The sequence below is a fragment of the Streptomyces sp. NPDC057694 genome (assembly GCF_042799415.1).
Taxonomy (GTDB): domain Bacteria; phylum Actinomycetota; class Actinomycetes; order Streptomycetales; family Streptomycetaceae; genus Streptomyces.
The window spans coordinates 1-114,049 of the sequence record NZ_JBHVIX010000022.1; the positions used below are offsets into that span (position 1 = coordinate 1).

The window sequence follows — 114,049 nt, forward strand, 5'->3', positions numbered from 1 at the left end:
GCCCGGCGCGGGCCCGCGAACTCCTCGACACGGCAGCCGGGTTGGCGGCCCCCGCCCCCGTGCGCGCACAGGCCGCACTGGTCCACGGGCTGCTCGCCCTGCGCGACGGACCCGTGGCCGACGCCCGCGCGTCCCTGCTGCTGGCCGCCGGACAGGGCGCCCCGGAGCAGGCCCTCGCCGCCCGGCTCGCGGCGGCGGAGGCGGCCTGGGCGCTCGGTGACGCGGAAGGGTACCGGGAGGTCGTCGGCGTCCAGGGCATCCCGCCGGGCCCCGGCGCCGTCCTCGACTACCGCCTCGGCATGTCCGCCTCGCTCGGCGAGCGGTTCCTGGCCGGCCGGGCCGCCCTGACCCGCGTCGTCGAGCAGGCCGCGCGCGGACCGGAGGGCGAGCCGGACGCACTGCTGAGGGCGGGGGCCGCCGCCCTCGTCGCCGGACAGGTCGAGGCCGCCTGCCGGATCGGCAGCAGGGCGCTGGCCGCCGCCCGCGCCCAGGACGCGGCGCCCGAGGTGCCACGGGCCCTGGAACTGCTCGCGTACGGCGAACTGCGCTCGGGCCGGCACGCCCGCGCCCGGGCCCACGCCGAGGAGGGGCTGCGCACCGCCCGCGCCGGTGGCCAGCGCAACCTCGTGGCCGGCCAGCACGCGATCCTCGCCCTGGTCGCCTCCCTGGACTGCGACGCCGGCACCGTCGCCCACCACGCCTCGGCGGCCCAGCACATCGCCGACCGGCACGGCCTCGTACAGACGGCGACGCTCGCCCAATGGGCCCTCGCCCGGGCCGACCTGGCGCGCGGCCGGGCCACCGAGGCGACGGCCCGGCTCGGACCGCTGGCCGCGCCGGGACCGCGCAACGGGCACTTCGCGGTGCGGATGCTCGCCGTGCCCTGTCTCGTGGAGGCGGCGGCCTCGGCGGGGGAGCCGGGCGGCGCGCGCGAGGCCGTCGCGGAGTTCGCCGTGTGGACCGAGCGCGGGTACGACCCGCAGGCCCCGGCCCAACTCGCCCGCTGCCAGGCCCTCCTGGACCCGTCCGACGACCGGTTCGGCGAGGCCCTGGCCCGCCACGACCGCACGGGCGGCGGCGACTTCGAGCGGGCCCGCACCGCCGCCCTGTACGGCAAGTGGCTGCGCCGCACCCGCAGACCGGCCCGCGCCCGGGTGCTGCTGCGCGACGCCCTGGTCGCCTTCGAGCGGTGCGGCGCGGCGGTCTGGGCCGCGCAGACGGCGGCCGAACTGCGGGCCACCGGCGAGGCGCCCGGATATGGTCAACCCCGTTCCGAACTCGCCGAGTTGACCCCGCAGCAACTGCGCATCGCCCACTGCGTCGCCGAGGGTGACACCAACCGTGAGGTCGCCCGCCGCCTCTCGGTGAGCCCGCGCACCGTGGACCACCACCTGCGCAACGTCTTCGCCCAGTTGGGCGTCCGCTCCCGCGTCGAACTGGCCCGGCTCGTGCACCACGCGGAACGGCCCGCCACCGCCTCCTAGGGCGTGTGTCGAAAGTCCTGCCTGCCCCGCGGCGCCTGGCACGCACTCCCCCAAGCTCTTCGAGCAGGGGGGACCCCCGGCGGCGTTGCCGAAACGCCCTAATAGCTCCGCTATGAGGACGCTCCGGCGCCTTGCGATCGCACGCACCAGGCGCCGCGGGGTCCGCCCTTCGGGCGAACGGCAGGACTTTCGACACACGCCCTAGGGCGTCTCCGCAAACACCCTCGCCACATCCCCGTACCGCATCGTTTCCTTCCGGGGGCTGGAGACCGACTGGACGGTATGTCATTCTGCGGGCCCGGGGCGGAGCGGCCGCGCCCCGGCGCGAGCCGAACCGTGGAGGACCGATGCCCGCGCACCTCGTACGCCCCAAGCCCGTCACCACGCCCGCCGCGGTGGGAGTGCTGCGCCGCGCGGCGCTCCCCCTCATGGACCGGCTCCCCGCGCTCACCGACCGGCTGGTGGCGGAACTGGGGGAGCGGGAGCCGGCCTACCGCGCCGCGATCGAGGCCGACCCCGCCGACGTGCGCCGGGAGGTGCGGCGCTCGCTGCGGCACAGTGTCGGCTCGCTCCTCGACCCGGTCCGCTCGCGCGCGGCCGCCCGTGCCTGCTCGGCCCGGATCGGTGCCGAACGGGCCGCGCACGGGCTGCCGTTGGACGCCGTACTGCACGCCTTCCGCCTCGGCGGCGCCCTGATCTGGCAGGCCCTCGTCGACGAGGTGACGGTCCAGCGGCCCGAGGACGCCCACCTCCTGGTCCATCTCGCCGCCGACGTGCGCGGGTTCGTCGACGAGCACTGCACCTGCGTGGCCGACGCCTACCGGCAGGCCGAGCGCGAACTGACCTGGCGGCGCGACAACCGGCGCCGCCTGATGGCCGCCGCCCTCCTCGACGGCGCCACGCGCATCGCCGATCTGCCCGCGGCCGCGGCCGAGTTGGGCCTGTCCGAGCAGGGCCGGTACGCGGTGGTGCTCGTCGCGGGCGGGCAGGGCGCGCCGCTCGTGCTGCCCGGCGAACCACGGGCAGTGTGGCACCCGGGCCCCGACGGGCGGCGCGGCATCGTCCTCCTCGCGGACCGCACGAGCGCCGAACTCGCCGCCGCCTGCCGCCGGACGACGGACCGCACGCCGGGGCTGCGGATCGGGGTCAGCCCGGCCGTGGACGGCCTCGCCGCGGTGGGTGCCGCCCGCCGGCTCGCCGAGACCGCCCTGCGCATCTGCCCCGCCGCAGGCGGCACCGTGCTCCTCGACGACGAACTGCCCGCCGCCCTCGTCGCCGCCGCCCCCGGGCTCGGCCGCCTCCTCGCCGACCGAGTGCTCGGCCCGCTGCTCGCCCTGCCGCCCGCCGACCGCGATGTCCTGCTCGACACCCTGACCGTCTGGCTGGACTGCGACGGCTCCGCCCAGCGGGCCGCCGCCCGCCTCTACTGCCACCGCAACACCGTGCTCAACCGGCTGCGGCGCTGCGAGCAGCTGACCGGGCGCAGCCTGACGCGCCCGGCCGACCTCGTGGAACTCGGGCTCGCCCTGAGCGCGTACCGGCTGCGCCGCGACTGATCATTGCGCAGTTTCCATTGCGCAATTTTCGTTGCGCAACTTTTCTTTCGCATCTATCGTCGAGGCATGACGGAACCACGCCGCATCGCGGACCTCGCCACCCTCAAAGCCTTCGGTCACCCCTTGCGCATGCGGCTCTACGCGGCCCTGAAGATGCGCGGCGCCGCGACCGCCTCGCAGCTCGCGGACGACCTCGACGACGGCACGGCCGTCTCCCTGGTCAGCTACCACCTGCGCAAGCTGGCCGAGCACGGGCTGATCGAGGAGGCCGAGCGCGAGGGCGGCGACGCGCGGGAGCGCTGGTGGCAGGCGGCGCAGGAGTCGCTGCGCATCGACAGCAAGGACTTCCGGGACACCCCGGAGGGCGCCGCCGCGCACACCACCCTGTCCCGCGTCATGTACGACCACCGCCGCGACCACTACCTGCGCTTCCTGGAGCAGCGCGCGGGCTGGAGCGCCGAGTGGCAGGACGCGCACGACAGCTCCGACTTCCTGGCCCGGCTCACCCCCGGCGAACTCAAGGAGATGACCGCCGAGTTGCACGCCGTCGTCGCCCGGTACACGGAGCACGGCAGGACCGCGGACCCCGAGGGCCGCGAAATGGTCGGCGTCCACCTGTACGCGTTCCCGATGAGAGGCTGACCGCGATGGTCCTCGACCCGCTCACCGCCCGGCGTCGCTACAGCGCGGTGTCGTTCCTGTTCTGGCTGCCCATCGGCCTCTGCGTCCCCGTACAGGTGCTGCTGCTGACCGAGCGGGGCGTGTCCCTGTCCGCCGTCGCCGCCCTGTTCGCCGTGCACTCCCTGACGGCCGCCGCCCTCGAACTGCCCACCGGGGGACTCTCCGACGTCCTCGGGCGCCGCGCCGTCCTCGCCGCGTCCGGCGTGCTCACCGCCGCCGCCCTCGCCCTGACCGGACTCGGCACCTCCGTCTGGATCCTGGCCCTGGCCATGGCCCTCAAGGGCGCCGCCCGCGCCCTCAACAGCGGCCCCGCGGAAGCCTGGTACGTCGACACCGTGCACGCCCACGAAGGGCCCGAGGCCGAACTGCGCCCCGGTCTCGCCCGCGGCGGCGCCGCCAGTGCCGTCGCCCTCGCCCTCGGCACCCTGGCCGGCGGCCTCGGCCCCTGGCTGCTCGACCGCGACGGCCGGCTCGAAGCGGCCACCGGCCTGCCGGTGCTCGCCGTGCCGCTGCTGCTCGGCGCGCTCATCAGCGCCCTCTACGTCGGCTACGTCATGGTCGCCCTGCCCGAACCGCCGCGCCCGCCCGCCACCCTGCGCGGCGTCCTCGCCGGGATCCCCGGCGCCATCACGGCCGGTGTCCGCCACACCGCCCGGGACGCCCTGGTGCGCCGCGTCGTGCTGACCGCCGCCGCCGTCGGCAGCGCGCTCGGCGTCGTCGAACTGCTCACCCCGGGCCGCGCCGCCGACCTCACCGGCAGCGCCGACGGCGGCGCCGTGCTGTACGCGGTGCTGGCCTGCGCCGGATTCTGCGGCACCGCCCTCGGCAACCGCCTCGCACCGCTCGCCGCCCGCCTGGCCCGCAGCGGCGAACGGGCCGTGCTCGCCGGGGAGTTCACCGCCGTACTCGGCGTCGCGCTGCTGTGCGCCACGGCGGCGACGGGCCTCGTCGTCCCGGCCGCCCTCGGCTATCTGCTGGTCTACGTGGGCATCGGCGCGGCGAGCCCCAGCGTCAACGAGTTCCTGCACTGCCGCACCGACAGCTCGGGGCGCGCCACGGCCCTGTCCGTGCAGTCCCTCGCCCTGCAACTCGCGGGAGCCGGCGTGGGCCTGCTGGCGGGCGCCCTGCCGTCCGGAGCCGCGGCCTGGCTGCCCGGACTGCTCGGCCTGACGGCGGGCGCACTGCTGTGGACCCGCCGCGCAACGCCCGTAACTCCCCTCACGAGGAGGACAGTCGACCGGGGAGTGGCTACAGCCCCAGCGCCTTCGTCTCGGTGAGCCGCTCCACCGCCGCCTTGTCGCCCTCCAGCTGCACGTCCGCCGCAGCCTGCCGGCCGAACGCGAACATCAGCAGTTCGGACGGCTCGCCGGTGACCGTGACCACCGGAGTGCCCTTGTGGGCGACCGCCGTCTGCCCGTCGGGCCGCCGCAGCACCAGCCCGACCGGCGCCTTGCGGCCCACCATCCGGGCCATCCGCGACAGCCGGGACCACAGGGCCTCGGCGAAGACCGGGTCCAGCTCACGCGGCGACCAGTCGGGCTGCGCCCGGCGCACGTCCTCCGAGTGGACATAGAACTCCACCGCGTTCGACGCCTCGTCGACCTGCTTCAGGGAGAAGGGCGAGAACCGCGGCGGACCGGTCCTGATCAGCTGGATCAGCTCCTCGTAGGGCTTCCCGGCGAACTCCGCCTGGACGCGGTCCAGCCGCGCCGAGAGCTGTTTGACGAGGATTCCGCCCGCCGCGTCGAGGCGCCGCTCGCGCACCACGACATGGGCCGCGAGATCACGGGCGGTCCACCCCTCGCACAGGGTGGGCGCCTCAGGGCCCGCCGCCTCCAGCAGGTCCGCGAGAAGAAGCCGTTCACGCTTGGCATGGGTCGACATGGCCGCCAGCCTACGACCGGCCCACCCGTCCGGACAGTGGACGCGGACAGAACCCACACAAGTCGCGCGGCACAATGGCACCCATGACCCGCCAGACCCAGCCAAGCGACCTCGATCCGGCCATCGCCGCCCGCCTCAAGCGCAGCGCCGACGGCCTGGTGCCCGCCATCGCCCAGCAGTACGACACCGGCGAGGTGCTGATGCTCGGCTGGATGGACGACGAGGCACTGCACCGCACCCTCACCACGGGCCGCTGCACCTACTGGTCGCGCAGCCGCCAGGAGTACTGGGTGAAGGGCGACACCTCGGGCCACTTCCAGCACGTGAAGTCCGTCGCACTCGACTGCGACGCCGACACCCTGCTCGTCAAGGTCGACCAGGTCGGCGCGGCCTGCCACACCGGCGCCCGGACCTGCTTCGACGCCGACGTCCTCCCCGTCACCCAGTAAGGTCGGCCGCCATGGATCTTGAGACCTTCCGCAAGCTGGCGACCGACCGCCGAGTGATCCCCGTCAGCCGCAAGCTCCTCGCGGACGGCGACACCCCCGTCGGCCTGTACCGCAAGCTCGCCGCCGAACGGCCCGGCACCTTCCTCCTGGAGTCCGCGGAGAACGGCCGCTCGTGGTCCCGCTACTCGTTCGTCGGCGTCCACTCGGCCGGCACCCTCACCGAGCGCGACGGACAGGCCCACTGGCTGGGCACCCCGCCCGTCGGCGTCCCCGTCGACGGCGACCCCCTCGACGCCCTGCGCGCCACGGTCGAGACCCTGCACACCCCGCGCTACGACGGCCTGCCCCCGTTCACCGGCGGCATGGTCGGCTACCTCGGCTACGACATCGTGCGCCGCCTGGAGAAGATCGGCCCCGGCGACCGCGACGACCTGAAGCTGCCCGAGCTGACGATGCTGCTCACCAGCGACCTCGCCGTCCTCGACCACTGGGACGGCTCCGTCCTGCTCATCGCCAACGCGATCAACCACAACGACCTCGACACCGGGGTCGACGAGGCGTACGCCGACGCCGTCGCCCGGCTCGACGCCATGCAGGCCGACCTCGCCAAGCCCGTCGACACCGCCCCGGCGGCGCTCCCGCCGTCCGAGCTGCCGGAGTTCAGCGCCCTGTGGGGCGGCGAGCAGTACCAGGCCGCCGTCGAGGACATCAAGGAGCGCATCCGCGCGGGCGAGGCCTTCCAGGTCGTCCCCTCCCAGCGCTTCGAAACCCCCTGCACGGCAAGCGCGTTGGACGTCTACCGCGTCCTGCGGGCCACCAACCCGTCCCCGTACATGTACCTCTTCCGCTTCGACGGATTCGACGTCGTCGGCTCCTCGCCGGAGGCCCTCGTCAAGGTCGAGGACGGCCGCGCCATGGTCCACCCCATCGCCGGCACCCGCCCGCGCGGCGCCACCCCGCAGGCCGACCAGAGCTACGCCGACGAACTCATCGCCGACCCCAAGGAGCGCGCCGAGCACCTGATGCTCGTCGACCTCGGCCGCAACGACCTGGGCCGCGTCTGCGAACCGGGCTCCGTCGAGGTCGTCGACTTCATGTCCATCGAGCGGTACTCGCACGTCATGCACATCGTGTCCACCGTGACCGGCACCGTCGCCGAGGACCGGACCGCCTTCGACGTGCTCACCGCCTGCTTCCCGGCCGGCACCCTCTCCGGCGCCCCCAAACCCCGCGCCATGCAGATCATCGACGAACTGGAGCCCTCGCGCCGCGGCCTGTACGGCGGCTGCGTCGGCTACCTCGACTTCGCCGGCGACTCCGACACCGCCATCGCCATCCGCACCGCACTGCTGCGCGAGGGCACCGCGTACGTGCAGGCGGGCGCCGGAGTCGTCGCCGACTCCGACCCCGTCGCCGAGGACACCGAGTGCCGCAACAAGGCCGCGGCGGTGCTGCGCGCGGTGCACACGGCGAACCGACTCGGCGCGCACACAGTGTGACGTGACGCACGCCTCCCGCCCCAAAGCCCCCTCCACCTGTACAGAGGGGCGATAGTGGAGTACGTGACTGCCGTACCGCACCCCCGTACCGAAGCCGCCGAGAACGGCCCCGCCGCCAAGCGCGGCCGGCGCAGCCTCGCCGTCGCGCTGCTCTTCGGGGCCCTCGGCGCCACGGTCGCGCTGCTCGCCTCCCGCCAGGAGTGGTGCTCCGGCGTCGCGGCCGTCGCCGGCGGCGACCTGAAGCTGTCCGCCAAGGGCAGCGACGTCACCGGCGTCCCGGCCGCCCTGGCCGTCGTGGGACTGGCCGCGCTCGTCGCCGTGTTCGCGGTGCGCCGCGCCGGCCGCTTCCTGGTCGCGGCGCTGCTCGCGCTCTCCGGCGCGGGCGCCGTAGCCGCCGCCGTGCTCGGCGCGGACGACAGCTCCGCCCTCGACGACAAGGCGGCGCAGGCCTCGGGCAACGCCGCGACCACCATCGACGCGCTCACGCACACCGCCTGGCCCTACGTCGCCGCGGGCGGCGGCGCCCTCATCCTGATCGCCGGGATCCTCGCCGTGATCTACGGCGCGGCCTGGCCCTCGATGGGCGGCCGCTACGAGCGCTCGGGCGCCCCCCGCGCCCAGAAGCAGAAGGCCATCGACCCGGACCGCCCCGAGGACCTGTGGAAGGCCCTGGACCGCGGCGAGGACCCGACGGGCGCCTGAAGCCCGTCCATGAACCCCCCGTGCCGGAGCTCCGCCCCGGTACGGGACAATGAGCGCAAGCAGCCTTAAGCAACGCGCTGGTCAGCTGAGAGAATTACGCAACGAGGAGCAAGCCATGGCGGACAGCAGCCACGGACACACCCCGGCCGCCTGGACCGGTGTCATCATCGCCTTCATCGGTTTCATCGTCGCGGGCGCCTTCATGGTGATGGGCAGCATCGCCGGCTTCTGGGTCGGCATCGCCGTGATAGCTCTGGCGGCGGTGGTCGGCGGCGCGATGCACATGGCCGGTCTCGGCAAGCCGCGCCGCGCCGAGCTGAAGCTGAACACGTCCGGCTCGCAGGCCTGAGCCACAGGCACCCGAGGGGCGGTCGGCGACACGGTCGCCGGCCGCCCCTTCGTGTCGCCGACAGGCGGAGGGCACCCCTCCGGGGCAGAATTCACGCGTGACCGTCGAGACGACCGACACCGCGCCCGCCCGCACCCACGACCACCCCGGCCTCCTGCGCCGGACCGCGGTACCGCTGGGCATGCTCGCCGGTGTCGCGGCGGCCTTCGCCTACGTCGGCACCGTCGACCCCAACCAGCCGGGCCACTACCCGGCCTGTCCGCTGCTCCAGATCGCCGGGATCTACTGCCCGGGCTGCGGCGGACTGCGCAGCGCCCACGCGATCGCGCACGGCGACCTCACGGCGGCGCTCGGCGACAACGCCCTCGCGGTCGTCGGCTATGTCCTCTTCGCCGTGGGATGGAGCGTGTGGGCCGTGCGGGCCGCCCGGGGCCTGCGGGGCGCGCCGTTCGGCCTGCGGCCCGGCCGCACGCACCTGTGGGCGCTCGGCGCGGTCGTGCTCGCTTTCACAGTTGTCCGGAACCTGCCCTTCGGTGGCTTCCTGCACCCTTGATCATCTGTATCTGTCCAGGTAGTGGGACCATCGTCAACCGGATGCGGAGCCTCAGCCCGGCTCCGGATATCATTTCAGTGACCAGCAGATTGCCCAGTGAACTGTCAGAAGGGAGTCCGCTCGCGTGAGTGTGCTCGACGAGATCATCGACGGAGTCCGTGCCGACCTCGCGGAACGGCAGGCGCGCGTCAGCCTCGACGAGCTCAAGGAGCGCGTGGCGAAGGCTCCCGCGGCCAAGGACGGTGTCGCGGCCCTGCGCGGCGACAGCGTCAAGGTCATCTGTGAGGTCAAGCGGTCCAGCCCCTCCAAGGGTGCGCTGGCCATGATCGCCGACCCGGCCGGCCTCGCCGCCGACTACGAGGCGGGCGGCGCGGCCGTCATCTCCGTACTGACCGAGCAGCGCCGCTTCGGCGGCTCGCTGGCCGACCTGGAGGCCGTCCGCGCCAAGGTCGACATCCCGGTCCTGCGCAAGGACTTCATCGTCACGTCGTACCAGCTGTGGGAGGCCCGCGCGTACGGCGCCGACCTCGCCCTGCTGATCGTGGCCGCCCTGGAGCAGCCCGCCCTGGAGTCCCTCATCGAGCGCGCCGAGTCCATCGGTCTCACCGCGCTCGTCGAGGCCCACGACGAGGACGAGGTCGAGCGGGCGGTGGACGCCGGGGCCAAGGTCATCGGCATCAACACCCGCAACCTCAAGGACCTCACCGTCGACCGCGGCACCTTCGAGCGCGTCGCGCCCGACATCCCGGACCACATCGTCAAGGTCGCCGAGTCCGGTGTCCGCGGCCCCCACGACCTCATCGCGTACGCCAACGCGGGCGCGGACGCGGTCCTGGTCGGCGAGTCCCTCGTCACCGGCCGCGACCCGAAGGCCGCCGTCGCCGACCTGGTCGCCGCGGGCGCCCACCCGGCCCTGCGGCACGGACGGTGACCTGAACCATGGCCATTTCCGCTCGCCTCGCCCCCGGCTGCCGCCCCCGCGGCTGCCGGGCTCCGGCGCGGCGTGTGCGTGGCCGCCGGGTCCGCTACCACATCGGCGCGGAGCCGGGCCAGATCAACGGCATGCGATGGCAAGCGCCCCGTTAGGGGCGCGGGACTGTACTCGATCTGCGGCTGCCGCCGCGTGCGCGCGAGCGACCACGAACGGCCCGCGACCGACGTAACACCCATGCCCCCACGGCGTTTATTCATCACCCGAACCCACCGTGAGGTTTCCGCATGCCCAGCGAGTACTTCATTCCGGACCCCGAGGGTCTGGTCCCCAGCGCCGAGGGCTATTTCGGCGCGTTCGGCGGCAAGTTCATCCCGGAGGCGCTGGTCGCCGCCGTGGACGAGGTCGCCGTCGAGTACGACAAGGCCAAGACCGACCCCGAGTTCGCCCGCGAGCTCGACGATCTCCTGGTCAACTACACCGGCCGCCCCAGCAGCCTCACCGAGGTGCCCCGGTTCGCCGAGCACGCCGGCGGCGCCCGGATCTTCCTCAAGCGCGAGGACCTGAACCACACCGGCTCGCACAAGATCAACAACGTGCTCGGCCAGGCCCTGCTCACCAAGCGCATGGGCAAGACCCGCGTCATCGCCGAGACCGGCGCGGGCCAGCACGGTGTGGCCACCGCCACCGCCTGCGCGCTGTTCGGCCTCGAATGCACCATCTACATGGGCGAGATCGACACCCAGCGCCAGGCCCTGAACGTGGCCCGCATGCGCATGCTGGGCGCCGAGGTCGTCGCCGTGAAGTCCGGCAGCCGCACCCTCAAGGACGCCATCAACGAGGCGTTCCGCGACTGGGTCGCCAACGTCGACCGCACGCACTACCTGTTCGGCACGGTCGCGGGACCGCACCCGTTCCCCGCGATGGTCCGCGACTTCCACCGCGTCATCGGCGTCGAGGCCCGCCGCCAGATCCTGGAGCGCGCCGGACGCCTGCCCGACGCGGCGATCGCCTGCGTCGGCGGCGGCTCGAACGCCATCGGCCTGTTCCACGCGTTCATCCCCGACGGCGACGTCCGCCTCGTCGGCTGCGAACCGGCCGGCCACGGCATCGAGACCGGCGAGCACGCGGCGACCCTGTCCGCGGGCAACCCCGGCATCCTGCACGGTTCGCGGTCGTACGTCCTTCAGGACGAGGAGGGCCAGATCACCGAGCCCTACTCGATCTCGGCGGGCCTCGACTACCCGGGCATCGGCCCCGAGCACGCCTTCCTCAAGGACAGCGGCCGCGGCGAGTACCGCGCCGTCACCGACGACGCGGCCATGCAGGCGCTGCGCCTGCTGTCGCGCACCGAGGGCATCATCCCGGCCATCGAGTCCGCGCACGCCCTCGCGGGCGCGATCGAGGTCGGCAAGGAGCTGGGCAAGGACGGGCTGATCATCGTCAACCTGTCCGGGCGCGGCGACAAGGACATGGACACGGCCGCGCGCTACTTCGGCCTGTACGACACCGACGCCACCGTCGCCGCCGATGCCACGGGCGAGCAGGCCGAGATCGAGGGGGACGCCAAGTGAGCGGCAACGTCCAGCTGTTGAGTGACACCCTGGCCGGCGCCAAGGCCGAGGGCCGCGCCGCCCTCATCGCCTACCTGCCCGCCGGCTTCCCGTCGGTCGACGGCGGCATCGAGGCGGTCAAGGCCGCCTTCGACGGCGGCGCCGACGTCGTCGAGGTGGGCCTGCCGCACTCCGACCCGGTGCTCGACGGCCCGGTCATCCAGACCGCCGACGACATCGCGCTGCGCGGCGGCCTCAAGATCAAGGACGTCATGCGCACCGTGCGCGAGGCGTACGAGGCGACCGGCAAGCCGGTGCTCGTCATGACGTACTGGAACCCGATCTACATCTACGGCGTCGAGCGGTTCACCACCGAACTCGCCGAGGCGGGCGGCGCGGGCTGCATCCTGCCCGACCTGCCGGTGCAGGAGTCCGCCGAGTGGCGCCGGCACGCGGAGAAGAACGGTCTCGGGACCGTCTTCGTCGTGGCGCCCAGCAGCCAGGACGCGCGCCTGGCCACCATCACGGCGGCCGGTTCCGGCTTCGTCTACGCGGCCTCGCTGATGGGCGTCACCGGCACCCGTGAGTCGGTCGGCAACCAGGCCAAGGAACTCGTCGAGCGCACCAAGGCCACCACCGACCTGCCGGTCTGCGTCGGCCTCGGTGTCTCCAACGTGGTGCAGGCCCGGGAGGTCGCCTCCTTCGCGGACGGGGTCATCGTCGGCTCGGCGTTCGTGAAGCGGATGCTCGACGCCCCCGACGAGAAGGCCGGCCTGGAGGCCGTCCGCACCCTCGCCGCCGAGCTCGCCGAAGGTGTACGGGGCACGAAGTAACACGGAGTCACGTACCCCTTACGGGTGGAATACGTTGCGGGGAGGCACGTTGGTGCCTCCCCGTCTCGTTGGCGCGGGTGTGAGTGAGAAGAACCGTGAGGGAAAGCGCGCCGCCCGCGAGCGACTGGCCGCGGAGCGCGAGAAGCAGAAGGCCGCGGAGAAGCGGCGCCGGACGTTGATCGTGGGCGCGAGCGTCGTCTGCGTGCTGGGCCTGGCCGCCGTGATCGGCGTGGTCGCCGCCAATTCCGGTGACGACGGCGGCGGTGACACCGCGTCGGGCCCGGTGAGCGCGCCGCAGGGCGCCGCCGGCACCGACAAGCTGGCGGTCCCCGTCGGCCAGGACACCGCCACATCGACCCTCACGATCTGGGAGGACTTCCGCTGCCCGGCGTGCAAGTCCTTCGAGGACAACTACCGCACGACGCTCCACGAGCTGACCGACGCCGGCAAGGTGAAGATCGAGTACCACCTCGTCACGCTCATCGACTCGAACATGGGCGGCAGCGGCTCCCTGCGCGCGGGCAACGCGGCGGGCTGCGCCCAGGACGCCGGAAAGTTCCGCGACTACCACGACGTGCTGTACGAGAACCAGCCGGAGGAATCGGACGACGCGTTCTCCAAGAACAGCAAGCTGCTGGAGCTGGCCGGCAAGGTCGACGGCCTGACCACGGACACCTTCAAGTCGTGTGTGAACGACGGCAAGCACGACACCTGGATCCAGCAGAGCTACAAGAAGTTCCAGGACGACAAGCTCGGGGGCACCCCGACGGTGATCCTGAACGGCAAGACCCTGGATCTGAACTCGCTGACGCCGGACAAGCTGAAGCAGCAGGTGGAAGCCGCCGACAAGTAGTCCGTTACGGAGCCGTTGCCGGGCTGCCGGACGCTGTCCCGGCCCGACACGGTAGCGTCGACCCTGCCATGGAACTTGCCTACATCCCCAGTCCGTCGCGCGGGGTCGTCCACCTCGGACCGATCCCGCTGCGCGGCTACGCGTTCTGCATCATCATCGGCGTCTTCCTGGCCGTCTGGCTCGGGAACAGGCGCTGGATCGCCCGCGGCGGGCGGGCCGGCACGGTCGCCGACATCGCTGTCTGGGCGGTGCCGTTCGGACTGGTCGGTGGACGTCTGTACCACGTGATCACGGACTACGAGCTGTACTTCAGCGAGGGCCGTGACTGGGTGGACGCCTTCAAGATCTGGGAGGGCGGCCTCGGTATCTGGGGCGCCATCGCGCTCGGCGCGGTCGGCGCCTGGATCGGCTGCCGCCGCCGTGGCATCCCGCTCCCGGCGTGGGCCGACGCCCTCGCGCCCGGTATCGCGCTGGCCCAGGCCGCGGGCCGCTGGGGCAACTGGTTCAACCAGGAGCTGTACGGCAAGCCGACCGACGTCCCGTGGGCGCTGAAGATCACCTCCGACACGGACGGCCGGGTTCCGGGCACGTACCACCCGACGTTCCTGTACGAGTCGCTGTGGTGCATCGGCGTCGCGCTGCTCGTCATCTGGGCCGACCGCAGGTTCAAGCTCGGGCACGGGCGGGCGTTCGCGCTGTATGTCGCGTCGTACTGCGTGGGGCGGTTCTGGATCGAGTGGATGCGGGTGGATGACGCGCACCACATCCTTGGGCTGCGGCTCAATGACTGGACGGCGATGGGGGTCTTCCTGCTCGCCGTGATCTACATGGTCGTTTCGGCGAAGACGCGGCCCGGGCGCGAAGAGGTTGTCGAGCCCGGCGCTGAGGACTCCGTCGTGGACCTGGACAAGGGTGACCCGGAGTCGGAGCCGGAGTCGGACTCTGAGCCCGAGGTCGCCGCCTCCAAGGCTGAGACCGAGTCCGAGGCCGAGTCCGAGGCCGAGGCCAAAAAGGGCTGACGCCCGGTAGTCGTTCGTCTGCGCGCCACGTCGTGGCTGGTCGCGCAGTTCCCCGCGCCCCTGGAAGCGAGCTCCGCTCGCCCAGGGGCGCGGTGCGTGACGCAGCCTTCAGGGGGAGGGGAAGACGCGCGTAGCGCAGTCTTCAGGGGCGCGGGGAACTGCGCGAGAAGCGGCCACCGGCCGGTGGTGGACCGACGGCCTCTTCAGGGGCGCGGGGAACTGCGCGAGAAGCGGCCACCGGCCGGTGGTGGACCGACGGCCTCTTCAGGGGCGCGGGGAACTGCGCGATCAGTGTCACCGGGACGCCAGGTCGAGGACCCGGTGCGCGCCGGCGACCACGGCGGCGTCCACGAAGCGACCGTCGGCCAGCGCCAGCGCCCCGGCGTCGACGGCCGCCGCCGTGACGATGTCGCGGGCCGCCGCCACCTCGGCCTCCGTCGGGCGGAACGCCTCCTCGATCACGGGGAGCTGGCGCGGATGGATCGCGGTGCGGCCCAGGAAGCCGAGCGCGCGGCCCTCGGCGCAGGAGCGGGCCAGGCCCGCCGTGTCGCGGATGTCCGGGTAGACGGACTGCGGCGGCGGAGGCAGGTGCGCGGCCCGGGCGGCGACCACCGCCCGGCCGCGTACCCAGGAGAGCCCCGCCGCGTCCGCGACACCCAGGTCCGCGCGGAGATCGGCCTCGCCGAGCGCGATGCCCCGCACGGCGGGATGGGCGGCGATCTCGTAGGCGTGCTCGATGCCGAGGGCCGATTCGAGGAGGGCGTACAGCGGGGGCGTCGTACCCGCCCAGTCGGCGACCCGGTCCAGGTCGGCCGGACCGGTCACCTTCGGCAGGCGCAGCGCGTCCAGGCCGGGGAGCCCTGCCAGGCGGCGCACCTCTCGCTCGGCGAGCGGCCCGTCCAGCGCGTTGACGCGGACGTGCACCGGTACCGGGTGCCTGTCGGCGAGGAGTTCGGCCGTCGCGTCGAGCGCGTAGGCCTTGCGGTCGGGGGCGACCGCGTCCTCCAGGTCGACCAGGACCACGTCGGCGCCGGAGCCCAGCGCCTTGGCGACCACATCGGGGCGGTCCCCGGGAACGTACAGCCAGGTGACGTACAACGTGCTCATACCGCACCAGCCTCCCGCAAAGCGCTCACATCCGCCTCCGACAGGCCGAGGCCGGAGAGGATCTCGTCGGTGTCCGCGCCGTGGCCGCGGCCCGTCCAGCGGATCCCGCCGGGGGTCTCGGAGAGGCGGAAGAGGACGTTCTGCATCTTGACCGTGCCGAGGTCCGGGTCGGGGAGTTCGGTGACCGTCTCCAGTGCCTGGTACTGCTCGTCCCGGAGTACGTCGGTGATGTCGTTGATCGGGGCGATCGCCGCCTCGGCCCGCTCGAAGGCGGTCACGACCTCGTCGCGGGTGTGGGCGGCGATCCAGCCGCCGACCGCGTCGTCGAGGGCGTCGGCGTGCGCGGCCCGGCCGGCGCCGGTCGCGAACCAGTCCTCGTCGATGAACTCGGGGCGGCCCACCAGGTGCATCACGCGCTCCGCGATCGACTGGGCGGAGGTGGAGACCGCGACCGACTTGTCGTCGCTGGTGCGGTAGGTGTTGCGGGGCGCGTTGTTCGTGGAGCGGTTTCCGGTACGCGGCTGTACGTAGCCGAGCTGGTCGTACCAGGTGGCCTGCGGGCCGAGGATGGCCAGCATCGGCTCGATGATCGCCATGTCGACGATCTGGCCGTGGCCTGTCACGTCCCGGCCGCGCAGGGCGGCCATCACCGCGTACGAGGTGGCGAGCGCCGCGATGGAGTCGGCGAGCCCGAAGGGGGGCAGGGTCGGCGGGCCGTCCGGCTGGCCGGTGATCGCGGCGAAGCCGGACATCGCCTCGGCGAGCGTGCCGAATCCGGGGCGGCGCGCGTACGGGCCGAACTGGCCGAAGCCGGTGACGCGGGCCAGGACCAGGCGGGGGTTGGCGGCGCTCAGCTCGTCCCAGCCGAGGTGCCACTTCTCCAGGGTGCCGGGGCGGAAGTTCTCGATGATCACGTCCGACTCGGCGGCCAGCTTGAGGAGGACCTCGCGGCCGCCGGGGGAGGAGAGGTCGAGGGTGAGGTTCTTCTTGTTGCGGCCGAGCGTCTTCCACCACAGGCCGACGCCGTCCTTGGACGGGCCGTGGCCGCGGGAGGGGTCCGGCTTGCGCGGGTGCTCGATCTTGACGACCTCGGCGCCGAAGTCGCCGAGCATCGTCGCGCAGAGCGGCCCGGCGAACAGGGTGGCCAGGTCGAGGACCTTCAGGCCGGTCAACGGTCCGTCGGCAGTGGGTTGGTGAGGGGTCGTCATGCGCGGGCCTCCAGAGTGAGCCGGGCCAGTTCGTCGAAGCCGATGCCGTCGAAACCGGCGACCGTGGTGGCGAGCCGGTTCTTCAGCGGAGCCGTCCAGGACGGGGGAAGGGCGGCCGGGTCGCCCGCGAGCAGGCCCGCGATCGAGCCGGCCGTGGCGCCGTTGGAGTCGGTGTCCCAGCCGCCGGACACCACGCGGGTGATGGAGCCCGCGAAGTCGCCGTCGGCGTGGGTGAGGGCCGCGGCCAGCAGCGCGGCGTTGGGCAGGACGTGCACCCAGTGGTGATCGGCGTAGCGCCGGTGCAGGGCGTCCACGACCCGCTCGAACGCCTCGGGCGTGCCGGTGGGTTCGGCGGCGGCGGTGTCGATGCCGAACCGGATCGCCTCGGCGTAGCGGGAGCCGGGCGGGACGTGGGCGAGCGCCGCGGCGAGCGTCTCGTGGACCGTGGTGGGGGCCGGGCCCGCCGCGTGGGCGATCGCGGCCGCCACGAACATCTCGCCGTAGACACCGTTGGCGGTGTGCGTCAACGAGGCGTCCCGATGCGCCAGTTCGGCGGCGCGGGCCGGGTCGCCCGGATGGGTCCAGCCGAAGATGTCGGCTCGGATCTGGGCGCCGATCCACTCGCGGAACGGATTGCGGTACGTCGCCGTGAGCGGCGGCTCCAGGCCGGCGAGGAGGTTGCGGTAGGCGACGCGCTCGGCGGTGAAGGTGCGGCCCGCCGGGAGCTCGTCCAGCCACAGCTTCGCCACGTCGTCCGTGGTGAAGTCGTGACCGTGACGCTGGATCAGGAGCAGCCCGAGCAGCGGGTAGTTGAGGTCGTCGTCCTCCGGCATGCCGTCGATGTTCTCGGCGAGGGAGGTGGGGCGCGAGCGGCGGTTCCAGGGGTGCTCGCGCGCGACCTCCGGGTCCAGGCCCCGCTCGGTGAACCAGGCGGTCAGGGGCCAGTTGCCGGTGGACCGGGCGATCGCCCGGATGCCGGTCACGGTCAGCTTCTCGACCGGCTTGCCCAGCAGGCAGCCGGCCGCCCGGCCGAGCCAGGCGGCGTGCAGGCGGCGCAGTTCGGTGTCCGGATCAGGGGTCGCGCGTGTGGGCGCGGGCGCCTCAGGGGCCCGGTACACCGCCGGTTCCGTCACGGCGAGCGGCGACGGAAGGGCCGCCAGCTCGTCCAGCAACTCCTCGGCCAGCGAGCGGAGTTCGGGCGTGGCCGGGGTCGCGGACGCGCCCGCTCGGTCCGGCGCGAGATGGCCGCCCGCGGCCACCCAGCGCTCCTCGATCCCGGCGGCGGCGCGCCCGTCCTGGGCCGCCTGGCGCAGCTCGTGCCCGATCAGGTCCTCGGGCTGCACCCAGGTCAGTCGCAGCATCACCGGCTCGCGATCGCCGCGAACGCGGCCTCGTGGGCGCGGCGGCGCTCCAGGTCGCGGCCGTGCACCTCGCGCGTGACCTGGGCGAGGGCCGCCGCAGGGGTGTGCAGGTCCAGCTTGCTGGCCCGCGCGATCTCCGTGCTCCACTCCTTGGGGACGGCCTGCTCCCCGTACAGGGCGCCGACGATCGCGCCGCTCATCGTGGCGATCGAGTCGCAGTCGCGGCCGTAGTTGACCGAGCCGAGGACGGTGTGGCGGAAGTCGCCGCGGCCGACGAGCAGCATGCCGAGCGCGACGGGGAGTTCCTCGATGGCGTGCAGCCGGGAGGGGCGGCGGGCGCCGAGCGAGGGCTTGCGGTACTCCGGGCCGACCGTGTCGAACGGGGCGACCGCCTCGCGCAGCGGCTTCAGCGCGCCCTCGAAGTCGTCGTGGCGGGCGGCCACTTCGCAGACCGCCTCGATCGCCGACCGGGTGCCGTCCTTGGCGAGCTTCAGGGTCTCCTCGACGACCGACTCGGGCGTCGCGCCCGGCCGGTACGCCGCGGCCACCGCCGCCGCGAAGACACCCGCGGCCTCCCGGCCGTAACTGCTCTGGTGGGCGCCCGCCACATCCAGCGCCTCGTTGTACGCGGCCAGCGGGTTGCCCGCGTTGACCGCGCCGACCGGCGCCATGTACATCGCCGCGCCGCAGTTCACGATGTTGCCGACGCCCGCCTCGCGGGGGTCCACGTGGCCGTAGTGGATGCGGGCGACGATCCACTTCTCCGCGAGGAAGATGCGCTGCAGCGGCAGGGCCTCCGCCTCCAGCTCGGGGATCCAGCGGGGCGTGCCGATCAGGTCGGGGACCAGGTGGTCGGCGACGGCGTACGCGTCGAGGTGGTCGCGGACCTTCTCGTACACGCGGACCAGCGCGTGCGTCATGAGGGTGTCGTCGGTGACGTGCCCGTCGCCCTTGTGGTACGGCGCGATGGGCCGGGCCGTCTTCCAGTCGTCCTTGTAGAACGGCTCGACGATGCCGCGCACCCGGCCGTTGTGCCGCTCCGCGATGGCCTCGGGGGTCCAGCCCTCGACGGGGCCGCCGAGCGCGTCACCCACGGCCGCGCCGACCAGGGCGCCGGTGGTGCGGTCTTCCAGGGAAGGGAGGGAGGGGACGTTGCTCATGCCGGAGTTCCTTCTGCGGTGAGGGAGATGGAGTGATGCGCGGGAGGCACAGTGTCGGCCAGGCGGGCGGCCAGGTCCGTGAGGTCGGTGCCGGCGAGGCCCGGCAGGGCGCAGCCGGCGAGGACGCGGCAGGCGTCGCGCCAGGTGTCGGGGATCGCTTCGGCGCCGCCGACCGCCCCGGTGAGCGCGCCGGCCAGGGCGGGAGCGCTGTCCGCGACGCGGGAGAGGCAGGCCGCGGTGGGCACCGCCTCGGACACCGCGCCCGCGGCGGCCGTCGCCACGGCGAGGGCGACCGGGACGGTCTCCGCGGCGGCGATGCCGTAGCTGTAGACGTGGTCGACGATCTCGTGTTCCAGGACCGGGACCAGGGCGAACGCGTTGCCCGGCAGGCCCGGACGGGCGGCCGCCGCGGCGCGGCCGAGCTCGACGGCCCGGTGCGCGTTGCGGTGGATCTCGGTGCCGTCGGGGAGCTGGGCGAGGGCCGCGTCGACGCAGGCGTCCACGAGGGCGCCGCCGAGCGCCGCGGAGACGGCCGCGGCCATCGCGCGGGCGCCGTACACGCCGTCGCCGTCCTGGGTGTAGCGGGCGTCGAACTCGGCGAGGTCCGCGGCCCGTTCGGGTTCGCCCGGGTGGACGACGGCGAGGACCGCGGCGCGGACGCAGGCCGCGTCGTCGAAGTAGTGCGGGTTGTCGTGGCCCGTGGCGGGTGGGCGCAGGCCCGCGGCGAGGTTGCCGAGGCCGGCCCGTACCGAGATGCGGGCGCGCAGCGGGATCTGCGCCGACTCGATCTCGTCGGCGCGGGCCGCGGCCGCCGCGATCTCGTCGGCGAGGGTGTTCCAGGCGAGGGAGAGCGCGGAGCGGACGCGGTGGTCGGGGGGCAGGTCGCCGAGGCCGTCGGCGTGGGCGGCGAGGACGGCCTGGGCCGTGAACGCCGCCCATTCCGCGTCGTCGGAGGGGCCGAGACGGAGGGGTTCGGGGGGCTGGTTCAGGGCGATGGGGACGGGGAGCGTCGTCGTCGCGTTCTGCTCCGCGAAGGTGTCCAGTTCGCGGGTGAGGCGGCGGGTCCAGTCGGGGAGGCGGGCCGCGCGGTGTCGTCCCGACGGCCAGCCGGCTGCGTCTCCGGCGGCGATGCCGAGGAGGAGGCCCTCGATGCGGTCGGGTGTCATGTGCGGGCCTTTCGGGTCTGCGGGGTGCTTGTGCGGGGATCGGTCTCGTCGCCGGGTGCGGCCCGGTGGGGCTTCTCGCGCAGTTCCCCGCGCCCCTGAAGCGAGCTCCGCTCGCCCAGGGGGAGGCGCGCGAAGCGCAGGCCTTCAGGGGCGCGGGGAACTGCGCGATCAGCCCCCACCGGGCGGCACTGTGGAGGATGGGGTGGCATCAGGCCACCGCCCCGGCGTGGTCCGGTGGGGGTGGGGTCAGGTTGTCGGCCACGTCCAGGATGTGGCGGCCCGCCATGGAGGGGAGGCAGCTGCCCCGGACCGGGCCGATCGCCGAGGACCACGCGGCCGGGATCGAGGCCTCGCCGCGCAGGGCCCCGGCCAGCGCCCCGGCCACCGCGGCCGTGGTGTCCGCGTCCCGGCCCATGTTGACCGCCGTCAGCACCGACTCGCGGAAATCGCCCCGGGCCACCGCGAACGCCCCGAACGCGAGGCCGACGGCCTCCGGCGCCAGGTCCGTCCACGGGTAGCCGCCGATGACGACGGCCTTGCGCACGGCCCGCTCCATGGAGAGCTGGGTGCCGTCCGGGTCGCGGCGGGCCCGGCGGGCGGCCGACACGGCACGGTGCAGGGAACGCGCCGTCCAGGAGTCGTCGGGCACCACCGAAAGCGCCGCCTGGACCACGGCGTCGGGACTGTGGCTGACCATGGCGGCAGCCACCCCGGCGGCCACGGCCCGGCCCCCGAGGATGCCCTCGCCGTCGTGCGACACCGTGCCGTCGATCGCCACGAGCCGGGCCGCTTCGGCGGGGCGCCCGGCCGCGTACACCCCGAAGGGCGCCGCGCGCATGGCGAGCCCGTCGCTCCACGCGTGCCGGTGCTGGGCGGAGATGGGCGCGGCGAGCCCCCGGCGCAGGTTCTCCAGGGTGCCGCGCTCACTGAAGCCCGCGCCCCGGAACGGACCCTCGTCCCGGTCCGCGATCCAGGTGTGCCAGGCCCGCTCGACGTCCTCGACCGTCAGCCCGGCGCCGTGCTCGGCGAGCAGCAGCCCGGAGAAGATCGCGTACTCGGTGTCGTCCGTGCCGGCCGGGTTCTCCGACACGAATCCCTCGATGCGGCCCCAGCGTTCGCGGATCTGGGACGGCTTCATGTTCTCCGCGGGGGCGCCGAGCGCGTCCCCGACGGCGAGTCCGAGCAGCGCGCCCCGGGCGCGGTCGCGCAAGGAGATCGGGGCCGGGGGAGGGGGCTGCGGGACGGTGCGCAGCCTGCGTGCCGACGGGTCCGGGTCGACGCTGACGCTCATGGTGTGTTCGTGCTCATTTCTGGGGTCGTGCGGGTCGTGCCGGTCGCGCTGGTGGTGCTGTTCAGCGCTGGTAGCGGTCGAGGATGCGGTTGCCGTCCCCGGCCAGGCGCTTGCGGAGGTCGGCGATGCCGATCGCGCCGTTGTAGTACTCCTGGTAGGCCGGAGTGGCGATCTTGTCCTTCCACTCGGCGTAGCCGCGCACCCCGAGGACGGGGGAGGGGCGCAGGGAGGCCGCTATGTCGGCGCCGGTCCGCCAGCCGTACGTCGTCGTGGTCAGGGCGGGGTCCTTGAGGGCCTCGGTGCTCGTGGGCAACAGCCAGTCGCCGCGCGCCAGTTGGACCTGGTGCCTGGCCTGGGTGAGGTACGCGACGAAGGCCGCGGCCTCCTTCTTGTGCCGGCTGTCCTCGGAGACCGAGAGGGTCTGCGGCGCGGTGCCCTGGGCCAGTCCGCCGGCGCCCGACGGCATCGGCAGCACCGTCCAGTCGAAGCCCTTGGGGGCCTGCTGCTGCACCTGCTGGCGGTAGGAGAAGTTGAGCGGCAGCATCGCGTAGCGGCCCGCGAAGAAGCCCGGCAGCGTGTCGGAGCCCGACATGCCGAGGCCCGACTTGGGGGCGGTGCGGTCCTGGTCGACCTGGCGGTTGATCAGCTGCGCGACGGCCGAGTCGGCGCCGTCGTAACGGATCTCGTTCTTGCCGTCCTTGTCCTTGTAGAAGATCCGGCCGTCGGTGGACAGGGACAGGTTCACGGACTGGCTGACCGGTTCCTTCATGGACCAGGCGACGCCGTAGCGCTCCCTGCCGTGCGTCAGCCGCTTGGCGACGGCCTCGAACTCGTCCCAGGTCCAGGGGCGTTCGGCCGTGGGCACGCGGACGCCGGACTCCTTGAGCAGCTTCGCGTTGGCGATGATCACGCGCGGCTCCTGGAGGAACGGGACGCCGTAGATCTTGTCGTCGTACGTGGTCGTCGCCCAGGCCGCCTTGGGGATGTCCCGCTTCAGGGATTCGGGCAGGTACGGGGACAGGTCCGCGAGGTAGCCGCCGTAGCCGAAGTCCGTGAGGTCGGAGGCGTCGTCGTGGAAGATGTCCGGCGCCTCGCCGCCCTCGAAGGAGGTGAGGAGCTGGTCGTGGATGTTGTCCCAGCTGCCCTGGATGTACTTGACCCGGACGTCCGGGTGGGCCTTGTTCCACCGGGCGACGAGCGTCTTGTTGGCGTCGACCGACTCCTTCTGCCAGGCCAGGCTGAGGAATTCGAGGGTGATCGTGCCGTCGGCCGATTCGGAGTCCGAGCCGCCGCAGCCCGCGACGGCGGCCGTGGCCAGGCCCGCCGCGGCGGCGGTGAGGAAGGTGCGCCTGCGCATCAGCCCTTCACCGCCCCGCTCATCATGCCGCCGACGAGCCGCCGCTGGAGCAGCGCGAAGAAGACGAGGCTGGGGATGGTGGCCAGGACCGAGGCGGCGGCCAGCGGGCCGAGGTCCGCGACGCCCTCGGCGCCGAGGAAGCGGGTGAGGATGACCGACATCGTCTGGTTCTCCGGGGACTTGAGGAGCACGAGGGCGAAGAAGAACTCGTTCCAGGCGGTGACGAAGGAGAACATCAGCGTCGCCACCAGGCCGGGCGCGAGGAGCGGCAGGACCACGCTGACGAGCGTGCGGAAGCGGCTCGCGCCGTCCATCGCCGCCGCCTCCTCCAGGGAGGTCGGCACCGACTTCACGTAGCCCTGGAGCATCCACAGCGAGAAGGGCAGGTTCCAGACGACGTACACGATGATCAGGCCGAGGAGACTGTCGATCATGTGCAGGTTCTTCAGGACCAGGAACAGCGGGATGATCACCAGGACGAACGGGAACATCTGGCTGACCAGGATCCAGGCCGTGCCCGCCTGGCTGACCCGCGTCTTGTAGCGCACCATCACGTACGCCGCCGGGACCGCGATCGCGACCGAGATCACCGAGGCGCTGACCGCGACGACCAGGCTGTTGAGCGCCGAGCGCAGCAGCGGCTGGGCGTCGAAGGCCGCGCGGTAGTTGTCCAGGCTCGGGTGCTGGGGGATCCACGTCGGGTCGATCGAGCCCAGTTCCTGCGCGGACTTGAAGGACGTGGAGATCAGCCAGAGGAAGGGGAAGGCCAGGAAGACCATGTAGCAGAGCAGGGCGAGGTACTGACCGGCCCGGCCGGCCACCCGGGGGAGGGGAGTGCTCATGCCGAGGCCTCCACATCTTCCTTGAGCTTCTTGCGGAGGAACACGGTGAGCAGCACCGCGATCACCGCGACCATGACCAGGCCCATCGCGGCCGCGTAGCCGAACTGGCCGTATTTGAAGGCCTCTTCGTACGCGAACAGCATCGGCAGCCGGGTCTTGCCGCCGGGCCCTCCTTGCGTCAGCACGTACACCAGGCCGAAGGAGTTGAAGTTCCAGATGAAGTTGAGCGCGGTGACGGCGAGGACGACGGGCTTCAGGGCCGGCCAGGTGACCGTGGTGAAGCGGCGCCACAGGCCCGCGCCGTCGAGCTGGGCGGCCTCGCGCAGTTCGTGCGGCACGTTCTGCAGACCGGCCAGGAGCACGACCGTCGTCTGCGGCATGCCCGCCCAGACGCCCACGACGATGACGGCCGGGAGCGCGTAGGAGAGGTCGGAGAGCCAGTCGATGTTCTCGTGGATCAGGCCGAACTGCGTCAGCGTCTTGTTCAGCACGCCCGCGTCCGAGTGGTAGACGAGCCGCCACATGATGCCGACGACGACCTCGGGCATCGCCCAGGGGACGAGCGCGAGGGTGCGGGCCAGCCAGCGGAACCGCAGGTTCTGGTTGAGCAGCAGGGCGAGGCCCAGGGCCAGCACGAACTGCAGCGCCGTCACGCACACGGCCCAGATCAGGCCGATGCGGAACGATTCCCAGAACAACCCGTCGTGGCGCAGGTCCAGGAAGTTGTCCACGCCGACGAACTGGGTGGGGGCGGTGCGGCCCGCCTGGGAGTCCGTGAAGGCGAGCGAGATGCCGTACAGAAGGGGGCCCACGCTGAGTATCAGGATCGGGATCAGCGCGGGGAGCAGCAGGAACCAGGCGCCCCGGTCCAGACCCAGCGCGCGTTTGCGCTGGTCCGGAGTGCGGGGCGGCGGTGTGCCGCGGCTGCCCGGGACGGCATTGTCCCGGGAGGCGGTGAGACTCATGGCTCGAACCTCGTGACTCTCAACTGTCGGGCGCCGCCCGGCCCGTGGAGGCGCGGACGACGAGGCGGGGCGGGGCGGTGGTGGAGCTGGGGGTGGTGGCCTCGGCCACCGGCTCGGCGGGGTCGAGGCGGTGGAGCAGGAGTTCGGCGGCGCGCCGGCCGCGTTCGGTGGAGCCCAGGTCGACGCTGGTCAGCGGCGGCCAGCCGGCCTGCGCGAGCATGCTGTCGTCCATTCCGGCGACGGCGACGTCCTCGGGTATGCGCAGGCCGCGGGCGTGCAGGGCGCGGGCGGCGCCGAGCGCGAGCTGGTCGTTGGCGCAGAACACCGCGTCGGGGCGGCCCTGCGCGAGCAGCCGGTCGGCGGCCTCGGCACCCGACTCGATGCCGAAGTCCGTGTGCACGACGAGCTCCGGGTCGTATACGAGTCCGCAGTCGGTCAGGGCCGCCCGGTAGCCCTCGTCGCGGTTGCGGCCGGGGACCGTGTCCGCCGGGCCGTTGACGAAGGCGATCCGGCGCCGGCCGGTGTCGTGCAGATGGCGCACGGCGAGCGCGGCGCCCGCGACGGAGTCGGCACGCACACTGTCCACGGGCACTCCGTCGGGCAGCGAACCTATGACCACGACCGGGCCCGCCGCGGTGCGCAGCGCCTCGATGTGGGCGTCCGTGATGCGGATGGGGCAGATGATGAGGCCGTCGCTGGTGCGGTCGCCGAGGCTGCGCAGCACCGCGAGCTCGTCGTCGACGACGGCGTCCGTGGAGTGCAGGAGCAGCCGGTACCCGGCGGCCTTGGCGACGGTCTGGATGGCGCGGACCATCGCCACGTACACCGGGTTGCCGATGTCGGGCATCGCGAAGGTGAGCTGGCGGGTGCGGCCGCCCTTGAGGGAGCGGGCCACCGCGTTCGGCACGTAGCCGAGTTCGGCGGCGGCGCGCTCGACCTTGAGGACGGTGTCGCGGCGGGCCCCCACGCCGTTCAGGACACGGGAGACGGAGGCGATGGAGACGCCGGCGCGCTCCGCGATCGACACGACCGTCGGTTGACCCGTGTGCGTACCCATCGCGCTACCCCCATACGTCGGTTCTGTCAGGCGTGTCCGGGAGATCCCGTCTCCTGTAAACGTTTCCCGCATCTGGAAACGTTTACAGATGTTGCGTTCATATTTCCCGGGCCGTCAACGAAACGATCGCGTGATCCATCTCACGGGTGATCCGAGGAAGGTCCAGTTCAGGGAGTGCCGAGGTTGTTGCGCAGGGTGCAAAACCCCAGGTAAGTACGGCCTTCCTTGCTAGCGGGGCCCCTGATTCGTGCGTACTTTCGGAGACGTAGAAAGCATCTGAGGGGACGGGGATCAGCACCATGGCCATCATCGAGACCGAGGCGACGCTTCACGACGCGCACCGGGACAACCACACGCACCGCGATGTGAACGGCGGCTGGCTGCGCCCCGCGGTGTTCGGTGCGATGGACGGGCTTGTCTCCAACTTCGCGCTGATGGCCGGTGTCGCGGGCGGCGCCGTCTCCCAGCAGACGATCATCATCACCGGGCTTTCGGGACTGGCCGCGGGCGCCTTCTCCATGGCGGCCGGCGAGTACACCTCCGTCGCCTCCCAGCGCGAGCTGGTCGAGGCCGAACTCGACGTCGAGCGGCGTGAGTTGAAGAAGCATCCGGCGGACGAGGAGCGGGAGCTGGCCGAGCTGTACATCTCGCGCGGCGTCGAGCCCGAACTCGCCCGGCAGGTCGCCGAGCAGCTCTCCAAGGACCCCGAGCAGGCCCTGGAGATCCACGCCCGCGAAGAGCTCGGCATCGACCCGGGTGACCTGCCCTCGCCGACCGTGGCCGCGGTCTCCTCCTTCGGCGCGTTCGCGCTGGGCGCGCTGATCCCCGTACTGCCCTATCTGCTCGGGGCGAGCGACCTGTGGCCGGCCGTGGTGCTCGCGCTCATCGGGCTCTTCACGTGCGGGGCGGTCGTGGCCAAGGTGACGGCCCGCTCGTGGTGGTTCAGCGGACTGCGGCAGTTGGCCCTGGGCGGGGCCGCGGCGGGTGTGACCTATCTCCTGGGCAGCCTTTTCGGAACGGCAGTAGGTTGACGGTCGCCAGGTGACGGCCGGATGATGGCTATACATGGCCCTGCATAAGTAGTCGTTACTGGACGGTTTCGATTACTTGACCACGGGGCATGAGCCGTAAGCGCTGAGGGCAATGAGGCCCGCGGCGCACCCTCGGCTCCCACGGTCATCGATCTGCCCGCCGGGCCGTCTCTCGCCGCCACCCGCGGCGTCCGCATGTTGGAACGAAGTATCCACTTCTCGGGATTCGCTTCATCATGTAACCTGCGTGAAATTTTGCAGCAGCATGCACTTAGCAGTACCCAGCAGAGGGCCAACGTCGTCCCTCGGCACTTGAAAATGCCACGACGACGACGGGAGAGCCGATGCGTACGCCGCGCCAGCCGTCCCAGCATTCCGCCGGCCAGAACTGGTCGCACATGGATGCTCGCCCTGCCGCTCAGGGCATGTACGACCCGCGCAACGAGCACGACGCCTGCGGCGTCGGCTTCGTGGCCACCCTCACCGGTGAGGCGAGCCACACGCTGGTCGAGCAGGCGCTCACCGTTCTGCGCAATCTGGAACACCGCGGTGCCACCGGCTCCGAGCCCGACTCGGGCGACGGTGCGGGCATCCTGTCCCAGGTTCCGGACGCCTTCCTGCGCGAGGCGGTCGACTTCGACCTGCCCGAGGCCGGTGCGTACGCCGTCGGTATCGCCTTCCTGCCGGAGACCGACACCGAGTCCTTCGTCTCGAAGATCGAGACGATCGCCGCCGAAGAGGGCCTGACCGTCCTCGGCTGGCGCGAGGTCCCCGTCGCCCCGCAGCTGCTCGGCTCGATGGCCCGCTCCACGATGCCGGCCTTCCGCCAGGTCTTCGTCGCGGACGGCACCTCGAAGAACATCGCGCTCGACCGCAAGGCGTTCGTGCTGCGCAAGCGCGCCGAGCGCGAGGCCGACGTGTACTTCCCGTCGCTCTCCGCCCGGACGATCGTCTACAAGGGCATGCTGACCACCGGCCAGCTGGAGCCCTTCTTCCCGGACCTGTCCGACCGCCGCTTCGCCTCCGCGATCGCGCTCGTGCACTCCCGGTTCTCCACGAACACCTTCCCGTCGTGGCCGCTCGCGCACCCGTACCGGTTCGTCGCCCACAACGGTGAGATCAACACCGTCAAGGGCAACCGCAACTGGATGCGCGCCCGTGAGTCGCAGCTCGCCTCCGAGCTGTTCGGCTCGTCGCAGGCGACCCTGGACCGGATCTTCCCGATCTGTACGCCGGACGCCTCGGACTCGGCGTCCTTCGACGAGGTCCTGGAGCTGCTCCACCTCGGCGGCCGTTCGCTTCCGCACAGCGTCCTGATGATGATCCCGGAGGCGTGGGAGAACCACGACTCCATGGACGCCGACCGGCGCGCCTTCTACCAGTACCACTCCACGATGATGGAGCCCTGGGACGGCCCGGCCTGCGTCACCTTCACCGACGGCACCCAGGTCGGCGCCGTTCTCGACCGCAACGGTCTGCGCCCCGGTCGCTACTGGGTGACGGACGACGGTCTCGTGGTCCTCGGCTCCGAGGTCGGCGTCCTCGACATCGACCCGGCGAAGGTCGTCAAGAAGGGCCGGCTGCAGCCCGGCCGCATGTTCCTCGTCGACACCGCCGAGCACCGCATCATCGAGGACGACGAGATCAAGGCCGGCCTCGCCGCCGAGCAGCCCTACGCGGAGTGGCTGGAGGCCGGCGAGATCGAGCTCTCCGACCTGCCCGAGCGCGAGCACATCGTGCACACGCACGCCTCCGTCACGCGCCGCCAGCAGACCTTCGGTTACACCGAGGAAGAGCTGCGCATCCTCCTCGCGCCGATGGCCAAGGCCGGCGCCGAGCCGATCGGCTCGATGGGCACGGACACCCCGATCGCGGCCCTCTCGGCCCGCCCGCGGCTGCTCTTCGACTACTTCACCCAGCTCTTCGCGCAGGTCACGAACCCGCCGCTGGACGCCATCCGCGAGGAGCTCGTCACCTCGCTGCGCTCCTCGCTCGGCCCGGGCAGCAACCTGCTGGAGCCCACGGCCGCCTCCTGCCGCTCGGTCACCCTGCCCTTCCCGGTGATCGACAACGACGAGCTGGCCAAGCTCATCCACATCAACGCCGACGGCGACATGCCCGGCATGAAGGCCGCGACGCTGTCCGGCCTCTACCGGGTCTCCGGCGGCGGCGACGCGCTGGCCGCCCGCCTCGACGAGATCTGCGCCGAGGCCGACGCCGCTCTCGAGGCCGGCGCCCACCTGATCGTCCTGTCGGACCGGCACTCGGACGCCGAGCACGCGCCGATCCCGTCGCTGCTGCTCACCGCGGCCGTCCACCACCACCTCATCCGCACGAAGCAGCGCACCCAGGTGGGGCTGCTCGTCGAGGCCGGTGACGTCCGCGAGGTCCACCACGTCGCGCTGCTCATCGGCTTCGGTGCCGCGGCCGTCAACCCGTACCTGGCGATGGAGTCGGTCGAGGACCTGGTCCGCGCGGGCACGTTCCTGAACGCCATAGAGGCCGAGCAGGCCATCCGGAACCTGATCTACGCGCTCGGCAAGGGCGTCCTCAAGGTCATGTCCAAGATGGGCATCTCCACCGTCGCCTCCTACCGCGGCGCCCAGGTCTTCGAGGCCGTCGGCCTCGACGAGTCCTTCGTGGAGAAGTACTTCAACGGCACGACCACCAAGATCGGCGGCGCCGGTCTCGACGTCGTCGCCGGTGAGGTCGCCGCCCGCCACGCCAAGGCGTACCCCGCCTCCGGCATCGCCCCGGCGCACCGCGCCCTCGACATCGGCGGCGAGTACCAGTGGCGCCGCGAGGGCGAGCCGCACCTGTTCGACCCGGACACGGTCTTCCGCCTCCAGCACGCGACCCGCTCGCGCCGCTACGACATCTTCAAGAAGTACACGGGCCGGGTGAACGAGCAGTCGGAGCGTCTGATGACGCTGCGCGGCCTGTTCGGGTTCAAGGACGAAGACAGGCAGCCGATCTCCATCGACGAGGTCGAGCCGGTCTCGGACATCGTCAAGCGGTTCTCGACCGGCGCCATGTCGTACGGCTCGATCTCGCAGGAAGCCCACGAGACCATGGCCATCGCCATGAACCAGCTCGGCGGGAAGTCCAACACCGGCGAGGGCGGCGAGGACGCCGAGCGCCTGTACGACCCGGCGCGCCGCTCCAGCATCAAGCAGGTCGCCTCCGGCCGCTTCGGTGTGACCTCGGAGTACCTGGTCAACGCGGACGACATCCAGATCAAGATGGCCCAGGGCGCCAAGCCCGGTGAGGGCGGTCAGCTGCCCGGCCACAAGGTCTACCCGTGGGTCGCCAAGACGCGTCACTCGACGCCGGGCGTGGGCCTCATCTCCCCGCCGCCGCACCACGACATCTACTCCATCGAGGACCTGGCTCAGCTGATCCACGACCTCAAGAACGCCAACCCGCAGGCCCGCATCCACGTGAAGCTGGTCTCCGAGGTCGGCGTCGGCACGGTCGCCGCGGGTGTCTCCAAGGCGCACGCGGACGTGGTCCTGATCTCCGGCCACGACGGCGGCACGGGCGCCTCGCCGCTCACGTCGCTGAAGCACGCCGGTGGTCCGTGGGAGCTCGGCCTCGCCGAGACCCAGCAGACCCTCCTCCTCAACGGCCTGCGCGACCGCATCGTCGTGCAGACCGACGGCCAGCTGAAGACCGGCCGCGACGTCGTCATCGCCGCGCTGCTCGGCGCCGAGGAGTTCGGTTTCGCGACCGCGCCGCTCGTCGTCTCCGGCTGCGTCATGATGCGCGTCTGCCACCTGGACACCTGCCCGGTCGGCATCGCCACCCAGAACCCGACGCTGCGCGAGCGGTTCTCCGGCAAGGCCGAGTACATCGTCAACTTCTTCGAGTTCATCGCCGAAGAGGTCCGCGAGATCCTCGCCGAACTGGGCTTCCGCACCATCGAGGAGGCCGTCGGCCACGCCGAACTCCTCGACACCGAGCGGGCCGTGACCCACTGGAAGGCGCAGGGTCTCGACCTGGAGCCGCTCTTCTACGTGCCCGAGCTGCCCGACGGCGCCGTCCGCCACCAGCTCATCACGCAGGACCACGGCCTGGAGAAGGCGCTCGACAACGAGCTGATCAAGCTCGCCGCCGACGCTCTCGCGGCGAACGACCAGGCCGACGCCCAGCCGGTGCGCGCCCAGGTCGCCATCCGCAACATCAACCGCACGGTCGGCACCATGCTCGGTCACGAGGTGACGAAGAAGTTCGGTGGCGCGGGCCTGCCCGACGACACCATCGACATCACCTTCACCGGCTCGGCGGGCCAGTCCTTCGGCGCCTTCGTCCCGCGCGGTGTCACGCTGCGCCTGGAGGGCGACGCGAACGACTACGTCGGCAAGGGCCTGTCCGGCGGCCGCATCGTGGTCCGCCCGGACCGCGGCGCCGACCACCTCGCCGAGTACTCGACGATCGCCGGCAACACCATCGCGTACGGCGCGACGGGCGGCGAGCTGTTCCTGCGCGGCCGCACCGGCGAACGCTTCTGCGTCCGCAACTCCGGTGCCACGGTCGTCTCGGAGGGCGTGGGCGACCACGGCTGCGAGTACATGACCGGCGGTCACGCGGTGGTCCTCGGCGAGACGGGCCGCAACTTCGCGGCCGGTATGTCGGGCGGCGTCGCGTACGTCATCGACCTGGACACCGACAACGTCAACGTCACCAGTCAGGGCGCGGTCGAGGCCCTCGACGACACCGACAAGCAGTGGCTGCACGACGTCGTGCGCCGCCACGCGGAGGAGACCGCCTCGACGGTCGCCGAGAAGCTGCTCGCCGACTGGGACGCGTCGGTGGCCCGCTTCAGCAAGATCATCCCCAGCACGTACAAGGCAGTGCTCGCCGCCAAGGACGCCGCCGAGCGAGACGGTCTCTCGGAAACTGAGATCACCGAGAAGATGATGGAGGCGGCGACCAATGGCTGATCCCAAGGGCTTTCTCAACCACGGGCGCGAGGTCGCCAAGACCCGCCCCGTCGACGAGCGGGTGCGGGACTGGAACGAGGTCTACGTTCCGGGCTCCCTGCTCCCCATCATCAGCAAGCAGGCCTCGCGCTGCATGGACTGCGGCATCCCGTTCTGCCACAACGGCTGCCCGCTGGGGAACCTGATCCCCGAGTGGAACGACTACGCGTACCGCGAGGACTGGTCGGCCGCGCAGGAGCGCCTGCACGCCACGAACAACTTCCCGGAGTTCACGGGCCGTCTGTGCCCGGCTCCCTGTGAGTCGGCGTGCGTGCTCGGCATCAACCAGCCGGCCGTCACCATCAAGAACGTCGAGGTCTCGATCATCGACCAGGCGTGGGACCGGGGCGACGTCGCCCCGCAGATCCCCGAGCGCCTGTCGGGCAAGACCGTCGCCGTCATCGGCTCGGGCCCGGCGGGTCTCGCCGCCGCCCAGCAGCTGACCCGGGCCGGCCACACGGTCGTCGTCTACGAGCGCGCCGACCGCATCGGCGGCCTGCTCCGCTACGGCATCCCCGAGTTCAAGATGGAGAAGCGCCACATCAACCGCCGCATCGAGCAGATGCGCGCGGAGGGCACCAAGTTCCGTACCGGTGTGGAGATCGGCCGCGATCTCCTCGCCACGAAGCTCCGCAAGCGCCACGACGCCGTGGTCATCGCCGCGGGTGCCACGATCTCCCGCGACCTGCCCGTCCCCGGCCGCGAGCTGAACGGCATCCACTTCGCCATGGAGTACCTGCCGCTCTCCAACAAGGTGCAGGAGGGCGACTTCGTGCAGCCCCCCATCACCGCCGAGGGCAAGCACGTCGTCGTCATCGGCGGCGGCGACACCGGCGCCGACTGCGTGGGCACCGCCCACCGTCAGGGTGCGGCCTCGGTCACGCAGCTGGAGATCATGCCGCGGCCCAACGACGAGCGGGACGTGGTCGGTCAGCCGTGGCCGACCTTCCCGATGCTGTACAAGGTCACCTCGGCCCACGAGGAGGGCGGCGAGCGGGTCTACTCCGTCTCGACGACCCACTTCGAGGGCGACGAGGACGGCAACGTCCAGTGGCTGCACCTCACCGAGGTCGAGTTCATCGACGGCAAGCTGACCCCGAAGCCGGGCACGGAGCGCAAGATCCCCGCCCAGCTGGTCACCCTCGCCATGGGCTTCACCGGCACCGACCAGGAGAACGGTCTGGTCTCGCAGTTCGCCCTGGACCTCGACGCGCGCGGCAACATCGAGCGCGACGCCGACTTCCAGACGAACGTGCCGGGCGTGTTCGTGGCGGGTGACGCCGGCCGCGGCCAGTCGCTCATCGTCTGGGCCATCGCCGAGGGCCGCTCGGCCGCGCAGGGCGTGGACCGGTTCCTGACCGGCGCCTCGGACCTGCCGGCCCCCATCAAGCCGACGGACCGCGCCCTCATGGTGTGAGGCTCCGCCTGCTTCCTTGAAAACGTCCCGTACAAAGGCGTACGGAACAGAGCGCGACGCTCGCCCCACTGTCCCCGACCGGACGACTGGGCGGGCGTCGCGGTGCGTTCGGGGTGCGGTTCGGGGTGGGGGCCGCCGTCGCGGACGGCCCCCGGGCGTCGTCCGCGTGGCTCAGCTGTGGAAGCTGATGTACCCGTTGCCGTCACGGTCGTTGGCCGACTTGGTGTACGCGTGGGTGTCCGCGTGCGCGCCCGACGGCTTGTACAGGTAGATCGTGTCCTTGTCGTTGTTCCACATGAAGTTGCAGTTGTTGCGGTACACGACGTTCTTCGCGTCCGAGTCCGTGCCCTTGCCGCCGCGCAGGCGGACGTAGTCGCCGGGCTGGAGCTTGTGGCTCTTGGTGAACGTGAACTTGTTGCCGGTCTTGTCCTTGACCACGTACCCCTTGAGGTTCACCGTCGCGGTCCTGGAGTAGTTCTTGATGGTCACGTACTCGTTGTGCGTGTTGCCGCCGGAGCAGCGGTTGTCGTCCCTGCCCGGGGCGTCGTACTGCACTCCGCGCACCTTCAGCGCCGAGCTGTACTCGGCGGCGTACGCGGGAGCCGCGGTCAGCAGGGCCACGGCCGCCACCGCGGAGACGGAGAGGATGGAGGTGGCGGTCAAAGCCGGACGTATCTGCATGTAGGTTCCTAACGGGCTTGCGTGGAGACGGTGTTGAGCATCGTGAGCACAAGTGCTTCACGAGTTGGACACGTCATCTTCACGTTTGGTTGTGCCCGCAAGGTGCCGAATGGTTCGGCGCGGCCCTTCTCACCGGACCCGGTACGTCTCCCCGTACACCCGCCACGTCAGCGGCGTCTTCAGGGAAAGGTTCCCGTCGTAGAGGAACTGCCGCTGGGCCGTGTCGATCCGGCTGGTGTCGATGCCCGCCTTCTTCGTCCGCATCGCCTTGCGGCGCAGGTCGAGGAAGATGTCGAGGTACGCCGACTCCTTGCCGCCCTGCGACGGGGTGTCGGCCTCCTTGATCGCCGCCTCGCGCAGGCCGTAGAAGCCGGTGGGGCCGGTGCCGGGGCCGTGGAAGACCATCGCGTCGTAGTAGACGAACTGGCCGAGCGTGCCGAGGCCGTCGAGCTTGGCCAGCCGGACCGCGGGGTCGAAGTAGACCCGGTCGCGTTCGTTGTCCTGGGCGTCGCGGAAGGCCTGGTGGGTGGCCTCCTTCTTCCAGGCAGCCGTGAAGCCGGGATCCAGGCCCTCGTGCGAGTCCGTGCCGTCGATCTTGCGCAGGGCGGGGAGATAGCGCGCGAGGCCGTTGTCCGGATGGCCCTTCGTGTAGCGCTCGACCAGGGTCAGGAGGTCGTGCGTGCCGCTGCAGAAACCGATGATGCCGGCCGTGTAGCCCTGTCCGTCGCCGATGTCCTCTATGTAGCCGTACGCGCTGCGCCAGTCGAGGGTGGAGTTCTCGGCGCTGGCGACGATCTGCTGGGCCAGCTCCTTCTTCTGCGGCGCGGCCAGGCCCGGCGGCAGGCTCGCGATCATCTTGTCGTCGGCCTCGCGCTCCGCGGCCGACTTGTCCTTCTCGGGGGAGTGCGCGGACGCCGACGCCGAGGAGCGGCCGGGAGCGCCGTCGCTCTCGCTGCCGGGCGACAGGAAGTAGAACGCCGCCGTGGCGGCAGGGGCCACGGCGATGAAGGAGAGGAGCAGGCATCCGGCGCGTTTCATGCGGCACACAGTAAAGCCACGACACCTCCACCCTGGAGCGGGGTGGCCGCCCACCAGCCACGTCCACCATTGACTGAAAGTCAGTCGAGGGGCCAGGCTCGGGCGGAACCGCCCGCCCCGCACTGGAGAACCACGGGAGGTCCTGTGAGCACCGAAGCGTCCGTGCGGCTGGGGGAGCTGGGTGAGGAGCTGGGTGCCCAACCTCCCTCCTCCTTCGGTGAACTGGCCGCCGAGCAGCTCGCCGAGCTGAGCGACGCGCTGCGCCGCGAACGCGCGAGCCGCGCCGCCGGTCTGAACGTGGCCGCGGAGACCGCGCTCACCGTGGTGCCCGCGCTGGCCAGGGGCCCTGTCCGCAAGATCCTGTTCCGTTAGGAGGCGCACGACCGTGAACAGCTCCGACCGGCTGCAGTGCCGGGCCGAAGTGCTCAAGATCGAGCGGGTGCTCGCCGTCGCCCCGGGCGGGCTCGCCTTCCTCGACGGGCGGTCCGCCGCCGACCTGCGGCGCTTCCGTGAACAGGCCGTCGCCGCGCTCTTCGACCGGGCGCCCGACATGATCGACCGGATCGCCGCCGCCACCCGGCTGGTGCCCGCGACCGTCTCCGCCGCCATCGCGCAGAAGGCGCTCGGGCCTCGGCTCGCCGGCGCCGTCGCGGGCCGGCTCGAACCGCCGCGGGCCGCCGCCGTCATCGAGAAACTGCCCGTCGCCTTCACCGCGGAGGCCTGCGCCCACCTCGACCCGCGCCGCATCCCCGGCATCGTCGACCGGCTCGACGAAGACCTCCTCGTGCGGATCGCGGTGGCCCTCGCGGGGCGCGGCGACCACCTCACGATGGGCCGGTTCGTCGGACACGTGCGGGACTCGGCGCTGCTCCGGATCATCCCGCAGGTCGACGACGCGGCCGTGCTGCGCACCGGCTTCCTCATCGACCGGCGCGACCGGCTGGCCCAGGTCGTCGAACTGATGGGACAGGAGCGGCTGGCCCGGGTCATCGCGGGGGCCTCCGGCGCGGGACTGTGGCCGGAGGCGCTGGCCGTGGCCGGCATGGTCACTGGCGAACGGCGCACCCAGATCGCGGAACTCACCGCCGACCGGCCCCGGGAAGAGCTGACGTCCCTGGTGTCCACCGTGGCTGCCGACGGGCTGTGGCCGTCGCTGCTGCCGCTCGTCGCGCTGCTCGACGACGACCGCCTGCGCACCGTCGCCGCCCTGCCCGCGCTGCACGACCCGGGGCTCCTCGCGGACGTCGTGCGGGCCGCGGCGGCGGGCGGTCTGTGGGGCGCGTTCCTCCCGCTGGCGCAGGCGCTGCCGACCGCGTCCCGCACGGTCGTCGCCGCTACGGCGGCCGAGCTGCCGGAGGCCGACCTGACGGCGCTCGTCCACGACGTGGAACAGCGCAACCTGTGGGAACTGGCCCTGCCCCTGGTCGAGATGATGCCCGAGGCGGGCAAGGAGCGGGTGTTCGCGCTCCCCGCCTTCCGACAGGCCGGGCCCAGGGCCTGACCGGGCCGGGGGCCTGATCAGGCAGCCGGGCGGTCCCGTACGCTCGGTCTCCGTGATCGACATCGATGTACGGGATCTGCCCGCCGCCGACCGCACCGCCGTCCCGTGGAAGAACGGGGGCGGCGTCACCCGCGAGATCCTCTGCCACCCGCAGGGCGCGGACATGGCGCACTTCGCCTGGCGGGTGAGCCTCGCGGAGGTCGCGGCCGACGGGCCGTTCTCCGCGTTCCCCGGCGTCGACCGCACCCTCACCATGGCCGACGGCGACGGCATGGAACTGACCGTCGGCGGCCGGCCCGTCCTCGTCGACAGCCCGTACGTGCCACGGGACCTGCCGGGCGACGTCCCCACCGACTGCCGACTGCTCGGCGCCGGGAACATCGTCAACCTCAATGTCATGTGGCGGCGCGACGCCCTGCCCGCGACCCCGTCCGTCGCCGTCGTGCGCGGCCGCATCGAGCTCGGCCCCGGCACCACCCTCGTCGTGGCGCTCGGCGCGGAGGGGGCCGAAGCGGCGGGCCGGGTGCTCGGCCGGTACGACGCCGCACTCGTCACCGGGCCCGCACCGCTCCGCGCCACCGGTCCCACCGCCGTCATCACCGTCGCCGCTGCCGCCCCCGGGCCCGTCGGCCGCCGGTCCGCCTGACCTCAGCCGGTGGTCGATCCTCCGTCCACCGTGAACTCCGTCCCCGTGATGTACGACGCCGCGTCCGACGCGAGGAAGAGCACGAGCGAGCCGACCTCCTCGGGGCGGCCCATCCGGCCCAGCGGCAGATGCGACCAGTCCCGCCCGCCGACCGCCGTCGCCACCATCGGGGTGTCGATCGCCCCCGGATGTACGGAGTTCACCCGGATCCCGTACGGCGCGAGGTCCAGCGCCGAGGATCTGGTGAGCCCGCGCAGGCCGAACTTCGACGACCCGTACGCCGCGTGTCCCTTGATGCCGATGAGCCCGGCGGTCGACGAGATGTTCACGATCGAGCCGCCGCCGACGGCCCTGAGGGCCGGGACGACGGCCTGGATGCCCAGGAACGGTCCCAGCAGATTGACCCTGAGCAGCGTCTCGAAGTTCTCGTACCTCTCGTCCTCGACGGACGCGGTGCGCCACAGCGCCGCGTTGTTCACGAGCGCGTCGAGCCGCCCGAAGGCGTCGAGCGCGGCGCGCACCGCGCCGGCCCAGTCGTCGGCCGACGTCACGTCGTGCCGCACGAACAGCCCCTGCTCACCCAGCGATCCGGCGACCTCGCGCCCCTCCTCCTCCCGTACGTCCGTGAGCACGACCCGCGCCCCCGCCTCGGCGAACAGCCGTGCCTCGGCGGCGCCCTGACCGCGCCCGGCACCCGTGACGATCACGACCTTGCCGTCCAGCGTCCTTGTCGGCTCCGACACCGTCAGCTCCCCTTCCGTCCAGCCATGTCCCTTCCTCACCGCACGGCGGACACCACACGTGCCCGGCACTGCGCGGGAGTGCCCCACGCATCCCGCAACGGCCGCGCCTTCCGCAGCCAGAGCGACAGGTCCAGCTCCTCCGTGTAACCCACCGCGCCGTGCAGTTGCAGCGCCGCCCGGGCCGCCCGGTACGCCGCCTCGCCCGCCGCCACCTTCGCCGCCGCCACGTCCCTCCCCGCGCCGGGGGAGTCGACATCCGGGCCCGCCATGGACAGTGCCGCCCCGAACACCAGCGGCCGCGCGAACTCCAGCCCGAGCAGCGCGTCCGCGAGCCGGTGCTTGACCGCCTGGAACGTCCCGATCGGCACCCCGAACTGCTCGCGCTGCCCGACGTACTCGACGGTTCTGCGCAGCAGTTCGAGGCCGACCCCGAGCGACTGCGCAGCGGTGAGCAGCGCCGCCAGACCGGTCGCCCGCGCCACGGCCCGCGCCGCGTCCCCGGCGAGCACCTCACCGGCCTCGACCCGGAACAGCCGCCGCGCCGGATCGGCCGACTCCACGCACTCGCCCCGCACCGTCGCGCGCCGCACATCGGCCCCGGCCACGACGAACACGGCGTCCGCGGCATCCGCGTCCAGCACGTACGAGCCCGGCCCCGCGCCCAGCGACACCACGGCCCGTCCTGCGGCGATCCCCGGCAGCCACTCCTTCGCCGCCCCGCCGTCCCGCGCCGCCCCGGCCAGCAGCACGGCCGCCGCCGCCGTCTCCACGACCGGACCCGGCACCGCATGCCGCCCCAACTCCACGAACACCACAGCCAGCTCGACCGGCAGCAGGCCCATGCCGTCGTACGCCTCGGGCACGGCGAGAGCGAAGACGCCCGTCTCCGCGATCCGCGACCACAGGCCCCGGCCGGGCCCCGGATCGCCGGCCGCCCACGCCCGGACCGCCGACGGGGTGTCCGCCGCGCCCAGCATCCGGTCGAGGGTGCGGCCGAACTCGGCCTGCTCCGCGTCCAGCAGGAACCTCATCAGCGGCGCCCCTTCGGCAGGCCGAGCAGGCGCTCGGCGATGATGTCGCGCTGTATCTCGTTCGTCCCCGCGTAGATCGGGCCCGCGAGCGAGAAGACGTACCCCTCGGCCCACTCGCTCTGCGCCAGCTCACCGTCCGCGCCGAGCAGTTCCAGCGCCGTCTCGTGCAGCGCTATGTCGTACTCCGACCAGAACACCTTGTTCAGACTCGACTCGGCGCCGATCTGGTCGCCCGCCGCGAACCGGGACGCGCCCCCGTACGTGAACAGCTGGTACGCGCGCGCCCCGATCAGCGCGTCCGCCACCCGGTCGCGCACCGCGGGATCCTCGCCGCGCTCCCGCCACAGCCGCAGCAGCCGCTCGGCCGAGGCGAGGAAACGGCCGGGGGAGCGCAGGGTCAGCCCCCGCTCGTTGCCCGTCGTCGACATCGCGATGCGCCAGCCCCGGCCGGGCTCGCCGATCACGTCCTCGTCCGGCACGAACACGTCGTCCAGGAACAGCTCGGCGAAGGCCGGCTTGCCGTCGAGGCGGCCGATCGGGCGGACCGTGACACCGGGCGCGTGCAGGTCGAACATCAGATACGTGAGCCCCTGGTGCGGCTTGGGCGCGTCCGGATCCGTACGGAAGATGCCGAACGCCCGGTCCGCGAACGCGGCCCGCGACGACCACGTCTTCTGCCCGCGCAAGAGCCAGCCGCCGTCCGTGCGCACCGCCCGCGACCGCAGGGACGCCAGGTCCGAACCCGCCTCCGGCTCCGACCACGCCTGTGCCCAGATCACCTCGCCGCTCGCCATCGACGGCAGCACCCGCGCCCGCTGGTCGTCCGTCGCATGGTCGAAGAGGGTGGGGGCCAGCAGATTGATGCCGTTCTGCGAGACGCGGCCCGGACCGCCCGCCGCGTAGTACTCCTCCTCGAAGATCAGCCACTTGAAGATGTCGACGCCCCGGCCCCCGAACTCCTCGGGCCACGACACCACCGACCAGCGGTCCGCGGACAGCTCGGCCTCCCACACGCGGTGCGCGGCGAACCCCTCCTCCGTCTCCAGGGACGGCAGCGGCTCGGCCGGGACGTGCGCCGCCAGCCACCGCCGCGCCTCGGCGCGGAAGGCGTCCTCGTCCGGGGTGAAGTCCAGATCCATCACGCACCCGCCCTTCCGGCCCCGGCCCGCTTCATCGCTCCCACGTCCATGCCGCCCAGCGGGTCGGCCGCCGTCTCCGCGTTGTGCGCGTGCGCCAGGTGGTGCAGGCCGAACACCGAGTCCATGCCCGTCTGCATCCCTTGCAGGTCCTCCGCCTGGTTCACCGCGCGCTTGGTCAGGGCGAGACCCAGCCGCGGCATGTCCGCCACCCGCCGCGCCAACTCGTCGGTCCGCGCGCCGAGATCGGCCCGCGGCACCACCTTGTTCACCATCCCCACCTCGTACGCCCGGCGCGCGCTCATCCGGTCGCCCGTGAACAGGAACTCCTTCGCGATCCGCGGCGGCATCACCCACGGGTGCGCGAAGTACTCGACGCCCGGTATCCCCATCCGCACCACCGGGTCCGCGAAGAAGGCGTCCTCGCTCGCCACGATCAGGTCGCACACCCACGCCAGCATCAACCCGCCCGCGACACACGCCCCGTGCACCGAGGCGATCACCGGCTTGGGCAGCTCGCGCCAGCGGCGGCACATCCCCAGATACACCTCCGACTCGCGCGCGAAGCGGGACTCCGCGCCCTGCTTGTCGGAGTGGTCCCACCACAGCCCCGCCCGCCGCTCGAACGGCAGATGGGCGTCGCGCTCCGGGGTGCCGATGTCGTGCCCCGCCGAGAAGTGCTCGCCCGCGCCCGCGAGCACCACGACCTTGACGCCGGAGTCCGCCGCGGCGCGGTAGAAGGCCTCGTCGAGGGCGTATGTCATCGCCGAGTTCTGGGCGTTGCGATACCGCGGCCGGTTCAACGTCACATGGGCGACAGGGCCCTCGACCTCGTACAGCACGGGCGGTTCGGCGTCGGTGTCTGGTCCGGGCATCGGAATCATCCTTCCCTAACAAGTGTTTGGTAGGTTACCGTAGCGGCATGAGCGGCGTCGAGAGTCTCCCGACGGGATCCGCTCGACCCGCCCGGCAGGCGGCCGAGACGAGGAGGCACGGACATGACCACCCCCGCGTACGAACCGGGGCACGACCTGCTCGCCGGCCGCACAGCGGTGATCACCGCGGCCGCCGGAGCAGGCATCGGCGGCGCCACCGCCCGCAGATTCCTGGAGGAGGGCGCCCGCATCGTCATCAGCGACGCGCACGCCCGCCGCCTCAAGGAGTCCGAGCAGGCACTCGCCGAAGAGTTCGGCGCCGCACGGGTGGCGTCACTGCCCTGCGACGTCACCGACGAGGAGCAGGTCACGGCCCTCTTCGCGCGCGCCCACGAACTGCACGGCGGACTCGACATCGTCGTCAACAACGCGGGACTCGGCGGCACTTCGGCCCTCGTCGACATGACCGACGACCAGTGGACCAAGGTCCTGGACGTGACGCTGAACGGCACGTTCCGCTGCACCCGCGCCGCCCTGCGCGCCTACCGCGACACCGGCCGCACGGGCGTCGTCGTCAACAACGCCTCCGTGGTGGGCTGGCGCGCCCAGGAGGGCCAGGCCCACTACGCGGCGGCCAAGGCGGGCGTCATGGCACTGACCCGCTGCGCCGCAGTGGAAGCAGCCGAGTACGGAGTCCGGGTCAACGCGGTGTCGCCCAGCCTCGCCATGCACCCCCACCTGGTGAAAGTCACCTCCGCCGAGCTGCTCGCGGAGCTGACGCGCAAGGAGGCCTTCGGCAGATACGCCGAGCCGTGGGAAGTGGCCAATGTGATCGTCTTCCTCGCCTCCGGCTACTCCTCGTACATGACGGGCGAGACCGTCTCGGTGAGCAGCCAGCACCCATGACCGATCCGACGGGGACCACAATGGTCGCGTGCCTACGAAGAAGAAGCCCCAGGTGACCGCATCGCCCGAGCGACGCCGTGAACTCCTCGACACCGCCGCCGAGGTCTTCGCGGCCCAGGGCTACAACGCCACCACCGTCCGCAAGATCGCCGACCACGCGGGCATGCTCGCCGGCAGCCTCTACTACCACTTCGACTCCAAGGAATCGATGCTCGAGGAGATCCTGCGGTCCTTCCTCGACGAGCTGTGGGCGGGCTACGACTCCGTGCTCGAAGCCGAACTCGAGCCCCGGGAGACCCTGGAGGCCCTCGTCACCGAGTCCTTCCGCGAGATCGACCGGCACCGCGCCGCCGTCGCCATCTTCCAGAAGGAGGCCAAGCACCTCGCCGTGCAGGAGCGGTTCGAGTTCCTCGCGGCGTCCCAGCGCAAGTTCGAGAAGGCGTGGCTGACGACCCTGGAGCGCGGGGTCGAGAACAAGAGCTTCCGCGCCGACCTCGACATCCGCCTCACCTACCGGTTCGTGCGCGACACCGTCTGGGTGGCCGCGTCCTGGTACCGGCCCGGCGGACAGCACAGCCCCGAAGAGATCGCCCGCCAGTACCTCTCGATGGTGCTGGACGGCATCGCCGTACGGCCGACACAGCCGTAGGCGTCCACAGACGCAGCCACAGAAGGGTTCCGCCATGGCCGAGGCCTACATCGTCGAAGCGGTCCGCACACCCGTCGGACGGCGCAAGGGAGGCCTCTCGGGTGTCCACCCGGCCGACCTCGGCGCACACGTCCTCAAGGAACTCGTCACCCGCACCGGCGTCGACCCGGCCGCCGTCGAGGACGTCGTCTTCGGCTGCCTCGACACCGTGGGCCCGCAGGCCGGCGACATCGCCCGCACCTGCTGGCTGGCGGCGGGCCTCCCCGAGGAGGTGCCCGGCGTCACCGTCGACCGGCAGTGCGGCTCCTCCCAGCAGGCCCTGCACTTCGCAGCCCAGGGCGTGCTCTCCGGCACCCAGGACCTCGTCGTCGCGGGCGGCGTGCAGAACATGACGATGATCCCCATCGCCTTCGCCTCCCGCCAGGCCGCCGAACCCCTCGGCCTCACCGACGGCCCCTACCTCGGCAGCGAGGGCTGGCGCGCCCGCTACGGGAATCAGCCGGTCAACCAGTTCCACGGCGCCGAGCTGATCGCCGAGAAGTGGGGGATCACCCGCCGCGACCAGGAGGAGTGGGCCCTGCAGTCCCACCAGCGCGCGCTGCGCGCCATCGACGAGGGCCGCTTCGAGCGCGAGACCGTCGCCTTCGGGGACGTGCACGTCGACGAGGGCCCGCGCCGCGACACCACCCTGGAGAAGATGGCCGGACTGAAGCCCGTCGTCGAGGGCGGCACCATCACCGCCGCCTGCTCCTCCCAGGTCTCCGACGGCGCCGCGGCCCTCCTCATCGCCTCCGAGCAGGCGGTCCGTGAGCACGGCCTCACTCCCCGTGCCCGCGTCCACCACCTCTCCGTCCGCGGCGAGGACCCCATCCGCATGCTGTCCGCGCCGATCCCCGCCACCGCGTACGCCCTGAAGAAGACCGGCATGAGCATCGCCGACATGGACCTCGTCGAGATCAACGAGGCGTTCGCACCCGTCGTCCTCGCCTGGCTGAAGGAGACCGGCGCCGACCCCGCCAAGGTGAACGTGAACGGCGGAGCGATCGCCCTCGGCCACCCCCTCGGCGCGACCGGAGTGAAGCTGATGACCACCCTGCTCCACGAGCTGGAGCGCACCGGCGGACGCTTCGGACTGCAGACCATGTGCGAGGGCGGCGGCCAGGCCAACGTGACGATCATCGAGCGACTGTGAAGATCCACGTCCACCGTGCTAAGGTCTCCGTGTTGCAGTTTTGGTACCCATAGACTTTATGTGCGCCTGACGGGAATGTTCCTCAGGCGCATTATTGTTTTCCGGGGTGTGTTCCCGGAATCCGGCGTTCTCATGAGCGTTCTCGGAATGGGGGCTGCTACCTGTTCAAGGAGAATGACATGGCCACCGGTACCGTGAAGTGGTTCAACTCGGAAAAGGGCTTCGGCTTCATCGAGCAGGACGGCGGCGGCGCCGACGTCTTCGCCCACTACTCGAACATCGCCACCTCGGGCTTCCGTGAGCTCCAGGAGGGCCAGAAGGTGACGTTCGACGTCACCCAGGGTCAGAAGGGCCCCCAGGCGGAGAACATCGTTCCCGCCTGATCTCGCCTGATCGAGCATTTCCGGGCCGGGGTCCGCACCGCTGTCGGTGCGGGCCCCGGCTCATGCTGTCCCCGTCCCCGGAAGGCCTGCCGCATGACCAGCTCTGCACGTCCGTCCCGCCGCCGCACCTCTCGTCCTGCGGCGGGGAAGCGTCGCGCCCCCGAGCAGCAGCGCAGGCAGCAGCCCACGCCGCCGCGCGAGTTCACCATGCCGGAGAACACCACTCCGGCACTGCCGCCGGTCGCGGAATTCGCCGACCTCGACATGCCCGCCGCTCTGCTGAAGACGCTGAGTGCGCAGGGCGTCACCGCGCCGTTCCCCATCCAGGCCGCGACGCTCCCCAACTCCCTCGCCGGACGCGACCTGCTCGGCCGCGGCCGCACCGGCTCCGGCAAGACCCTCGCCTTCGGACTCCCGCTGCTCGCCCGCACGGCCGGCACCAAGGCAGAGCCGAAGACCCCGCTCGCCCTGGTCCTCGTCCCCACGCGTGAACTCGCGCAGCAGGTCACCGACGCCCTCACCCCGTACGCGACCGCGCTCAACCTGCGGATGGCGACCGTCGTCGGCGGTATGTCGATCTCCCGGCAGGCGGGCCAGCTGCGCCGCGGCGCCGAAGTCGTCGTCGCCACCCCCGGCCGCCTCAAGGACCTCATCGAGCGCGGCGACGTGGCGCTCGGACAGGTACGCATCACGGTGCTCGACGAGGCCGACCAGATGGCCGACATGGGGTTCATGCCCCAGGTCACCGCGCTCCTCAAGCAGGTCGCGGCCGGCGGACAGACGATGCTGTTCTCGGCGACGCTCGACCGCAACGTGGACCGGCTCGTCAAGCAGTTCCTCACCGACCCCGTCGTGCACTCGGTCGACCCGTCGGCCGGCGCCGTCACGACCATGGAGCACCACGTCCTGCACCTCCAGGACGAGACCGACAAGAAGGCCGTCACGACCCGGATCGCCGCCCGCGACGGGCGCGTCATCCTCTTCGTCGACACCAAGCGCTCCGCCGACCGGCTCGCCAAGCGGCTGCTCGCCAGCGGCGTCTTCGCCGCCCCGCTGCACGGCGGCCGCAGCCAGCCGCAGCGCAACCGCACCCTGGAGCAGTTCAAGGACGGCCGCGTCACCGCGCTCGTCGCCACGAACGTCGCGGCGCGCGGCATCCACGTCGACGACCTCGACCTCGTGGTCAACGTCGACCCGCCGACCGAGCACAAGGACTACCTGCACCGCGGCGGCCGTACCGCACGCGCCGGTGAGTCCGGCAGCGTCGTCACGCTCGTGCTTCCCGAGCAGAAGCGTGAGATGCAGCGCCTGATGCAGCACGCCGGGATCCGGCCGACCACCACCCAGGTCCGTTCCACGGACGAGGAGCTGGTCAAGATCACCGGCGCTCGTGAGCCGTCCGGTGTCGCCGTGACCATCGCCGTGCCGGAGCCCGTGGCCCCGGCGGGCGACGCGTCGAAGCCGCGCCGCTCGCGCCGCTCGCGCGGTTCGCGCGCAGGTGGCACGGGCAAGCCGGCCGCCGAGGGGCAGCAGCGTCAGCCGCAGCAGCGCCAGCGCTCCGCGAGCGGGACGAAGGCAGCGGGGGCCGCTACGGGCGGCGCGCGACGACGTACTTCGGGCGGCGGCGCGGCCGGCGCCGCGAAGAACGCTTCCGGAGCGGGCGCGGCCGCGGGACGCCGCGGACGCGGCCCGCGCCAGGCCGCCGCGTAACCGGACGGCGATCTGACGGGACGCGGCCCATCACCCTGCTGTCGGCAGGGTGGTGAGCACGTGCCGGGCCTCGGCCATCACCCGCGTCACCAGCTCCTCGCAGCTGGGCAGATCCTCGATCAGCCCCGCGACCTGGCCCGACGCCATGACACCGAGGTCGGTGCGGCCCTCGACCATGGAGGCCTTCAGCAGCATCGGGGTGTTGGCGGCGAGCAGGACCTGGCTCCAGCTGAGGTCCTTGCCGTGCTTCATGGCGAGCCCGTCGCGCACCATCTGCGACCAGGCCAGACCGGAGAGCTTCTTGAAGCCCGCGGCACGTCGGACGGCATGCAGCAGGGCGCGCGTACGCCCGCTGCTCTCCAGGGAATCGACCAGATCGGTACGGAGCATGCGGTGCGGCAGGCCGTCCACGGCCGTCGTCACCGTGACGTCCTTGACGCTCGCCGCCAGATACTTCGCCTTCACCGCGTCCGGCACGGTGGAGTCGGAGGTGAGCAGGAAACGCGTGCCCATCGCGATCCCCGCCGCCCCGTAGGCGAGCGCGGCGACCAGGCCGCGCCCGTCGTGGAAGCCGCCCGCCCCGACCACCGGTATGTCGACGGCGTCCACGACCTGCGGGAGAAGCACGGATGTCGCCACGTCCCCCGTGTGGCCGCCGCCCTCCCCGCCCTGCACGATCACCGCGTCCGCGCCCCACGCCGCGACCTTCTCGGCATGCCGGCGCGCGCCGATGGAGGGGATCACGACGACCCCCGCGTCCTTCAGCTCGGCGATCAGCTCACGGGAGGGGGCGAGCGCGAACGAGGCCACCTTCACCCCCTCGGCCACGATCACCTCGACCCGCTCGCGCGCGTCACCCGCGTCGGCCCGCAGATTGACCCCGAAGGGCCGGTCGGTGCGGGACTTGACCTCCCTTACGGCGACGCGGAGTTGATCGAGCGTCATGGTCGCCGAGGCGAGGATGCCGAGCGCCCCCGCGTTCGCCGCCGCGGACACGAGCCGGGGGCCCGCCACCCACCCCATCCCGGTCTGGACGATGGGATGGCGGACACCGGTGAGCTCGGTGAACGCGGTGGGAATCGTGAACGCGGCCTGCGCGGGCCCGACCTCGCTCATACGGACCTGACCTCGCGCTCGCGCGTGTCCTTCGGGTCGATGACCTCGCGGATCAGCCGCAGCTCGGCGGGGGTCGGCTCGCGGGTGAACGGCACCTCGCCGCCCTCCGGCAGCGTCAGCGCGAACCCGGTGGCCTCCCGCACCTCCTCCACCGTGACGCCCGGGTGCACGGACGCCAGCCGCATCGAGTGGTCCGGCGTCGCGAAGTCCAGGACCGCCAGATTCGTCACGACGCGAGGCAGCCGGTGGTACCGGGTCGCCGAAGGTCCGGCGGCGGCCGCACTGTCGTAGCCCACCCCGCTGATCATGTCGACCTTCTCGACGAACACGCGCGTGCTGTGCTTGGGCACCCAGTAACTCACCGGATTGTTCAGCGTGTTGACGGGCGCTCCGCGCACTCCCAGCAACTGCCGGTCGGGGCGGCTCCAGTCGCCGATGCACGAGATGTTCTGGTTGCCGAACCGGTCGAGCTGGCTCGCGCCCATCATCACGTGCCGGTCGCCGCCGGTGACCATCGTCAGATGCTGCCGGTAGGGGATCCAGCCCTCCGGCGAGCCGTCGAGACCGACCAGCATGGCCTCGCCGTCGGTGAGCATCAGGTCGGGCGAGAAGGTCCGCCTGGCCAGCCGCGCCCCGATCGACGGGATCAGGCCCATGGGGCTGGCCAGTACTTCCCCATTGTCCCGCCAGGCCTCGGCGCAGGCGATCACGCAGTACTCGGCCCGGGTGACGACAGCTGCGGACGTGGTCACTTCTGCTCCTCGTGCCAGGCCTGTACGGCGGACCGATACTGCTTCTCGTCGCCGTCGTGCGGCAGGAAACGGGCCGCGAAATCGGGCCAGGGCGTCGTCGCGTACATCTTCTGGAACGCCTCGTCGCGGTCGTAGTCGGGGGCGCAGGACGTGAAGTGCGCGCCGTTCGGCGTCTCGACGACGCCGGTCACCGCATGCCGCTTCACCAGCAGTGACTGCGGTACGACGTCCTTCCCGAAGCCGTCCGCGGGGTCGACGAGCCGCTCGCAGGAGACGTACGCCGCGTCGGCCGCCTCGCAGAACAGGTCGTCGAAGTACGGGTCGGGGCCCAGGTACTGGCCGTTGCCCGCGCGATCCGCGCGGTTCACGTGGACCAGCGCGGCGTCCAGACGCAGGGCGGGCATCGCGACGAACGTCTCCCCGTCCTCGTACGGCGAGGTGACGGTCCGCAGGTCCGGATTGACCCGCATGACGTCCGAGCCGATGCCCGCACGGACCGGCAGGAACGGCAGCCGGTTCGCCGCGGCGTGCAGCCCCCACATGAACATGGCCTCGTCGACCTCCATCAGCTCGAACGCGCCCTGCTGGCGGGCCGCCCGGAAGTTCGGCTCCAGCGGGATGGAGTCGAGCGTGACGAACGCGGCGACCAGCTTGCGGATCCTGCCCGCCGCGGCGAGCATCCCGACGTCGGGGCCGCCGTACGAGACGACGGTCAGATCCGTGACGTCGCTGCGCAGCAGCGCGCGCACCAGTGCCATCGGCTTGCGGCGCGAGCCCCAGCCGCCGATGCCGATCGTCATGCCGCTGCGCAAGCGGGCGACGACCTCGTCCGGCGACATCGTCTTGTCCGTGCCGGGGGCCGTGTCTGAGCCGGTCGCGTCATTCGCCTTGTTCATCTTGTCTGTCTCGTCTGTCGCATCTGCCTTGTCGGGCATGGTCAGTCGGTCTCCTGTCCGGCCTGTCCGAACGTGTCGCGTACGCGGTCGGCGACCCCGCTGAGATTCGCCTCGAAGGTGAAGCCCTGCTCGAAGCGGTAGCTGTGGTGGACGTCGACGGGGTCGATGCCGTTGAGCGCGGCCTTCGCGAGACGGATGAGATAGCCGTCCTTGCGGGCAATTTCACGGGCCAGCTCGATCGCCGCCTCGTGGAGGCCGGCTCTCGGCACCACCTTCCACACCGAGCCGTGGGAGTGCAGCTCGGCGGCGGTGGCGGTGCGCGAGGTGTAGAAGAGCGCGCGCATCAGGTGCTGGGGGACCAGGCGCGAGAGGTGGGTGGCGGCGCCGAGCGCGCCGCGGTCCAGCTCGGGGAGGCCGAAGGTGGCGTCGTCGCTGGCCACGATCGCGTCCGCGTTCCCCACCAGGCCGATCCCGCCGCCCAGGCAGAACCCGGCCACCGCGGCGATCACCGGGACCTCGCACCGGTACACCGCCGAGAACGCCTCGTAGCAGCCGCGGTTCGCGCCGATCAGAGCCGCGTGGCCGCCCGGACCGCCGGACGCGGACGCCGTCTCGCGCTGCATCTCCTTGATGTCCACTCCCGCGTTGAACCCACGGCTGCCCTCGGCGGCGGTGAGGATCACGCAGGTGATGTCCGGGTCGCGGCCCGCGGCGGTCACCGCGTCGGCCAGGTCGTGCCAGCCCCGCACCGGCAGCGCGTTGACCGGAGGGAAGTCGACCGTGACGACCGCGATCCCCTTTTCGGGTGAGGAGGTGGAGACACCCATGGCGTTCAGCTACCTTTCCACCTAACGTTTGTTTGGTACGACGACGACGGTAGCAGGCAGCGGGAGTCCAGGGAATGGGTGCGGGGATGGACAGGACGGATCTGAGCGGGCGAACAGCCGTGGTGACGGGCGGTACGAGGGGAGTGGGTGCCGGGGTCGCGCAGGCGTTCGTGCGGGCCGGGGCGCGGGTCGTGGTGTGCGCCCGCAGACCACCCGAAGTGCCCCTGGAGGGCTGTGAGTTCGTGCCGGTGGATCTGCGGGACGCCGTAGCCGTCCGCGAACTGTTCGCGGCGCTCGACCGGGTGGACGTCCTGGTCAACAACGCGGGCGGGACGCCGTACCGCCTGCTCGGCGAGAGCGACGCCGAGCGGCACGCCCGGGTGATCGAGCTGAACCTGACGGCGCCGCTGACCGCCTCGCTGGCCGCCCGCGAACACCTCGCGGCCGCGCGCGGCTCGATCGTGATGATCGGCAGCGTCAGCGGCACCCGCCCGTCACCGGGCACGGCGGCCTACGGAGCGGCGAAGGCGGGCCTGGACAATCTGGCGCGGACCATGGCCGTCGAATGGGCGCCGCAGATACGGGTGAACACTCTGGTGCTCGGCATGGTGCGCACCGAACTCTCCGCGCTGCACTACGGCGACGAGGACGGCATCGCCGCGGTCGGCGCGACCGTGCCGCTCGGCCGGCTGGCCGAGCCGCGCGAGATAGGGGAGGCGGCCGTGTTCCTCGCGTCGGACGCGGCCTCGTACATCACCGGTTCGAGCCTGCTCGTGCACGGTGGCGGGGAGCGCCCCGCGTTTCTGGATGCCGCAACGGTCAACAAGGAGGCCTGAGATGACGGACACGGGTGACAGTGCGGGGCTGTGCGCGGGACGCGTGGTCGCGGTGACCGGAGCTGGGCGCGGGCTCGGCCGGGCACACGCCCTCGCCTACGCGGCGGAGGGGGCGAAGGTCGTGGTGAACGACCTGGGAGTGGGACTCGACGGAGTGCCCGCGGCCGACAGCCCCGCCGCGCAAGTGGTCGAGGAGATAAGGGCGTCGGGCGGGCAGGCGGTGGCGCACGGCGGCGACATAGCGACATCGGAGGGCGCCGCGTCACTGGTCGCCGCGGCCGTCGACGGCTTCGGGCGCCTGGACACCTTGGTGAACAACGCCGGGTTCCTGCGGGACCGGATGCTGGTGAACCTGGCGGAGGACGACTGGGACGCCGTGATGCGGGTCCATCTCAAGGGGCACTTCCTGCCGCTCAAGCACGCCGCCGCGTACTGGAGGGCGGAGGCGAAGGCGGGCCGGACACCGGCGGCCCGAGTCGTCAACACCTCCTCCGGCGCGGGGCTGTTGGGCTCGGTCGGGCAGGGGAACTACAGCGCCGCCAAGGCCGGGATCCTGGGGCTGACCCTGGTCGCCGCGGCGGAGATGGGACGGTACGGGATCCAGGTCAACGCGATCGCGCCGGCTGCCCGCACCCGGATGACGGAGGCCACGTTCGCCGAGACCATGGCCGCGCCCGGAGAGGGGGCGTTCGACGCCATGGCTCCGGAGAACGTGTCGCCGCTGGTGGTGTGGCTCGGTTCCGGGGCGCCGAGTGACGGGGTGACGGGCCGGGTCTTCGAGGTGGAGGCCGGCCGCATCACCGTCATGGAGGGCTGGCGACCCGGACCGACGGCCGACAAGGGGGCGCGATGGACTCCGTCGGGGGCGGGGGAGGCGGCACGGGAGCTTCTGGGGCGGGCCGCTGCGCCGGGGGTGGTCTATGGGGCCCAGGAGTAGACGTGGGTTCGGGTGCGTGGGGTGCGCCGTTCCCCGCGCCCCTGGAGGGTCACGTGTCGCACTCCAGGACCGTGCGGCACAGTCCGCACCGGGCCCGGACCCGGCCGCGTACCGGGACCCGGATCCGCTGATGACACGTCGGACAGGGGAACGCCACCCGCAGCCCGTCGCGACCCTGCGGCCCGTCCGTGGAGAACGCGTAGGGGCCGGTGGGCACGGGACCCCGCGCCCCGTGGTCCTGCGCGTAGCGGCGGTCCTTCGCGTACCGGCGCCGGCCCGCCCAGCCGGCGGCCGTCAGCGGCGGCTGCTGCTCGTCGCGCCGGGCCTGCGCCAGACCCCTGGTGTACGCCGTGTACGCCTGAGCGCTGGTGAACCACGTCTCCGGCGCCTCCCCGAACGCCAGCGACCGCTTCGCCAGCACGTACCCGAACTCCTCGGGAGTCAGATAGCCCAGCTTCTGCGACGACGCCGCGTCCTCCCGGTACGCGTCCAGCAGCAGCCAGCCCGCGCCCAGATATGTCGCCGCGGCGTCGGTGAGGATCTCGTTGTCCCGCGTCCCCGGGAACGACAGGTCCAGGCGATGCAGGTACACATGCATGATCTCGTGCGCCAGAGCTGCGCCGATGTCTCGCCGGTGCGTACGGAACCGGTCGTTCAGCTCGATGAAGTACTCGGGCCCCGCCGCCAGTTCGACACTCGCCGCGTGCTCCATCTCGCGGAAGCTCACGATCATCCGGGCGTCCGGCAGGTGGTAGTGCCGCACCAGTTCGTGCGCCACCCGCTGCGCGCCCATGTGCAGATCGTCCTGGTCGCAGAAGGCCACGTCCGCCGGGAGGACGCTGGTCGCGAAGGTGTGCACCGTGTCGTAGGAGAGGCGCTTGTACAGCGCGGTGATCGCCGACCGTACGGTTTCCAGGTGTGGGTAGCCGTGCACCACCGATCCGCCGTTCCCCACGTGCGCACCCCCTGACCCCGCGGGGCCCGTGCCCGGGCCCAGCATTTCCAGCGTACGGCGCCCGGGTCGTTCCCGAACAGCATGCGCTGCTGCGTCTGCCGGGTGGGGTTGTCGTTCGTGTGCCGGCCGGTGGCCTCTTCTCGCGCAGTTCCCCGCGCCCCTGAAGGCATGCGCTGACGCGCGCCTTCCCCTTCGGGGGCGCCGTCGCTCGGCCGCCCCTGGGCGAGCAGAGCTCGCTTCCAGGGGCGCGGGGAACTGCGCGAGAAGCCCCACCGGGCCCGCACACGAGAACGGGCCCCTACGTCAGACGGACCCGCACCTCGTCAGCCGCCTCGTCCAGTTCCAGCACCCACACATCGTTCACGCCCTCGCGCAGCACCGGCCCGGGAACGTACAGAGACTTCTGCGGGCCGACGGACCAGTACCGGCCGAGGCAGAAGCCGTTCACCCACACGAACCCCCGCCCCCAGCCGGGCAGTTCGAGCGCGGCGTCCCCGGCCCCGGACACCTCGACCACGCCCCGGTACAGACCCCGCGCCCCCGCGCCCGGCGCCGTGTCCGGCAACCCCGCCACCGCGTCAGCGGTGAACGCGTCGAGCCGCAGGCCTCGCGCCCGGACTCCGTGCAGGTACTGCCGTTCGTGCAGCAGACCGCCCGTGATGCCCTTCGGTTCGCCCAGGCGCGGCCCGTAGTTGACGCGGCCCAGCGACTCCGCCCACAGCTCCACCCGTGTGTGCCCGAACACCGGCCCGGCGAGCGCCGGCTCCTCCTCGGTGAGGACACCGGCCCGCTCCCCGTCCACGTACACGACCGCGAGATCCCGCAGCCCCCGGGCCCGCAGCTCGTACGGCCCGCGCGGCCCCGGCACCGTCACCGCGTACCGCACGAGGCCGCGGTCCACGTCCAGCGCCTCGAACGACGGCGGCACGGCATGCTCCGTCTCCGGCCCGCCCAGCGCGTCGAGCACCCCCTCCAGCGGCGTGAACGACGTCAGCCCGGCCGAGACGGGCGCCGCCAGCGCGGCCGGCTGCTCGGGCACCTCGGGCAGCGGCCCGTCCGCGTACCGGCCGAGAATCTCCCGGAACAGCCGGAACTTCTCGGTGGGGCGGCCGAACTCGTCGATCGGGGCGTCGTAGTCGTAGGAGGTGACGTCCGGCTGCAGTGTGCCGTCGTGCAGAGCGCCACCGCCCCGGTTCGCCCCCGCCCAGCCGCCGAAGCTCGTCCCGCCGTGCGCCATGTACAGATTCACCGACGCCCCGCAGTCGAGGATCTCCTCCAGCGCCCGCGCCGCGTCCTGCGCGTCCCGCGTCGTGTGCTCCGCGCCCCAGTGGTCGAACCACCCGCACCAGAACTCCGCGCACATCAAGGGCCCCTTGGGCCGGTGCTTGCGCAGCATCGCGAAGCTCTCGCGCGCGCGGGAGCCGAAATTCGCCGTCGCCAGAATGCCCGGAATCGAACCGCCCGACTGCATGTGCTCGTCCGGACCGTCCGAGGTGAACAGCGGCACGCTCACCCCCAGCTCGACCAGGAGGTCGGCGAGGGAGCGCAGATAGCGGGCGTCCGAGCCGTAACTGCCGTACTCGTTCTCCACCTGCACCATGATCACCGGCCCGCCCCGGTCGACCTGCCGCTCCACCACGTACGGCAGCAGCACCCGGAACCAGCGCTCCACAGCGGACACGAACTCCGCATCCCGCGTCCGGATCCGCGACCCCAGAGGCCCGGTCAGCCAGTGCGGAAGCCCACCGTTCTCCCACTCGGCACAGATGTACGGGCCGGGCCGGACGATCACCCACAGCCCCGCCTCCCGCGCCGCGTCCAGGAACCGCCCCACCGCCGCCACGTCGTCGAACCGGCCGGGACCCGGCTCGTGCAGATTCCACGGGACGTACGTCTCCACACAGTTCAGGCCCATCGCCCGCAGCATCCCCAGCCGGTGCGACCACTGCTCCTCGTGCACCCGGAAATAGTGCAACGCACCCGACAGCAGACGCACCGGCCGGCCGTCCACCTCGAAGTCGTCCTCGCCCACCCTGAACTCGGCCATCACGTGCTCCCTTTTGCCTGCTGGACGTCTCGCCCACCCGCCGTCACTGTGACCTCTGGCGGACAACCCGGTCCATGGACAAAGATCGGCTGTTGTTGGACCGCCGAAGGGGCACACGCACCGCAGCACACCACAGGAGGGGCTCATGTCCGCCTACCACACCTGGATGCGCTACTTCACGCCCAGCCCCGTCCACCACCGGCTCGGCCTGGTCTGTCTCGGCGTCGGACTCCAGCATGGCCTGCTGCCCACCGTCGGACCGCGCACCCTCGACCATCACGTCGCCGTCGTCGTCACCGCGGGCAGCGGCTGGTTCCAGGACGCCGACGGACGCCGCACCACCCTCACCGCACCGGTCCTCATCTGGCTCACCCCGGGCCGCCCCCACCACTACGGCGCCGCCCCCGGCACCGGCTGGGACGAGTGCTTCGTCGACTTCACCGGACCGGCCACGGCCACGTACACCGAACTCGGCTACATCGAACCCGACCGGCCCGTCGTCCCCCTCTCCGACGCCGCCCAGGCCCGCGCCGCCGTCGGCCGCATCGCCCGCGCCGCCCGCCGCGGCAACCCCCTCCTGGAGGTCGAGACCGGCGCCGCCGTCCACGAACTCCTCGTCGCCCTGCGCCGCGCCCGCGCCGACATGGCCCCCGACGGCGACCCCGTCCTCCAGGCACTCGCCCGCGACGCCTTCCAGCCGCTGTCCGTCGCCGAGCACGCCGCCCGGCACGGCATGACCCCCGCCGAACTGCGCACCGCCGTCCGCCGAGGCGCCGGCCGCAGCCCCAAGGACTACCTCCTCGGCATCCGGCTCGGCCGCGCCAAGGAACTCCTCGCCGCCACCGAACTGCCCGTCGCCGCCGTCGCCCGCCGCGTCGGCTACGACGACCCCGCCTACTTCTCGCGCCTGTTCACCCGCCGCGTCGGCATCGCGCCCGTGCGCTTCCGCGAACAGCAGGGCCGCGCCGTTCCCGGCGGCTGGTCGGACAAGATCCCCGACCCTGACGACCCGCCGATGCTCCACGTAGGCTGATCCGTCATGACCACCAGCAATCCCCAGACGGACACCGGCAAGGCCGAAGTCGACCCCGCGGTCCGTGCCGAGCTCGGCCGGCTGCGCGACAGCATCGACAACATCGACGCCGCCGTCGTCCACATGCTCGCCGAGCGCTTCAAGTGCACCCAGCAGGTCGGCCACCTCAAGGCCCAGCACGCGCTGCCCCCGGCGGACCCGAACCGCGAGGCCCGCCAGATCGAGCGCCTGCGCCAGCTCGCCGAGAACGCCAAACTGGACCCGGCCTTCGCCGAGAAGTTCCTCAATTTCATTATTTCCGAGGTCATCCGGCACCACGAGCAGATCGCCGCCAACTCGGGGCAGTCGGACTGAGCCCCTCCGGCGATTGAGGAGCGGGGTCCGGGGCAGCGCCCCGGGACCTCAGCACCGTTTCCGAGTGCGGCGCCGTCGTGGCTGGCCGCGCCCCGCGGCGGAGCCGCTGAGAGACACAGCCCCGCGCCCCTTGCAGGGCGCACCGCCGGAGGCGTAGGGCAGCATGGCCCCATGCCCGTACTGACGCGCGACGAAGCGCAGACCCGAGCCCAGCTCATCGAGGTCCACCACTACACCGTGGACCTCGACCTGAACCGCGGCCCCGACACCTTCGACTCCCGCACCGCGATCCGCTTCACGGCGCACACCGCGGGAGACACCTTCGTCGAGGTCAAGCCGGCCGAGCTGCGCACCGTCACCCTCGACGGGCAGCCGCTCGACCCCGCCGCCCTCGACGACAACCGGCTGCCGCTGCCCGGCCTCGCCGAGGGCGAGCACGAACTCGTGCTCGACGCCGTCATGCGCTACTCGCACACCGGCGAGGGCATGCACCGTTTCACCGACCCCACCGACGGCGAGACCTACCTCTACACGCAGCTGTTCCTCGACGACATCCAGCGCGTCTTCGCCGCCTTCGACCAGCCCGACCTCAAGGCCGTCTTCGACCTCACCGTCACCGCCCCCGAAGGCTGGACCGTCCTCGCCAACGGCGTCACCGAGCACCTCGGCGACGGAAAGTGGCGCGCCACCACGACACCCCTCCTGTCGACCTACCTCGTCGCCGTCGCCGCCGGCCCCTGGCACTCCATCCGCACCGAACACCGCGGTCTGCCCTTCGGCCTGCACTGCCGCCGCTCGCTCGCGCCCCACCTCGACGCCGACGCCGACGAGATCCTCGACGCCACACGCGCCTGCTACGACCGCTACCACGAGAAGTTCGACGAGCCCTACCCCTTCGACTCCTACGACCAGGCGTTCGTCCCCGAGTTCAACGCCGGCGCGATGGAGAACCCCGGCCTCGTCACCTTCCGCGACGAGTTCGTCTACCGCTCCGCCGTCACCGACACCGAGCGACAGACCCGCGCCATGGTGATCGCCCACGAGATGGCCCACATGTGGTTCGGCGACCTCGTCACCCTCAAGTGGTGGGACGACATCTGGCTGAACGAGTCGTTCGCCGAGTACATGGGCTACCAGACCCTCACCGAGGCCACCCGCTTCAAGGACACCTGGGTCGACTTCGGCATCGCCCGCAAGGCCTGGGGCTACGACGCCGACCAGCGGCCCTCCACCCACCCCGTCGCCCCCGAGGACGTCCCCGACACCGCCTCCGCGCTCCTCAACTTCGACGGGATCTCCTACGCCAAGGGCGCCTCCGCGCTGCGCCAGCTCGTCGCCTGGCTCGGCGAGAAGGACTTCCTCGCCGGCATCAACACCCACTTCGCACGCCACAAGTTCGGCAACGCCACCCTCGCCGACTTCATCGAGTCACTCGCCTCCGGCACCGACCGCGACGTCCACGCCTGGGCCGACACCTGGCTGCGCACCACCGGCGTCGACACCCTCACCGCCCGGGTCACCGAGGCCCCCGCGGACCCGGAGTCCTGGACCCTCACCCTCGACCAGCAGGGCGGCCGCCCGCACCGCATCGCCGTCGGCCTCTACGACCACGCCCCCGCGGACACCTCGGCCGGCCGCGCCTTCGTCCTGCGCGACCGCATCGACGTCGACGTGCCCGGCGAGCCCCGCACCTTCCACGGCGCCCGCCCCGCCCTGATCGTCCCCAACGACCAGGACCTCACCTACGCCAAGGTCCGCCTCGACCCCGCGTCCGAGGAAGCCGCCCTGCGCGGCCTGTCCGGCATCCCCGACCCCCTCACCCGGGCCGTCGTGTGGAACACCCTGCGCGACATGGTCCGCGACGGCCAACTGGAGCCCGCCGCCTACCTGGAGACCGCCGCCGCCCACCTGCCCGCAGAGACCGACCTCGCCATCGTCCAGGGCGTCCTCGCCTTCGCCCACACCCAGGTCGCCGACCGCTGCACCGCGCCCGCCGACCGGCCCGCCGCCCTCACCCTCCTCACCACCCTGTGCGAGGACCTCGTCCGCCGCACCGAGGACGGCAGCCACCCCGGCCTGCGCCTGACCGCCGTACGCCACCTCATCGACGCCGCCCAGTACGCCGACGTCATCCGCGACTGGTACGACTCCGGCGCCGTCCCCGGCGGCCCCGAACTCGACCCCGAACTGCGCTGGCGCATCCTCGGCCGGCTCAGCGTCCTCGGCGCCGTCGACGACGCCGTCATCGAGGCCGAACTCGCCCACGACCCCAGCGCCGTCGGCCAGGAGGGCGCCGCCCGCTGCCACGCCGCGCTGCCCGACCCGCAGGCCAAGGCCGCCGCGTGGGACGCCCTGTTCACCACCGACCCCGAGCGCGACCTGTCCAACTACCTGTTCACCGCCACCGCCCAGGGCTTCTGGCAGCCCGAACAGGCCGACCTGCTGCGCTCCTACATCCCCCGCTACTTCACCGACGCCACCGCCCTCGCCGAGCGGCGCGGCCCCGCCATCGCCGCCGCCGTCGGGCGCTACGCGTTCCCCGAACACGCCATCGACACCGACACCCTCCGCCTCGGCGAACAGTGCCTGGCGAACGACAACCCCAGCCCGTCCCTGCGCCGCCGCCTCGCCGACCAACTCGACGACCTGGCGCGCGTGTTGAAGGCCCGCGGAACCCAGAAGTCCTAGACCCACGACAGCCCCAGGACAGCCTCACGACAGCTCCGCGCCCCACGATCAGCCGCGCCCCCGGCCCGCCACGAGCGGACCCCGGGGGCGCGGCCGTTCCCGCTCCTGCCCGCCCCGCCCTTCACGTCACCGTCCCCGGGTGGCCATACCACATCAACTCCCCGCCGTTATAGGCCATATCCCTCGTTAGGGTGCCCTTCCCTCGTACTCCGGGCGCATCATGACACTGCAGGCCACGCTGAGATCGACCACGGCCACCCGGCCGGTCCGCACGTGCGTACGTGCGCGCACTTGTTCCGCGTACACAGCGCCGACGCAACCGTCCCCCGACGCAGTGAAGGACCCGCATGAGCAGCATCCCGCCCCTCGCCGGCGGCCCCCACGGCCCCGCCGCCCTGCGGCCCCTGCTCAGCACCGTGCTCGACGCCCTCCACGAAGGAGCCGTGCTCCGCGCGGGCCCGCTCCCCGCCGGCGGACCCGACCACGTCACCGCCGGGCTCCTCGCCGCCACCGGCGACCCGCTGCCCCAGCACGGCACCGGCCCCGAGGAAGCCCTGCGCACCCTCGTCACCGCACTCGCCGCCGGCGCCGCCGACCCCGCCGACCCGCTGTGCGCCGCCCACCTGCACTGCCCGCCGCTCGCCGTCGCCACCGCCGCCGACCTCGCCGCCAGCGCCCTCAACCCCTCCATGGACTCCTGGGACCAGGCCCCCGCCGCCTCCGCCCTCGAAGCCGCGCTCACCACCGCGCTCGCCCGCGAGACCTACCCCGGCGCCGACCGACCCGACGCCCTCGTCACCACCGGCGGCACCGAGGCCAACCAACTCGCCGTCCTCCTCGCCCGCGAGACGAACCCGCACCCCGAACCGGTCCAACTCCTCGTCGGGGAGAACGCGCACCACAGCCTCGCCCGCGCCACCTGGCTCCTCGGCCTGCCCGAACCGATCGTCCTGCCCGCCCCCACCGGCACCCTCGACCCGGCCGCCCTCGACGAAGCCCTCACCGACCTGCCCGGCCCCAAACTCGTCGCCGCCACCGCGGGCACCACCGACGCCGGCCTCATCGACCCCCTCCCCGACATCGCCGACCTCTGCGACCACCACGGCGCCCGCCTCCACATCGACGCCGCCTACGGAGCCGGACTCCTCTTCAGCGCCCGCCACGCCCCCCTGCTACGCGGCCTCGACCGCGCCCACACCACCACCCTCGACCTGCACAAACTCGGCTGGCAACCGGTCGCCGCCGGACTCCTCGCCGTACGCGACACCGGCGACCTGCGCGCCCTCACCCACACCGCCGACTACCTCAACGCCGACGACGACACCGAAGCCGGACTGCCCGACCTCCTCGGCCGCTCCCTGCGCACCACACGGCGCCCCGACATCCTCAAGACCGCCGTCACCCTCAAAGCCCTCGGCCGCACCGGCATCGGCGCCCTCGTCGACCACGTCATCGACCTCGCCCACCACCTGGCGCACCTCGTCGACACCCACCCCGACCTGGAGCTCTACGACACCCCCACCCTCTCCACCGTCCTCTTCCGCCCCACCGGCGCCACCGACGAACACCTCGCCACCACCCGCCGCACCCTCCTCACCGAGGGCCGCGCCGTCCTCGGCCGCGCCCGCATGGACGGACAGCTCTACCTCAAGGCCACCCTGCTCAACCCGCACACCACCCCCGACGACCTCAGCGCCCTGCTGAAACTGGTGGAAGGACGCACCCCCCGATGAGCGCCGCGCCCACCCCGCCTCCCGCCCCGCCCACCGAAGCACCCCGCGACCTCGTCGGCATCGGCATCGGCCCCTTCAACCTCTCCCTCGCCGCCCTGGCGTACCCCCTCACCGAACTCGACACCGCCTTCTTCGAACAGCGCCCCGCCTTCCACTGGCACCCCGGCCTGCTCATCGACGGCACCACCCTCCAAGTCCCCTTCCTCGCCGACCTGGTGACCCTCGCCGACCCGACCAGCCAGTGGACGTTCCTCAACTACCTCAAGACCCGCGAGCGCCTCTTCCCGTTCTACTTCGCCGAGCGCTTCCACATCCAGCGCGCCGAGTACGACGCCTACTGCCGCTGGGTCAGCGAGAACCTGCCGGGACTGCACTTCTCCCACCAGGTCGACGCCGTCCGCTGGAACCCCGACCGCAGCCTCTTCGAGGTCGACTACACCCAGCTCGACGCCGACGGAGAAGCCGAAGCACTCGGCCGCACCTACACGAAGAACGTCACCCTCGGCGTCGGCACCGAACCCTTCGTCCCCGAACCCCTCAGGCCGCTGGCCGAAGCCCCGGGCGTCCCCGTCATCCACTCCGCCGACTACCTCACCCACCGCGACAGCCTCCTCGCCGCCGACCACGTCACCGTCATCGGCAGCGGCCAGTCCGGCGCCGAGGTCTTCCTCGACCTCCTCAAGAACCGCCCCGCGGGCCGCGAGAAGATCCACTGGCTCGCCCGCACCGAGGCCTTCGCGCCCATGGAATACAGCAAACTCGGCCTCGAACACTTCACCCCCGACTACTCCCGCTACTTCCACGCCCTGCCCGAGCGCGAACGCGACCGCCTCGTCCCCGCCCAGTGGCAGCTCCACAAGGGCATCGACACCGACACCATCGCCGCCATCCACGAAGAGCTCTACCAGCGCACCCTGCACGGCGGCTGGCCCGACGCCACCCTCACCCCCGGCGTCAGCGTCCGCACCGCGGGCCGCGTCGCCACCACCAAGGTCGAACTCCACCTCGAACACCGCCAGCAGGGCACCCGCTCCCGCCTCACCACCGACGCCGTCGTCCTCGCCACTGGCTACCGCGAACGACCCCTCGGCCAGATGCTCGCCGGACTCGACCCCTACATCCGCCGCGACTCCGCCGAACGCCCCCGCGTCGACGAACACTTCCGCCTCGTCCTCGACGACTCCGTCGCCTCGACCGGCTGCCACGTCTACGTACAGAACGCCGAGCGGCACACCCACGGCGTCGGCGCCCCCGACCTCGGCCTCGCCGCGTGGCGCAGCGCCACCATCCTCAACTCCCTCACCGGCAAGGACCCCTACCCGCAGCCCCGGCGCACCGCCTTCACCAGCTTCGGCCTCCTAGCCGACGAAAACCGCGCCCCCCGGCCCGTACCGAACCAGGCGGGGGAGCGCGGCACCATGGTGAAACTCCAGGGCTAGAACACCGGCGTCCCGTCCCGCGTCAGCTTCCAGTCCACCGACGCGAAATCGGCCGGGTCGAGGACGCCCTTCGCCGTCACCCACTCCGCGATCCGCGTACGGATCTCGATCGACTCCGACCACAGCTCCTGCGCCGACGCCACGTGCGGGAACGCGCCACCGCCATTGGCCCGGTAGTTGTTCACCGCGAACACGAACTGCGCCGCGTCGTCCAGGTCCGCACCGTCGAACTTCACGTTCTTGATCCGCGAACCGGCCGGCTGCGCGATGTCGATGTCGTACGCGAGCCCCGACACATAGTCGTAGTTGTAGTCCGGCCGGTTGTCCGCGTTCGTCAGCTTCTCCACGTCCACCGCCGCACCCGCCGCGGTCTGCACGAAGTACTGCGCCGAGTACTCCAGGTACGCCCGCACCTGCGCACCCGTCATCAACTTCGCGACCAGCGTGTTGTCGTACACGTACAGGCTCGACAGATCCCGGATCGTCACATCACCGGCCGGGATCTCCGACGTACGCGAGAACGGCGAGGCCTGCGACAGCACCGGCAGCGACGCGTAACTCGTCGACTTCAACGCGTCCGTCACCACATCGGCCTGCACCTTGTTGATCAGGTCGATGATCGGCGCGTCCTTGTAACGCGCGTCCTCCGTCGTCAGCGTCGTCGTCGCCTGCCCGACCACCTGGTTCACATACTTCACCACCAGGTCGTGGTCGGCCTTCAGCAACTTCGTGATCTTCGGGTCGTCCGCCACCGTGTTCGAGTTCAGCAGCTTCGACGACACCGACTCGACCGACCAGCGGCCCTTCTCCCACACCAGCTCGAAGTCGAACTGCGCCAGCCGCTCCGCGTAGCACAGCGGCTCCGCGAGGACCGTCGTCCGGCCCGTCTTCTCGTTCGTCACCAACTGCTGCGCGATCTCCACATGCGCGTGCCCGACCAGGATCGCGTCGATACCCGGCACCTTCGCCGCCACGCTCGCCGCCGCGTTCTCCACGTACGGCAGCTGGTCACCCCACGACGACGTCCCCGAGGCACCCGAGTGCGCCGAGATGATCACGACGTCCGCACCCATCGACCGCAGCTTCGGCACCCACTTGGCCGCCTGCTCCTCGAGCCCCGGGAACTTCAGCACACCCTGCACATACGCCTTGTCCCAGATCGCGATACCCGGGTTCGTCAGCCCCAGGACCGCCACCTTCACGTCCTTGCCGTGCGGCGTGCGCATCTTCTTGATGACGTACGGCTTGAAGGCCGGCTTCTCCGTCTTCGCGTCCACCGCGTTCGCACCGAGCAGCGGGAAGCGCAGCTGCGACTCGAACTTGCGCAGCGTGTCGATGCCGTAGTTGAACTCGTGGTTGCCGAGCGCCGCCGCGTCGTACCCGATCGCGTTCATGGCCTGCGCCATCGGGTGCACCGGACCGTTCGCCGCCGTGATCGGGTCCACGCGCGCGAAGTAGTACGTCAGCGGCGTGCCCTGGATCGTGTCACCGGCGTCGATGAGCAGCGTGTTGTCCCGGCCCTTCTCCTTACGGATCCGCTGCACCAGCGTCGAGATCCGCGACAGACCCGTGGCGTTGCCCGCCGAGTCCTGGTACTCGGCGTCCTTGTAGTAGTCCCAGTTGAAGACATGCCCGTGCAGATCCGTCGTCCCCATGACGGTGAACGAATACCGCTTCTGCTTCTTGGGCGGCCGGTGGGAGTGCGCCTGCGCGGACGGCGCGGCCACCGCACCGGCCAGCGCCGCACCGGCACCGGTCGCGGCGGACTTGCCCAGGAAGGATCTGCGGTTCAACGGCATGGAAGAGCTCCTGACCTACAGGGACGTTCGTACCTTCGTACGTGCACCAACAGTGGCAACGCGCGTAGATTCTGGCCCAGCCACCCCCCTGCGCAACAGCCCCCGCAGGTTTCTATCTGGTGACCCGCCGCCAAACACGAACCCCGCACACGTACGGTGCCAAAGTGGGACCCATGACCCACGACGACCCGAACGACACCCTCAACCCGAGCGTGCCCTACGGCACCCCCGAAGCCCCCCGCCTGGCCGTCCGCGGCGAAGCCCACCTCGAAGCCGAACCCGAACTCGCCCGCATCGGCATCACCGTCAGCGCCCGCGGCACCGACCGCCGCACCGCCCTCGACGACCTCACCCGCCGCAACACCACCACCCTGGACCTCGTGAAGTCCTACGGAGAAGCGGTCGAGAAACTCGAAACCGGCGCCTTCTCCCTCACCCCCGAATTCACCAAACACGGCCGCGGCGAACGCATCCGCACCTACCACGGCCGCGTCCACCTCACCGCCCACCTCACCGACTTCACCGCCCTCGGCGAACTCACCACCCGCCTCGCCGACCTCGACCTCACCCGCGTCGACGGCCCCCTCTGGTCCCTCCGCCCCACCTCGCCCGTCCACGCCGCGGCCCGCCAACAGGCCGTCCGCGAAGCCGTCCAGCGCGCCCGCGAATACGCCGAGGCGCTCGGCACCACCCTCGCCGCCCTCGTCGAACTCGCCGACACCGGCGCCGAGGACACCCACCGCCCCATGTCCTACGGCATGTCACGCGCCGCCATGGTCCGCGGCGCCGTCGACGACACCCCGCCCGCCCTCGACCTCGAACCCGAACGCCAGCACATCCACGCCGCCGTCAACGCCCGCTTCACCCTTCACCCACCCCACCTGCAATGAGCCAACAGAATGCTCATCAGAGCAGCATGCCGCGCAAATTCAAAAAATAGCGGCGCTTGTCAATAACCCTTCACGCAAAGGACGTTGAGTAGTCATACCCATCCAATTACCTACCCACCGGTAGGGCCTAGGCTCGAACCATGCGCCGAGCAAAGATCGTCTGTACTTTGGGCCCCGCCACCGACTCGTACGAGCAGATCAAGGCACTCGTAGAAGCCGGAATGGACGTAGCCCGCCTCAACCTCAGCCACGGCACCTACGCCGAACACGAGGAGCGCTACCAGCGCGTGCGAAAGGCCTCCGACGAGACCGGCCGCAGCGTCGGCGTCCTCGCCGACCTTCAAGGCCCGAAGATCCGCCTCGGCCGCTTCACCGAAGGACCCGTACTCCTTGAACGCGGGGACCGGTTCACCATCACCGTCGAAGACGGCGCACAAGGCGACCGCCAGAGCTGCGGCACCACCTACAGCGGCCTCGCCGAAGACGTCACCCCCGGCGAGCGCATCCTCGTCGACGACGGCAAAGTCAGCCTCGAAGTCACCGAAGTCGACGGCCCCCGCGTCCACACCCAGGTCGTCGAAGGCGGCATGGTCTCCGACCACAAAGGCCTCAACCTCCCCGGCGTAGCCGTCTCCGTCCCCGCCCTCAGCGACAAGGACGAAGCAGACCTCCGCTGGGCCCTGCGCACCGGAGCCGACGTCATCGCGCTCTCCTTCGTCCGCAGCGGCCGCGACATCGATGCCGTCCACCGCATCATGACCGAGGAAGGCCGCCACCTCCCCGTCATCGCGAAGGTCGAAAAACCCCAGGCCGTCGACAACATCGAGGACATCGTCGCCGCCTTCGACGGCATCATGGTCGCCCGCGGCGACCTCGGCGTCGAAATGCCCCTCGAACAAGTGCCGATCGTCCAGAAGCGCGCCATCAAGCTCGCCAAGCGCAACGCCAAGCCGGTCATCGTCGCCACCCAGATGCTCGACTCGATGATCGACAACTCCCGCCCCACCAGGGCCGAAGCGAGCGACGTCGCCAACGCCGTCATCGACGGCACCGACGCCGTCATGCTCTCCGGCGAGACCAGCGTCGGCAAATACCCCATCGAGACGGTCAAAACCATGGGCCGCATCGTCGAAGCCGCCGAAGAGGACATCCTCGCCAAGGGCCTCCCGCCCCTCACCGACCGCAACAAGCCCCGCACCCAGGGCGGAGCCGTCGCCCGCGCCGCCGCCGAAATGGGCGACTTCCTCGGCGCCAAATTCCTCGTCGCCTTCACTCAGTCCGGCGACACCGTCAAGCGCCTCTCCCGCTACCGCTCACCCATCCCGCTCCTCGCCTTCACCCCCGTCTCCGCGACCCGCTCCCAGCTCAACCTCACCTGGGGCGTAGAGACCTTCCTCGGCCCGCACGTCGACTCCACCGACGCCATGGTCGCCCAGGTCGACGACCAGCTCCTCAAGATCGGCCGCTGCAAGAAGGGCGACATCGTCGTCATCACCGCCGGCTCCCCGCCCGGCGTCTCCGGCTCGACGAACATGGTCCGCGTCCACCACATCGGCGAGGACGACAGCCCCAAGTAGCCAGACTTCTGTACGAGGTTGAGGGCCGCCCCGAGCGACACAGGGGCGGCCCTCAAGCGTCTTGCGGGGCCCTACGGCGTCACGATCGCGAAATCCGCATCCGGCTTCTCCACGACCGCCAACACCTTCCCCAACAACGACGCGTCCCCCGACACCTCGATGTCACCGAGCCCCTTGCCACCCAACAACGCCAGCAACTGCGCCTTGCTCATCGACAGCGTCACACCGGCATCCGGATCGGCCGCCTTGTCACTCCGGTACGTCAGCACCCCGTTCCGCACCGTCAGGTGATACACCACACCGAGCGCCGGAAAACTCCAGTCCATCCGAACCTTCAGATCCCACGCCTTCGGCCCATTGATCCGAATCGCCACCGAATCAATCAACTGGTCGATACTCAAAGCCATCATCATCGTCGGCCCCACCGTCGACGACTCACCCGCCCGCACACCCTCAGTAAGCTCCAGGGCACCGGTCAGATAGAAATTCCGCCAGGCCGCGTTCTCGGACGCATAACCCAACTTCGTATAAATCCGCGCGAGTTCCCTCTTCGCGGTCCGACCCTCCGGATCCGCGAACACCACATGGTTCAACAACGTCGCCGCGAACCGCAGATCCCCCTCCCGCTCGAACCCCTTCGCCTTCGCGATCGTCGCCGAACGACCACCCATCGCCTTCACATACCGCTTCGCCTCGTCGACCGGCGGATGCTCCCAGAGATGCGCGGGATTGGCATCGAACCACCCCATGTACCGCTGATAGATCCCCTTCACGTTGTGCGACAGCGACCCGTAATACCCCCGGTTCGCCCACACGTCCAACGCCGGCGGCAACTCGATCGCCTCCGCGATCTCCCTGCCCGTCATCCCGACATTGATCATCCGCAACGTCTGATCATGCATGTACGCATACAAGTCCCGCTGCGACGCCAGCAGTTCACCGATCTCGTCACCACCCCACGTCGGCCAGTGATGCGACGCGAACGCCACATCCACCCGCCCCGCGAACAGGTCGATCGACTCGCCCAGATAACGCGCCCACTCCCGAGCATCCCGTACCTGCGCACCACGCAACGTGATGATGTTGTGCATCGTGTGCGTCGCGTTCTCCGCCATGCACACCGCCCGCAGACCCGGAAAGACGAAGTTCATCTCCGCCGGAGCCTCCGTCCCCGGCGTCATCTGGAACTCGACCGCCACCCCGTCGAACGTCTCGACCTGCCCCGTCCGCGTGATGCTCTTCGTCGGCGGAATCAGCCCGACGGTCCCCAGCGACACGCTCTGCCCGAGACCACAACCGATCTGCCCCTTCGCCGACTTGGGCAGATGCGCGCCGTACATGTACGCCGACCGGCGCGTCATCGCCGTACCCGCGTACACGTTCTCCGACACCGCGTGCTCCAGGAACCCCTCCGGCGCCACCACCGGCACCTCCCCGGCCCCCTCCGGCAGCACCCCGTACGCACCACCGAAGTGATCCACATGGGGGTGCGTGTAGATCAGAGCGGTCACCTTCCGCTCACCCCGGTGATCCCGGTACAGCTTCAGCGCCGCCGCGGCCGTCTCCGCCGAGATCAGCGGGTCGATCACGATGATGCCGGTGTCGCCCTCGACGATCGTCATGTTGGAGAGGTCGAGCCCACGGACCTGATAGATCCGGTCCGTGACCTTGTACAGCCCCTGCCTGCTGGCCAGTTGAGACTGCCGCCACAGGCTGCCGTTCGCGGTCTTCGGCGCGTCCTTCTTCAGGAAGGCGTACGCGTCGTTGTCCCACACCACCTTGCCGTCCGCGTTCTTCACGACACCCGGCGTCAGCGCGGCGACGAATCCTCTGTCGGCGGCCTCGAAATCGCCCGTGTCGGACGGGGCCGGGTCGTGCTGCTGCGCGGCGAAAGCCGACTCGGGGCTCACGGCGACGGCAGCGGCGGCGGCACCGGCCGCTGCGGCGACGAAACGGCGCCGGTTGATCGGGCTCATGCGTACCTCTTCGGACGGCGGGGCTGTTGTGATCCCGAACATCCTCGGAGGGGGAAGGGGCGGTCAATGGCCGGCGGGGATTTTGGGGCGGGTCCCAGGGGGTGGGTGGGGGTGGTGTGACGCGTCCTATTGCGGGCGGGCGGTGCGGGGTCAGTGTTTGGGGCCTACGTGGTGGTCGAGGAGGGCCACGGCTTCTTTGCGGGCGATGGAGATGTTCCGGCTGTTGGCCTGCTTCCAGGCGACACCGACCGCGTCGAGGGTGTCGGTGAAGAGGCCGATGATGTCGGCGGACAGGTTGGTGAAGAAATAGCGGGGGTACTCATAGCGCTTCGGCTTCCCGCCGATGATGCGCGTGGTCCAGTTGGTGATGCGGCATCCGTCGGAGTGGATCAGACCCCGGACGAACTCCCATGGGAACGCGTCGACGATCTCCTGTTGCCAGGGAGCGAGCGTGATGGTGCGGTCGTGCTTCTTGCCGGGACCGTGCTGCGGGAAGAGGCAGGGCCAGTGGTTGCTGTAGCAGGTCACGTACTGGCAGCCCTGCCGCTGGACGCGGAAGACCTTGTTGGCGGGGCGCGCGATCTGTACGGCCTCGGCGCACAGATCGATGAGGCCGGGCCAGGCGTCGGCGCAGGCGATGCGCAGGAAGTACGTGCCGCGGCGGAAATGACTGATGCATCCGTCGCCGAGATAGAGGCCGAGCAGGTAGGAGTACGCAGCCGGGTCTTCGGGAGGCCGTGGCGTTCCCTCGCATCTCGGGCACGGCACCGATCGGTTCCGGTCGAGCGGTTCGAGACGCTCCTGCCAGGAGCGGATGGCAGCCCGTGAGACCCCGGTCTCCTTGCTGACCGAGTTCAGGCTGCGGCCCTGCGCGACCAGCGCGAGCGCCTGCTTGCGCGTGCTCATGTCGTACATGTGAGCAGCGTGTGAGAGGGGGCTGCCCGGTGCACAGCAAAAAGCGGATGTTCACGAGAACGTGATCATCCGCTTGTTGATAGTGACCTTCGAATCGAAGGAAAAGTGCTCCGGGTGGGACTTGAACCCACACTGGATCGTGTTTGAGACGATGGCCTCTGCCGATTGGGCTACCGGAGCTCCTGCGAATCAAAGGAATTCCTCGACCCGCTGCTCCACCACTTTACAACAGCTAGGTAGGCTCTTGGGAGCAGTACTCAGCCCTGCATAACAAGGAGCGCCCCCGTGACCGGCCCCGAGTCGACCCAGCCCGCTGACGCCGCCGACGACGACAAGTCGCACGTCCCGCCGCTGACGACCCGTGTCGTCATCGCCGAGGACGAGGCCCTGATCCGCCTCGACCTCAAGGAGATGCTTGAGGAAGAGGGCTACACCGTCGTGGGCGAGGCCGGTGACGGTGAGCAGGCCGTCGAGCTGGCCCGTGAGCACAAGCCCGACCTGGTGATCCTCGACGTGAAGATGCCGAAGATGGACGGCATCAGCGCGGCGGAGAAGATCGCCGAGGAGTCGATCGCCCCGGTGCTGATGCTCACGGCGTTCTCGCAGCGCGACCTCGTCGAGCGGGCGCGGGACGCCGGTGCGATGGCGTACCTGGTGAAGCCGTTCAGCAAGAGCGATGTCGTCCCGGCGATCGAGATGGCCGTCTCGCGGTTCACGGAGCTGAAGACGCTGGAGAAGGAGGTCGCGGACCTCACCCAGCGCCTGGAGACGCGGAAGCTGGTGGACCGGGCGAAGTCGGTTCTGCAGACGGAGTACGGCCTGACCGAGCCGGCGGCGTTCCGCTGGATCCAGAAGACGTCGATGGACCGTCGGCTGTCGATGCAGCAGGTCGCCGAGGCGGTCATCGAGGACGCGGCGGAGAAGAAGGCCGCGAAGGGCTGATTCGGAGCCCCCTGGTATGTGAGTACGTGAATGAGGCCCGCGCCCCCGGAGAGGGGCGCGGGCCTCATTCACGTACCAGGAGTGTCAGTCCTCGCCGAGGTAGGCCTTGCGGACCGATTCGTCGTGGAGGAGGTCCTGGCCGGTGCCGGACAGGACGATGGAGCCGACTTCCATGACGTGTCCCTGGTCGGCGAGTGACAGGGCTGCCTGGGCGTTCTGTTCGACCAGGAGGATGGTCGTGCCCTGGGACTTCAGCTCGGCGATCGTGGACATGATCTTCTGCATCATGATCGGGGAGAGGCCCATGGAGGGCTCGTCGAGCATGAGGAGCTTGGGCTGGGACATGAGGGCCCGGCCCATGGCGAGCATCTGCTGCTCGCCGCCGGAGAGGGTGCCGGCGGCCTGCTTGCGCCGTTCGCCCAGGATGGGGAACAGGTCGTAGGCGCGCTCGATGTCCTTCTGGATGCCTGCCGTGTCCTTGCGCAGGAACGCTCCGAGCTGGAGGTTCTCGGCGATGGTCAGGCGCGGGAAGATGCGGCGCCCTTCCGGGGAGTGCGCGATGCCCATGGAGACGATCTTGTGGGCCGGGACCGCGTTGAGCGGGGTGCCGGCGAACGTGATCTTGCCGCTGAGGGGCTTGAGCAGGCCGGAGAGGGTGCGCAGGGTGGTGGTCTTACCGGCGCCGTTGGTGCCGATGAGGGTGACGACCTGGCCCTCCTCGACGCTGAAGGAGATGCCCTTGACGGCTTCGATCTTGCCGTAGGCGACCTTGAGGTCCTCGACCTCCAGAAGTGCGGTCACTGGTCGTTCCCTTCGGCTGCGTCTGCTGCTTCGGCTGCTTGGACCTCTTCGATGGCGGAGTCCTCGGGGGCGCCTTCGAAGGGGGTGCCGAGGTAGGCGGCGATGACGCGTTCGTCGCCCTGGACGACGTCGCTGGTGCCCTCGACGAGCTTCTCGCCCTGGACGAGGACGGAGACGCGGTCGCAGAGGTTGAAGATGAAGCGCATGTCGTGCTCGATGACGAGGACGGCGATGCCCTGGTCGCGGATGGCGAAGACCAGTTCTTCGGTGGCGCGCGTCTCTTGGGGGTTCATGCCGGCGGTGGGCTCGTCGAGGAGGAGGAGTCCGGGGTCGCTGGCGAGGGCGCGGGCGATCTCGAGCTTGCGCTGTTCGCCGTAGGGGAGGTTGCGGGCGAGGTGTTCGCGCTTCTTGGCGAGGCCGGTGAACTCCAGGAGTTCCATGGCGCGTTCCTCGGAGGCCCGCTCCGCCTTCTTGAAGCCGGGGCCGCGCAGGAGGGCGGACCAGAGGCCTTCCTTGGTCCTGGTGTGGCGTCCGACGAGGACGTTCTCCAGGACGGTCATGTTGGCGAAGAGGCGGATGTTCTGGAAGGTGCGGGCGATGCCTGCCTGGGTGACGAGGTGGGGCTGGGGCGGCAGGACGGTGCCCTTGTAGGAGACCTTGCCCTCGGTGGGGACGTAGAGGCCGGTGAGGCAGTTGAAGAAGGTGGTCTTGCCTGCGCCGTTGGGGCCGATCAGGCCGACGATCTCGCCTTCGCCGACGGTGAGGTTGACGTCGCGGACGGCGGTGAGGCCGCCGAAGCGCATGGTGACGCCGGTGGCTTCGAGGACGGCCTTGGTGGTGGTCGTGGTGGTCGTCATGGTGGTCACGCCCCAGCCTTGGTGACGGCCGGTTCTTCGGGCAAGCGTTGTTCTGGCACGTCGAGTTGGTCGGTCTCGTGGAATTCGAGCTGCTTGCGGCGGTCGGCGATGAGGCCCTCGGGGCGGAAGCGCATCAGCAGGATGAGTGCGACGCCGAAGAGCAGGAGCTGGTACTCGCCGATGAACTGGAGCTTGGCGGGGATGAGGTAGAGCAGGGCGGCGCCGACGAGCGGTCCGCTGACCGTGCCCATGCCGCCGAGGATGACGGCGGCGAGCAGGAAGGCGGAGTTGGGCGGCGCGTTCTCCACGAACTTGTACTGGTCGGGGGTGACGGAGTACTGGACGTGGGCCTGGACGGTGCCCGCCATGCCGGCGAGGGAGGCGCCGAGGGCGAAGGCGAGGAGCTTGAGGCGGAAGGTGTTGATGCCCATGGCCTGTGCTGCGGTCTCGTCCTCGCGGATGGCTACCCAGGCGCGGCCGATGCGGCTGGTGCCGGCGCGGCGGAAGACGGTCACGACGATGATCGTGAAGAAGAGCATCAGCAGGTAGTAGTTGGCGAACCGGCCGAGGTCCACGCCGAGGACGGTGTGGGTCTCGCCGAGGTTGAACCCGAAGATCTCGAGGTCGGGGATGTTCGGGATGCCGTTGGGGCCGTTGGTGATGTCGGGCCCGGAGTCGCCGTCCAGGTTGTTCATGGTGATGCGGAAGATCTCACCGAAGCCGAGCGTCACGATGGCGAGGTAGTCGCCGCGCAGTCGCAGGGTCGGGGCGCCGATGACGATGCCGAAGACCAGGGAGGCGCCCGCGCCGGTGAGGACGGCGGCCCAGAAGGGGAAGTGGACGCCGATGGTGGAGTCCGGGGATCCGGAGACGAGGGCCGCGGCGTAGGCGCCGACGCCGAGGAAGGCGACGTAGCCGAGGTCGAGGAGTCCGGCGAGGCCGACGACGACGTTGAGGCCGAGGGCGACGGTGGCGAAGACCAGGATGTTCGCGGCGACGTTGGTGTAGGTGTCGTTGGTCTGGGTGAAGGGGAACGCGGCGGCGGCGACGAAGGCCGCGGTGAGCGCGATGGTGCGGTGCTTCACGGTGAGCGCGGTGAGGCGCGAGGGCAGTCCGGTCTTGGTCAGGGCGAGTCCGCCGAAGAGGACCAGGATCAGGTAGCCGGTGAAGAGTTCGACGTACTCGGTGTCGATGCCGTACGTGAAGACGTAGAGGGCGATGCCGAAGGCGACGGCGATGATGATGATCTCGACCCAGGCCGGCAGGGTGCGGGCGGCGGGGCGGGCCGGGGGTGCCTTGAGGGTGTTGCGGAATCGGCCCCAGGCGTCGGTGGCGTCGAGGTCCGCTTCGTCGGCGGGGAGGCCGAGTGCGCACACGGCGGTGAGGAGTGCGGCGATGCCGGCTGCCCAGGCTCCGGGTTCGAGGTTGACGACGCCGCCGAGCCGGTAGCTGATGGCGCCCATGGTGTAGCCGGTGGTGCCGAGGGTGCCGAGTGCGAAGAGCAGGGTGGGGGCGGTGCTGCCGCCGGGGGTGAGCCAGCGCAGTCCGCGGATGCCGAGGGCGGAGAGGGCCAGCAGCAGGGTGATGACCGCGCCGGTGAGGGTGAGGACCTGGAGGCCGCCGGGGTAGCCGGTGACGGTGAGGTCGCCGGGGAATTCGGCGGTCCAGGTCCATGCCATGAAGGTGGCCGCGGCGGTGATGACCGCGCCGGCGGCGGTGCCGTAGCGGGCGATCTTCTCGGGCAGGGGGAGGAGGGCGCTGTGCGGCGCCGCTTTGCCCGCGGTGGTGGTCGTGGTGTCGGTCATCGTGATCACGCCCTGTCCGCGACGCGCTCACCGAGCAGGCCCTGGGGGCGCAGCAGGAGCACGAGGATGAGGAGGACGAAGGCCCAGACGTCTTTCCAGGCTCCGCCGCCGAGGAGTTCCATGCCGGGGATGTCCTGGATGTAGGCGGTGGCGAGGGCTTCGGCGAGGCCGAGGGCGAGGCCGCCGATCATGGCGCCGTAGATGTTGCCGATGCCGCCGAGGACGGCCGCGGTGAAGGCCTTCAGGCCGGCGATGAAGCCCATCTTGAAGCCGACCTGGCCGTATTTGAGGCCGTAGGCCATGGCGGCGACGGCGGCGAAGGCGCCGCCGATGGCGAAGGCGGTGACGACGATCCGGTCGGTGTTGATGCCCATGAGCTGGGCCGTGTCCGGGTCCTGGGAGGTGGCTTGCATGGCGCGGCCGGTGCGGGTCTTGGCGACGAAGTAGGCGAGGAAGCCCATGCAGACGGGGGCGGCGATGATGAGGAAGAGGTCGCCGCGCTGGATGGTGAAGGCGCCGAGGTCGATGGGTCCGCCGGAGAACTGGGGGAAGGTCCGGTCGGCCTTGGCGTCGGGGTAGAAGGCCCAGACGACCTGCTGCAGTGCGATGGAGAGGCCGATCGCGGTGATGAGCGGGGCGAGGCGTGGGGCGTTTCTCAGGGGGCGGTAGGCGAATCTTTCGGCGCCGACGGCGACGGCGACGGAGCAGGCGATGCCCATCAGGAGCATGAGGGGCATGGCGATGGCGAGGGATGTGCCGCCCGGGAGCCAGAGATACATGGTGAGGGCGCCGAAGCCGCCGATCATGTAGATCTCGCCGTGGGCGAAGTTGATGAGCTGGATGATGCCGTAGACCATGGTGTAGCCGACGGCTATGAGGCCGTACAGGGCTCCGAGGATCAGGCCGTTGACCAGCTGCTGCGGCAGATCGTGCACCGCTGGGCCTCCGAGGTTGTCTCAAGTGCGAGGGCGCGGGGGGCTGTTGTGGTGCCCCCCGCGCCGTGGGCTGGTGCGGTGTGATCCCGGAGAGGGTTACCGCGGGGTGTCGCGGTGGGTTACTTCTCCAGCTCGCCGGTCTTGACCGGGGTGTGCTTGCCGCCCTTGACCTGGTAGACGGTCAGGGTGCGGTTGGTGGTGTCGCCGTACTCGTCGAAGGCGACCTGGCCGGTGACGCCGTTGAAGGAGACCTTCTGGGTGGCTTCCACGATCTTGGCGCGGGCGTCGGAGGGCACCTTGCCGTCGTTGGCGTTCACGACGCTCTTGACGGCCTGGATGATGGCCCAGGCGGCGTCGTAGGAGAGGGCGCCGTAGGTCTCGTACGGGTCGCTGTAGCCGCCGGCCTTGTAGTCGGCGATGAACTTCTTGGCGGTGTCGAGCTGCTCGGGCGGGGCGCCGACGGAGGTGGCGAAGTCGCCTTCGGCGTTCTTGCCGGCGAGCTTGACGTAGTCGGCGCTCTGGAGGGCGTCGCCGCCGATGACCGGGATCTTGGCTCCGGCGTCCTTGATCTGCTTGGAGAGCGGGGCGCCGGCCGGGTATTCGCCGCCGTAGTAGACGAAGTCGGCCTTGGAGTTCTTGATCTTGGTGGCGATGGCGCCGAAGTCGCGGTCGTCGGGGTTGATGTGGTCGGTGGCGACGACCTTGCCGCCGAGCTTGGCGAACTCCGTGCGGAAGGTGCGGGCCAGACCGGCGCCGTAGGTCTTCTTGTCGTCGACGGAGTAGACCGTCTTGAGCTTCAGGGTGTTGTACGCGTACTGCGCGGCGTACGGGCCCTGGAGGGCGTCGGTGGTGGCGGTGCGGAAGTACGACTTGAACTGGCGGGACTTCGACTTCAGGTAGTTGGCGCCCTGGGTGAGCTCGGGGGCCGTGTTCGCGGGCGAGATCTCCACGAGGTTCGCGGAGTTGAAGGTCTTCTGCATCGACTGGGCGACGCTGGAGTTCAGCGGGCCGACGACGCCGAGGACGTCCTTGTTGCCCACGAGGGTGGTGGCGTTCTGGCCACCGGTGGAGGGGTTCGCGACGTCGTCGAGCGCCTTGATCTGGAAGGTGACGCCCGGAACTTCCTTGTTCTTGTTGGCGGTCTTGGCGGCCAGGTCGACGGAGTTCTTGATGCCGATGCCGATGGCCGACAGGTCGCCGCTGAGGGGGGCGTCCACGCCGATGACGACGGTGGTGTTGCTCTTGTCGCCGGACTTGTCGCCGCTGTCGTCGCGCGATCCGCAGGCGGTGAGCGTGAGTGCTCCGGTCGTGAGCACTGCGGTGAGTATGAGCTGAGAACGGTGTCGCACGATCAATCCTCTCCCTGGCGCGGCCCTTTGGTCGGGGGCCGTGTGTCTCGCCGGGCCGTACGGGGTGGTACAGGGCCGTGCAAGTGACGCGCCCGGCGGCGCGGTGACTGGCCGTGACTATAAGCGCAGGTGGGGGAGTGGAGAGTGGATGCGGGAGAGGCTGTGACGCTCTTGTTATGCCGGGGCGGTTTCGGCGGGGTGCGGTGTGGGCGATTGGGGCGGATGTGCCGGGCGCGGAAAAGATCGCTTGACGAGAACGCCCTGTTCTTCCATGGGACTTGAGGTGATCTTGGTCGGGTGGGTGGTGGGGGGTTCGGGTGGTTGTGTCCGTCCGGGGTGGGGCGCGCCGGGCGCGGGGACGGCGCGTGACTTTCGCATTGCTTCGTTGCGGCAGAGGTAACTGGTTGTTACCGCTGTGTGAGTTCGTTACGGGGTCATGTCCGGGCCTGGAGTGGTGTGCGGGGTGCGGCAGACGGTGTGGACGTGGTCGAGCAGGGCGTGCGGATAGCGGTCGACGAAGATGAAGCTGTGGCGTTCCCGGCCTCGTCGGTTGTGCAGGGTGACGTCGAGATAGGTCATGTCGAGGGCGTGGGGGAGTGCGGCGCAGCTGCGTACGCCGATGTGCACGCGGAGCGCGCGCGGTGCTCCCGGGGCTGCCGTGAAGGGTGTGTCCGGAGTGACGTGGACGGTCAACTGTGCTGTTCCGGGCTGTATATGACTGATCGTCACGGCACTGCCCTGGTCGACGTACGCCGTGAACGCGAAGGTGCCGCGGGCGGTGGCCGGGCCGTCGTACCTCAGGTGGGTCACGTGGGCGGGCCAGGGGTCGGGGGCGGGGGCGCCGGGGTGCGTCGGCAGGAGCAGGGCGGCGCCGGTGAGGGTGGCGGTGAGTGCGGCGGCGCCGAGTGCGAGCAGTCGGCGCCGGTGTCGGGGCAGTGCGGTCCAGCGGTCGTGCAGGCGTGGTGCGTCGCTACCGAGGGTGTCGGCGGCGGCGCCGGGTGGCAGGGGTGGCAGTGGTGTTCGGGGGCGGGATGTGTCGTCGGGGTCGTACGGCTCCACGGGCCCGATGCCGGTCATGTCCGGAAGGTAGGCCGGAGTGGGCGGTTCCGCCCATGTCGGTGCGGGTCGGTACATGGGTCAGGCCCACTGGCGGGCCGGTGGGCGGCGCGATGGAATGACTCACGTCCCGTGAGTGAACTCCCTTACCGCGCCCAGGAGGCACGATGGTGAGATCCGCACGTACCACCGGCAGTCGCAGACCTCGCGGCGGACCGGTCCTCGCCCTGGCGGGTGCGCTGGTCCTCGCCCTGATGGCGCCGGCCGCGCACGCCGCTCAAGATTCGTCCGGCAGGGCGGAGTTGAAGATCTCCGGACAGGAGACGCAGCCCGTCTTCTCGCGTGCGGACGCCGTCTATCAGGAGGTCGACGTCCGCACGGAGGTCGACAGCGACGGCGACGGCAGGCGGGACACCGTCAGGATGCGGATCCTGCGGCCGAAGGAGACCGACTCGGCGGGTCTGAAGGTCGCCACGATCATCGAGGCGAGCCCTTACTGGGCCGGTGGCAACGATGTCCCGAACCATGGGGTCGATCTCGACGAGGACGGTCTTCCGCTCGCCGGTGCGAAGGCCCGGCCCGTGCCGTCGAAGCCGGGGCTGACCGGTCCCGCGGTCGCGTACTCCGGCTACTACGACAACTACTTCCTGCCGCGCGGGTACGCGGTGGCGCAGGTCGACAGTCTCGGTACGGGCGGCTCCACCGGCTGTCCGACCTCGGGCGGGCGCAACGAGACGCTGGGCGCGAAGGCCGCGGTCGACTGGCTGGGCGGCCGGGCCAAGGGCTGGGACCTCGACGGCAAGGAGGTCCGGGCGGACTGGTCGACCGGGAACGCCGCGATGATGGGCATCTCCTACAACGGCACGCTGCCGACGGCCGTCGCGAGCACCGGCGTCAAGGGCCTCAAGGCGATCGTGCCGATCTCCGGGATCTCCTCCTGGTACGACTACTACCGGGCGAACGGCGGTGTCGTGGCGCCCGGCACCTATCAGGGTGAGGACACCGACGTGCTCGCCAGGTATGTGTACTCGCGCGCCGACCAGGAGATCTGCAAGCCGGTGCTCGACGCGCTGGAGCGCGATCAGGACCGGGTGACGGGCGACCGGTCGGCGTACTGGGACGAGCGCGACTACATCAAGGACGTCGGCAGGATCAAGGCGGGCGTCTTCGTCGTCCACGGGCTCAACGACTGGAACGTGAAGACCAAGAACGCGGGCGCGCTGTGGGAGGCCCTGAAGAAGAACCACGTGCCGCGCAAACTGTGGCTGCACCAGGCCGGGCACGCCAATCCGATGCCGCTGCGCATGGAGGAGTGGCTCGGCCAGGTCCACCACTGGTTCGACTACTGGCTCTACGGCATCCGCAACGGTGTCCTGAGCGAGCCGCGGGTCGACGTCGAGCAGCCCGACTTCAGCTGGAAGCAGCAGTCGGACTGGCCGGCGGCCGGTACCCGCGACACGACGCTGCGGCTGCGCGCCGACGGCACGCTCGGCCGGTCCGCGGGCCCGACGGCCGTGCAGTCGCTGACCGACGCGGGCCGTACCGTCCCCGCCGAGCAGCTGGTGACGTCGCCGGATGCGGCGAACCCGAACCGGCTCGCGTACACGACGGGTGCCCTGGACCGGGACGTCCGGCTCAACGGGGTGCCGGAGGTCGACATCCGCGCCTCGCTGTCCGGCACCTCGCCGTACGTGACGGCGCTGCTCGTCGACTACGGGCGGGACACCCGCGCCACCGCGGGCACGGTCACCGACACCTCGCAGCAGGTCTGCTACGGGGAGGGGGTGCCGGGGCTGTCGGGTGAGACGGGCTGCGCGTACCGCGCGAAGCACGCCACCGAGACCGCCGACTACAAGATCGTGACGCGGGGCTGGCTGGACGCGCGGAACCGGAACTCCCTCGCCCACCAGTCCAAGGTCGTGGAGGGCAAGGAGTACCGGCTGCGGTGGGATCTGCAGCCGGAGGACTACGTGTTCAAGGCCGGGCACCGGCTCGGTGTGGTCCTGATCTCCACCGACCACGACTACACGCTGCGCTACCCGGCGGGCACGACGATGACCGTGCGCGCCGGGGACGGCTCGCTCACGCTGCCGGTGGCGCCGAGTCGGTCATAGGGGCGTCCTTGAGCAGGCAGGTCAGGCGGGCCGAGCAGACCCGCCTGTCCTGCTCGTCGGTGATCACGATGTCGTACGTGGCCGTGGTGCGGCCGCGGTGCACGGGCGTGGCCACGCCCGTGACGAGGCCGGAGCGGGCGCTGCGGTGGTGCGTGCAGTTCAGGTCGACGCCGACGGCGAGCCGGCCGATGCCGCCGTGCAGCATCGCGCCGACCGAGCCGAGGGTCTCGGCGAGCACGGCGGAGGCTCCGCCGTGCAGCAGGCCGTAGGGCTGGGTGTTGCCCTCGACGGGCATGGTGGCGACGACGCGGTCCGCCGACGCCTCCTTGATCTGGATGCCCATCCGGGTGCCGAGATGCCCCGCGGAGAACAGCGCCTGCAGGTCGAGGCCGTAGTCCGCGTACTCGTCGAGGACTTCTTGCGGGAACTTCACCTGGTTCTGCTCGCCCATGGGGCCCTGCTCCGTCCGTCGTTCCTGGCTGTCCGGGCGCGTCCTACCGCCACGCGCTCGCTGAGCGAACGCTCAGTCGGTGCCGGATTGTTCCAGGCGCACCACGACGGACTTGCTGGCGGGGGTGTTGCTGGTGTCCGCCGTGGCGTCCAGCGGCACCAGGACATTGGTCTCCGGGTAGTACGCGGCCGCGCAGCCGCGGGCCGTCGGGTAGTGCACGACGCGGAAGCCGGGGGCGCGCCGCTCCACGCCGTCGCTCCACTCGCCGACCAGGTCGACGTAGGCGCCCTCGGCGAGGTCGAGGTCCTTGGCGTCCTCGGCGTTGACCAGGACGACCCGGCGGCCGTTCTTGATCCCTCGGTAGCGGTCGTCCAGGCCGTAGATGGTGGTGTTGTACTGGTCGTGCGAGCGCAGCGTCTGGAGCAGCAGCCGGCCCTCGGGCAGGTGCGGGTACTCGACGGGCGCGGCCGTGAAGTTGGCCTTGCCGGTGGCGGTGGGGAAGCGGCGCTCGTCGCGCGGGGCGTGCGGGAGCGCGAAGCCGGCCGGGTCGGCCACCCGCGTGTTGAAGTCCTCGAAGCCCGGGATCACCCGGGCAATGCGGTCGCGGATCGTGGCGTAGTCCTTCTCGAACTCCGCCCAGGGCAGCGTCGAGTCGGACAGGACGCGGCGGGCGAGCCGGGTCACGATGGCGGGCTCGGACAGCAGGTGGCGGCTCGCGGGCTCCAGGCGGCCGCGTGAGGCGTGCACCATGCCCATGGAGTCCTCGACGGTGACGAACTGCTCGCCACTGCCCTGGAGGTCGCGCTCGGTGCGGCCGAGGGTGGGCAGAATCAGTGCGCGGGCGCCGGTGACGGTGTGCGAGCGGTTCAGCTTCGTCGACACGTGGACGGTCAGGCGGGCGCGGCGCATGGCCGCCTCCGTGACCTCGGTGTCGGGGGAGGCGGACACGAAGTTGCCGCCCATCGCGAAGAAGACCTTCGCCTCGCCGTCGCGCAAGGCGCGGATGGCCCGGACGACGTCGAAGCCGTGCTCGCGCGGCGGTGCGAAGCCGAACTCCTTCTCCAGGGCGTCCAGGAAGGCGGGCGCGGGGCGTTCGAAGATGCCCATGGTGCGGTCGCCCTGCACGTTGCTGTGCCCGCGCACCGGGCAGACGCCGGCGCCGGGGCGGCCGATGTTGCCGCGCAGCAGCAGGAAGTTGACCACTTCGCGGATGGTCGGCACGGAGTGCTTGTGCTGGGTCAGGCCCATCGCCCAGCACACGACGGTCCGCTTGGAGGCGAGGACCATCTCCAGGGTGCGCTCGATGTCGGCGCGGGACAGGCCGGTCGCCTTCAGGGTCTCGTCCCAGTCGGCGGCGCGGGCGGCCTCGGCGAACTCCTCGAAGCCGTGGGTGTGCCCGTCGATGAACGCCTCGTCGGTGGCGCCTTCCGTGGCGAGGATCAGCTTGTTCAGGAGGCGGAAGAGGGCCTGGTCGCCGCCGAGGCGGATCTGGAGGAACAGGTCGGTGAGCGTGGCGCCCTTGGTGAGGCCCTTCGGCGTCTGCGGGTTCTTGAACTTCTCCAGGCCCGCTTCCGGCAGCGGGTTCACTGAGATGATGCGGGCGCCGCCCGCCTTGGCCTTCTCCAGCGCCGAGAGCATCCGCGGGTGGTTCGTGCCCGGGTTCTGCCCGGCCACGATGATCAGGTCCGCCTTGTAGAGGTCTTCGAGAAGGACGCTGCCCTTGCCGACGCCGATGGTCTCGGTGAGCGCCGAGCCGGACGACTCGTGGCACATGTTCGAACAGTCGGGCAGGTTGTTCGTACCGAACTCGCGGGCGAAGAGCTGGTAGAGGAACGCCGCCTCGTTGCTCGTACGGCCCGACGTGTAGAAGACCGCCTCGTCGGGGGAGGCCAGGGCGGTCAGCTCCTCGCCGATGATGTCGAACGCCCGCTCCCAGGTCACCGGCTCGTACTGCGCGGAGCCCTCGGCGAGATACATGGGGTGGGTGAGGCGGCCCTGCTGGCCCAGCCAGTACCCCGAGCGCGTCGCCAGGTCCGCCACCGGGTGCGCGGCGAAGAACTCCGGCGTCACGCGGCGCAGCGTGGCCTCCTCGGCGACCGCCTTCGCCCCGTTCTCACAGAACTCCGCCGCGTGCCGGTGCTCCGGCTCGGGCCAGGCGCAGCCCGGGCAGTCGAAGCCGTCCTTCTGATTGACGCGCAGCAGGGTGAGGGCGGTGCGCTTCACGCCCATCTGCTCGCGGGCCATCTTCAGTGAGTGCTTGACGGCGGGCAGGCCGGCCGCGTGGTGCTGCGGCGCCACGACCTGCGGCGCGTCCTGAACCGGATCGGATGCGGGCGGCTTGCCGGCCATGTCGGGCTCCCCTTCGAGCGGTCCTGCGAGGTCCTGCGGATGTGCTGTGAGCTACCTCTCCGATCCTCGCACGGAGGTCCGACAGGGCCGCCCGCCGGGCGGGGTGGACCGGAGTGTCAGTGGGGTCTGGCAGGATCGGGGACGTGGCAGAAAAAGCAGCGAAGACGGCGAAGAAGACGGCGGCCCCCGCGACGAAGGCGGCGGACAGCGGTGCCGGTGGGCGCCCCCGGCTGATGCTCATGGACGGGCATTCGCTGGCCTACCGCGCGTTCTTCGCGCTGCCCGCGGAGAACTTCACGACGGCCTCCGGCCAGCCGACGAACGCGATCTACGGCTTCGCGTCGATGCTGGCGAACACCTTGCGCGACGAGGCGCCGACCCACTTCGCGGTGGCGTTCGACGTGTCCCGCAAGACCTGGCGGTCCGAGGAGTTCACCGAGTACAAGGCGAACCGCTCGAAGACCCCGGACGAGTTCAAGGGCCAGGTCGAGCTGATCGGCGAGCTGCTCGACGCGATGCACACCCCGCGCTTCGCCGTCGACGGCTTCGAGGCCGACGACATCATCGCCACGCTCGCCACGCAGGCCGAGGCGGCGGGCTTCGACGTCCTCATCGTCACCGGCGACCGCGACTCCTTCCAGCTCGTCTCGGACCGTGTGACGGTGCTGTACCCGACGAAGGGCGTCTCCGAGCTGACCCGGTTCACGCCGGAGAAGGTCGAGGAGAAGTACGGCCTCACCCCCGCCCAGTACCCGGACTTCGCGGCACTGCGCGGCGACCCGTCGGACAACCTGCCGGGCATCCCCGGCGTCGGTGAGAAGACGGCGGCGAAGTGGATCAACCAGTTCGGTTCGTTCGCCGAGCTCGTCGAGCGCGCCGAGGAGGTCAAGGGCAAGGCGGGGCAGAACTTCCGGGACCACATCGAGGCCGTGAAGCTCAACCGCCGCCTCACCGAGATGGTCCGCGACGTCGAGCTGCCGAGCACCGTCGCCGATCTGGAGCGCGCGGCGTACGACCGCACCGCGATCGCGATGATCCTGGACACCCTGGAGATCCGTAACCCGTCGCTGCGCGAGCGCCTGTTCGCCGTCGACCCGGGCGCCGCCGAGGCCGAGGAGGCCCCGGCCGAGCCGGGCGTCGAGCTGGACGGCACGGTCCTGGCCACCGGCGAGGTCGCGCCGTGGCTCACCGAGCACGCCACGGCCGTGCTCGGGCTCGCCTCCGTCGACACCTGGTCGCTGGGCACCGGCTCCGTCACCGAGGTCGCGCTCGCCGCCGCCGACGGCGAGGCCGCCTGGTTCGACCCGACCACGCTGGACGAGGCCGACGAGAAGGCGTTCGCCGCCTGGCTCGCCGACGCGGCGAAGCCGAAGGTGCTGCACAACGCCAAGAGCGTGATGCGGGTCTTCGCCGAGCACGGCTGGACCGTGGACGGCATCACCATGGACACGGCGCTCGCCGCGTACCTGGTCAAGCCGGGCCGCCGCTCCTTCGCGCTCGACGCGCTGTCCCTGGAGTACCTGGGCCGCGAGCTGGCCCCGGCCGGCGCCGCCGACGGACAGCTCGCCTTCGGCTCGGAGGAGGACGAGCAGGCCGAGGCGGACGCGCTCATGGTGCAGGCCCGCGCCATCCTCGACCTGGGAGAGGCGTTCGGTACGCGGCTGAAGGAGGTCGGCGCCGCCGAGCTGCTCACCGACATCGAGCTGCCCACCTCCGTGCTCCTCGCACGCCTGGAGCGGTACGGCATCGCCGCCGACCGCGCCCACCTGGAGGCCATGGAGCAGATGTTCGCTGGCGCCGTCCAGCAGGCCGTGAAGGAGGCCCACGCCTCCGTCGGGCACGAGTTCAACCTCGGCTCGCCCAAGCAGCTCCAGGAGGTCTTCTTCGGCGAGCTGGACCTCCCGAAGACGAAGAAGACCAAGACCGGGTACACCACGGACGCCGACGCGCTCGCCTGGCTGGCCACGCAGACCGACCACGAACTGCCCGTGATCATGCTGCGCCACCGGGAGCAGGCCAAGCTCCGCGTCACGGTCGAGGGCCTGATCAAGACGATCGCCGCCGACGGCCGCATCCACACCACGTTCAACCAGACGGTGGCCGCGACCGGCCGTCTGTCGTCGACGGACCCGAACCTGCAGAACATCCCGGTGCGCACGGACGAGGGCCGCGCCATCCGCCGCGGGTTCGTGGTGGGCGAGGGCTTCGAGTCGCTCATGACCGCCGACTACAGCCAGATCGAGCTGCGCGTCATGGCGCACCTCTCGGAGGACGAGGGCCTCCTCGCGGCGTTCGCCTCCGGCGAGGACCTGCACACCACCGTCGCCTCCCAGGTGTTCGGCGTGGAGCGGGACCAGGTCGACGCCGAGATGCGCCGCAAGATCAAGGCGATGTCGTACGGCCTCGCCTACGGTCTGTCCGCCTTCGGCCTCTCCGGCCAGCTGAACATCGACCCGGGTGAGGCCCGAGGCCTGATGGACACGTACTTCGAGCGGTTCGGCGGGGTCCGGGACTATCTTCGGCGTGTCGTCGACGAGGCGCGGGCCACGGGGTACACGGAGACCGTGCTCGGGCGCCGGCGCTATCTGCCCGACCTGAACTCGGACAACCGGCAGCGCCGCGAGATGGCCGAGCGCATGGCGCTCAACGCGCCGATCCAGGGCACCGCCGCCGACATCGTGAAGATCGCGATGCTGAACGTCGACAAGGCGCTCACCGAGGCCGGTCTTTCCTCCCGGATGCTGCTCCAGGTCCACGATGAAATCGTGCTGGAGATCGCGCCCGGGGAGGCTGCCGTCGCGGAGCAGCTGGTGCGGCGGGAGATGGCCGGCGCCGTTGCGCTCCGCGCGCCGCTGGATGTGTCGGTGGGCCTGGGCACGGACTGGGAGTCCGCCGCGCACTAGCCTCCGGCGACCGGGACCTTTCAGCGGGGCGGCACCTCGGCTACCGCCCCGCTTCCCGTCTGCCCGGCTGGGGTCGCGTTGCCGTGTGCGGCTCTCGTCGTGGCTGGTCGCGCAGTTCCCCGCGCCCCTGAAGCATGCGCTGCGCGCAGCTTCATCTCAGGCGCCCCTGGGCGAGCGAAGCTCGCTTCCAGGGGCGCGGGGAACTGCGCGAGAAGCCCCACCGGCCGTCAGTCGCGTACTGAACAAAACCCCCACGGCGCTGGCGCCACCAGCCCTCACCGGCCCGCAGCCGCGCACGAGACCCCGCCGCCCGCCGCCGAGGCGTGAAGCGGCACCCCCGTTCAGCCCCCACACCGCGCCCCGCACGGCAGTGCCCCCGCACGATGGGCCAATGCCGTCACAGCCCCGCACCCGCGCCACCCTGGCCGCCCTCGTCGTCGCCGCGCTGCTGAACGCCACCCCCACCGCGGCAGCGGCCCCGCGTGCGCCCGCCTGCCGTGCCGCCAAGCACCCGGCCCTCGCCAAGCAGCTCACCCGCGACATCAAGGCGGCGCTCGCCGGCCGGCGCGGGAGCGTCTCGGTCGCCGTGCACGACGACCGCACCGGGCTCGACTGCACCCTCGCACCGCGCACCCGCTACGACGCGGCGTCCCTCGTGAAGGTCCTGATGATGGAGGCCACGCTGCACCGGGCCCAGAGCCGGGGCCGGAGACCGACGGCCTGGGAGCGGGGCAACCTCAGCCCCATGATCCGCAGGTCGGACAACGCCGCCGCCAGCCGCCTGTGGAACGACCTCGGCCGCACCCGCCTCGGCACGACCCTGACCCGGGCCGGCGCCACCCGCACCCTCCTCGGCCCCTACGGCTACTGGGGCCTGACCCGCACCACGGCCGCCGACCAACTGCGTCTGCTGAACGCGCTCACCGCCCGTCGCTCGTTCCTGACGGCCGGATCACGCGCGTACGGGCTGAAGCTGATGAGCGAGGTGCAGAAGAGCCAGCGCTGGGGCGTGCCCGCCGGGATGCCGCGCGGCCTGCGCGCCCACCTCAAGAACGGCTGGCTGCCGCGGGCCACGCACGGCTGGCGCATCCACAGCATCGGCGCGTTCACCGGCCAGGGCCGCACCTACCGCATCGCCGTGCTCAGCCACGACAACCCGTCGATGGCCTACGGCGTGCGCACCGTCGAACGGGTGGCGCAGGCCGTCCACCGTGCCCTCAACAAGGGGCGGGCCGCCGGGATCGGCCTCACCCCGCCGGACGAGATCAGCGAACGCCCGGACGGCTCGGTTCCGCCGGACGCTCCGGATCCGGAAGATCTGCCCGGCCAGGAAGGTCAGGAAGGTCCGGACTGGCCCGCCGCCCCCGTACCCGCAGCAGCAGCGCGTACAGCACCAGCCCGATGACGAGACCCGCGCCCGCGCCGAAGCACACGGTCGGCACGATCTCCCACGGCTTCCAGGCGAGCCCCTCCTCGTCCACGTACGACAGCCAGCGCACCACCCGCACCGCCCCGCAGCCGCACGCGCACCCGCCGATCACGAGGAGCGCGAGCCACCGCTGCCGGGCGGCGGGCGCGGGCAGGCCGTCCGAGGGGGCGGCGCCGCGCACCGCCCAGCACACGAACACCCCGATCACGACGAGCGCCAGCGCCGAACTCCCGTACTGCACGTACCAGTAGAGCGGCGACCCGGCGATGTTCTCGCCGAGCACGGGCAGCAGCCGCATGCCCCACCGGTCCGGATGCGTGAACGCGTCCCACACCACGTGCGTGAGCGAGCCGACCACCGCCGAGACGTACCACCACAGCCACCACGCGCGTCCCCGCCCGGGACGACCGCGCGCCACGGTCCACACCCGGGCGCGCACGGCCCCCGGCAGCAGGGCGAGCAGTGGTTCGCGCACCAGCCGCCACAGCGCGAGCAGGACCACCGCGAGCAGCGCGTCCACCGTGAACACCCCGGTGAAAGAGTGCGTGAACGCGCCGAATTCCATGGCGCCCGGCACCGCGCTCGCCGCGAAATAGGTGAGGTCCGGAGCGAACGACCCGGCCACGAGCAGGGACGGTACGAGCCGGCCCCGCCCCGATCCGTCGCGCCGCACGAACGGCAGCACGGCGGCGGCATGGCTGATGGTGAACGGCAAGGATCCCCCTGGAACAAGTCAGCGGTTCGGTGGCGCAAAAAACTCGGTAGCGTGCAGTGACGACGAGCACGTGGGCGTCGAAGCGTACGACAACACTGCGCGACGCTTAGCTGATGAAACGGTTAAAGCGGGCACGAACGGGTGTCCGTGCGAGGGAAGTTGTCGTAGTGTCGGCGGGGCCGTGCGCTGGGGAGTGTGCGGCGCGCGCCGCGAAGCTCCGTGACCCGGGGCGGACCGGACGCACTGGCCGGTACGGGCGATTGCGGGAGGGGTTCGCGGCATGGCGGCGGTTTTCGGCAGGAGGCTGCGCAGGAGCGTGATGACGACCGCGATCGCCGCCGCGGCGGTGGCGGCTCTCTCCGCGTCGCAGGCACCGGGCGTGACCGCGCCGCAGACCGACAGCGGCCGCTCGGCGGCGGACCGCTCCGACAGCTCCGACCCCACCCCCGACACCGCGTCGGGCCCCGACTACTACACCGAACTCCCGCCGCTCGACAGCCCCACCGACTCGCCGACGGAGTCGCCCGGCACCGGCGGCGGAGGCACGGGGGAGGCCGAGGCCGGCATCCCCGCCACCGTCCTGGACGCGTACAAGAAGGCCGAGGCCGAGCTGGCGTCGTCCAAGCCGGGCTGCAACCTGCGCTGGCAGCTGCTCGCCGCGATCGGCAAGGTCGAGTCGGGCCAGGCGAGCGGCGGCAACGTCGACGCGAACGGCACGATGAAGAACCAGCTCAAGGGCCCGCCCCTCGACGGCAACGGCTTCGCGAAGATCACCGACACCGACGGTGGCCTCTACGACGGTGACACGGTTCACGACCGCGCCGTCGGCCCCATGCAGTTCATCCCCTCCACCTGGGAGTGGGCGGGCCGCGACGGCAACGGCGACGGCAAGAAGGACCCCTTCAATGTCTACGACGCGGCTCTCGCCGCCGGCCACTACCTGTGCCGCAACGACTGGGACCTGTCGAACGCCACGGACCTGAACAAGGCGATCCTCAGCTACAACAACTCCTCGGACTACCTCGCCACCGTCCTGCGCTGGATGGAGTACTACCGCAAGGGCAGTCACGAGGTCCCCGACGGCACCGGCGTGCTGCCCAAGCACCCCAGCGGCGGCTCCACCTCGTCGCCCGGCCCGTCCCCGTCGCCCTCCACCCCGGGCGGCGGCTCGCCGAGCCCGAACCCGTCCGACCCGTCGAAGCCGTCGGACCCCTCCAAGCCGTCGAAGCCCTCCAAGCCGTCCGACCCGTCGGAGACGCCCACGCCGACCCCCACCGAGTCCGTCACCAAGCTGGCCGACGCGGACACCGGCACGCTCGGCGCGATGGCCGGCGACGCCTTCGCCGAGCGGATCCAGGTGCGGGCCAAGGACAAGGCGGGCAAGGGCGTCGCCAAGGTGAAGGTGCGCTTCACGATCGTCGGCGGCACGGACGCCCGGTTCGCCGGCGGAACCACGAGCGCCGTCGTCACCACGACCGCGGCCGGCACGGCCACCGCGCCGAAGCTGACCGCGGGCGAGAAGACCGGCGCCTTCACGGTCCGCGCCACCGTCGTCGGCAGCTCCGTGACCGGCCTCGACTACACGGCGAAGGTCACCGCGCGCGCGGCCGACACCCTGGCGCGCACCAGCGACAAGGAACTCACCTGCGCCGCGGGCGCCGCGTTCGACGACGCCGTGACGGTGAAGGCCACGTACAAGGGCGCCGTCGCCGACGGCGTCGCGGCCGGCGCCACTCTCGTCAAGGCCGCGGACGACCCGGCCGAGGCGACGACGGGCCCCTACTTCAAGGACGCGGACGGCAAGACGATCCGCACCCTCAAGGGCCTCAAGACCGACAGCGACGGCCTGCTCACCCTCCCGAAGCTGTACGCGGACGACGCCACCGGCACGTTCCTGCTGCGCGTCACCACGACGGGCGGCGCGACGCTCACCGTCGAGCTGAAGGTGACGGCCGCACCGACCGACACCCCGAGCGACGGCGCGTCCGGAACGCCCACGGAGTCCGCGAGCCCGTCCGCGTCGTAACCCCCGGCGCACACCGCGCACTTGAGCCCCCGGCCGACGATCGGCCGGGGGCTCGCGCGTGCGCGGCGGCAGGTCGCGTCCAACGTGTTCTCATCTGTCCCCGGCATTGCTACGGTGCACCGACCCAAGGCCCTGACGGTCCATCAGATCCAGGTTCGGGAGGCCGGACATGCGTGCCCTCATCGCGGCGGCGATCGGTCTTGCCGCGGCCCTCGCCCTCGTCATCACCATCTCGGCGGTCGGCTCCCCGGCGGGCGAGACGTCCCCGAAACCCCTGCTCACCACCGTCCCCGAGCACCCGTGACCGCCCGAACGCCCCTGTCCCGAAATCGTAGTTGAGGAGGGCCGCCGAGATGCGCCGCAAGGCAAGCCTGATCCTGCTCGCCTTCGCCGTGTTCTTCACGGCGATGTCCCCGCTGATGCGCTGGTACGCGTTCCCCCGCCTGGCGAAGATCCCGGCGAACCAGTACCAGACGATGGTCCTGGAGGCGAAGAACGCCACCCTCGTCGACTACGGCACCATGCAGGCCAAGAAGGTCCCCAAGCTCACCGTCGTGCAGACCCTCAAGGGCAACGTCGAGGAGTCCGACAAGATCGAGAAGAGCGCCGGACGGGACGTCGTCGTCTGGGACGGCCTCAGCTACATCGTGGGCCCCGACGGCAAGTTCGTCTCCCAGATCCCCGAGCGCTACATCTTCGACGCGCACAGCCAGGAACCCGTGCACGCGACCGGCGAATCCGTCGACGGCGACGCGGTCAAGCGCGAGGGCATCGAGTTCAAGTGGCCGTTCCTGACCGAGAAGCGGTCCTACGAGTACTACGACGCGCGCGCCCGCATCACCCGCCCCATCCACTACAAGGACACCGAGGACTTCCGCGGCGTCACCGTCTACCGCTTCGAGCAGACCATCCCCTGGACCAAGGTGCCCTTCCCCAAGAAGATGCCGGTCAAGGGCATCACCGCGGAATCCGTCGCCAAGACCGGCACCGAGATGTGGTACACGACCGTGCGCACCTTCCTGGTCGACCCCACCACCGGCGCACCCGTCTACGGCGAGGAGAAGCACAAGGAGGAGATGCGCGGCGGCACCCTGCTCGGCGGCGACGGCAAGAAGGTCACCGCGTTCGCCGGCGACGTGAAGATGCGCGAGGACTACATCGAGGACACCGTCGACCTGGTCAAGTCCCAGCGCACTCTGATCCTGCTGCTCACCTCCTACCTCCCCTGGGGCTTCCTCACCCTCGGCGTCCTGCTGCTCGCCCTGGCCCTGTGGCTGGAGGCCCGCAGCCGCCGCCCCGGGAACCCCGAACCGAATCCGCTGGACGAGCCGGAGCCGGTCAGCGTCTGAGCCGCGCGTTCGTGTACCGGGTCGGCTCCGCCGTCGCCGGGTCCTCGGGCCACGGGTGCTTCGGATACCGGCCGCGCAGATCGGCCCGCACCGACCGGTAGCCGTCGCGCCAGAAGGAGGCCAGGTCGGCGGTGACGGCGGCGGGCCGCCCGGCGGGGGAGAGCAGGTGCACGAGGACCGGCACCCCCGCCACGGCCGGCGTCTGCTGAAGCCCGAACATCTCCTGCAGCTTCACCGCCAGCACCGGCTGCCGGGGATCGGCGTAGTCGACCCGGACCGACGACCCGCTCGGCACCGTGATCCGCTCCGGGGCCAGCTCGTCGAAGCGCACCGCGTCCCCGCTCGCCCACGGCAGCAGCCGCCGCAGCCCCGCCCCGGCGTCGATGCGGGCCAGATCCGCGCGCCGCCGGGCCCGCCCCAGCTCCGGCTCCAGCCAGTCGTCCACGCGCGCGTACAGGGCCTCGTCGCTCACGTCCGGCCACGGCTCACCCACATGCCGCCGTACAAAGGCGAGCCGCTGCCGCAGCGCCTCCGCCTCCCGCCCCCACCGCAGCAGCCCGAGCCCCTCCCGCCGCAGCCCGTCCAGCAGACCTTCCCGTACGAGGGCGGGGGACGGGTTCCTCAGCGGCCGCACCGTCAGCTCGATCGCCCCGAGCCGGGTGACGTGCCGGGCCACCAGCTCGCCGTCCGCCCAGGCGACCGCGTCGCCCTCCGAGGCCAGCTGCGCGGCGGCCCACCGGGCGGTCTCCTCGTCCACGACGGCCCCGAGCCGCACGCGCGCGTGCCCGGCTCCGACCGGCCGGTCGGCCACGGCGACGGCCACCCACGCGGAGTCCCGCAGCGGGGACCCGTCACCGATGTCGGCCCGGGTGCCCGACGCCATCAGATACGACCCACCCGACCTGCGCGCCACCCGCTCGGGGAACGCGAGGGCGGCGACGATCCCGGCGACGTGCTCGTCGGACGGGGCGCCGGTGCTGCCAGTGCTGCTCCCGCCACCTTCCATCGCAGAGCTTCGGGCGGGTGGGAGGGTCAACTCCCGCGCCGAAGGCGCGGTTTCACCCACCACCCGGGAAAGTCGCCGACTCTCGGCAGCCCACCGCCCGGCATAGGCGTCACCCCCGCTCCGGGCCCGCCGCACAGCCCGCCCGAGATCATCCCCGTACTCGCGCGGCGGCTCCTCGCTCAACAGGGCGACGACCTCGGCGGCCCGCCGCGCGGACACCACCGGCGCCGCGTCGACCAGCGCCCGCCCGAGCCGGGGATGCAGCCCGAGCCGCGCGAGCCGCTGCCCGCGCGCCGTCACCCGCCCGGAACCGGCCCCGGCCGCACCGACTGCCCCGACCGCCACCAGCACCTCCCGCGCCGCCGCCATCGCCCCGCCGGGCGGCGCGTCCAGCAGCGCGAGACCGGACGCCTCCGGATCACCCCAGCACGCCACCTGAAGGGCGAACGCCGTCAGGTCCGCCACCTTGATCTCGGGGGAGGGGAACCGCGGCAGGCGCCCGTCCTCCGCCTCCGCCCAGCACCGGTACACCGCGCCGGGCGCCTCCCGACCGGCACGGCCCGCACGCTGCGTCCCCGCCGCGCGTGACGCCCGTACGGTCGTCAGCGCGCTCAGCCCCCGCGCGTGATCGACGCGGGGCTCGCGCGCCAGGCCCGCGTCCACGACGATCCGCACCCCCGGCACCGTCAACGACGACTCGGCGACCGCCGTGGCCAGTACCACCCGCCGCCGCGCGCCCGCCGAGAGCACCGTGTCCTGCACGGCCGCGGGCGCCCGCCCGTGCACCTGGAGCACCTCGACGTCCCCGCCGAGACTCCCCAACTGCCCGGCCACCCGCGCGATCTCACCGACGCCCGGCAGGAAACACAGCACGTCGCCCGGCCGCTCGGCCAGCGCCCGCCGCACCACCGACGCCACGTGCGCGAGCAGCGCCGGATCCACCCGCATCCCGTGCGGTGGCCGCACCGGCGAGGCGGGCGGCGCCCACACCACTTCCACGGGATGCGCGACCCCCTCGGCCTCGACGACCGGCGCGTCCCCGAACAGCCGGGCCCAGCCCTGCGCGTCCGTCGTCGCCGACGCGGCGACCAGTTCGAGGTCCGGCCGCAGGGTCGCGCGCACGTCCCACAGGAAGGCGGCGACCGTGTCCGCGTCCAGATGCCGCTCGTGCACCTCGTCGAGCATCACCGCGTCGACGCCGGCCAGCTCCTGGTCGCGCTGGAGCCGCTGGAGCAGCACCCCGGTGGTGACGACCTCGACGCAGGTGCGCGGCCCGACGACACGCTCGCCGCGCACCGTGTAACCGACCCGCTCCCCGACCTTCTCGCCGAGCAGCCACGCCATCCGCCGCGCCGCCGCCCGCGCCGCGATCCGGCGCGGCTCGGCCACCACGATCCGGCGCACCGCAGCGCCCTCGTCGAGCAGCCCCGCGAGCACCAGCGGTACGAGCGTCGTCTTGCCGGTGCCGGGCGGCGCGACGAGCACGGCGACCCCGTGCCCGTCGAGCGCACGCCGCAGCGCGGGCACGGCGGACCGGACGGGCAGGGCGGAGAGGGCATCACTGCGGATCACGACGCCCAGTCTCCAGCACGCCCGAAGGACAGCTCCTAGGGCCTGTCTCCCAGATCCCTCCTGCCCCGCGACGCCTGGCACGCACTCTCGCCGCACCGGGCACAAGGCCAAGTACGTCCAGTACGAGGCCGTGCACCCGGCACGCCGAGAGCACGCACCAGACGCCGCAGGGCCCGCCCTTCGGGCGGACGGAGGGATCTGGGAGACAGGCCCTAAGCGCGGTCGTCCCGCTCGCAGACGAAGATCGCCGAGCCGGGGATCAGATTGCCGCGCAGCGGCGACCAGCCGCCCCACTCCTGCGTGTTCCAGGCGGGCCACTCGGGCTCGACCAGATCCACCAGCCGGAAGCCGCCCGCCACCACGTCCCGGACCCGGTCCCCGATGGTGCGGTGGTGCTCGACGTAGACCGCGCGGCCGTCGTCGTCCTGCTCCACATAAGGGGTGCGGTCGAAGTAGGAGGCCGAGACGCTCAGGCCCTCGGGGCCCGGCTCGTCCGGGAACGCCCAGCGGATCGGGTGCGTGAGGGAGAAGACGAAGCGGCCGCCGGGCCGCAGCACCCGGTGCACCTCGCGGAGCACCTTCACCTGGTCCGCGACGAAGGGGAGCGCGCCGTACGCCGAGCAGGCCAGGTCGAAGGAGCCGTCGAGGAAGGGGAGCACGCCCGCGTCCGCCTGCACCAGGGGCACCGTGGTGGCGCCCCCGTCCTGGATGCGCTGCCCGTGCTGGAGCTGGCGGTGCGAGAGGTCCATGGCGACGGGCCGGGCACCCTGGGCGGCCAGCCAGCGTGAGCACTGGGCCGCGCCCGCCCCGATCTCCAGGACGTCCTTGCCGGCGAGGTCCTCGGGCGGGCCGAGCAGCTCGGCCTCCACCTCGTCGAGCCCTTCGGGGCCCCAGACGAAACGGTCGTCGCCGAGGAACGATCCGTGCTCGACCTGATACTCGTCCGCGTTCCGGTCCCACCAGCCGCGGTTGGCCCGCGCGCTCTCCGTGGTGTCGGCGTCACGCCGGGTGGCCGTGGAGTCCTCGTCCACCATGTTCATGGGGGAGGAGGGCTCGTACGCTTCGATTGGTCCGGACTCTTGGATGATCGGCTCCCTGGTACTAATCTGCGGGCACTGCGGACCTCGTGGCCTCGTGGGACGCGATTTGTGCCGGGTATGCGGCGATCCGCCCCGGGTGTGCGCCTTCGCGCATTGACCGTGTCCGGCTGCCCCCGTATGCTACAAGTTGCGCTGCGGGCCTGCGTTCCTCAGACATAGCAGGCTGCGCTCGCATCTGTCGTATGTCCCCTCGGTTGTCGAGGCGCCTCCCGGTCATCGGGATTCGGCGCTTCCTAGGCTGTCCGGCTTCTTCGGTGCGAAACAGGGTCCCGGCGTAGCAGTACCCCCCGACTTCAATGTCCGCCGGAGCCCTTTCCCACATGACGAGCAGCACCGAGACCACCGCCACCACCCCGCAGGTTGCGGTCAACGACATCGGTAACGAGGAAGCATTCCTCGCCGCCATCGACGAGACGATCAAGTACTTCAACGATGGCGACATCGTCGACGGCGTCATCGTCAAGGTTGACCGGGACGAGGTTCTCCTCGACATCGGTTACAAGACCGAAGGTGTCATCCCGAGCCGCGAGCTCTCGATCAAGCACGACGTCGACCCGAACGAGGTCGTCAAGGTCGGCGACGAGATCGAGGCCCTGGTTCTCCAGAAGGAGGACAAGGAAGGCCGCCTGATCCTCTCGAAGAAGCGCGCGCAGTACGAGCGTGCTTGGGGCACCATCGAGAAGATCAAGGAAGAGGACGGCATCGTCACCGGTACCGTCATCGAGGTCGTCAAGGGTGGTCTCATCCTCGACATCGGCCTCCGTGGCTTCCTGCCGGCCTCCCTTGTCGAGATGCGCCGCGTCCGCGACCTCCAGCCTTACGTGGGCAAGGAGCTCGAGGCGAAGATCATCGAGCTGGACAAGAACCGCAACAACGTGGTCCTGTCCCGCCGCGCCTGGCTCGAGCAGACGCAGTCCGAGGTCCGCCAGACGTTCCTCACGACCCTCCAGAAGGGTCAGGTCCGCTCCGGCGTCGTTTCCTCGATCGTCAACTTCGGTGCCTTCGTGGACCTGGGTGGCGTCGACGGTCTCGTGCACGTCTCCGAGCTGTCCTGGAAGCACATCGACCACCCGTCCGAGGTTGTCGAGGTCGGCCAGGAAGTCACCGTCGAGGTCCTCGACGTCGACATGGACCGCGAGCGTGTCTCCCTGTCGCTGAAGGCGACGCAGGAAGACCCGTGGCAGCAGTTCGCCCGTACGCACCAGATCGGCCAGGTCGTTCCCGGCAAGGTCACGAAGCTGGTTCCGTTCGGTGCGTTCGTCCGCGTCGACGAGGGCATCGAGGGTCTGGTCCACATCTCCGAGCTGGCCGAGCGCCACGTGGAGATCCCGGAGCAGGTCGTCCAGGTCAACGACGAGATCTTCGTCAAGGTCATCGACATCGACCTCGAGCGCCGTCGCATCAGCCTCTCGCTGAAGCAGGCCAACGAGGCGTTCGGCGCCGACCCGTCGGCCGTCGAGTTCGACCCGACCCTGTACGGCATGGCCGCGTCCTACGACGACCAGGGCAACTACATCTACCCCGAGGGCTTCGACCCCGAGACCAACGACTGGCTCGAGGGCTTCGAGACCCAGCGCGAGGCTTGGGAGGGCCAGTACGCCGAGGCGCAGCAGCGCTTCGAGCAGCACCAGGCCCAGGTCATCAAGTCCCGCGAGGCCGACGCGCAGGCCGAGGCCGAGGGTGCCGTCGCCGGTGCCACCGGTGCGGCTCCGGCTGCCTCGGGTGGCGGCGGCGGTGGCGGTTCGTACTCCTCGGAGTCGGACGACAACTCCGGTGCGCTTGCTTCTGACGAGGCGCTTGCCGCGCTGCGTGAGAAGCTGGCCGGAGGCCAGAGCTGAGCTGAACCCTTCGGTTCCGCACGGTAGTTGACAGTGGGCCCGCACCCTTTTGGGTGTGGGCCCACTGTTGTTTTTTGTTCGCAGGTTGTGGCCGCTTCTCGCGCCGTTCCCCGCGCCCCTGCGGGGCGCTGATCACGGCCCAACGGAAACGTGTGCGATACAGCAGTTGCAGCTGTGCCGTAACAGGGCGTTGTCAGGATCCCCGAGTCACGCAAGATCGCTCGGATCTGAGGGAGCCTGCACATGGCAACAGCACAGCAGCGGACGGCGGGTACGGGGAACAGTCGGCGGGCCTTTTTGCGCAACGTCGGGCTCACCGGTGGTGCGGGGGCCATGTTCGCCACGATGGGCGCCCTCGGACTCGCTCCCACGGCGCAGGCCGCGCAGCGTGAACTCCCCTATCGCGCACCGCGCCCGGGGGACTTCTCGCTCAGTGGGCGGGGCGCCGCGAAGGTGGTGATCGTGGGCGGCGGGATCGCCGGTCTCGCCACCGCCTACGAGCTGGGCAAGGCCGGCTACGACTGTACGGTCCTGGAGGCCAGGGACCGCACCGGCGGCCGCAACTTCACGGTGCGGGGCGGCGACACGACCGTAGACCTGTACGGCAACAAGCAGACCGCGCGCTTCAGCGACGGCCAGTACATGAACGCCGGGCCCGCAAGACTCCCGCAGTGGATGGTCACCCTCGACTACTGCCGTGAACTCGGCGTCCCCATCGAGGTGTTCACCAACAGCAACGCCGACGCCTACCTCTTCAACGAGTCGGCCGGCATGACGAAGCCCGTGCGCTACCGCACCGCCAAGGCCGACGTGTACGGCTATCTGTCGGAGCTCCTGGCGAAGGCGACGAACAAGGGGGCGCTCGACAAGGAGCTGACCGCCACCGACCAGGAACGGCTCGTCGACTTCCTGTCCGACTTCGGGGAGCTCGGGGACAAGCTGACCTACGCGGGCGGCGAGCGGCGCGGCTACACGACCGTGCCCGCGGCCACCGGGACGCCCGGGGTGGTCCTCGGCGACGTACCGTCCGCGTCCGAGGTGTTCGCGAGCGGCGTCGGACGGTACTTCTCCTTCGAGTTCGGCTTCGACCAGGCCATGCTGATGTTCCAGCCCGTCGGCGGCATGGACCAGATACCCAAGGCGCTGACCAAGGCCATCGGCGCGCGCAGGGTGCACACCGGGGCCGCCGTCAGCAGGATCACGGACAAGGGCGACGGCGTCGTCGTCACCTACACACAGGGCGGACGCACCAGAACCGTCGAGGCGGACTTCTGCGTCGGCGCGCTGCCGCCCAACATCCTCGCCAAGGTCCCGCACAACCTCGGCTCCGGCGTGCAGAGCGCCCTGGAGGCCATCACCCCGCAGTCCGCCGGAAAGATCGGCCTCGAATACAAGTCCCGCTGGTGGGAGCTCGATCACAAGATCTACGGCGGCATCACCGAGACCGACATGGACCTCAGCCACATCTGGCACCCGTCGTACGGATTCCACGGCGAGCGCGGCGTCATGATCGGGTACTACAACTACGGCGACGACGCGGACGCGTACGCCAAGCTGCGCCCGGCGGCGCGCGAGGCGCGGGCCGTCGCGCAGGGCGTGAAGATCTACGGCGAGAAGTACCGCACCGAACTCGCCACGTCGTTCTCCCACCACTGGCGGCAGACCCCGCATCTGGAGGGCGCCTGGCACAACACCCCCGGCGGTCCCGACGACCCGCGCTACAAGCCGCTCAACGAGCCGACGGGCCGCGTCTACTTCGCCGGTGACTGGCTCAGCTACACCGACGCCTGGCAGCACGGCGCGTTCACGTCGGCGCGGCGGGCCGTGACCAGGCTGCACGCGCGCGTGATGGCGAGTTGAGGGAGCGGGCGCGGACGTAAGAGGCTGCTGTGAAAGGGCGCGGGCGGGAATGTCCGCGCCCTTTGCGCGCGTTCCCCTAAGGAACACGAGGAGGAGCGGTCACTGTGCTTGATCCGCAGGATTTGTACACATGGGAGCCGAAGGGCCTGGCCGTGGTGGACATGGCACTCGCCCAGGAGTCCGCCGGCCTTGTCATGCTCTATCACTTCGACGGCTACATCGACGCGGGAGAGACCGGCGACCAGATCGTCGAGCGTCTCCTCGACTCGCTGCCGCACCAGGTCGTCGCGCGCTTCGACCACGACCGGCTCGTGGACTACCGGGCCCGCCGCCCGCTGCTGACGTTCAAGCGCGACAGCTGGACCGACTACGAGGTCCCCTCGATCGAGGTGCGGCTCGTGCAGGACGCCACCGGGGCGCCCTTCCTGCTGCTGTCCGGGCCCGAGCCGGACGTCGAGTGGGAGCGGTTCGCGGCGGCCGTCGAGCAGATCGTGGAGCGGCTCGGAGTCCGTCTCGCGGTGAACTTCCACGGCATCCCGATGGGCGTGCCGCACACCAGGCCGGTCGGCCTCACCCCGCACGGGAACCGCACGGAGCTGGTGCCCGGGCACCGCAGCCCGTTCGAGGAGGCACAGGTGCCGGGCAGCGCCGAGGCGCTCGTCGAGTACCGGCTGACGGAGGCCGGGTTCGACGTGCTGGGCGTCGCCGCGCACGTCCCGCACTACGTCGCGCGCTCCGCGTACCCGGACGCCGCGCTCACCGCCCTGGAGGCGGTCACCGGCGCGACCGGGCTCGTCCTGCCCGGCATCGCGCACGCGCTGCGCACCGAGGCGCACCGGACGCAGACGGAGATCGACCGGCAGATCCAGGAGGGCGACGAGGAACTCGTCGCGCTCGTCCAGGGCCTTGAGCACCAGTACGACGCCGCGGCCGGCGCCGAGTCGCGGGGCAACATGCTGGCGGAGTCGATGGAGATCCCGTCGGCGGACGAGATCGGCCTCGAATTCGAGAAGTTCCTGGCCGAACGGGAAGGCGACGCCTGAGCGCAGCGCCTAAGCTTCCGCTTATGTTGAAGGTGGGGTTGACCGGCGGAATCGGCGCCGGCAAGAGCGAGGTGTCGAAACTTCTGGTGGAGCACGGCGCGCTCCTGATCGACGCGGACCGCATCGCCCGCGAGGTCGTCGAGCCCGGCACACCGGGCCTCGCGGCCGTCGTCGAGGCGTTCGGGGACGGGGTGCTCGCGGCGGACGGCAGCCTCGACCGCCCCCGGCTCGGCTCGATCGTGTTCGCGGACCCCGACAAGCTGGCCGTGCTCAACGCGATCGTGCACCCGCTGGTCGGGACACGCTCCGCGGAGCTGGAGGCGGCGGCGGGCCCCGACTCGGTCGTCGTGCACGACGTGCCGCTGCTCGCGGAGAACGCGCTGGCGCCGCTCTACGACCTGGTGATCGTCGTCGACGCGAGCGCCGGGACCCAGCTCGACCGGCTGACCCGGCTGCGCGGCATGAGCGAGGAGGACGCGCGGGCCCGGATGGCCGCGCAGGCCACTCGCGAGAAGCGGCTCGCCGTCGCCGACGTGGTGATCGACAACGATGTGCCGCTGGACCGGCTCAGAGAGCGGGTCGACGCTGTCTGGGACGACCTGGTGCGCCGGTCGCGCACCGCGTCGCGATGATCGTTCTGGCGGCGTTCACCGCGATGGGCGGGCTCGTCGCCCTCCTCGCGGGTGCCTACGGGCTTCAGCGCACCCGGCGCGTCCGGGCGGCGGGGAACGTCGCCGAGGCGCTGGTCAAGCCACCGCAGCCGGGATCCGACCGGCCGCTGCTGCAGTTCGCGACCGGGGACGGCCAGGTCGTCGAGGTCGTCTCGCCGGTGCCTGAGGGCAAGCGGTGGCCGCTGGCCGCGGGCGGTGTCGTCAGCGTCGCCTACGACTCCGAGGACCCGCGCGAGACCGTGCTGCTCGGCGGGGAACGGCCCGGCGTGGACCGGATTTTCATGATCGCGGGAGCCGTGCTCGTCCTCGCCGGGATGGTGCTCGCGGTATCGCTGGGCTGAGTGTCCTGCGGACGCCGGGCGGGCAGGAATAGGCCCCATGGACCACGGTGTTGACGTGGTCGACACCGGAAGGGAGCACACCGTGTCCGACGCCACCCCGGAGACGCACGTCATCGACTACCGCGCCGCCGAGCAGTTGCTCGCCGCGCGGGACCCCCGTGGCGCGGTGAAGCTGCTCGACGATGTGATCGCCGCGTATCCGGAGAACACCGCGGCGCGGCTGCTGCGTGCGCGCGCCTTCTTCGCCGCCGCGCAGCTGCGGGCCGCCGAGCTCGAATTCTCCATCGTCCTGGAGCGCGAGCCGGACAACGCGTTCGCGCACTTCGCGCTGGCCCGGACGTACGAGCGATGGGCTCGGCCGCAGCAGGCCCGGCGGCACTTCCGGCTGGCCGCCGCGCTCGATCCGCAGCCGGAGTATGTGGCTGCGGCGCGGTTCGAGGACTGAGCCCCGTTCCGGCCGGTGGCCGGGTGCGGGTCGTGGCCGCTTCTTGCGCAGTTCCCCGCGCCCCTTATGGGGCGCTTCTTTTGTACGGCGGGACGTCGCGGCCCGGCTGGTAGTGGGGGCCCTGGCGGATGTGGCGGGTGATCATGAAGAGGTCGATCGTCGTGATGAGCCAGAGCACGCCGCAGGCCAGCGCCCAGCCGGGGCGGTGGGCGAAGAGGAACGCGACGGTGCCGGCCGTCGTCCAGAGCAGGCCGAACAGCGCGAGGCCCAGGCGCAGCCGCAGCGGGCTGCGGGCGGTGACCGGTTCGTCACCGGTCCGGATCAGGTGCATGGCCGTCACCTCCGCGCGGTGAAGAGGCACCCCTTCCAGGGTGCCTCTTCGGGTCACGGAGTGGGAAGCGAGCGGCAGGGCGCCCGGCCGCACACATCGATGACGGTCCCGGTTCTCAGGAACGTCGCCTTCTGCTGCCGGGCCGCCGCCGTGGAGCGCGGATCGGAGTGCGGGTCCTTGCCGTACGCCGGTTCCGTGGGCGGGGTGTTCGTCAGCGGCGGTGTCGGGGTGCCGCTGTCCCAGACGACCATCGCCGAGCCGCCGCGGGAGGGCAGTTCACCGGCCCGGCGGATGCCCCAGTAGGGGACCCGGTCGGGGCTGCGGCCCGCGGTCAGGGCGGGGGTGACCAGGCGGGCGCCGAGGGTGCGGGCCTCCACGTCGGCCGCCGCGTTCGCGACCTGGTGATCGCCGTACGCGATGTGCATCAGGACGCGGTCGCCGCTTTCGGCGAGGGTCTGCGCGTAGCCGTTCGTCTCGCCGCGGTCCCAGACCATCTGGTAGAGCTGGAGGACGATCTGCTGGCGCAGCCGGTCCGGGTAGGCCACGTCGAGGACCTGCTGGAACGGGGCGAAGTCCGCGCTGCGGTTGAGCAGCAGCCCGTAGTTCATGCCGGTCACGCCGAGCACCCCGCGCCGCACGTCCTTCGAGGCCGCCACGAGCGCGCCGCCCAGGATGCCGCCCTGGCTGTTCCCGTCGTACGTGAGGCCGTGCGCGGTGTCGATCAGGGGGTGGCCGTCCGCGGTGCGGAACGCCGGGTCGCTGCCCAGTCCGTCCCGGTGGATCAGGGCGCGGCCGAGGAACATCGCGTTCAGCATGCCCTGTTCGGTGCGCTCGGGGACCGCGGGGAAGCGGTTCAGGTCGGCGAGCGCGCCGAGCACCACCGGGGTGTCGGCCTGCGCCATGCCGATCCAGTCGGTCGCGCAGAAGGTGAAGTCGTGCTCGGACGCCATGGCCTTGACGTTGCCCGCGCCGACCTCGTTCGCGCTGCCGAGCAGTCCGTGTCCGTACAGGGCGGGCCGGGATGGCCGTCCGGTGAACGCCGTACGGGGTATCTCGCAGCGGAAAGTGGCCAGTTGGAAATTGTCCGGCAGGCGGCGGGGGACGCCGTCGCGGTCCCGGTTCAGGGTGGAGCCGGGTGGGCCGCCGGGCCGGGAGAGGTAACCGGGGACCGTCACCGTGCCGGTGATCTCGCGGGCGATCCGGGCGTCCTGATCGGGTGTGAGGTCCTTGACGGCGGTGACCGCGAATTCGGGTGACTTGGCGCCCAGCTGCCGGAAGGCGTCGTCGCGGATCGAGAACAGGTCGCCGGTCAGGCTCCGCGCGCTCGCGACGGTGAAGTCCCAGGCCAGATACAGATCATCGGTGCTCGTTCGGCTTCTCAACGCTCTGAGAGCAGGCTGGAGTTGACGCTGGCGGGCGGCGAGGGCGTCGTGCCGCGGGAGCTGCCTGCCCGCCACCTTCGTGAACGAGTCGGGCGCCGGCAGCCGGTGGCCGGAGGCGTCCTTGAGGTCGCGCAGCGCCACGGCGTAGTGGTGGCCCTCGGTGAAGTTCCGTGCCGGATGGATGAGCAGCGCCTGCCGGTCCTGGCTGCTCGCGTTCGCGTCCAACTCGGCCCAGTAAGGCCAGCGTTCGCCGGTCGTCGTGTCCAGGAGAACGATCGGCGCGGCACGGTCGAGGGAGCTGCCGATGTCGGTCAGTGGAGCCGCGCCCGTCGCGCCGAGGTCCAGGCCCGGCACCCGCACGAGCAGGGTCGAGCCGGGGGAGAAGCCGTCCGAGCGGTTCCAGGCCGTCGGGTCCACGGCGGGCGCGGCGCTGCCGCGCGGCAGCATGTCCGAGGTGAAGGCGACCCGGCGACCGGTCGGCGTACCGGCGTCCGCGCGGGTGTACCAGTCGTTGGGGAAGGGCAGCAGACAGTCGTCGCCGGAGGCCGTCAGCGGATCGCAACCACCTTGTGGGGAAGGCGGGTTCGCGGACGCGGACGGGGCGAGCAGCGTGGCGGCGCCGAGCAGCGCCGCCACGAGCGTCAGAGCGAAGGAGCGGGAGCGCACGGTGGTGTCAGCCTCCGACACGGGCGCCGATGAAGTCGGCGTACGCGGCCTCGCCGAGGGCGTTCGGGTGCAGCGGCGCCGCCGGTGCCGTCGGCACGAAACCCTCCACCCACTTGGTACCGACCGCCCGGCACGCGTCGTGGCCCGCGCTCGGCGTGCGCACGTCCACGTACTCGGCGCCGTGCGCGGCGGACTGCGCCGAGACCACCGAGTTGAGGTGGTCGACGCTGCCCTGGAGCCAGTCGGCGTCCTTGCCGAGGACCGGGACGACCGGCCAGCAGCCGCCCTTCTTGATGTAGTCGCCGTAGCCGGTGACCAGCACCCGGGCCTGCGGGGAGCGCTGGTGGACCGTGTCGAGGACGGCCGCGAGCTTCGGGCCGAACGCCTCGATCTTCTGCGAGACCTTGTCCACGCCGTCGACGACGAACTTCTTCTGGCAGCTGTCCGCCGTCGGATCGAGCTGCAGACAGTCCTGGGCGACACCGACCAGGCCCGCGTCGTTGCCGCCGATGGTGAGCGTGACCAGGGTCGTGTCGGCGCTGAGCGCGTCGAACTGGGGCGCGGCCGTCCCCATGTCCACCCCGAGCAGCGACAGCTTCTGCGGGTTGGCCATGTCGCCCGTGTCCGCGCCGGAACAGGTCACGTCACGGAAGGTCGTCACCTTCAGCCGGTCGGCCAGCAGATGCGCGTAGTTGCGGGTGGAGCGGCCGCAGGCCAGCGGGCCCGTGATCGGCGGCACCAGCGGGCCCGACGCCATCGAGTCGCCGAGCGCCACGTACACCTGGGGCGTGGCGGCCTCGGCCTGCGCGGTGCCCGCGCCGAGGGTCGCCAGGGCCGCCACGGCGACGAGCGCGGCTCCCAGTCCTCGTCTGTTGCGGCGCGAAAGTCCCTTGCTGCGAAGAGAGTTCACGGTGCGGCTCCCTGAATCTCACGGTGGGGCATGGATGGGGTCGCCGCACATGATGCAGACTCGTGAGGCAGCGCTTAACTGGTCGGTAACGCAGACTTACCGGGGGAAAGTTGTGACGCGTGACAAGACCGGGGCCATGGGCCCACTGATCGTCGCGGGCGTCCCGGCCGCCGCGCGGCTGCGGGCCCGCGTCCCCGCCCTGACCCGGCGGGTGGTGACCCGGCTGCGCAGCGAACTCCCCGTCTACGCCGAGCTGCCCGGCGAGGAGATCGCCGGGGACATCGCCGACATCGTGCAGTACACGCTGCGGCTGCTCGCCGACGTGATCGAGCACCGCAGACCCGCCACCGACGCCGAACTCGCCCAGCAGCGCGACTCCGCGGCCCAGCGCGCCGAGGAGGGCGTCCCGCTCGACGCGATCCTCACCGCGTACCAGATCGGTACGGCGATGTGCTGGGCCGAGCTGTCGCAGGACGCGCGCCCCGCCGAACTGTCCGACCTCAAGGAGGCCGTCGACCGGATCATGGTGCTCCAGCAGCAGGTGACCTCCGCCGTCAGCCGCGCCTACCTCCAGGCCCGCGCCATCCTCGACAGCCAGGAACACGGCGGCCGGCACGCCCTGCTGGCCGCGCTGCTCGCGGGCGAGACCGGTGATGTCGAGCGGCGGCCCGGCGTCCAGCGGCCCGCCGCGCTCTACGCCGCGCTGACCCTGCGGCTCGGCACCCACCCCGACGAGACGCTGCCGGGCCCCGGCGCGGGCGTCGCCGCCCGGCGCAAGATCCGCCGGGTCCGCGCGGCCCTCGACGCGTTCGGCGCGGGCACCGGAGAACCCGCCCTGACCTCGCTCGACAGCTCCGGCGGCACCGCACTGCTGCCGCTCGCCGACGTGCCGCCCTGGCCCGAGCTGTGCGCCCTGACCGAGGCGGCGGCGGGTGCGGCCGGCGTCCCGGTGACCGCCGCCGCGGCCGTCGTCGAGCCCGCCGGGGTGGCCGCCGCCGTCGCCGAGAACGGCGAGATCGTCGACCTGGTGGAACGCACCGGACGCGGCCCGGGACTGTACCGGCTCGCCGACGTCCTCCTCGACTACCAGCTGAGCCGCCCCAGCGTCGCCCTCGAAGGCCTCGCGCTGCTCCTGCAACCCCTCGACAGCAAGCCGGAGCTGCTGCACACCCTGGAGACGTATCTGCGGCACGGCCTGGACCGGCGCGGCTGCGCCGCCGCCCTGCACATCCACCCCAACACGGTGGACTACCGCATCCGCCGCATCGCCCGCCTCACGGGCCTGTCGCCCGGCCGGCCCGCCGATCTCCAGCATCTGACGGCGGCGCTGGTGGCGCGGCGCGCGCGTACGTTGGATCGACGACCGGGCTGACCGGACAGAACCGACCGGGCTGCCCGGGCTGCACGGACTGACCGGGCCGACTTGGCGTGACGAAGGAGACCGTGTGCCGGACCTGTTGGAGACACTTGAGGGCGACAAGACCTGTGCCGCCTGGCTCGCCGCGCTGGACGACCCGGCGATACCCCGGCTCGCGGCGGCCCTGCCGTCCGACCTCGACCTGCCCGGCGTGCTGCTCGACCTGGCCGTCCCGCACGAGGACATCGCCCAACTCCTCCTACTGCACCGGGAGGTGACCGCCTCCGCCGAGTTGACGGAGCTGGTGACCCGGGCCGTCAGCGGGCTGCTGTGGCGGCTCGAAACACCGGGGGAGGGGACGGGCCTGCCGGAGTTCCCGGCCGCGGCGGGGGCGCTGGGCCGCTGCTTCGCCGTGTTCGTGTTCGTGGCCGCGCTGCCGCACGTGCGCGCCCTGCACCGCGAGCACGGCATCCCCGACGACGTCTCCCGGCACACCCTCGCCGACCTCGGCCGCAATCTCGCCGTGCACCGCCGGCGGTTCGGCACGACCGGGCTGCTCGTGCCGTGGTGGCCGACCCGGCACTTCCGCGGCGAGCTCTACCAGTTGGGGCGCCTTCAGTTCGAGCGGCGGCGGCTGGGGAAGCGGACGGGGACGGCGCTCGCGGCGGCCGGTGTCGGCGCGGGACCCGGCGATCCGTGCCTGAGCCTGCACATCCCCGACTACCTCGGCCCGCTCACCCCGCGCGCCTGCGACGACTCCCTCGCCCGCGCCACGGCCTTCTTCGCGCGGCACTTCCCGCAGGAGCCGGTGCGGGTGGCCGTCTGCCATTCCTGGCTCCTGGACGAGCAGTTGAGGCGGTACCTGCCGGCCGACTCCAACATCATCCGGTTCCAGGACCGGTTCGAGCTTCTCCACACGCGGCCGGACCCCGAGCCCGAGGACGACACGCCGGTCGCCTTCGTCTTCGGCGGCACCGGGACCCCGCGCGCGGACCTGCCCCGCCGTACGAGCGTGCAGCGCGCCGTGCTCGGCCACCTCGACGCGGGCGGGCACTGGTACCCGGGGCACGGCTGGTTCCCGATGTGAGGAACCCGCCGGTGGGGCCCGGGCGTTCCCTGTGCATGAGCCTTGAGATGCGTACGGGGTACGAAGGGACGGGGCCGGGTGCCATCACGCCCGACGGCTGCGCGGTGGAGCTCTACTCGAGACTGCCCGTCGAGGGCGAGCCGGACATCGTCGCGGGCGCCGTGCCCGCAGGGTCGCGCGTGCTCGAACTGGGCTGTGGGGTCGGCAGGGTGACGCACGGCCTGCTGGAGCGGGGCTTCGAGGTCACGGCGGTCGACGAGTCGCCCGAGATGCTGGAGCGGGTCCGCGGCGCGCGCACGGTCCGCTCCACCATCGAGGGCCTGGACCTCGGCGGCGAGAAGTTCGACGTCGTGATGCTCGCCTCGCTCCTGGTCAACACCGGGGAGGAGGCGGTGCGGCGCGGCATGCTCGCCACGGTCCGGCGGCACGTCGCCGACGACGGCTGCGCGCTGATCCAGCGGGTGCGCGACGGCGCGTACGAGAACCTGCCGAAGGAGCGCCGCTTCGAGGACGCGGGGTTCACCATCCGCATGGTGTCCTCGGAGCCGGTCGGCGGCGGGGTGCGCTCGGCGAAGGTGGAGTACCTGTTCCCGGACGCCGTGTGGACCCAGACGTACCGGGTCCTGCCGATGACCCCCGAGGAGTTCGAACAGGCGCTGGCGGAGGCCGACTTGAAGGTGGACCGCTATCTCACCGACGACCGGGTGTGGGTCCGGGTGGTGCCCGTCTGACAGGTCCGGGTGCTGCCCGTCCGACGCGGGGCGCCGCGGTGCGATGAGTTCCGGGGGCGGCCCCGGTCTCAACCGGTGACAGTGACCGAACCGCTCGCTCGCACCGCTCAGGAGACCGCCATGACGAACCTCGCCGCCGCGCCGACCGCCGCCCCCGTCCGTTCCCGTCGCGCCCGGATCGCGCTCACCACGACCACGATCGTGCTCGCCGCGTTCTTCGCCGTCGCCAGCGCCCTGCCCAAGCTCTTCGCGGTCTCCGCGGCGGTCGACTCCTTCGACACGATCGGCTGGGGCGCCACGGGCATGTACATCATCGGCGCGCTCGAACTCGCAGGTGCCGTCGCCCTGTTGGTGCCCGTCCTGTCGGGCGTGGCGCCGATCGCGCTGAGCGCCCTGATGGTCGGCGCGTGCGTCATCCAGATCGTCGTCTTCGACGGGGAGAACGCGGCGACACCGCTGATCCTGATGATCCCCCTCGCCGTCCTCGCGTGGGCGCGGCGCGCGAGGAACCGGGAGCTGGTGGCGCTGGTGCGCCGTGCCGCCTGAGACGTCGGCGCCGGACCGGGGTCCACCACGTGTGGGCCCCGGTTCAGTGCTGCCCCGGACCGTGTCAGTGCTGCTCCGGACGGTTCAGTGCTGCTCCGGGCCGGATTCCCCGTCCGGGCCCTGCCCGAAGACGCCGCGCAGCCGCTCCAGTTCCCGCCGGTCCCGCTTGGTGGGCCGGCCCGTGCCCCGGTCGCGGATCCCGACCGGCGCCACGACCTCGCGCGGCGGAGGCGGCGGGCTGTTGTCGACGTACGCCTCGACGGCGACCGGCGCCCCGACGCGCTTGCGGAGCAGCCGCTTCACCACGACCACGCGCTCGTGGTGCCCGGGCTGGCGCAGCCGCACCTCGTCACCGACGCGCAGCGCGTGCGCGGGCTTCGCACTCGTCCCGTTGACCTTCACATGCCCGCCCTTGCAGGCCGCGGCGCCCGCCGAGCGCGTCTTGACCAGCCGCACGGACCAGATCCAGCTGTCGACGCGCACACTCTCGCCACCGGCCGGGGCCGCCGCCCGGGCGGCCTGCGCCGGGTCCTTCGGCGGGCCCTTCTGCGCTCCCGGCGCCTCTGCCTCCCGCGGTGTCTTCGCTGTCATGCCACGACCTTAATCCGGTTGCCGCCCCCGTCGGCGAGCCACGGACGAACCGCCCCGCCCCGACCCGGATAATCCGGGCGAACCGTGCATACACCACAGTGAGGGGCGCGTACGTCATGGCAGATCCGCAGGACCCACAGGACCCGCAGGCAGCGGCAGACCGGCTGATGGACGGGCTGCGGGCCGACCTGGAACGGCTCGCCGCCATCCCGTCGATCGCGTTCCCCGGCTTCCCGCCCGAACCGGTCCGCGAGGCCCACGACCTCCTCGTCGGCCTGCTGCGCGACGCCGGTGTCGCACACATCGAGACCATCGAGCTGCCCGACACCGCCCCGGTGATCTTCGGCGAGATCCCGCCGCCGACCCCGGACGCGCCGACCGTCCTGCTCTACTCGCACTACGACGTCCAGCCGCCCGGCGACGAGAGCCTGTGGCACTCCCCGCCGTTCGAGCCCACCCCGATCGAGGGGGGCCTGCGCGCTCGCGGCATCGCCGACGACAAGTCGAACGTCATCGCGCACCTGGGCATGCTCCGGGCCTTCGGCGGCCGTCCGCCGGTCGGCGTCAAGATCGTCTTCGAGGGGCAGGAGGAGTACGGCAGCCCCTTCGACACGTATCCGCCCACCGACCCGGAGCGGTTCGCCTGCGACGCCATGGTCATCGCCGACCTCGGCAACGTCCGCCCCGGCACCCCCACCCTCACCACCGGCCTGCGCGGCGCCGCCGAGGTGATCGTCGAGGTCCGCACGCTGAAGGAACCGCGCCACAGCGGCGAGTTCGGCGGCGCCGCCCCCGACGCGCTGCTCGTCCTGCTCAAGGCCCTCGCCACCCTGCACGACGTGCACGGGGACGTCGCCGTCGAGGGCCTGCGCCGCGACGAGTGGACCGGCGCCGGGTTCACCGAGGACGAGTTCCGCGACCTCGCGGGCGTCGAGGCGGGCCTCCCGCTGCTCGGCAGCGGCACCCTCGGCGAGCGCCTGTGGAGCGGCCCCGCGATCACCGTCATCGGCATCGACGCCCCGAGCGTGGACCACGCCGCGTCCGCCGTGGTCCCGTACGCCCGCGCCAAGCTCAACCTTCGCTTCCACCCGCGCCAGGACCCGCACGAGGCCCGGGCGGCGCTCGTCGACCACCTGAGCGCGCTCAAGCCGTTCGGCGTCCCGCTCACCGTCACCCCCGGCGACACCGGGCCCGGCTACGAGGCGGCCACCGACGGCCCGGCCTACCGCGCCGCCCGCGCCGCGCTCGCGACGGCGTGGGGCACCGAGGCCTCGTACATCGCGACCGGAGGCTCCATCCCGCTGGTCAACGGGCTCGCGCAGGCCGCCCCGCACGCCGAGGTGCTGCTCTTCGGCGCCCAGGACAACCAGTGCAACCTGCACGCCCCGAACGAGCGCGTCCTGCTCTCCGAGCTGCGCGCCACGGTCGTCGCGATGTGCGCGTTCGTCACCGGGTACGCGGCGGACTTCACCCGCGAGGGCCGGTCATGAGCACCGAGACGGCCCGACAGCCCGACAAGAAAAAGAAGTTCACCTTCCCCAGCGCCCTCACCGTGCTCGCCGTCGTCACGATCGCGGTCTGGCTGCTGGCCTTCCTGGTCCCCTCCGGTCAGTACGACCGCAACGACGCGGGCGCCCCGGTCGAGGGCACGTACCACCGCGTCCCCTCCGGCCAGTCCTTCGTCGACCGCCTCAACGACCTCTTCCTCTCCCCGGTCAACGGCCTCTACGGCATCCAGGACACCAAGACCTCCCTCGTCGGGCCCGACAACTCCGGCGATCTGTACGGCAGCGCCGGTGTCTTCCTGTTCGTGCTCGCCATCGGCGCGTTCATCACCGTCGTCTTCGCGACCGGCGCCCTCGACCGCGGCATCGGCCTGCTCGCCCACCGGCTGCGCTCGCGCGGGGCGCTGCTCATCGCCGGTGTGATGGTGGTCTTCTCGGTGCTCGGCACGGTCGAGGGCTTCGCCGAGGAGACCCTCGGGTTCTACGGCCTGATCGTGCCGCTGATGCTCGCGCTCGGCTACGACCGGATGACGGCGGTCGGTGCGATCATCCTCGGCGCCGGGGTCGGCGTGCTGTGCTCGACGGTCAACCCGTTCGCGACCGGCGTCGCCTCCTCGGCCGCCGACATCTCCCTCGGCGACGGCATCGTGCTCCGCTTCGTGATGTGGGTGGTGCTCACCGCGGTGACGGTCGCCTACGTCATCCGGTACGCGCGGCGCGTACAGAAGAACCCCGACCGCTCGCTCTCCGGGTTCCTCCCCGGGGACCGCGAGACGTCGGACGCCGCCGAGGCGGAGGTGCCCGAGCTGACCCGGCTGCACCAGGCCGTCCTCGTCGTCACGGCGCTCGTCTTCGCCTTCATGATCTTCTCGGTGGTGCCGTGGGCGAGCGCCCTGACCGGGGACGCCGACGCCACCCCGTACGGCTTCGAACTCGGCTGGTCCTTCCCGCAGCTCGCGGCGCTGTTCCTGGTCGCGGCCGTGCTCGTCGGACTGGTCGCGCGGATGGGGGAGCAGAAGATCAGCTCCACGATCATCCAGGGCGCCGCCGACTTCGTCTCGCCCGCGCTGGTCATCCTGCTGGCCCGCGGCGTCACCGTGATCATGAACAACTCGAAGATCACCGACACCGTGCTGCACGCCATCGAGGGCGTCGTGAAGGGCACCTCGTCCGGCATCTTCGCGATCATCGTCTTCGTCGTGAACCTGCCGCTCGCCTTCCTCATCCCCTCCACGTCCGGGCACGCCACCCTCGCCATGCCGATCCTCGCCCCGCTCGCCGACTTCGCCGGTGTCTCGCGGGCGGTCGTCGTCACCGCCTGGGAGGCGGCCAGCGGCTGGATGAACCTGTGGGTGCCGACCACCGCCGTCACCATCGGCGGCGTGGCCCTCGCCAAGGTCGGCTACGACCGGTACCTGCGGTTCGTGTGGCCGCTGCTCGCCCTGCTGTTCGTGCTGATCTGCGGGTTCGTGGCGCTGGGAGCCGCGTTCACGTAACGCCTGGGCAGTTCTTCGTCCGCGGGCCGGTGGGGCTTCTCGCGCAGTTCCCCGCGCCCCTGAGGCATGCGCTTCGCGCAGCCTCCCCTGGGCGAGCGGAGCTCGCTTCAGGGGCGCGGGGAACTGCGCGACCAGCCACGACGAGAGTCGCGCGTGCGAACTGGTTCTGGGGGCGCGGGGAACTGCGCGAGAAGCCCCGGGCTACCGAGACCCTAGGCTCGACGGCATGGACGAGCACGGTCTCGGCGAACTGGACGAGCGGATCACCGGCTGCCGGGCCTGCCCGCGGCTCGTCGCCTGGCGGGAGGAGGTCGCGCGCACCAAGCGGGCGGCCTTCGCCGACGAGACGTACTGGGGCAGGCCCGTCCCCGGCTTCGGCCCGCCCGACGCGTCGCTGCTCGTGGTGGGCCTGGCCCCGGCCGCGCACGGCGCCAACCGCACCGGCCGGATGTTCACCGGCGACCGCTCGGGCGACGTGCTGTACCGCGCCCTGTACGACCTCGGGCTCGCCTCCCGCCCGGACGCGGTCACCGCCGACGACGGCCTGACCCTGCACGGCGTCCGCATCACCTCGCCCGTGCACTGCGCGCCGCCCGCCAACAAGCCCACCCCCGCCGAGCGCGACACCTGCCGCCCCTGGCTGGTGCGCGAGCTGGACCTGCTGCGGCCCACATTGCGCGCCGTCGTCGTGCTCGGCGCGTTCGGCTGGCAGGCGGCGCTGCCCGCGTTCGCCGAGGCCGGGTGGACGGTGCCGCGCCCCCGGCCGGCCTTCGCCCACGGCGCCCGAGTCGACCTCGACGGGCTCGACGGACTGGCCCTTTTCGGCTGTTTTCACGTCAGCCAGCGGAACACCTTCACGGGACGGCTCACGCCGGAGATGCTGCGTACGGTGCTGGGCGCGGCGGCCAGGTCGGCCGGCCTCCCGGTTCCTTAGGGCGCGCGTCAGACCGCCCGTCAGACCGCCCGTCACCGAACGGAGCAACAGATCAGGTGCGGACAGGTGACCCTTCCTAGCGTGAAAGGGTGACGACGCAGACGGAGACTCCGCAGCACCTCAAGCCACCGGCCGCTGCCTATCGCAACCTCGCCGTGGCCACGGTCGGCTTCGCGCTCACCTTCTGGGCCTGGAACCTGATCGCGCCGCTCGCCGGCGTCTTCGGCTCGGACCTGGGCCTCAGCTCGTTCGCCCAGTCCTTCCTCGTCGCCGTGCCCGTGCTCGTGGGCTCGCTGGGCCGCATCCCGGTCGGCGCGCTCACCGACCGCTACGGCGCCAAGCTGCTGTTCCCGCTGATCTCGGCGCTCACCATCATTCCCGTGCTGCTGGTGATCCCGGCGCGGCACAACTTCCTCGCGATGATCCTCGTGGGCTTCCTGCTGGGCCTCGGCGGCACCACCTTCGCCATCGGCATCCCGCTGGTGAACTCCTGGTTCCCGCCCGCCCACCGCGGTCTCGCGCTCGGCATCTTCGGCATGGGCATGGGCGGCGTCGCCCTGTCCGGCTACTTCACCCCGCGCATGGCCAAGCACGGCGAGAACCTGCCGTTCATCGTCGTCGCCATCGCGCTGGCCGCGTACGCGGTCCTGGCGGCCGCCCTGATCACCGACCACCCGGACCGCAAGATCCCCACGACGTCCTTGGGCAAGCGGCTCGGCTCCGCCGGCAAGCTGCGCGTCACCTGGGAACTCTCCGCCCTCTACGCGATCGGCTTCGGCGGCATCGTCGCCTTCGGCGTGTACCTGCCCACGTACCTGAAGACCTGGTACGAACTCAGCCCCACGGAAGCGGGCACCAAGGCCGCCGGCTTCGCCCTGGTCACCGTCATCTTCCGGCCGATCGGCGGCTGGCTCTCCGACCGCATCCACCCGGCGGTCGTCACCTCGTGCGCCCTCGCCGTCGTCGCCGTGTTCGCGATCCTCCAGGCGTTCGACCCGCAGCTGAGCCCGATGGGCACGATCTGCTTCCTGCTGATGGCCGCGGGCCTCGGCACCGCGAGCGGCTCGGTCTTCGCCCTCGTCTCCCAGGTCACCCCACAGCCCCAGGTCGGCTCGGTCACCGGCATCGTCGGCGCGATGGGCGGCCTCGGCGGCTTCGTCCCACCGCTCGTCATGGGCGCCATCTACAGCGCCAAGGGTTCGTACTCCATCGGCTTCATGCTCCTGTCCGACCTGGCGCTCGCCGGATGCGTGTACGCGTACGGGCGGATGCGGACCATCAAGGCGGACTGAGCGCACGGCGTCGTAGGCTCGCCGGATGGCTGAGCGCTCTCTGTACCCGGACACCGAACCGTACGACCACGGCCATCTCGACGTCGGCGACGGCAACCGCGTGTACTGGGAGACCTGCGGCAACCCGCACGGCAGGCCCGCGCTCGTGCTGCACGGCGGACCGGGTTCGGGAGCGGGCCCGTTCTACCGGCGCTGGTTCGACCCCGAGCGCTATCGCGTCGTCCTGCTCGATCAGCGCGGCGCCGGCCGCTCCACGCCGCCGGCGTCCGCGTACACGACGGACATGAGCGTCAACACGATCCCTCACCTCATCGCCGACCTGGAACTGCTGCGCGCGCACCTCGGCATCGAACGGTGGCTGGTCGCGGGCCTCTCCTTCGGCTCGGTCCTCGGACTGCGGTACGCGCAGACGCACCCCGGCGCCGTGACCGGACTGGTCCTCACGGGCCTGGCCACGGGCAGCCGCGAGGAGGTCCGCACGATGATGCGCGGACTCGGGAGGGTCTTTCCCGAGGCGCACGCGGCGTTCGTGGCGGGCGTCCCCGAGGCGGACCGGGACGGTGATCTCGCCGCCGCGTACAACCGGCTCCTGGAGTCGCCCGATGCCGGGGTGCGGGAGCGGGCCGCGCTCGCCTGGACCGACTGGGAGACGGCGATGGCCTCGCTGCCGCCGCGGTCCGTGCCCCGCTACCAGGACCCCGTCTTCCGCTACGGCTTCGCACGCACCGTCACCCACTACTGGTCGCGGGACCACTTCCTGGACGGTCCCTCGACGGTGCTCCGCGATCTGCCGCGGCTCAAGGGAATTCCCGGTGTGCTGGTGCAGGGCACCCTCGACCTGAACAACCTCATCGGCATCCCGTGGCGGATCGCGCGGGACTGGCCGGACGCGGAGCTGGTGATGGTGGACGCGGCGGGCCACGACGCGGGGGCGGAGGGAATCGCGCAGCAACTGGTCGCGGCCACCGACAGGTTCGGCAGACCCTAGGGCCTGTCCGCCGGCGGCTCCGCGTCGCCCGCGTCGCCCGCGTCGCCGAACAGATGGCGCACGGTGGAGCGGTAGTTGGTTCGTACGTGGGCCAGGGCCACCGCCCGCGCCCGCTCCGCGTCCCCCGCGGCCACGGCCGCGTACAGCTCGCGGTGTTCGGTGAGCTGCTGGGGCCATTCCTCGTTGCGTCGGGTCAGCCAGCGCAGGCGTCCGGCGACCGGGTGCATGACGGTGACGAGGAGGCCGTTGCCGGCCAGGGCCAGCAGGTCGTCGTGGAAGCGGGAGTTGACGTCCGTCAGGGTCTCGGCGTCGTCCGCGCGCGTCGCGTCGGCGGCGCGGTCGAGCAGCCGCGCGAGCGGCTTCAGGGTGGCCGCGGTCGCCCGCTCGGCGGCGAGCCCGGCCGCGTAGACCTCCAACGCCTCGCGCAGCTCGAAGAGTTCGGTCACGTCGGCGCGGGTGAGCGTGCGCACGACCGCGCGCCGGGGCGTGTCGAAGGTGACGAAGCCCTCGGCGACCAGCGCCCGCACCGCCTCGCGCACCGGCACCCGCGACACCCCGAACCGCTCGGCGAGGTCCCGCTCGACCAGCCGGTCGCCGGGCCGCAGCCGCCCGGCGACGATGTCCGCGCGCAACGCGCCCAGCACGCGCTCGCGCACCGCGCCCAGCGGTTCGGCCGTCGTCATGCCCTCATGCCCTCGTCCTCATGCCCCCATCCTTGCCGATCC

The 114,049-nt window shown here is 71.5% G+C and carries 98 protein-coding genes, 1 tRNA gene and 1 pseudogene; 57 read left to right on the top strand and 43 right to left on the bottom strand.

The window, feature by feature from the left end; all coding sequences use genetic code 11:
- The 4 genes from ACFVDP_RS33545 to ACFVDP_RS33560 all read left to right on the top strand — a co-directional run.
- On the top strand, nt 1-1,484 hold a 1,484-nt coding region (locus ACFVDP_RS33545), incomplete at its 5' end, for a LuxR C-terminal-related transcriptional regulator (RefSeq protein ID WP_383498026.1).
- Between the two features lie 347 nt (nt 1,485-1,831).
- Nucleotides 1,832-3,040, top strand: coding sequence for a PucR family transcriptional regulator (locus ACFVDP_RS33550; protein WP_383498028.1), 1,209 nt, complete (start codon nt 1,832-1,834; stop codon nt 3,038-3,040).
- 66 nt (nt 3,041-3,106) lie between these two features.
- Nucleotides 3,107-3,682, top strand: a complete 576-nt coding sequence (locus ACFVDP_RS33555) for an ArsR/SmtB family transcription factor (protein WP_383498030.1) — start codon at nt 3,107-3,109, stop codon at nt 3,680-3,682.
- A gap of 5 nt (nt 3,683-3,687) precedes the next feature.
- Nucleotides 3,688-4,998: an MFS transporter gene (locus ACFVDP_RS33560; protein ID WP_383498032.1), complete on the top strand. Its 1,311-nt coding sequence runs from the start codon at nt 3,688-3,690 to the stop codon at nt 4,996-4,998.
- Here the strand turns inward: ACFVDP_RS33560 and ACFVDP_RS33565 are convergent.
- A complete protein-coding gene (locus tag ACFVDP_RS33565) occupies nt 4,970-5,605 on the bottom strand; it encodes a TIGR03085 family metal-binding protein (protein ID WP_383498034.1) in 636 nt (211 codons plus the stop codon). The genes ACFVDP_RS33560 and ACFVDP_RS33565 overlap by 29 nt on opposite strands.
- An 83-nt stretch (nt 5,606-5,688) precedes the next feature.
- Here ACFVDP_RS33565 and hisI point away from each other — a divergent pair, with 83 nt between their 5' ends.
- The 11 genes from hisI (at nt 5,689) to lgt (ending at nt 14,346) form a co-directional block, all read left to right on the top strand.
- A complete protein-coding gene (hisI, locus tag ACFVDP_RS33570; RefSeq protein WP_383498036.1) occupies nt 5,689-6,054 on the top strand; it encodes a phosphoribosyl-AMP cyclohydrolase in 366 nt (121 codons plus the stop codon).
- Between the two features lie 11 nt (nt 6,055-6,065).
- Nucleotides 6,066-7,553 carry an anthranilate synthase component I gene (locus ACFVDP_RS33575; RefSeq protein WP_383498038.1) on the top strand — a complete coding sequence of 496 codons (1,488 nt, stop codon included), beginning with the start codon at nt 6,066-6,068 and terminating at the stop codon, nt 7,551-7,553.
- Nucleotides 7,554-7,607: 54 nt separating this feature from the next.
- Complete coding sequence (locus ACFVDP_RS33580; protein ID WP_383498040.1) at nt 7,608-8,255, top strand: TIGR02234 family membrane protein; 648 nt, start codon at nt 7,608-7,610, stop codon at nt 8,253-8,255.
- Nucleotides 8,256-8,370: 115 nt separating this feature from the next.
- Nucleotides 8,371-8,604, top strand: coding sequence for an HGxxPAAW family protein (locus ACFVDP_RS33585; protein ID WP_383498042.1), 234 nt, complete (start codon nt 8,371-8,373; stop codon nt 8,602-8,604).
- 97 nt (nt 8,605-8,701) lie between these two features.
- A complete protein-coding gene (locus ACFVDP_RS33590; RefSeq protein ID WP_383498044.1) occupies nt 8,702-9,157 on the top strand; it encodes a DUF2752 domain-containing protein in 456 nt (151 codons plus the stop codon).
- A gap of 124 nt (nt 9,158-9,281) precedes the next feature.
- Nucleotides 9,282-10,088 (top strand): indole-3-glycerol phosphate synthase TrpC, encoded by an 807-nt coding sequence (trpC, locus tag ACFVDP_RS33595; protein ID WP_383498046.1) that lies wholly within the window; start codon nt 9,282-9,284, stop codon nt 10,086-10,088.
- Nucleotides 10,089-10,096: 8 nt separating this feature from the next.
- Complete coding sequence (gene trpM / locus ACFVDP_RS33600; RefSeq protein WP_383498048.1) at nt 10,097-10,243, top strand: tryptophan biosynthesis modulator TrpM; 147 nt, start codon at nt 10,097-10,099, stop codon at nt 10,241-10,243.
- Between the two features lie 132 nt (nt 10,244-10,375).
- A complete protein-coding gene (gene trpB, locus ACFVDP_RS33605) occupies nt 10,376-11,662 on the top strand; it encodes a tryptophan synthase subunit beta (protein WP_383498050.1) in 1,287 nt (428 codons plus the stop codon).
- Nucleotides 11,659-12,474 (top strand): tryptophan synthase subunit alpha, encoded by an 816-nt coding sequence (gene trpA / locus ACFVDP_RS33610; RefSeq protein ID WP_383498052.1) that lies wholly within the window; start codon nt 11,659-11,661, stop codon nt 12,472-12,474. The genes trpB and trpA overlap by 4 nt, the downstream gene beginning before the upstream one ends.
- Before the next feature lie 79 nt (nt 12,475-12,553).
- A complete protein-coding gene (locus tag ACFVDP_RS33615) occupies nt 12,554-13,327 on the top strand; it encodes a thioredoxin domain-containing protein (RefSeq protein WP_383498054.1) in 774 nt (257 codons plus the stop codon).
- 68 nt (nt 13,328-13,395) lie between these two features.
- Nucleotides 13,396-14,346, top strand: a complete 951-nt coding sequence (gene lgt / locus ACFVDP_RS33620) for a prolipoprotein diacylglyceryl transferase (RefSeq protein WP_383498056.1) — start codon at nt 13,396-13,398, stop codon at nt 14,344-14,346.
- A 294-nt stretch (nt 14,347-14,640) separates the two neighbouring features.
- Here lgt and ACFVDP_RS33625 read toward each other — a convergent pair whose 3' ends face one another.
- The 10 genes from ACFVDP_RS33625 to ACFVDP_RS33670 form a co-directional block, all read right to left on the bottom strand.
- Entirely contained in the window at nt 14,641-15,453 is an 813-nt protein-coding gene (locus ACFVDP_RS33625) for an HpcH/HpaI aldolase/citrate lyase family protein (protein WP_383498058.1), read from the bottom strand.
- The gene (locus tag ACFVDP_RS33630; protein WP_383498060.1) at nt 15,450-16,661 is read right to left on the bottom strand and encodes a CaiB/BaiF CoA transferase family protein; all 1,212 of its coding nucleotides are present in this window, start codon (nt 16,659-16,661) and stop codon (nt 15,450-15,452) included. The genes ACFVDP_RS33625 and ACFVDP_RS33630 overlap by 4 nt, the downstream gene beginning before the upstream one ends.
- A complete protein-coding gene (locus ACFVDP_RS33635) occupies nt 16,658-18,022 on the bottom strand; it encodes an ADP-ribosylglycohydrolase family protein (protein ID WP_383498062.1) in 1,365 nt (454 codons plus the stop codon). Before ACFVDP_RS33635 ends, ACFVDP_RS33630 begins: the two co-directional genes overlap by 4 nt.
- The gene (locus ACFVDP_RS33640) at nt 18,022-19,182 is read right to left on the bottom strand and encodes an ADP-ribosylglycohydrolase family protein (protein WP_383498064.1); all 1,161 of its coding nucleotides are present in this window, start codon (nt 19,180-19,182) and stop codon (nt 18,022-18,024) included. Before ACFVDP_RS33640 ends, ACFVDP_RS33635 begins: the two co-directional genes overlap by 1 nt.
- Nucleotides 19,179-20,348, bottom strand: a complete 1,170-nt coding sequence (locus ACFVDP_RS33645) for an ADP-ribosylglycohydrolase family protein (RefSeq protein WP_383498066.1) — start codon at nt 20,346-20,348, stop codon at nt 19,179-19,181. The genes ACFVDP_RS33640 and ACFVDP_RS33645 overlap by 4 nt, the downstream gene beginning before the upstream one ends.
- A 208-nt stretch (nt 20,349-20,556) precedes the next feature.
- On the bottom strand, nt 20,557-21,639 hold the full coding sequence (locus ACFVDP_RS33650) for an ADP-ribosylglycohydrolase family protein (protein WP_383498068.1): 1,083 nt from the start codon (nt 21,637-21,639) through the stop codon (nt 20,557-20,559).
- A 61-nt stretch (nt 21,640-21,700) separates the two neighbouring features.
- The gene (locus tag ACFVDP_RS33655) at nt 21,701-22,996 is read right to left on the bottom strand and encodes an ABC transporter substrate-binding protein (protein WP_383498070.1); all 1,296 of its coding nucleotides are present in this window, start codon (nt 22,994-22,996) and stop codon (nt 21,701-21,703) included.
- Nucleotides 22,996-23,838 carry a carbohydrate ABC transporter permease gene (locus ACFVDP_RS33660; RefSeq protein WP_383498072.1) on the bottom strand — a complete coding sequence of 281 codons (843 nt, stop codon included), beginning with the start codon at nt 23,836-23,838 and terminating at the stop codon, nt 22,996-22,998. The genes ACFVDP_RS33655 and ACFVDP_RS33660 overlap by 1 nt, the downstream gene beginning before the upstream one ends.
- Nucleotides 23,835-24,803 (bottom strand): carbohydrate ABC transporter permease, encoded by a 969-nt coding sequence (locus ACFVDP_RS33665; protein WP_383498074.1) that lies wholly within the window; start codon nt 24,801-24,803, stop codon nt 23,835-23,837. The genes ACFVDP_RS33660 and ACFVDP_RS33665 overlap by 4 nt, the downstream gene beginning before the upstream one ends.
- 19 nt (nt 24,804-24,822) lie before the next feature.
- Nucleotides 24,823-25,860, bottom strand: coding sequence for a LacI family DNA-binding transcriptional regulator (locus tag ACFVDP_RS33670; protein WP_383498076.1), 1,038 nt, complete (start codon nt 25,858-25,860; stop codon nt 24,823-24,825).
- A 299-nt stretch (nt 25,861-26,159) separates the two neighbouring features.
- Here ACFVDP_RS33670 and ACFVDP_RS33675 point away from each other — a divergent pair, with 299 nt between their 5' ends.
- The 3 genes from ACFVDP_RS33675 to ACFVDP_RS33685 all read left to right on the top strand — a co-directional run bounded on the left by ACFVDP_RS33675 (nt 26,160) and on the right by ACFVDP_RS33685 (nt 33,290).
- On the top strand, nt 26,160-26,891 hold the full coding sequence (locus ACFVDP_RS33675; RefSeq protein WP_383498077.1) for a VIT1/CCC1 transporter family protein: 732 nt from the start codon (nt 26,160-26,162) through the stop codon (nt 26,889-26,891).
- 344 nt (nt 26,892-27,235) lie between these two features.
- Nucleotides 27,236-31,834, top strand: coding sequence for a glutamate synthase large subunit (gene gltB / locus ACFVDP_RS33680; RefSeq protein WP_383498079.1), 4,599 nt, complete (start codon nt 27,236-27,238; stop codon nt 31,832-31,834).
- The gene (locus ACFVDP_RS33685; protein ID WP_383498081.1) at nt 31,827-33,290 is read left to right on the top strand and encodes a glutamate synthase subunit beta; all 1,464 of its coding nucleotides are present in this window, start codon (nt 31,827-31,829) and stop codon (nt 33,288-33,290) included. Before gltB ends, ACFVDP_RS33685 begins: the two co-directional genes overlap by 8 nt.
- A 171-nt stretch (nt 33,291-33,461) precedes the next feature.
- Here the strand turns inward: ACFVDP_RS33685 and ACFVDP_RS33690 are convergent, their stop codons facing one another.
- Nucleotides 33,462-33,971, bottom strand: coding sequence for a lamin tail domain-containing protein (locus ACFVDP_RS33690; protein ID WP_383498083.1), 510 nt, complete (start codon nt 33,969-33,971; stop codon nt 33,462-33,464).
- Between the two features lie 129 nt (nt 33,972-34,100).
- Complete coding sequence (locus ACFVDP_RS33695; RefSeq protein ID WP_383498085.1) at nt 34,101-35,009, bottom strand: chitosanase; 909 nt, start codon at nt 35,007-35,009, stop codon at nt 34,101-34,103.
- 144 nt (nt 35,010-35,153) lie between these two features.
- Here ACFVDP_RS33695 and ACFVDP_RS33700 point away from each other — a divergent pair, with 144 nt between their 5' ends.
- Genes ACFVDP_RS33700 through ACFVDP_RS33710 form a run of 3 tightly spaced genes read left to right on the top strand, consistent with a single transcriptional unit; the run spans nt 35,154 to nt 37,156 of the window.
- Nucleotides 35,154-35,381 (top strand): hypothetical protein, encoded by a 228-nt coding sequence (locus tag ACFVDP_RS33700; RefSeq protein ID WP_383498087.1) that lies wholly within the window; start codon nt 35,154-35,156, stop codon nt 35,379-35,381.
- Between the two features lie 13 nt (nt 35,382-35,394).
- Nucleotides 35,395-36,510, top strand: coding sequence for a hypothetical protein (locus ACFVDP_RS33705; RefSeq protein WP_383498089.1), 1,116 nt, complete (start codon nt 35,395-35,397; stop codon nt 36,508-36,510).
- 52 nt (nt 36,511-36,562) lie between these two features.
- Entirely contained in the window at nt 36,563-37,156 is a 594-nt protein-coding gene (locus ACFVDP_RS33710) for a HutD family protein (RefSeq protein ID WP_383498091.1), read from the top strand.
- Between the two features lie 2 nt (nt 37,157-37,158).
- Here the strand turns inward: ACFVDP_RS33710 and ACFVDP_RS33715 are convergent, their stop codons facing one another.
- Genes ACFVDP_RS33715 through ACFVDP_RS33730 form a run of 4 tightly spaced genes read right to left on the bottom strand, consistent with a single transcriptional unit; the run spans nt 37,159 to nt 40,941 of the window.
- Entirely contained in the window at nt 37,159-37,905 is a 747-nt protein-coding gene (locus ACFVDP_RS33715) for an SDR family NAD(P)-dependent oxidoreductase (RefSeq protein WP_383498266.1), read from the bottom strand.
- A gap of 29 nt (nt 37,906-37,934) precedes the next feature.
- Complete coding sequence (locus ACFVDP_RS33720; protein ID WP_383498093.1) at nt 37,935-38,930, bottom strand: acyl-CoA dehydrogenase family protein; 996 nt, start codon at nt 38,928-38,930, stop codon at nt 37,935-37,937.
- A complete protein-coding gene (locus ACFVDP_RS33725) occupies nt 38,930-40,069 on the bottom strand; it encodes an acyl-CoA dehydrogenase family protein (protein WP_383498268.1) in 1,140 nt (379 codons plus the stop codon). Before ACFVDP_RS33725 ends, ACFVDP_RS33720 begins: the two co-directional genes overlap by 1 nt.
- Entirely contained in the window at nt 40,069-40,941 is an 873-nt protein-coding gene (locus ACFVDP_RS33730; protein ID WP_383498095.1) for an enoyl-CoA hydratase, read from the bottom strand. The genes ACFVDP_RS33725 and ACFVDP_RS33730 overlap by 1 nt, the downstream gene beginning before the upstream one ends.
- A 123-nt stretch (nt 40,942-41,064) precedes the next feature.
- On the opposite strand from ACFVDP_RS33730, the gene ACFVDP_RS33735 reads away from it, so the two are divergent.
- The 5 genes from ACFVDP_RS33735 to ACFVDP_RS33755 all read left to right on the top strand — a co-directional run bounded on the left by ACFVDP_RS33735 (nt 41,065) and on the right by ACFVDP_RS33755 (nt 45,781).
- A complete protein-coding gene (locus ACFVDP_RS33735) occupies nt 41,065-41,847 on the top strand; it encodes an SDR family oxidoreductase (RefSeq protein WP_383498097.1) in 783 nt (260 codons plus the stop codon).
- 28 nt (nt 41,848-41,875) lie between these two features.
- Nucleotides 41,876-42,496 (top strand): TetR/AcrR family transcriptional regulator, encoded by a 621-nt coding sequence (locus ACFVDP_RS33740; protein WP_383498099.1) that lies wholly within the window; start codon nt 41,876-41,878, stop codon nt 42,494-42,496.
- A 34-nt stretch (nt 42,497-42,530) separates the two neighbouring features.
- The gene (locus ACFVDP_RS33745) at nt 42,531-43,688 is read left to right on the top strand and encodes an acetyl-CoA C-acetyltransferase (protein WP_383498101.1); all 1,158 of its coding nucleotides are present in this window, start codon (nt 42,531-42,533) and stop codon (nt 43,686-43,688) included.
- 179 nt (nt 43,689-43,867) lie between these two features.
- On the top strand, nt 43,868-44,071 hold the full coding sequence (locus ACFVDP_RS33750; RefSeq protein WP_004985680.1) for a cold-shock protein: 204 nt from the start codon (nt 43,868-43,870) through the stop codon (nt 44,069-44,071).
- A 93-nt stretch (nt 44,072-44,164) separates the two neighbouring features.
- The gene (locus ACFVDP_RS33755; protein ID WP_383498103.1) at nt 44,165-45,781 is read left to right on the top strand and encodes a DEAD/DEAH box helicase; all 1,617 of its coding nucleotides are present in this window, start codon (nt 44,165-44,167) and stop codon (nt 45,779-45,781) included.
- A 30-nt stretch (nt 45,782-45,811) separates the two neighbouring features.
- Here ACFVDP_RS33755 and ACFVDP_RS33760 read toward each other — a convergent pair whose 3' ends face one another.
- From ACFVDP_RS33760 to ACFVDP_RS33775, 4 genes are read right to left on the bottom strand one after another with little or no spacing between them, the layout of a single operon-like run.
- Nucleotides 45,812-46,897 (bottom strand): NAD(P)H-dependent flavin oxidoreductase, encoded by a 1,086-nt coding sequence (locus tag ACFVDP_RS33760; protein WP_383498105.1) that lies wholly within the window; start codon nt 46,895-46,897, stop codon nt 45,812-45,814.
- On the bottom strand, nt 46,894-47,649 hold the full coding sequence (locus ACFVDP_RS33765; RefSeq protein ID WP_383498107.1) for a CoA-transferase subunit beta: 756 nt from the start codon (nt 47,647-47,649) through the stop codon (nt 46,894-46,896). Before ACFVDP_RS33765 ends, ACFVDP_RS33760 begins: the two co-directional genes overlap by 4 nt.
- Nucleotides 47,646-48,545 (bottom strand): CoA transferase subunit A, encoded by a 900-nt coding sequence (locus ACFVDP_RS33770; protein WP_383498109.1) that lies wholly within the window; start codon nt 48,543-48,545, stop codon nt 47,646-47,648. Before ACFVDP_RS33770 ends, ACFVDP_RS33765 begins: the two co-directional genes overlap by 4 nt.
- A 41-nt stretch (nt 48,546-48,586) precedes the next feature.
- Nucleotides 48,587-49,372: an enoyl-CoA hydratase family protein gene (locus ACFVDP_RS33775; RefSeq protein WP_383498111.1), complete on the bottom strand. Its 786-nt coding sequence runs from the start codon at nt 49,370-49,372 to the stop codon at nt 48,587-48,589.
- 86 nt (nt 49,373-49,458) lie between these two features.
- On the opposite strand from ACFVDP_RS33775, the gene ACFVDP_RS33780 reads away from it, so the two are divergent.
- Both ACFVDP_RS33780 and ACFVDP_RS33785 read left to right on the top strand, forming a co-directional pair.
- Nucleotides 49,459-50,208, top strand: coding sequence for an SDR family oxidoreductase (locus ACFVDP_RS33780; protein ID WP_383498113.1), 750 nt, complete (start codon nt 49,459-49,461; stop codon nt 50,206-50,208).
- Nucleotide 50,209: 1 nt separating this feature from the next.
- Complete coding sequence (locus ACFVDP_RS33785; RefSeq protein WP_383498115.1) at nt 50,210-51,145, top strand: SDR family oxidoreductase; 936 nt, start codon at nt 50,210-50,212, stop codon at nt 51,143-51,145.
- Nucleotides 51,146-51,194: 49 nt separating this feature from the next.
- Here the strand turns inward: ACFVDP_RS33785 and ACFVDP_RS33790 are convergent, their stop codons facing one another.
- A complete protein-coding gene (locus ACFVDP_RS33790) occupies nt 51,195-52,100 on the bottom strand; it encodes a hypothetical protein (protein WP_383498117.1) in 906 nt (301 codons plus the stop codon).
- Between the two features lie 298 nt (nt 52,101-52,398).
- A complete protein-coding gene (locus ACFVDP_RS33795) occupies nt 52,399-54,147 on the bottom strand; it encodes a beta-galactosidase (protein ID WP_383498119.1) in 1,749 nt (582 codons plus the stop codon).
- A 145-nt stretch (nt 54,148-54,292) separates the two neighbouring features.
- Here ACFVDP_RS33795 and ACFVDP_RS33800 point away from each other — a divergent pair, with 145 nt between their 5' ends.
- The 5 genes from ACFVDP_RS33800 to ACFVDP_RS33820 all read left to right on the top strand — a co-directional run bounded on the left by ACFVDP_RS33800 (nt 54,293) and on the right by ACFVDP_RS33820 (nt 61,394).
- Complete coding sequence (locus tag ACFVDP_RS33800) at nt 54,293-55,180, top strand: helix-turn-helix domain-containing protein (protein WP_383498121.1); 888 nt, start codon at nt 54,293-54,295, stop codon at nt 55,178-55,180.
- 6 nt (nt 55,181-55,186) lie between these two features.
- The gene (locus tag ACFVDP_RS33805) at nt 55,187-55,534 is read left to right on the top strand and encodes a chorismate mutase (protein ID WP_383498123.1); all 348 of its coding nucleotides are present in this window, start codon (nt 55,187-55,189) and stop codon (nt 55,532-55,534) included.
- 171 nt (nt 55,535-55,705) lie between these two features.
- Complete coding sequence (gene pepN, locus ACFVDP_RS33810; protein ID WP_383498125.1) at nt 55,706-58,222, top strand: aminopeptidase N; 2,517 nt, start codon at nt 55,706-55,708, stop codon at nt 58,220-58,222.
- A 347-nt stretch (nt 58,223-58,569) separates the two neighbouring features.
- Nucleotides 58,570-59,955 carry a pyridoxal phosphate-dependent decarboxylase family protein gene (locus tag ACFVDP_RS33815; RefSeq protein WP_383498127.1) on the top strand — a complete coding sequence of 462 codons (1,386 nt, stop codon included), beginning with the start codon at nt 58,570-58,572 and terminating at the stop codon, nt 59,953-59,955.
- A complete protein-coding gene (locus ACFVDP_RS33820) occupies nt 59,952-61,394 on the top strand; it encodes a lysine N(6)-hydroxylase/L-ornithine N(5)-oxygenase family protein (protein WP_383498129.1) in 1,443 nt (480 codons plus the stop codon). The genes ACFVDP_RS33815 and ACFVDP_RS33820 overlap by 4 nt, the downstream gene beginning before the upstream one ends.
- Here the strand turns inward: ACFVDP_RS33820 and ACFVDP_RS33825 are convergent.
- Nucleotides 61,391-63,193 (bottom strand): bifunctional metallophosphatase/5'-nucleotidase, encoded by a 1,803-nt coding sequence (locus ACFVDP_RS33825; RefSeq protein WP_383498131.1) that lies wholly within the window; start codon nt 63,191-63,193, stop codon nt 61,391-61,393. The two genes, ACFVDP_RS33820 and ACFVDP_RS33825, sit on opposite strands and share 4 nt — an antisense overlap.
- A 173-nt stretch (nt 63,194-63,366) precedes the next feature.
- On the opposite strand from ACFVDP_RS33825, the gene ACFVDP_RS33830 reads away from it, so the two are divergent.
- Together ACFVDP_RS33830 and pyk are read left to right on the top strand one after the other, a co-directional pair.
- Nucleotides 63,367-64,083, top strand: coding sequence for an SIMPL domain-containing protein (locus tag ACFVDP_RS33830; RefSeq protein WP_383498133.1), 717 nt, complete (start codon nt 63,367-63,369; stop codon nt 64,081-64,083).
- Nucleotides 64,084-64,223: 140 nt separating this feature from the next.
- Nucleotides 64,224-65,660 (top strand): pyruvate kinase, encoded by a 1,437-nt coding sequence (gene pyk, locus ACFVDP_RS33835; RefSeq protein WP_383498135.1) that lies wholly within the window; start codon nt 64,224-64,226, stop codon nt 65,658-65,660.
- A gap of 71 nt (nt 65,661-65,731) precedes the next feature.
- On the opposite strand, the gene ACFVDP_RS33840 is transcribed toward pyk, so the two are convergent.
- The 3 genes from ACFVDP_RS33840 to ACFVDP_RS33850 all read right to left on the bottom strand — a co-directional run bounded on the left by ACFVDP_RS33840 (nt 65,732) and on the right by ACFVDP_RS33850 (nt 68,731).
- Complete coding sequence (locus ACFVDP_RS33840; RefSeq protein WP_383498137.1) at nt 65,732-67,636, bottom strand: alkyl/aryl-sulfatase; 1,905 nt, start codon at nt 67,634-67,636, stop codon at nt 65,732-65,734.
- A 150-nt stretch (nt 67,637-67,786) separates the two neighbouring features.
- Nucleotides 67,787-68,551, bottom strand: coding sequence for a transcriptional regulator (locus ACFVDP_RS33845; RefSeq protein WP_383498139.1), 765 nt, complete (start codon nt 68,549-68,551; stop codon nt 67,787-67,789).
- Nucleotides 68,552-68,657: 106 nt separating this feature from the next.
- Nucleotides 68,658-68,731: transfer RNA gene (locus ACFVDP_RS33850), tRNA-Leu, on the bottom strand.
- A gap of 105 nt (nt 68,732-68,836) precedes the next feature.
- Here ACFVDP_RS33850 and ACFVDP_RS33855 point away from each other — a divergent pair.
- On the top strand, nt 68,837-69,493 hold the full coding sequence (locus ACFVDP_RS33855) for an ANTAR domain-containing response regulator (protein ID WP_383498140.1): 657 nt from the start codon (nt 68,837-68,839) through the stop codon (nt 69,491-69,493).
- Nucleotides 69,494-69,577: 84 nt separating this feature from the next.
- On the opposite strand, the gene ACFVDP_RS33860 is transcribed toward ACFVDP_RS33855, so the two are convergent.
- From ACFVDP_RS33860 to ACFVDP_RS33885, 6 genes are all read right to left on the bottom strand, one after another.
- Nucleotides 69,578-70,294, bottom strand: a complete 717-nt coding sequence (locus ACFVDP_RS33860) for an ABC transporter ATP-binding protein (protein WP_383498142.1) — start codon at nt 70,292-70,294, stop codon at nt 69,578-69,580.
- Nucleotides 70,291-71,160, bottom strand: a complete 870-nt coding sequence (locus ACFVDP_RS33865; RefSeq protein ID WP_383498144.1) for an ABC transporter ATP-binding protein — start codon at nt 71,158-71,160, stop codon at nt 70,291-70,293. Before ACFVDP_RS33865 ends, ACFVDP_RS33860 begins: the two co-directional genes overlap by 4 nt.
- A complete protein-coding gene (locus ACFVDP_RS33870; protein WP_383498146.1) occupies nt 71,157-72,956 on the bottom strand; it encodes a branched-chain amino acid ABC transporter permease in 1,800 nt (599 codons plus the stop codon). Before ACFVDP_RS33870 ends, ACFVDP_RS33865 begins: the two co-directional genes overlap by 4 nt.
- Nucleotides 72,957-72,961: 5 nt before the next feature.
- Complete coding sequence (locus ACFVDP_RS33875) at nt 72,962-73,891, bottom strand: branched-chain amino acid ABC transporter permease (protein ID WP_383498149.1); 930 nt, start codon at nt 73,889-73,891, stop codon at nt 72,962-72,964.
- Between the two features lie 119 nt (nt 73,892-74,010).
- Nucleotides 74,011-75,240, bottom strand: a complete 1,230-nt coding sequence (locus ACFVDP_RS33880; protein ID WP_383498151.1) for a branched-chain amino acid ABC transporter substrate-binding protein — start codon at nt 75,238-75,240, stop codon at nt 74,011-74,013.
- A gap of 426 nt (nt 75,241-75,666) precedes the next feature.
- The gene (locus ACFVDP_RS33885) at nt 75,667-76,317 is read right to left on the bottom strand and encodes a hypothetical protein (protein ID WP_383498153.1); all 651 of its coding nucleotides are present in this window, start codon (nt 76,315-76,317) and stop codon (nt 75,667-75,669) included.
- 146 nt (nt 76,318-76,463) lie between these two features.
- On the opposite strand from ACFVDP_RS33885, the gene ACFVDP_RS33890 reads away from it, so the two are divergent.
- On the top strand, nt 76,464-78,410 hold the full coding sequence (locus ACFVDP_RS33890; RefSeq protein WP_383498155.1) for a Xaa-Pro dipeptidyl-peptidase: 1,947 nt from the start codon (nt 76,464-76,466) through the stop codon (nt 78,408-78,410).
- On the opposite strand, the gene ACFVDP_RS33895 is transcribed toward ACFVDP_RS33890, so the two are convergent.
- Nucleotides 78,379-78,861 carry a PaaI family thioesterase gene (locus ACFVDP_RS33895; RefSeq protein ID WP_383498157.1) on the bottom strand — a complete coding sequence of 161 codons (483 nt, stop codon included), beginning with the start codon at nt 78,859-78,861 and terminating at the stop codon, nt 78,379-78,381. The genes ACFVDP_RS33890 and ACFVDP_RS33895 overlap by 32 nt on opposite strands.
- Before the next feature lie 72 nt (nt 78,862-78,933).
- A complete protein-coding gene (locus ACFVDP_RS33900; protein WP_383498159.1) occupies nt 78,934-81,210 on the bottom strand; it encodes an FdhF/YdeP family oxidoreductase in 2,277 nt (758 codons plus the stop codon).
- Nucleotides 81,211-81,443: 233 nt separating this feature from the next.
- Between ACFVDP_RS33900 and polA the strand changes: the two genes are divergently transcribed.
- Both polA and ACFVDP_RS33910 read left to right on the top strand, forming a co-directional pair.
- The gene (gene polA, locus ACFVDP_RS33905) at nt 81,444-84,113 is read left to right on the top strand and encodes a DNA polymerase I (RefSeq protein ID WP_383498270.1); all 2,670 of its coding nucleotides are present in this window, start codon (nt 81,444-81,446) and stop codon (nt 84,111-84,113) included.
- Nucleotides 84,114-84,858: 745 nt separating this feature from the next.
- Nucleotides 84,859-85,245 (top strand): annotated as a pseudogene (locus tag ACFVDP_RS33910) (serine hydrolase); the annotation flags it as partial.
- A 133-nt stretch (nt 85,246-85,378) separates the two neighbouring features.
- On the opposite strand, the gene ACFVDP_RS33915 reads toward ACFVDP_RS33910, so the two are convergent.
- Complete coding sequence (locus ACFVDP_RS33915; protein WP_383498161.1) at nt 85,379-86,257, bottom strand: DUF4184 family protein; 879 nt, start codon at nt 86,255-86,257, stop codon at nt 85,379-85,381.
- Nucleotides 86,258-86,537: 280 nt separating this feature from the next.
- Between ACFVDP_RS33915 and ACFVDP_RS33920 the strand changes: the two genes are divergently transcribed.
- From ACFVDP_RS33920 to ACFVDP_RS33930, 3 genes are all read left to right on the top strand, one after another.
- Complete coding sequence (locus ACFVDP_RS33920) at nt 86,538-88,283, top strand: lytic transglycosylase domain-containing protein (RefSeq protein WP_383498163.1); 1,746 nt, start codon at nt 86,538-86,540, stop codon at nt 88,281-88,283.
- Between the two features lie 169 nt (nt 88,284-88,452).
- Nucleotides 88,453-88,587: an SPW_0924 family protein gene (locus ACFVDP_RS33925; RefSeq protein ID WP_383498165.1), complete on the top strand. Its 135-nt coding sequence runs from the start codon at nt 88,453-88,455 to the stop codon at nt 88,585-88,587.
- 49 nt (nt 88,588-88,636) lie between these two features.
- The gene (locus tag ACFVDP_RS33930; protein WP_383498167.1) at nt 88,637-89,632 is read left to right on the top strand and encodes a DUF3068 domain-containing protein; all 996 of its coding nucleotides are present in this window, start codon (nt 88,637-88,639) and stop codon (nt 89,630-89,632) included.
- Here the strand turns inward: ACFVDP_RS33930 and hrpB are convergent.
- A complete protein-coding gene (gene hrpB / locus ACFVDP_RS33935; RefSeq protein ID WP_383498169.1) occupies nt 89,622-92,210 on the bottom strand; it encodes an ATP-dependent helicase HrpB in 2,589 nt (862 codons plus the stop codon). The two genes, ACFVDP_RS33930 and hrpB, sit on opposite strands and share 11 nt — an antisense overlap.
- Before the next feature lie 212 nt (nt 92,211-92,422).
- Entirely contained in the window at nt 92,423-93,250 is an 828-nt protein-coding gene (locus ACFVDP_RS33940) for a class I SAM-dependent methyltransferase (protein ID WP_383498171.1), read from the bottom strand.
- A 380-nt stretch (nt 93,251-93,630) separates the two neighbouring features.
- On the opposite strand from ACFVDP_RS33940, the gene rpsA reads away from it, so the two are divergent.
- The 6 genes from rpsA to ACFVDP_RS33970 all read left to right on the top strand — a co-directional run bounded on the left by rpsA (nt 93,631) and on the right by ACFVDP_RS33970 (nt 99,508).
- Nucleotides 93,631-95,148, top strand: a complete 1,518-nt coding sequence (gene rpsA, locus ACFVDP_RS33945; RefSeq protein WP_383498172.1) for a 30S ribosomal protein S1 — start codon at nt 93,631-93,633, stop codon at nt 95,146-95,148.
- A 333-nt stretch (nt 95,149-95,481) separates the two neighbouring features.
- The gene (locus ACFVDP_RS33950; RefSeq protein WP_383498272.1) at nt 95,482-97,008 is read left to right on the top strand and encodes a flavin monoamine oxidase family protein; all 1,527 of its coding nucleotides are present in this window, start codon (nt 95,482-95,484) and stop codon (nt 97,006-97,008) included.
- 104 nt (nt 97,009-97,112) lie between these two features.
- Nucleotides 97,113-98,051 carry a PAC2 family protein gene (locus tag ACFVDP_RS33955; protein ID WP_383498174.1) on the top strand — a complete coding sequence of 313 codons (939 nt, stop codon included), beginning with the start codon at nt 97,113-97,115 and terminating at the stop codon, nt 98,049-98,051.
- Between the two features lie 23 nt (nt 98,052-98,074).
- Complete coding sequence (gene coaE, locus ACFVDP_RS33960; RefSeq protein WP_383498176.1) at nt 98,075-98,683, top strand: dephospho-CoA kinase; 609 nt, start codon at nt 98,075-98,077, stop codon at nt 98,681-98,683.
- Entirely contained in the window at nt 98,680-99,063 is a 384-nt protein-coding gene (locus ACFVDP_RS33965) for a DUF3592 domain-containing protein (RefSeq protein WP_383498178.1), read from the top strand. Before coaE ends, ACFVDP_RS33965 begins: the two co-directional genes overlap by 4 nt.
- A gap of 37 nt (nt 99,064-99,100) precedes the next feature.
- Nucleotides 99,101-99,508, top strand: coding sequence for a tetratricopeptide repeat protein (locus ACFVDP_RS33970; protein ID WP_383498180.1), 408 nt, complete (start codon nt 99,101-99,103; stop codon nt 99,506-99,508).
- 64 nt (nt 99,509-99,572) lie between these two features.
- Here the strand turns inward: ACFVDP_RS33970 and ACFVDP_RS33975 are convergent, their stop codons facing one another.
- From ACFVDP_RS33975 to ACFVDP_RS33985, 3 genes are read right to left on the bottom strand one after another with little or no spacing between them, the layout of a single operon-like run.
- Nucleotides 99,573-99,839, bottom strand: a complete 267-nt coding sequence (locus ACFVDP_RS33975; protein WP_383498182.1) for a DUF6343 family protein — start codon at nt 99,837-99,839, stop codon at nt 99,573-99,575.
- Nucleotides 99,840-99,892: 53 nt separating this feature from the next.
- Nucleotides 99,893-101,908 carry a hypothetical protein gene (locus tag ACFVDP_RS33980; protein WP_383498184.1) on the bottom strand — a complete coding sequence of 672 codons (2,016 nt, stop codon included), beginning with the start codon at nt 101,906-101,908 and terminating at the stop codon, nt 99,893-99,895.
- Complete coding sequence (locus ACFVDP_RS33985; protein ID WP_383498186.1) at nt 101,895-102,797, bottom strand: SGNH/GDSL hydrolase family protein; 903 nt, start codon at nt 102,795-102,797, stop codon at nt 101,895-101,897. Before ACFVDP_RS33985 ends, ACFVDP_RS33980 begins: the two co-directional genes overlap by 14 nt.
- 112 nt (nt 102,798-102,909) lie before the next feature.
- Between ACFVDP_RS33985 and ACFVDP_RS33990 the strand changes: the two genes are divergently transcribed.
- The 4 genes from ACFVDP_RS33990 (at nt 102,910) to ACFVDP_RS34005 (ending at nt 106,518) form a co-directional block, all read left to right on the top strand.
- Nucleotides 102,910-104,169, top strand: coding sequence for a PucR family transcriptional regulator (locus ACFVDP_RS33990; RefSeq protein WP_383498188.1), 1,260 nt, complete (start codon nt 102,910-102,912; stop codon nt 104,167-104,169).
- A gap of 133 nt (nt 104,170-104,302) precedes the next feature.
- A complete protein-coding gene (locus tag ACFVDP_RS33995) occupies nt 104,303-105,241 on the top strand; it encodes an acyltransferase domain-containing protein (protein ID WP_383498274.1) in 939 nt (312 codons plus the stop codon).
- 47 nt (nt 105,242-105,288) lie between these two features.
- Nucleotides 105,289-105,972 carry a class I SAM-dependent methyltransferase gene (locus ACFVDP_RS34000; RefSeq protein ID WP_383498190.1) on the top strand — a complete coding sequence of 228 codons (684 nt, stop codon included), beginning with the start codon at nt 105,289-105,291 and terminating at the stop codon, nt 105,970-105,972.
- Nucleotides 105,973-106,092: 120 nt separating this feature from the next.
- The gene (locus ACFVDP_RS34005; RefSeq protein WP_383498192.1) at nt 106,093-106,518 is read left to right on the top strand and encodes a DoxX family protein; all 426 of its coding nucleotides are present in this window, start codon (nt 106,093-106,095) and stop codon (nt 106,516-106,518) included.
- An 84-nt stretch (nt 106,519-106,602) separates the two neighbouring features.
- On the opposite strand, the gene ACFVDP_RS34010 is transcribed toward ACFVDP_RS34005, so the two are convergent.
- Nucleotides 106,603-107,109, bottom strand: coding sequence for an RNA-binding S4 domain-containing protein (locus ACFVDP_RS34010; RefSeq protein WP_383498193.1), 507 nt, complete (start codon nt 107,107-107,109; stop codon nt 106,603-106,605).
- Nucleotides 107,110-107,225: 116 nt separating this feature from the next.
- Between ACFVDP_RS34010 and ACFVDP_RS34015 the strand changes: the two genes are divergently transcribed.
- The 5 genes from ACFVDP_RS34015 (at nt 107,226) to pip (ending at nt 113,324) form a co-directional block, all read left to right on the top strand.
- Nucleotides 107,226-108,599, top strand: a complete 1,374-nt coding sequence (locus ACFVDP_RS34015; RefSeq protein WP_383498195.1) for a M20/M25/M40 family metallo-hydrolase — start codon at nt 107,226-107,228, stop codon at nt 108,597-108,599.
- Nucleotides 108,596-110,110 carry a YfcC family protein gene (locus ACFVDP_RS34020; protein WP_383498197.1) on the top strand — a complete coding sequence of 505 codons (1,515 nt, stop codon included), beginning with the start codon at nt 108,596-108,598 and terminating at the stop codon, nt 110,108-110,110. Before ACFVDP_RS34015 ends, ACFVDP_RS34020 begins: the two co-directional genes overlap by 4 nt.
- Before the next feature lie 226 nt (nt 110,111-110,336).
- Nucleotides 110,337-111,044, top strand: a complete 708-nt coding sequence (locus tag ACFVDP_RS34025; protein ID WP_383498199.1) for a uracil-DNA glycosylase — start codon at nt 110,337-110,339, stop codon at nt 111,042-111,044.
- An 89-nt stretch (nt 111,045-111,133) separates the two neighbouring features.
- A complete protein-coding gene (locus ACFVDP_RS34030) occupies nt 111,134-112,336 on the top strand; it encodes an MFS transporter (protein ID WP_383498201.1) in 1,203 nt (400 codons plus the stop codon).
- A 25-nt stretch (nt 112,337-112,361) separates the two neighbouring features.
- Nucleotides 112,362-113,324, top strand: coding sequence for a prolyl aminopeptidase (gene pip, locus ACFVDP_RS34035; protein WP_383498203.1), 963 nt, complete (start codon nt 112,362-112,364; stop codon nt 113,322-113,324).
- Here pip and ACFVDP_RS34040 read toward each other — a convergent pair.
- Complete coding sequence (locus tag ACFVDP_RS34040; RefSeq protein WP_383498204.1) at nt 113,321-114,007, bottom strand: GntR family transcriptional regulator; 687 nt, start codon at nt 114,005-114,007, stop codon at nt 113,321-113,323. The two genes, pip and ACFVDP_RS34040, sit on opposite strands and share 4 nt — an antisense overlap.
- Nucleotides 114,008-114,049 lie beyond the last annotated feature (42 nt).

Excerpts from the sequence above, each read along its gene's own strand:
- ACFVDP_RS33550 (WP_383498028.1), top strand. The coding sequence starts at position 1,832 with ATGCCCGCGCACCTCGTACGCCCCAAGCCCGTCACCACGCCCGCCGCG.
- ACFVDP_RS33555 (WP_383498030.1), top strand. The coding sequence starts at position 3,107 with ATGACGGAACCACGCCGCATCGCGGACCTCGCCACCCTCAAAGCCTTC.
- ACFVDP_RS33560 (WP_383498032.1), top strand. The coding sequence starts at position 3,688 with ATGGTCCTCGACCCGCTCACCGCCCGGCGTCGCTACAGCGCGGTGTCG.
- ACFVDP_RS33565 (WP_383498034.1), bottom strand. The coding sequence starts at position 5,605 with ATGTCGACCCATGCCAAGCGTGAACGGCTTCTTCTCGCGGACCTGCTG.
- hisI (WP_383498036.1), top strand. The coding sequence starts at position 5,689 with ATGACCCGCCAGACCCAGCCAAGCGACCTCGATCCGGCCATCGCCGCC.
- ACFVDP_RS33575 (WP_383498038.1), top strand. The coding sequence starts at position 6,066 with ATGGATCTTGAGACCTTCCGCAAGCTGGCGACCGACCGCCGAGTGATC.
- ACFVDP_RS33585 (WP_383498042.1), top strand. The coding sequence starts at position 8,371 with ATGGCGGACAGCAGCCACGGACACACCCCGGCCGCCTGGACCGGTGTC.
- trpM (WP_383498048.1), top strand. The coding sequence starts at position 10,097 with ATGGCCATTTCCGCTCGCCTCGCCCCCGGCTGCCGCCCCCGCGGCTGC.
- trpB (WP_383498050.1), top strand. The coding sequence starts at position 10,376 with ATGCCCAGCGAGTACTTCATTCCGGACCCCGAGGGTCTGGTCCCCAGC.
- lgt (WP_383498056.1), top strand. The coding sequence starts at position 13,396 with ATGGAACTTGCCTACATCCCCAGTCCGTCGCGCGGGGTCGTCCACCTC.
- ACFVDP_RS33625 (WP_383498058.1), bottom strand. The coding sequence starts at position 15,453 with ATGAGCACGTTGTACGTCACCTGGCTGTACGTTCCCGGGGACCGCCCC.
- ACFVDP_RS33630 (WP_383498060.1), bottom strand. The coding sequence starts at position 16,661 with ATGACGACCCCTCACCAACCCACTGCCGACGGACCGTTGACCGGCCTG.
- ACFVDP_RS33635 (WP_383498062.1), bottom strand. The coding sequence starts at position 18,022 with ATGCTGCGACTGACCTGGGTGCAGCCCGAGGACCTGATCGGGCACGAG.
- ACFVDP_RS33640 (WP_383498064.1), bottom strand. The coding sequence starts at position 19,182 with ATGAGCAACGTCCCCTCCCTCCCTTCCCTGGAAGACCGCACCACCGGC.
- ACFVDP_RS33645 (WP_383498066.1), bottom strand. The coding sequence starts at position 20,348 with ATGACACCCGACCGCATCGAGGGCCTCCTCCTCGGCATCGCCGCCGGA.
- ACFVDP_RS33650 (WP_383498068.1), bottom strand. The coding sequence starts at position 21,639 with ATGAGCGTCAGCGTCGACCCGGACCCGTCGGCACGCAGGCTGCGCACC.
- ACFVDP_RS33655 (WP_383498070.1), bottom strand. The coding sequence starts at position 22,996 with ATGCGCAGGCGCACCTTCCTCACCGCCGCCGCGGCGGGCCTGGCCACG.
- ACFVDP_RS33660 (WP_383498072.1), bottom strand. The coding sequence starts at position 23,838 with ATGAGCACTCCCCTCCCCCGGGTGGCCGGCCGGGCCGGTCAGTACCTC.
- ACFVDP_RS33665 (WP_383498074.1), bottom strand. The coding sequence starts at position 24,803 with ATGAGTCTCACCGCCTCCCGGGACAATGCCGTCCCGGGCAGCCGCGGC.
- ACFVDP_RS33670 (WP_383498076.1), bottom strand. The coding sequence starts at position 25,860 with ATGGGTACGCACACGGGTCAACCGACGGTCGTGTCGATCGCGGAGCGC.
- ACFVDP_RS33675 (WP_383498077.1), top strand. The coding sequence starts at position 26,160 with ATGGCCATCATCGAGACCGAGGCGACGCTTCACGACGCGCACCGGGAC.
- gltB (WP_383498079.1), top strand. The coding sequence starts at position 27,236 with ATGCGTACGCCGCGCCAGCCGTCCCAGCATTCCGCCGGCCAGAACTGG.
- ACFVDP_RS33685 (WP_383498081.1), top strand. The coding sequence starts at position 31,827 with ATGGCTGATCCCAAGGGCTTTCTCAACCACGGGCGCGAGGTCGCCAAG.
- ACFVDP_RS33690 (WP_383498083.1), bottom strand. The coding sequence starts at position 33,971 with ATGCAGATACGTCCGGCTTTGACCGCCACCTCCATCCTCTCCGTCTCC.
- ACFVDP_RS33695 (WP_383498085.1), bottom strand. The coding sequence starts at position 35,009 with ATGAAACGCGCCGGATGCCTGCTCCTCTCCTTCATCGCCGTGGCCCCT.
- ACFVDP_RS33720 (WP_383498093.1), bottom strand. The coding sequence starts at position 38,930 with ATGAGGTTCCTGCTGGACGCGGAGCAGGCCGAGTTCGGCCGCACCCTC.
- ACFVDP_RS33725 (WP_383498268.1), bottom strand. The coding sequence starts at position 40,069 with ATGGATCTGGACTTCACCCCGGACGAGGACGCCTTCCGCGCCGAGGCG.
- ACFVDP_RS33730 (WP_383498095.1), bottom strand. The coding sequence starts at position 40,941 with ATGCCCGGACCAGACACCGACGCCGAACCGCCCGTGCTGTACGAGGTC.
- ACFVDP_RS33735 (WP_383498097.1), top strand. The coding sequence starts at position 41,065 with ATGACCACCCCCGCGTACGAACCGGGGCACGACCTGCTCGCCGGCCGC.
- ACFVDP_RS33745 (WP_383498101.1), top strand. The coding sequence starts at position 42,531 with ATGGCCGAGGCCTACATCGTCGAAGCGGTCCGCACACCCGTCGGACGG.
- ACFVDP_RS33750 (WP_004985680.1), top strand. The coding sequence starts at position 43,868 with ATGGCCACCGGTACCGTGAAGTGGTTCAACTCGGAAAAGGGCTTCGGC.
- ACFVDP_RS33755 (WP_383498103.1), top strand. The coding sequence starts at position 44,165 with ATGACCAGCTCTGCACGTCCGTCCCGCCGCCGCACCTCTCGTCCTGCG.
- ACFVDP_RS33760 (WP_383498105.1), bottom strand. The coding sequence starts at position 46,897 with ATGAGCGAGGTCGGGCCCGCGCAGGCCGCGTTCACGATTCCCACCGCG.
- ACFVDP_RS33770 (WP_383498109.1), bottom strand. The coding sequence starts at position 48,545 with ATGAACAAGGCGAATGACGCGACCGGCTCAGACACGGCCCCCGGCACG.
- ACFVDP_RS33775 (WP_383498111.1), bottom strand. The coding sequence starts at position 49,372 with ATGGGTGTCTCCACCTCCTCACCCGAAAAGGGGATCGCGGTCGTCACG.
- ACFVDP_RS33780 (WP_383498113.1), top strand. The coding sequence starts at position 49,459 with ATGGACAGGACGGATCTGAGCGGGCGAACAGCCGTGGTGACGGGCGGT.
- ACFVDP_RS33785 (WP_383498115.1), top strand. The coding sequence starts at position 50,210 with ATGACGGACACGGGTGACAGTGCGGGGCTGTGCGCGGGACGCGTGGTC.
- ACFVDP_RS33795 (WP_383498119.1), bottom strand. The coding sequence starts at position 54,147 with ATGGCCGAGTTCAGGGTGGGCGAGGACGACTTCGAGGTGGACGGCCGG.
- ACFVDP_RS33800 (WP_383498121.1), top strand. The coding sequence starts at position 54,293 with ATGTCCGCCTACCACACCTGGATGCGCTACTTCACGCCCAGCCCCGTC.
- ACFVDP_RS33805 (WP_383498123.1), top strand. The coding sequence starts at position 55,187 with ATGACCACCAGCAATCCCCAGACGGACACCGGCAAGGCCGAAGTCGAC.
- pepN (WP_383498125.1), top strand. The coding sequence starts at position 55,706 with ATGCCCGTACTGACGCGCGACGAAGCGCAGACCCGAGCCCAGCTCATC.
- ACFVDP_RS33815 (WP_383498127.1), top strand. The coding sequence starts at position 58,570 with ATGAGCAGCATCCCGCCCCTCGCCGGCGGCCCCCACGGCCCCGCCGCC.
- ACFVDP_RS33820 (WP_383498129.1), top strand. The coding sequence starts at position 59,952 with ATGAGCGCCGCGCCCACCCCGCCTCCCGCCCCGCCCACCGAAGCACCC.
- ACFVDP_RS33825 (WP_383498131.1), bottom strand. The coding sequence starts at position 63,193 with ATGCCGTTGAACCGCAGATCCTTCCTGGGCAAGTCCGCCGCGACCGGT.
- ACFVDP_RS33830 (WP_383498133.1), top strand. The coding sequence starts at position 63,367 with ATGACCCACGACGACCCGAACGACACCCTCAACCCGAGCGTGCCCTAC.
- pyk (WP_383498135.1), top strand. The coding sequence starts at position 64,224 with ATGCGCCGAGCAAAGATCGTCTGTACTTTGGGCCCCGCCACCGACTCG.
- ACFVDP_RS33840 (WP_383498137.1), bottom strand. The coding sequence starts at position 67,636 with ATGAGCCCGATCAACCGGCGCCGTTTCGTCGCCGCAGCGGCCGGTGCC.
- ACFVDP_RS33845 (WP_383498139.1), bottom strand. The coding sequence starts at position 68,551 with ATGTACGACATGAGCACGCGCAAGCAGGCGCTCGCGCTGGTCGCGCAG.
- ACFVDP_RS33870 (WP_383498146.1), bottom strand. The coding sequence starts at position 72,956 with ATGACCGACACCACGACCACCACCGCGGGCAAAGCGGCGCCGCACAGC.
- ACFVDP_RS33885 (WP_383498153.1), bottom strand. The coding sequence starts at position 76,317 with ATGACCGGCATCGGGCCCGTGGAGCCGTACGACCCCGACGACACATCC.
- ACFVDP_RS33890 (WP_383498155.1), top strand. The coding sequence starts at position 76,464 with ATGGTGAGATCCGCACGTACCACCGGCAGTCGCAGACCTCGCGGCGGA.
- ACFVDP_RS33895 (WP_383498157.1), bottom strand. The coding sequence starts at position 78,861 with ATGGGCGAGCAGAACCAGGTGAAGTTCCCGCAAGAAGTCCTCGACGAG.
- ACFVDP_RS33900 (WP_383498159.1), bottom strand. The coding sequence starts at position 81,210 with ATGGCCGGCAAGCCGCCCGCATCCGATCCGGTTCAGGACGCGCCGCAG.
- polA (WP_383498270.1), top strand. The coding sequence starts at position 81,444 with ATGCTCATGGACGGGCATTCGCTGGCCTACCGCGCGTTCTTCGCGCTG.
- ACFVDP_RS33920 (WP_383498163.1), top strand. The coding sequence starts at position 86,538 with ATGGCGGCGGTTTTCGGCAGGAGGCTGCGCAGGAGCGTGATGACGACC.
- ACFVDP_RS33925 (WP_383498165.1), top strand. The coding sequence starts at position 88,453 with ATGCGTGCCCTCATCGCGGCGGCGATCGGTCTTGCCGCGGCCCTCGCC.
- ACFVDP_RS33930 (WP_383498167.1), top strand. The coding sequence starts at position 88,637 with ATGCGCCGCAAGGCAAGCCTGATCCTGCTCGCCTTCGCCGTGTTCTTC.
- ACFVDP_RS33940 (WP_383498171.1), bottom strand. The coding sequence starts at position 93,250 with ATGAACATGGTGGACGAGGACTCCACGGCCACCCGGCGTGACGCCGAC.
- rpsA (WP_383498172.1), top strand. The coding sequence starts at position 93,631 with ATGACGAGCAGCACCGAGACCACCGCCACCACCCCGCAGGTTGCGGTC.
- ACFVDP_RS33950 (WP_383498272.1), top strand. The coding sequence starts at position 95,482 with ATGTTCGCCACGATGGGCGCCCTCGGACTCGCTCCCACGGCGCAGGCC.
- coaE (WP_383498176.1), top strand. The coding sequence starts at position 98,075 with ATGTTGAAGGTGGGGTTGACCGGCGGAATCGGCGCCGGCAAGAGCGAG.
- ACFVDP_RS33965 (WP_383498178.1), top strand. The coding sequence starts at position 98,680 with ATGATCGTTCTGGCGGCGTTCACCGCGATGGGCGGGCTCGTCGCCCTC.
- ACFVDP_RS33970 (WP_383498180.1), top strand. The coding sequence starts at position 99,101 with ATGGACCACGGTGTTGACGTGGTCGACACCGGAAGGGAGCACACCGTG.
- ACFVDP_RS33975 (WP_383498182.1), bottom strand. The coding sequence starts at position 99,839 with ATGCACCTGATCCGGACCGGTGACGAACCGGTCACCGCCCGCAGCCCG.
- ACFVDP_RS34000 (WP_383498190.1), top strand. The coding sequence starts at position 105,289 with ATGCGTACGGGGTACGAAGGGACGGGGCCGGGTGCCATCACGCCCGAC.
- ACFVDP_RS34005 (WP_383498192.1), top strand. The coding sequence starts at position 106,093 with ATGACGAACCTCGCCGCCGCGCCGACCGCCGCCCCCGTCCGTTCCCGT.
- ACFVDP_RS34010 (WP_383498193.1), bottom strand. The coding sequence starts at position 107,109 with ATGACAGCGAAGACACCGCGGGAGGCAGAGGCGCCGGGAGCGCAGAAG.
- ACFVDP_RS34015 (WP_383498195.1), top strand. The coding sequence starts at position 107,226 with ATGGCAGATCCGCAGGACCCACAGGACCCGCAGGCAGCGGCAGACCGG.
- ACFVDP_RS34020 (WP_383498197.1), top strand. The coding sequence starts at position 108,596 with ATGAGCACCGAGACGGCCCGACAGCCCGACAAGAAAAAGAAGTTCACC.
- ACFVDP_RS34025 (WP_383498199.1), top strand. The coding sequence starts at position 110,337 with ATGGACGAGCACGGTCTCGGCGAACTGGACGAGCGGATCACCGGCTGC.
- pip (WP_383498203.1), top strand. The coding sequence starts at position 112,362 with ATGGCTGAGCGCTCTCTGTACCCGGACACCGAACCGTACGACCACGGC.
- ACFVDP_RS34040 (WP_383498204.1), bottom strand. The coding sequence starts at position 114,007 with ATGACGACGGCCGAACCGCTGGGCGCGGTGCGCGAGCGCGTGCTGGGC.